Below are 114,155 nucleotides of genomic sequence, written 5' to 3' on the forward strand. Positions count from 1 at the left end.
TTCTTCTGCTGCACCCGGCACCACGCGAACGCCACCAGCGCCTTGTCCGGATACCCCCCGAAGGTCGCCGCGTCGATGAGCGCGTCCCGCAGCTCGTACCCCAGCACCCCGTCGCCGTGCACGTCCGCCAGCCGCACCGCCTCCTCCAGCGCGCGCACCTTCGCGTCGCCTTCGGGCAGCTCGTCCGCCCTCGCGCGCAATGCATCCACCTGCTCGCGCCAGTCCTCCATCAGTGCATCCCCCGCGACCCCGGACCCGATGAACCGCCCCCGCCGCCCTCATCCAACCGCGCGGCGATGAGCCCCAGCAGCCCGTGGTTCAACAACGCCATCTCCTGCGCGTTCAGCGGGTGTTGTCCCAACAGCAGCGCCTGCACGTAGAGCATCTCCACCGACAGCTTCAGCAGCTCCCGCCCCTCCACTCCCGCCAGCCGGCGCACCACCGGGTTGTGCAGGTTGAGGCACAACAGCGCTCGCTCCTGTCCCCCCGCGCCCGCCAGCACCCCGTCCAACACGCCCGCGTACAAGTCATCCGACCCCTCGCGCGCCCGCTCCGCGTCCCGCCGGAACGCGCCCTCCGCGTCCGCGCTGTAGAGCGTCGGCACCTCCGCCGGGAAGAACTTCTTCACCTCCACCCCGCACCGGAACGGCGCCAGCACCCCTTCCGCCAATCGCAGCAGCGGGTAGAGGGCTTCGCGCTCGTCCAACGTCAGCTCCTCGAAGCTCTGCGGCAGGTCCGCCGACGAGAACGCCGCCACCTGCGCGTCCGCCACCACGTGCGGCAGCTTCTCCAGCAGCGCCGTGTCGTGCGTGTACGCCGCGTTCAGCACGCACAGCCCCTGCGCCGCCGCCACCCGCGCCACCTGTCGGAACCCGTCCAGCGTCGGCGTGTAGCGCACCACCGGCCACGAACGCCGGTAGTCGGCCAACGTCATCACCCCCAGCGAGGTCTCGAAGGGCAGCCAGTCGATGACCAGCCGGTAGAAGGCGTCGTCGTCCAGCGCCAGCCCTTTCACCGACAGCCCATGCAGGGCAATCAACCGCTGGAGCGACCGGGGCTCCTCGCGCGCCAGGTCCATCAGGTACTGGCGCAGCGACTGGCCCAGCGCCTCGCGCGCCCGGGACAACACCGCGTCCTCGTAGAAGGACTCGCGGCTCGCGGTGGGCCTCAGGCCGTTCGCGTTCACCACGCACTTCACGAAGAACGCCCACTCCGGAAGCAGGTTCTCCGCGCTCTCCGACAAGAGCATGTGCTTCAGGTACACGCGGTGCTTCTGCTTCGCGTTGAAGTGCGGCGACGCCGGCAGCACGAACGCCACCCCGTCCACGTCCCCCGCCTCCGAGCGCAGCGAAATCACATCCAGGAAGTCCGTGCCGAACACCTCGCGCCCGTACGCGAGCAGCGCCTGCCGCTTGTCTCCCGCCGTCTCGTACTGGCGGCGCCAGGGCGGCCCGTCCGGGTTGAGGGTCTCCGTCTGCCCCCCCACCGTGAGCCGGACCGGGAAGGGCAACAGGCCCCCGTAGTGCTTCGCGAGCTGGCGCACCCGCTCGGGCGTGAACCACTCCCCCATGTCCGGGCGGGCGACCAGGTAGACGTGCGTCCCGGGGGCGTCCAGCGGGTGCTCGGAGACGCGCACGTCGTAGGTGCCGTCATGCCGGCCCCGCCACTCCAGCGTCCGCCCATCCCCCTTCGCCGAGCGCGTCACCACCAGCAGCTCGTCGCACACCATGAAGCACGACAGGAGGCCGATGCCGAACTGGCCGATGAAGTCGTTGCGGCGTGCCTCCAGCTGCTCCCGCTTGGAGGACTCGCCGATGGTGGCGAGGAAGCGGTGGATCTCCTCCTCCGTCAGCCCCACGCCTTCGTCGGTGAAGAGCAGGGTGGGGGGCCCGCCGTCCTGCTTCTCCCGCAGCTCCAGCCCCACCGCCCCCACCGCCCCGGGCTCCAGCTGCTGCCGGGCGCGAATCGCGTCCGTGGCGTTCTGGAGCAGCTCCCGCACGTAGACCCCCGGCGAGCTGTACAGGTGGTGGGACAGGAGGTCGATGACCCCTCGGAGGCTGACTTGGAATCGATGGTCCACGCGGCTGTCGAGCGTAGCGCGCTGCCTCCCCCAGGGAACCACATTCCCCCGCCGTGGGTGGATGAAGGCCTCTGTCCTTCCCGGAGCAGCCGGACGCGCCAGCCCCCTTCCGCCCCCCTGTCGGAGTGTTATGTGGCGCCCCAGCCGTGCGGCGCCCCCGGGCGGCACGGCGACATGTCGTCTCTTTCCTTCCTCCTGGAGTGGACAACGATGCGCAACGAGCTGAAGGCAGTGGTGGTGGGCGCGGTGCTGGGTGTTTCGGGCGTGGCCTTCGCGCAGGGCACGCCGACGACGCCCGCGGCTCCGGCGGCCAAGGCCCCCACGGCGGACAAGGCCGCGGGCAAGGCGGGCAAGGCCCCCGCCACGGCGGGCAAGACGGAGGTCACCTGGTGGGGCCACGCCGCGTTCGTGGTGAAGACGCCGGGCGGCGCGGTCATCGCCATCGACCCGTGGCTCACCAACCCCAAGGCGCCCCAGGGCGCCACCTGGCCGGAGGCGCTGGACGCCATCCTCGTCTCCCACGGTCACTTTGACCATGTGGGGGAGACGAAGGCCCTGGCCCAGAAGACCCAGGCCAAGGTGTTCGGCTCCTTCGAGCTGGTGTCGCTGCTGGGCGTGCCGGACGCGCAGAACATGGGCGGCAACGCCGGCGGCACCTTCCAGGTGAAGGACGCCACCATCCACTTCGTGGAGGCGGTGCACTCCAGCAGCTACCAGGCGGACCCCAAGGCCCCGTCGCAGTACGCCGGCGCGCCCCTGGGCTTCGTCATTGAAATCGCCAACGGCCCCACGCTGTACCACGCCGGGGACACCGGGGCCTTCCAGTCCATGGAGCTCGTCGCGGAGCAGTTCAAGCCCACCGTGGCCATGCTCCCCATCGGCGGCCACTTCACCATGGACCCCGCGCAGGCCGCCGTCGCCACGAAGCTGCTCAAGGTGAAGTCCGTGGTGCCCATGCACTACGGCACCTTCCCCGCCCTCACCGGCACCCCGGAGACGTTCACCTCCGAGCTGAAGAAGGCCCGGGGCACCGCCAAGGTGCTCGCCCTGGAGCCGGGGAAGGCCGCCTCCCTGTAGGCCCCACCCGTCCGCGCCCGTCCGCTCCGAGTGGACGGGCGCGGTGTCTTTCACCCCCTCCATCAGCTTCCGTTGCAGGACGCCGCCGCCGTCCCGGGGCCGGGTGGCATCCCGGGAGCGGCTGGGTTATTCCCCGCGAAGTGCGTCCCGGCGGGGAAGGCCGGCCGCGCGCTTCGAGGGGTGTACCGGTGTCGGTGCTGGTTTTTGGAAGGGGGACCTGGCTGGCCACGCTCCTGGCGGACGTGGTCGCCGCGCATGCGCAGGCCCCCGCGCCCGTCCCGCTTCCCTCGCTCCCGGACGCCTCGTCGGGTCGCGCCCGGGGCCGCGCCTTCCTGCGGCGCACGCTGCGGGCCTCGGGGCTCGTCTACGGCACGCCCGTGCCGCTGCCCTCGCCGGTGGATGGGGGCGAACCCTTCGACACCCCGGGACGCGCGGTGGAGGATGAGCTGTTCCACGCCGTGGTGCGCACGCTGGCGCGCATGGCCTTGGATCTGGCGCGGGTGATGGATGCGCCGGAGGGCCCCCGGGTGGAGCAGCTGCTGGTGCTCTTCTCCGTGCTGGCGGGCGAGCTGAACCTGGCGCAGGCGCTGGACGCGCGGCTCGCGGCGGGGCTGCCGGTGCCCCGGCGGATGGTGGGGCGGGTGGAGGACGCGCTCGACAAGCGGGCGCCGTCGCTGGCGGGAGACCCGGTGTACGGGCTGGTGCTGCACAACGGCGCGCAGTACGCGGACGCGCAGCTGTTCTGCCGGCAGGCCATTGATTTGTTCTCCCGCGGGCGGCTGTCCCGGGCGGGCGCGGAGCGGCGGTGGGACTTCGCGGCGCGGCAGAAGGCGCTGCTGGTGGACGTGCTCACCGCGCTCGCGTGCGTGGACCGGGAGCCCAGCCCGCCCGCGCGCCGCGCCATCCTCCGGCAGGTGGAGGGCCTGAAGCTGCCGCACGCGCTGGAGGGCGAGGTGAAGGCCGCGGTGCGCCAGTCCTTCGAGCGCAAGCGCGACGTGCGGGACGTGGTGCGCCGGGTGCGCAGCGTGGACATGCGCCACCTGCTCCTGGAGCAGACGCTGCTGGCGGCGCTGGTGGACGGCCGGCGCACGCGGCGGGAGCGGGCCTTCATCGACACGCTGGCGGGCGCGCTGCACGTGCCCCAGGCGGAGCTGCGCCGGTTGGAGTTGGAGATGGCGGAGTTCTACGCGCGGCACCGCTCGCTGGTGGATGTCTTCACCGTGTCGGACGCGGCGGGGGCCATGGGCGAGGACCTGATGGCCGGGATGCAGGAGACGCTGGAGAAGAACTTCCACCGGCTGATGCAGGAGGCGCGCGAGACGGGCGACCTGGCGGTGCTGCTCACCAAGGCGGCGCGGCGCCAGAAGCTCACCGCCGACGAGCGCCAGCGCATGCGCGCCCAGCTCATCGACGTGGCGAAGGCCATCCCCGCGCTGGCCATCTTCGCCGCGCCGGGCGGCATCCTGCTGCTGGCGGCGCTGGCGAAGGTGCTGCCCTTCAGCCTCCTGCCCAGCTCCTTCCAGGACGGCCCCGCCGTGGACCCCGACGGCGAGGACACCGCCGAGCGCGAGGCGCGGTGAGGCCCCCGCCCGCGCCCGGAGCGTCTACTTCACCTCGGTGAGGGTGACGCGCAGGTGCTGGGACACGGGCGTGCCGTACCGCGACGGGGGGACCCGGCGCACGGTCTTGTCGGGGTCCAGGCCGCCTTCCGGAGCACCCTGGTGCGGGCCCACCGCGGGCTCCTCATCCAACTCCGTGCCCACGTCCCACAGCGACACGCGGGACGTCACGTCGCCCGTCAGGAGCGTGCCCGAGGCGTCGAACAGCGCGATGCCCTGCTCGTCGGTGCCGAAGAGCCAGTCATTGGACTGGCCGAACCTCATCGCGAAGGACAGCCGCTCGGCGGGGCGGGCGCTCACGTCGAACTCGTAGGCGTGGCCCGGCAGGAGGGGACCGGGGGCGGACGCACCCACGGGCGAGTTGAACGAACCCGACGTGCGCACGCCCGTGGGCGGGCTCGCGGAGAGGGCGCTGGCCAGGCGGGACCCATCCCCCGTCTCCGCGAGCAGCTCCAGCCCCTGGCCCCGGTCCGGCGCGCCCTCGGTGAAGAGCGGCGCGGCGGCGTTGTGCAGCGCGAAGATGCCCGGTGAGAGCGGCGTGGCCACGCCCGTCAGCGGCGTGAGGTAGGCGAGGAGGGCCGCGGCGTCGCCCGTCTCCGCGATGGCCTCCAGGCCCAGGCCCCGGTCCGGTTGGCCTTCCGTGAAGAGGGTCTCGTTGCCGTCGCTCACCGTCCAGACGCCCGGGGAGATGCGCACGGGCTTGATGCCCTCGGAGGTGGTGAGGGTGACGCGGTCGTCGGAGATGTTCTCGATGCGCACGGTGAAGCGGTGCGTGGCCGCGTCGGAGGCCACGAGCACGCGGATCATCGACGCGATGGCGGGCAGGACGAACGTCTGGCCGCTGGTGAGCACGGGGCGCGGGCCCACGCGCCGCACGTTGGGATTGAAGTCCTTGGCGCCCGGGCCGTCCGTGGACGTCGCCTGCTTCGGGCCGGTGTGCGGGCCCACCGCGGGCTCCTCGTCCACCTCCGTGCCCGCGTCCCAGAGGAGCACCTGGTCGGTGATGTTGCCGGAGAGGGGCCGGCCGTCGGCGGAGTAGAGGGGGATGCCTTGGGGCTCCGTTCCGAAGAACCAGTCATTGGACTGGCCGAACATGGCGGCGAAGGTCAGCCGGTGCTTCACGCCCGCCGTGAAGCTGAACTCGTAGGCGTCCCCCGGCGCCAGCGGGCCCGGCGACGTGCCGCTCAGCTTCGTGTCGAAGCGTCCGGACTTGAGCTGCTGGAACGGCGCCACGTTCTCGATGCGCACGCGCACCTCGCGGGCCGAAGCGTCGGCGCCATCACCCGAGCCACAGGCGGACAGCGTGAGGAGGCCGAGCGCGGCGGCGGAGGCGACGCCTCCGCGGAAGGAGTGGATGGACATGGTGGGAGTCTCCAGGGCTTCGCGGAAGCGTGAAGCGTGACAGGATTGCTCCCCACTACGCATCCGTGAATCCAGCGGTGACGGCCGGTGCGGCATCCACCCGGGGCTGGGCCACGGGCAGGGGCAGGAGCGGCTTCAGGAACTGCTCCAGGGCCTCGCGCTGGCCTGTCCGGGACGCGTGCCCCACGTAGCCATCGGGGCGCACCAGGATGAGCGCTTGCGCGCCCGGGGCCACATCGTAGGCCCGGTGCGCGTGCCCCTCCGCATCGAGGAAGGCGCCGGTGGCCACGGGCGCTCCCTTCGCGCGAATGGAGAGGGTCCGCACGACGTCGCCGAAGCAGGAGCGGGCCCATGCGGCCACATCCGAGGACTCCGGCCCGAAGGCGAGCAGCGTCCAGTGAGGGCCTCGGAAGGCATCGAACAGCCGCGAGGGATGGCCCCGTGCATCCAGGCCCGGCGCGTCCGGAGCCCGGTCTCCCGCGCGCACACGGGCGGTGTCGACGGAGGCTCCGGGCGCGAGCGGACCGCCGCGATAGCTCAGGCCCAGTTGCCGCGTCTCCGCCCCGCGCCGCTGGGCGCTCAGGCCGCTCTGGCTCAGGCCCTGGAAGAGTTTCTGGGACAGGCCCAGCACGCTCGCGGCGATGGGCAGCCGCTCCGCCTCGTAGGTGTCGAGCAGGGCGGGGTCCGCGCCCCGGAGGACATGGTCCAGCTTCCAGCCCAGGTTGTAGGCGTCCTGGACGCCAGTGTTGAGGCCCTGGCCTCCCGCGGGAGGGTGCACGTGCGCGGCATCCCCGGCGAGGAAGACGCGGCCCACGCGATAGCGGTCCACCATGCGCACGTTGGGTCGGTACACGGACAGCCAGCTCGCGTCGTGGAGGCGCAGCGCGAGGCCAGGGCGGGCCGCGTGTTGGAACCGCTCGTTCAACGCGGCCTCGGTGAGCTCCGGCACGGTGCCGCCGGGCTTCACCTGGAGGACCAACTGGAAGCGCTCCGTGCCGGGCAGCGGGCACAGCGCCACCATGCCGCCCTTCGCGAAGGGCCAGACGTGCCAGTGTTCACGGTCCAGCCCGTCCACGCGCACGTCGCCCACGACCATGCGCTCCTCCTCGTGCGTCTCGCCGTGGAGCGCCAGGCCCAGGACCTTGCGCACGCGGCTGTGGCCCCCGTCCGCGCCCACCAGGTACTCCGCGCGAACGGTCTCCACCGCATCGCCTCGGGCCAGGGTGGCGGTGACGCCGGTGTCGTCCTGGGTGAAGCCGGTGAGCGCCGTGCCGAACTCCACCCCGTGGCCAAGTGATGCCAGCCGGTCGCGCAGGATGGACTCGGTGCGCGCCTGCGGCACGAGCCAGGGGTCGGGGTGGGGCACGTCCGGAGTCACCGGATGGCGGGGGACCATCGTCCAGCGGCCCACGACGAAGCGCCGCCAGTGGAGCCGCAGCCGAGGGTACGCGGTGCCCGCGGCGAGCACCGCGCCCAGCACGCCCAGGTCGTCCAGCACCTCCAGCGTGCGGGGCTGGAGCCCCTTCCCGCGCGAGCCGGCGAACGGGCCCGGGGCCGCGTCCACCAGACGCACGTGGAGCCCCCGGCGTGCGAGGTCACAGGCCAGCGTCAGGCCGGTGGGCCCGGCGCCCGCGATGAGCACCGGGAGGGGAGGGGAGGACATGGCGATCTCCTGTCGCGACGGCCCCGCGGGGGCCCGCGTCAATGGAGATGAGAATGTAAGGAAGTGCTTATATTGTCAGCTTGCGTTCCCGCTCCAGGAGTCCGTCATGCCGCGCGCGAAGCTCTCTCCTCGGAAGATGCCCACGCAGGAGCGCTCGCGCGCGACGGTGGACGCGCTGGTGCAGGCGACTGCTGACATTCTGGTGCGCGACGGCGCCGCGAAGCTGACGACGAACCGGATCGCGGAGCGCGCGGGCGTCAACGTGGCGTCGCTGTACCAGTTCTTTCCCAACAAGGAAGCGCTGGTGGCGGAGGTGTCGCGCCGGCACGTGAAGGCGCAGCGCGAGGCGGCTCGGGAGGTGCTGGCGACGCGCGGCTTCGACACCCTGGAGGACCTCATCCGGACGCTGGTGGCGCTGGGCTTCGCGGCCCACGCGGTGTCGCCGAAGCTGCACCATGCGCTGACGGAGGAGCTGCCCGCGCGCCGCGCCCGGAAATGGGAGCCGGAGGACGCGCCGATGCTGGACGCCCTCCGCCACTTCCGCACCGACGTGCCGGACCCGGAGCTGGCCCTGTGGCTCATCGACACGGTGTCGCACGCGGTGCTCCACCGCGCGGTGGTGGAGCGCCCCGAGGCCCTGTCCCAGGGGCTGCTCCAGGAGGAGCTGGTGACGCTCCTCCTGCGCTACGTGAAGCGGAAGTAGCCGGGCCGCCTCAGCGCCCTGCCGCCTGCGCGTCCACGGCCGCCAGCTCCTCCTTGCCGAGCTTCAGCTCCGCGCCCGCGAGGTTCTCCTCCAGGTGCTTCACGGAGGACGTGCCCGGGATGGGCAGCATCACCGGCGAGCGCGCCAGCAGCCACGCGAGGGCGATCTGCGCGGGCGCCGCGTGGTGCTTCTTCGCCACGGAGTCCAGCGCGCCCCCGGCCTTCGCCAGTCCCCCCGTCGCCAGCGGGAACCAGGGGATGAAGCCCAGGCCCTCCTTCTCGCAGTAGTCCAGCACCTTCTCGTGCACGCGGTCGGTCAGGTTGTAGCGGTTCTGCACCGACACGATGTCCACCACCTTGCGCGCCCGTTCAATCTCCGGCACCGACACCTCCGACAGGCCGATGTGGCGGATCTTCCCCTCCTTCTGGAGCGCCTTCAGCTCACCCAGCGACTCTTCCACGGGGACCTTCGGGTCGATGCGGTGCAGCTGGTACAGGTCGATGCGCTCCAGCTTCAGCCGGCGCAGGGACATCTCCAGCTCCTGGCGCAGGTACTTCGGCGCGGCCACGGGATGCCATTCATTGGGGCCCGTGCGCACCAGACCCGCCTTGGTCGCCACCACCACGCCCTTGGCGTACGGGGACAGGGCCTCCGCGATGATCTCCTCGCTGTAGTAGGGGCCGTAGGAGTCCGCCGTGTCGATGAAGTCCACGCCCAGCTCCAGGGCGCGGCGCAGCACGCGCACCGCCTCCGCCCGGTCCTTGGGCGGCCCCCAGATGCCGGGGCCGGTGAGCTGCATGGCGCCGTAGCCCAGGCGGTGGATGGGCAGGTCTCCGCCCAGTTTGAAGGTGCCACTCTTTTCCGCGGGACGCGTTGAAGTGCCGCTCATGGGTGCTTCCTCCGTGCAGGGTTCACCAGGAATGGATGCATGTGCAGGAAATGCGTTGCTGGCTCAGGTCGTGCCGGGGCTCCGGTAGCGTTCGGCGAGGGTGTACTGGCCGCCCCGCAGCATCCCGGCCTCGGCCTGCTCCAGGGCGGTGACGGCCTCCGCGGACGCCAGCCCCGGAACGCAGACCGTCTCCCCGCGCTCCAGCGCCACGAGCGACGCGGTGACGACGTCCTCCGGCGACATCGTGCCGGGATAGCCGCCGTTGAACTCCGTGAAGGTCATGCCCGGACAGACGACCTGCGCGCGCACCGGCGTGCCGCGCAGCTCGCCCGCGAGCGTGCGGGTGAAGTGGACGAGGAACGCCTTCGCGCCCGCGTAGGTGGCGCGGTGGGGGAGGGGACCCGGCGGCATCGCGCCGGAGAAGGCGAGCAGGGAGGCGACGTTGATGACCGCGCCCCGTCCCCGCGCCAGCATGCCGGGCAGCGCCGCGCGCGTGGCCAGCATGGGCGCCAGGATGTGCAGGTGGGCCAGCCCCTCCAGGGCGTCCGGCTCCACCTGCGCGAAGGGCCCGTACCCTCCCACGCCCGCGTTGTTGATGAGCAGGGTGAGGTCCTCGCCCCCCGCGCGCGCCGCCACCCGGTGGATGTCCGCGTCCGCCGTGAGGTCCGCCCTCAGGACCTCCGCGCGGACGCCGTGCGCCGCCGTCAGCTCCGCCGCGAGCGCCCGCAGCCGCTCCTCCCGCCGTGCGACGAGGACGAGGTCATACCCGAGCCCCGCCAGCCGCCGCGCATACACCGCGCCGATTCCCGCGGACGTACCCGTCACCAACGCTGTCCCTCGACTGCCTGCCATGCCTGCTCCCTGGAGGTTGAAGAGGATGCGGGCCGCTCTCCACCGCAATGAATGCTGGAGATGGCGACCGCCGCCGCGAAGCGCGGGCCGCCGGGGCCGCACCCTCGCCCGCTGGGTAACGGGGGAAGAGGGGCCGTGCAAGCCAGATGCGCCGCGGCGTGAGGGCGGCCCCGGCGCGGCGCCGTGGAGCCCTCTCGCGAGCGGTCAGCCCAGGGCCTTGACCGTCTCCGGCGTGTCACGGAACTGCTGGTGGTACAGCTCCGCGTAGAGGCCGCCCTTCGCCAGCAGCTCGTCGTGGTTGCCGCGCTCGACGACGGCGCCATGCTCCAGCACCAGGATGAGGTCCGCGTGGCGGATGGTGTTGAGCCGGTGCGCGATGACGATGCTCGTCCGGCCTGAGAGCAGCTTCCCGAGCGCGAGCTGGATGAGCCCCTCCGTGCGCGTGTCGACGTTCGCCGTCGCCTCGTCGAGGATGAGCACCCGGGGATCGGCGATGACCGCGCGCGCGAACGCCAGCAGCTGCCGCTGGCCCTGGCTGAGCGTGGCGCCGCCCTCGCCCAGCACGGTGTCGTAGCCCTGCGGCAGCCGGGTGATGAAGTCGTGCGCGTGCACCGCCTTCGCCGCGGCCTCCACGTCCTCGCGGGTGGCCCCCTGCTTGCCGTACGCGATGTTGTCCGCCACCTTGCCGCTGAAGAGGAAGGGCTCCTGGAGCACCATGGCCATCCGCTGGCGCAGGCTGCCGCGCGTCACCCGCCGCACGTCCTCTCCGTCGATGCGCACCGCGCCCGCCGTCACGTCGTAGAAGCGCGGGACGAGGCTCGCCACCGTCGTCTTGCCCGCGCCCGTGCGCCCCACCAGCGCCAGCGTCTGGCCGGGCTCCAGGTGGAAGGACACGTCGCGCAGCACCGGCCGCTCCAGGTCGTAGCCGAAGGACACCGCGTCGAACACCACCTCGCCCCTCGGCGGCCCCAGCGTCACGGCGCCCTCGGCGTCCGGCGGCTCCGGCGCCTCGTCGAGGATGCCGTAGATGCGCTCCGCCCCCGCCAGCGCGGACTGCGCCAGCGTGGCCACCGACGCGGCCAGCTGCACCGGCCGGAAGAACTGCTGCACGTAGATGAGGAACGCCGCCAGCCCTCCCACGGTGAGCCGCCCGTCCAGCGCCAGCACCCCGCCGTAGCCGATGACCAGCGCCGTGGACAGCGTGGAGAGCAGGTCGATGGCCGGCGAGAACGCGGAGGTGATGCCCACCGCCGCCACGTTCGCGTCGCGGTTGGCCGCGTTGCGGTCGCGGAAGCGCTCGATGTTCTTCTCCGTGCGGTTGAACGCCTGCGCCTGCCGCACGCCGCCAATCTCCTCCTGGAGGTTCGCCGTCACGTCGCCCACCGTCTGGCGCGTCTTGCGGTAGGCGTTGCGCGCCCGCGCCGCGAAGAACCACGTCGTGAACACGATGGCGGGGATGAGGGAGAAGCACGCCAGCGCCAGGCGCGCGTTGAGCGCCAGCATCGCGATGAGCACGCCCACCAGGCCCAGCACCGACCCCAGCAGCTGCGTCATGCCCTGCGCGAAGAGCTGGTTGAGCGTGTCCACGTCGCTGAGCAGCCGGCTCATCAGGTCGCCCAGGGGCCGGCGGTCGAACCAGGCCAGCGGCAGGCGCTGGAGCCGCTCGAAGAGGCGCAGGCGCAGGTCCGACAGCACGCGCTGCCCGGTGTGGCCCACGCGCCGCGTCTGCGCCCGCTGCGACAGCGCGCCCACGGCGTAGACCGCCAGCAGCGCCGTCAACGTCCGCAGCAGCCCCCAGCCGTCGCCCGCGCCGATGTCGCGGTCGATGGCCCGGCTCACCAGATAGGGCCCCACCGCCTGACAGGCCGCGCCCACCAGGATGAAGGCCATGGCGGCCGCGAGCGTGCGCGCGTACGGACGCATCTCGCCCATGAGCCGCCGGAACACCTTCCCGCGCCGCAGCGCGCGGCCGGTCTCCAGCTCCGCCAGCGCCTCGATGCTGCCCGGCCGCCTCATGTCGTCCCCTGCTGGCGCGCGGGCAGGAGCTGCGACCCGAGGATGTCGTTGTACAGCTCGCTGGTGGCCATCAGCTCCTCATGCCGCCCCTTCGCGGCGATGCGGCCCTCGTCCAGCACCAGGATGAGGTCCGCGTCCCGGACGGTGCTGATGCGCTGGGCGATGACCAGCGCCGTCCTGCGCTTGTCCCGCATCAGCGCGTCCAGGGCCCCCTGGATGGCGGTCTCCGTGCGGGCATCCACCGCCGAGGTGCTGTCGTCCAGGATGAGCAGACGCGGATCCGTGAGCAGCGCCCGCGCGATGGCCAGCCGCTGCCGCTGTCCACCGGACAGCCCCACGCCCCGCTCGCCCACCACCGTGTCGTAGCCCTGGGGCAGCTCCTGGATGAACTCCGCCGCCTGGGCCGCCAGGGCCGCCTCCTCCACCTGCGCCTGCGTGGCGTCCGGACGGCCGTAGGCGATGTTGTCGCGCACCGTGCCGGAGAACAGCAGCGCGTCCTGCAACACCACGCCCATCTGCGAGCGGAGGCTCGAGAGCGTCACGTCCCGCACGTCGTGGCCGTCCAGCAGCACCGCGCCCCCGGTGACGTCGTAGAAGCGGGGCAGCAGGTTGATGAGCGTGCTCTTGCCGGAGCCGGTGGTGCCCAGCAGCGCCACCAACTGCCCGGGCTCCAGCGTCACGCTCACGCCGCGCAGGATCTCCCGGTCGCTGCCCGCGTAGCGGAAGCGCACGTCGCGCAGCTCGATGCGGCCCTGGAGCGGCGGCAGCGGCACGGCGCCCGGGCGGTCCGTCACCTCCACCGCCGTGTCCAGCAATTCGAAGACGCGCAGCGCGGAGGCGCTCGCCCGCGACAGGCTGGCCGCGATGAAGCCCAGGGTCATCAGCGGCATCAACAGGAAGGCCAGGTAGCTGTTGAAGGCCACCAGCTCCCCCAGCGTGAGCCGCTGGTGGAAGATGCGCCAGCCGCCCACGCCCACCACCATCAGCGTCCCCAGGTTGGCGAAGAAGGTGACGAAGGGGAAGTTGCTGGACAGCACGTCCACCAGCCGCAGGTTCTTCTCCTGCAGCTCCGCGTTCGTCCTGCCGTAGCGCTCCTGCTCCCGCGCCTCGCCGGAGAAGGCCCGCACCACCCGCAGCCCGCGCAGGTCCTCCTGGAGCGTGGTGTTGAGCGTGCCCAGCAGCGCCTGGAGCTGGCCGAACAGCGGGCGCATCTTCATCACGAACGCGCGCAGCACCACGAGGATGGGCAGCACGGCCGCGAGCGCCGCCAGCGCCAGCACCGGATCCAGGTACACCAGCAGCCCCGAGCAGCCCACGAGCATCGCCGCCGCCGCCGCGAACTGCACCACGCCGCTGCCCACGAAGGTGCGCACCGCCTCCACGTCGCTGGTCAGCCGCGTCAAGAGCTGCCCGGTCTGCGCCTGGTCGTAGTAGCTGAAGGAGAGCCGCTGGATGCGCGCGAAGAGCGCGTCGCGCAGGTCGAACGCCACGCCCTGCGACGCGCGCTCCGCGAGATAGCCCTGGAGGAAGTTGAACAGGCCCCGCCCCAGCGCGATGGCGATGAGCCCTCCCACCGCCAGCCACACCGGCCCCTGCTCGCCCCGCGCGAGCCCCTGGTCGATGGCGATGCGGATCATCTGCGGCGCGCCCAGGTTCGCCACCGACACCAGCAGCAGCGACAGCAGCGCCCCGATGGCGTCCAGCCGGTAGCGGCGCAGGTAACCCAGGGCGCGGAGGATGGCGGCGAAGGCCCCTGCTCCAGGAGCCCCTGAAGCCGGGCGGCCGGATGCTGGCGCGGACGTACTCACGTGGCGGAAAAACCCCCGCCTCCCTGGCCGGGAAGGCGCGCGCATGATGGGCGTCCCCTCGCGCCGCTTCAAGCACGACGCGCGGTGCGCGAAGACGGTTGCGCGCCGCGCCACGGGTCGTTACCTGGGCCGCCATTCTTTCCGGTTCGTCACGAGGTGAACGTCATGGAATACCGACAGCTCGGTGGTTCTGGTTTCAAGGTCCCCGTCCTCAGCCTGGGCACGGGCACGTTTGGCGGCGCGGGGGACTTCTTCAAGGGCTTTGGCTCCAGCGACGTGAAGGAGGCCACGCGGCTCGTGGACATCGCGCTGGAGGCGGGCGTGAACATGTTCGACTCCGCGGACGTGTACTCCGGCGGGCTCGCGGAGGAGATCCTCGGCAAGGCGCTGGAGGGCCGGCGGGGCCAGGCCCTCATCTCCACCAAGGCCACGTTCCGCGCGGGCCCGGGCCCCAATGACGTGGGCTCCTCGCGCTTCCACCTCACCCGCGCGGTGGAGGTCGCCCTGCGCCGGCTGAAGACGGACTACATCGACCTGTTCCAGCTCCACGGCTTCGACGCGACGACGCCCGTGGAGGAGACGCTCAACACGCTGGATGACCTCGTGCGCGCGGGGAAGATCCGCTACATCGGCTGCTCCAACTTCTCCGGCTGGCACCTGATGAAGTCGCTGGCGGTGTCGGAGCGCTACAACCTGGCGCGCTACGTGGCGCACCAGGCGTACTACTCGCTCGTCGGCCGCGACTATGAGTGGGAGCTGATGCCGCTCGCGCAGGACCAGAAGGTGGGCGCGGTGGTGTGGAGCCCGCTGGGCTGGGGCCGGCTCACCGGCAAGCTGCGCCGGGGCGCGGCGCGTCCGGAGACGAGCCGCCTGAACAACCCCGCCACCGCGAGCGGCGGCCCGCAGGTGCCGGAGGAGCACCTGTTCCGGGTGGTGGACGCGCTCGACGCGGTGGCCAAGGAGACGGGCAAGACGGTGCCGCAGGTGGCGCTCAACTGGGTGCTCCAGCGGCCCACCGTGGCCAACGTCATCATCGGCGCGCGCAATGAAGAGCAGCTGCGCCAGAACCTGGGCGCCCTCGGCTGGAACCTCACGCCCGCGCAGGTGGCCACGCTGGACGCCGCCAGCACCGTGCCCTGGCCGTACCCGTACTTCCACCAGCGGCAGTTCGCCGAGCGCAATCCCTTCCCCGTGACCTGAGCCGGCGCGGGCGTCGCGCGGCGGGAGGAAGCGGACGGGGCCTGGGGCCGCCCGGCTCCGTCCAGAGGGCAGATTCACTGTCCTCAAGGACGATGCACCTCTTGCTGACGAAGCCGTTTCCGGTGGGCCCGTGGGTCGCGGGCCCGCCGGGCGGTGCTTCGCTTCGCGTGGAGGCGCGCTCGCTCATGTCCCTCAAGGAATACAAGCCCGGCAGTTCCTTCCCTGGCGTCATCGGCCGCACCTGGGAGCAGTCGTCTCCCGCGTGGCCCTCGCCCCTGCGCTCGAAACCCGGCTCGCCCAACGTCCTCTTCATCATCCTGGACGACACGGGCTTCGGGCACCTGGGCTGCTATGGCTCGCCCATCCGCACGCCGAACCTGGACCGGCTGGCGAAGCGCGGCTTGCTCTACAACAACATGCACACCACCGCGCTGTGCTCGCCCACGCGCTCGTGCATCCTCACCGGCCGCAACCACCACTCCAACGGGATGGGCACCATCACCGAGACGTCGCTGGGCTACCCCGGCTACAACGGCACCATCCCGTTCGAGAACGGCTTCCTCTCCGAGATGCTGATGGAGGCGGGCTACAACACGTATGCCCTGGGCAAGTGGCACCTGACCCCCGCGGAGCAGACGAGCGCCGCCGGACCGTACTCGCGCTGGCCGCTGGGGCGCGGCTTCGAGCGCTTCTACGGCTTCCTGGGCGGAGACACCCACCAGTACTACCCGGACCTCGTCCACGACAACCACACCGTCCGCCCGCCCGCGACGCCGGAGGAGGGCTACCACCTCACCCCGGACCTGGTGGACCGCGCCATCGACTGCATCGCGGACACCAAGCAGGTCGCGCCCGACAAGCCCTTCTTCCTCTACTTCGCCACCGGCGCCATGCACGCCCCCCACCACGTCCCCCAGGAGTGGGCGGACCGCTACGCGGGCCAGTTCGACGACGGCTGGGACGCCTACCGGCAGCGCGTGTTCCAGAAGCAGCTGGAGCTGGGGGTCCTCCCCAAGGGCACGAAGCTGTCCCGGCATGATCCGGACGTGGCGCAGTGGGATTCACTGCCCGCGGAGGAGAAGCGCCTCTACGCGCGGATGATGGAGGTGTTCGCGGGCTTCCTGGAGCACACGGACCACCACATCGGCCGGCTCCTGAAGTTCCTGGAGGAGTCAGGGGAGCTGGACAACACGCTCATCATGGTGCTGTCCGACAATGGGGCCAGCGCCGAGGGCGGGCCGCACGGCTCGGTGAACGAGCTGAAGTTCTTCAACAACACGCCGGAGTCGCTGGAGCAGAACCTGGCGGCGATGGAGGACCTGGGCGGTCCGAAGCACTTCAACCACTACCCGTGGGGCTGGGCCTGGGCGGGCGACACGCCGTTCCGCCGCTGGAAGCGGGAGACGTACCGCGGCGGCACCACGGATCCGTTCCTCGTCCACTGGCCCAAGGGCATCCGGGCGAAGGGCGAGGTGCGCACGCAGTACGCGCACGCCATCGACCTGGTGCCCACGGTGCTGGACTGCCTGGGCCTGGAGGCGCCGGGGGAGATTCGCGGCGTCACCCAGTCCCCCATCGAAGGCGTCAGCTTCCGGCACACCTTCAACGACGCGAAGGCGAAGAGCCGTCACCGCACGCAGTACTTCGAGATGTTCAGCTCGCGCGCCATCTACCACGACGGCTGGCGCGCGGTGTGCCCGTTCCCGGGCCCGTCCTTCACGGAGGCCGGCGAGGCGTTCGGCGAGTCGATGCTCGACGAGGACCGGCTGCGCGAGCTGGATGCGCACGGCTGGGAGCTGTACCACGTGGCCGAGGACGCCGCGGAGACCCGGAACGTGGCGGAGGAGCACCGGGGCAAGCTCATCGAGATGATCGCCCTCTGGTACACGGAGGCCGGGCGCTACCAGGTGCTGCCGCTCGCGTCGCCGACCCGCGAGGTGTTCGCGCTGGAGCGCCCGCAGCTGACAAAGGACCGCAAGCGCTACGTGTACCGCCCGCACACGTCGCCCGCGCCGGAGAACGTGGCGGTGCACGTGCTCAACCGGCCCCACGCCATCATCGCCGACGCGGAGGTGGACGCCGGGACGGAGGGCGTGCTGCTCAGCCACGGCGGCCTCACCGGGGGCTACACGCTCTTCATCCAGGACCGGAAGCTGCACTACGTCTACAACTTCGTCGGCGAACAGGAGTTCCACATCGAGTCCGCGGTGGACGTGCCGGAGGGGCGCTCGGAGCTGAAGTTCGAGTTCGAGCCCACCGGCAAGCCCGACCTGGCGGTGGGGCGGGGCACTCCCGGGCGCGGCCGGCTCTACATCAACGGAGAGCTGGTGGCCCAGAGCACCATCGACGCGACCATGCCGCTCGCCATCAGCCTGGGGGAGGGGCTCACGTGCGGCCGGGATGAGAGCTCGGCCGTGAGCCAGCTCTACACCGCGCCCTTCGAGTTCACCGGCACGCTGCACCAGGTGACGGTGGACGTCTCCGGGGAGCACGTGCGCGACGCCCAGGCGGAGCAGCGGTCGGCCCTGGCGAAGCAGTAGCGGAAGCGCGACGGGCCCGGACGGGAGAGGGGGGCGCTCCCGTCCGGACCTTGAATCATGGGACGGCGGCTACTTCACGCCGACGGCGGTCCAGGCGTCCGCGACCTTCTTCACCTCGGTGGAGTCCTTGCCGTACAGGTCCGTGGCGGCCTTGAGGGTGGCGGCGCGGGCCTGGGAGAAGTTGGTCTGCGGCGTCATGTACGTGGTGAGCGCGCGGCCGAAGATCTTCAGGCTCTTCTCCATGCCGATGCCGCCCTTCACTTCCAGGCCGGACGTCTTGTTCTTGCCGCCCTCGGTGAGCAGGTAGAAGGCGTTGTTGGCGATGCCGCTGGAGCCGTGCACCTCCGTCTGCTTCGGGTAGTTCTTGTAGTTGTCGATGGAGTACCCGTCCGACGTCGGGTCGTTCATGTAGCGGAGGGCGTCCGTGTTGTCGCCGTTGTTGGGCGTCCACGCGTCCTCGCCCACGGACCAGTCGAACTTCACGGCCTTGTTCTTCTGGCTCGCGTACCACTCCACGCCCGTGCCCATGATGTCGCTGAAGGACTCGTTGAGGCCGCCGGACTCGCCCTCGTACTCCAGGCCCGCGGTGCGCTCGGTGAGGCCGTGGCTGATTTCATGGCCGGCGATGTCCAGCGTGGTGAGCGGGCCGGAGTCCTTCCCGTCGCCGTCGCCGTACTGCATCTTCTCGCCGTCCCAGAACGCGTTCACCAGGTTCTTGTCGGTGTGCACGTAGGAGATGAGCTTCTCCCCCTTGCCGTCGATGGAGTCGCGGCCGAGGATCTCCTTGTAGAAGTCGTACGTCATCTCCGCGCCGTAGTGCGCGTCCACCGCGGCGGCGGCGCGAGCCGGGTCGGTCTTCTCACCCCAGACGTCGTTCTTGTCGGTGAAGCCCGTGGTGCCCGACGCGTTCTCCTGGTTCTTCGCGTCGTACGTCACGATGCCCTTGCCGCGCGTCTTGTCCTCCAGCGAGTACGTGCCGTCCTTGTTCTTCGTGGTCTGGAGGTCGACCTTGCCGCTGTACATCGTCTGGTCGTCCGCCACGCGGCCCGTGCCCGGCTTGGGGGCCGGCGTGGGGGTGGGCGTCTTCGGAGGCGTGCCCGTCGTGCCACCCGGGCGCTTGGCCTCCGCGCGGTCGAAGTGGCTGATGGTGTTGTACTGCTTGATGGACTCGCCCGTGTTCGCGTCGATGAAGTAGTTCATCGAGCGCGGGTCCTTGCCGTTGGACACCGACGTGTCCGTCAGCGTCACGTGGAAGGCGGCGCGGTACTGGCCATCCTTGCCCTTGACGATGACCTTCTCCGCGGTGGGCGCGCGCGTGGTGTCGCCGGCGAAGTCCTTCTGCGCCACCGACAGCGCGTCCTTCGCGGAGAGCTTCGTGGGCGCCTTGCCCAGGCCCACCGGGATGTTGGACACGTCGCCCGTCAGGCTGTCGAACTGGCCCTTCGCGTCCAGGTGGCCAATGACCTGCTCACCCGCGACCTTCACGCCCTCGTGCATGCGGTCCATGCGCACGTGCGTCATGCCCAGCTGATCCCGCTCCACCGAGCGCGGCGAGAACGACGCGCCGCCCGTGATGCCCGTCAGCTGCGGGTTCTTCTGGTTCACGTACGACACGGTCTTCTGCACGGCCTCCTGCGCCTGCGGGCTCGTCAGGTCCACCGGGCCCGGCGTCAGCTTCGCGCCCACGCCGTTCAGCGCCACCGTCGCCTTCGCCTTGGCGGGCGCCCCGGTGCTGAAGCTGGACTGCGAGCTCATGCCCACCGGCCCCTTGTTCTTCGCGACGGTGTTCGTCGCCGGGGTGTCGGTGCGGTTCTGGGTGGCGACAACGGGCTTCGAGAGGTCGGTGCGCAGGGCCATGGGGTGGTCTCAGGGGGAAGGTGACGCGGACAATTTGATTCTCGTGTCAGCCGCCCGGATGTTGCGTGTGGGTGGCTGCGTACACGGTCATGAGAGGGCTTAAACTCATGAATTCACGGTTGAAGTGTTCGTCCCACATCCACCGCACGGCAACATTCCGACCGGTAGGGAGGCCGGAGCGCGGGTTCTATTTCCGTTCATTTTCGGCCTGATCCGCTCCGTGCGTCCACCCACACCCCGTGTCTGGACGCTTGACCGCCTGCCGCCGTTGCGGGTATTGAAATTGATAGTGATTATCAACTTCAACTTGGCTCGAGCCAACAGGAAGTCCGGAGGAGCACGCCGTGGCACGTGAACTGGGACCGCGAGGGAAGCTGTGTCGGCGGTTGGGGATTCCGCTTTCGCGCATCAGCGCGAAGGACCCCGACAAGGATCCGGTGCTGCGCCGGCCGTATCCGCCGGGCCAGCACGGGGCGACGGCGCGGGTCTCGGTGAGCGACTTCGCGCAGCGGCTGCGGGAGAAGCAGAAGCTGAAGCTGTACTACGGGCTGCTGGAGAAGCAGTGCCGCAGCGCCTTCCTGGAGGCGCGCCGGTCCCCGGGCAACACCGGCAAGGTGTTGATGCAGCTGTTGGAGAGCCGGCTGGACGCGATGGTGCTGCGCGCGGGGCTGGCCACGAGCATCCGTCAGGCGCGGCAGTTCGTGCGCCACGGGTACTTCCAGGTGGACGGCCGCCGCGCGGACATCCCCAGCCTCCGGCTCAAGCCCGGCAACGAGGTGCGCTTCCACTCCTCGCACCTGAAGCTCCCGGTGGTGCAGGAGGCCTTCAGCCGGATGAAGGGCCGCCAGGTGCCGGCGTACGTGCAGGTACTGGGCGAGGGAGAGGGCATGCGCTACGTGCGCCTGCCCGAGCGCGAGGAGATCCCCGTGGACGTGAACGAGCCCTTCATCGTCGAGTACTACGCCCAGCGGAGCTGACGCTCCGGCCCTCCGTCGCCCGTCCGCCGAGCCTGATGGCGGGCAGGGGCGGTGTCCGGCGCTCGCGCGCCCCATCTTCTTCCCGAGGGCGTTCTTGGCGGGAAGGAGTGGGGATGCGCGGGGTGCCAGGCGAGACGGGGGCCGAAGGGTGGGTGGCGCCCCGAGGGAGGCTTGCCCGGGGGCACCTGCCGCGCCACGTGGCCGGGCTCTTCCGCTTCCAGCCGGGCCAGCCGGCGGTGGCCGCGGGGCTGCGCACGGGCCTGGCGCTGGGGATTCCGCTGCTCGTGTCGGCGCTGCTGAAGATGCCGCAGGCGTCGTGGGCGGGCATGGCGGGGCTCTTCGTCGCGCTGGTGGACAAGGGCGGGCCGTACCGCACGCGCGCGCGGGCCATGGGCGCGATGACGGTGCTGGGCGCGATCGTGGGGTTCGTCGTCGCGCTGCCCAGCCCCCTCTGGGTGGACGTGGCGCTGACGCTCTTCTGGGTGACGGCGTGCGGCTTCGCGCGCAGCTACGGTGAGGTGCCGGGCATCGTGGGGATGCTGCTGGCCAACCTGTTCGTGGTGTCGCTGGCGCTGCCGTCCCACGGGCTGAAAGGGGTGCTGCTGCAGGCGGCGTACTTCGTCGCGGGCGGCCTGTGGTCCATGTTCCTGGCGCTGGTGCTGTGGCCGTTGCGGCCCTACCGCCCGGCGCGGCTGGCCATCGCGGCCTGCTACGAGGAGCTGGCGGAGGTCGCGGACGCGGTGGCGGGCTGGCCCATGGAGGGCCCTTCCCGGGTGGGCTCCTGGGCGGCGGTGCAGCGGGCCGCGAGCATGCGGCAGGCGCTGGAGACGGCGCGCGCCACGCTGGGCGCCACGCGCCAGGGGCGGCAGGAGGAGAGCGGCCGGGGAGAGCACCTGCTGGTGCTGCTGGAGGACGCGGACGCGCTGTCGCTGCTGCTCACGGCGATGTCGGAGTCGCTGGATGAAGCCCCTCGCCAGGGGGCCTGCCGGAAGGTCCGGCTCGAGGCCCAGCATGCGTTGGGGGCGCTGGCGGTGGACCTGCGGGGCGTGGTGGGGGCGCTGGTGCGGGGCTCGGTGCCGGCGCCGACGTCGTGGGACGCGGAGCGGGTGACGCGGATGATCCAGTCGGAGGGGGGCCTCCCGGAGCCGGCGCGCTCGCAGTACTCGCACGGCGCGGGCCTGCTGGGGCGGCTGCGGGAGTACAGCGCCGTGGCGCTGGACGTGGCTTCGCGGCTGGAGAGCGGCGAGCCCCTGCCCGAGCGCGACACGAAGCCCTTCGCCCCGGAAGAGGCGCGGCCGCGTTCGTGGTGGGAGGTGCTGCGGGACCACCTGACGCCGGAGTCCGTGGTCTTCCGGCACGCGCTGCGGCTGGGGCTCACCGCGACGGTGGCGACGGCGGTCGCGGAGGGGCTGGGGCTCAACCACTGGTACTGGGTGACCATCACCGTGATTGTCGTGTTGCAGCCGTACGCGGGGCTGACGACGGAGAAGGGGCTGCAGCGCGTGGCGGGGACGTTGGTGGGCAGCGTGCTGGCCATGGGGCTGGTGCACGTGTTGCCCGCGCGGTGGATGGTGCTGACGGCCATCGTGGTGCTCATCTGCGTGTCGGTGAGCGTGCGGCCCCTCAACTTCACCGTCTTCCAGGTGCTGCTGGCGCCCGCGCTGGTGCTGCTCGCGGAGATCCAGACCGGGGACTGGACGCTCGCGGGGGTGCGCATCCTCAACACGCTGCTGGGGGGCGGCCTGGCGCTGCTGGGCATCCGGCTGCTCTGGCCCAGCCCGGAGCATGCGCGCTTCCCGGAGGAGGTGGCCAGCGTGCTGGAGGCGGACCGGGACTACCTGCGGGAGGTGGCCCGGACGCCGGTGCCCTCGGAGCCGGCGCTGCGCGAGGCCCGGCGCAAGGTGGGCGTGGCGCTCCTGGCCGCGGAGGCGTCGTTCCAGCGGCTGCTCAGCGAGTGGAAGGGGCCGGCGAAGGAGCTGGAGCCCGGGATGGCGCTCATCACCTTCGCGCGGCGCTTCACGGCGGCGGTGACGGCGCTGGCGGCGAGCCGTGTCTGGCACCCGGGGCCGGACCTGGGGCCGGTGTCGCGCTATGCGTCGGATGCGCTGGCGGAGCTGTCCGCGGCGCTCGTGTCGCGCCGCGTGCCCTCACGCCTCAGGCACGAGGCGCCCGCGGTGGAGGGCGCGGACGCGCTGGCGCGCACGCAGGTGACGCGGCTGGTGCGCCAGCTGGGCGTGCTCCACCACGCGGTGGAGCGCATGCCGCCCGCGCTGCGGGCCTCGGGGGATGGGGCGGGGCCCGCTCCCACGTGACCCGCGAAGGGCGCGGCCTGGAGGTAAGGAGGAAGCGCATGGCTCCCGCCCCCTGGCGCGGGGCCTTCCGCCGCGGGAGCGCGGGGCTCGGGAGCGGGCGGGGCGCCGGATGCGGGCCCTTCGCGACGCGGCATCCGGCGTGTCTTCCGCGTGACCCGGGATGCGACGGGCTCTCGCGGAAGACGCGCCGGGGGCCGGTCAGGCCCGCTCCAGCTTGACCAGCAGCCGGCGCAGGTCCTCGTTCACGCGCACGAAGTTGGAGTTGCCCTTCTCATCCTCCAACTGCTTCCTCAGCGCGGGCAGGGCCGCCTCGCGGAGCTTCTTCGCCGCGCCGGGCGCGTCCGTCAGCCAGTCCACGGACTGGATGACCGTGGCGCGGACCTCCGTGTCGCGCTCGGTGAGCCGCGCCGCCAGCGCCGGGCCCTGCTCCGCGCTCCCCGCGCGCCCCACCTCCAGCGCCGCGCGCTGCAACAGCACCGCGTCCGCCTTGGGGATCCGCTGCGACCAGCAGCCCGCGTTGCCCGTACACGCCTGGACCGCCTCCAGCACGGCCCCATAGCCCAGCAGCTGGTCCGCGCGCTTCTTGCCCAGCGCCGCGGGATCCTCGCAACCCTCCTCGCCCGTCGCGTTGCAGTCCGCCGCGGTGCGCGCGGGCTCCGCGGCGGCCAGCTTCGCGAGCACCGGCTGCTCGCGCGCATCTCCAATCAGCGCGATGCCCTTCACCGCCACCTCGCGCGCGTACCAGTCCCCGCTGCCCGCCGCCTTCTCCAGCGCGGGAATCGCGTCCCGGCTGCCCACCAGCGTCAGCGCCCGCACGTACGCGTCGCGCACCGTGGGGTCCGGCTCCGCGACGAGCGCCGTGAGCGGCTTCACCGCCTCCGGGGCCCGCATGCGCCCGAGCGCGTCCGCCGCCTGCATCCGCACCAGCGCCTGGATCTGCGGATCCGAATGGGTGAACGACAGCTGCTTCACCAGCGACGGCACCGCGCGCTTCTCCCGCAGGTCACCCAGCACCTGCGCGGCCTTCATCGGGTAGCTGGCGGGGTTGACGCCCTGGGCCTTCGCCCACAAGAGCAGCTCCGCGTCCTTGCCATCCAGCACCGGCAGCAGCGCCTCCGCGGCGGGCGCGCCCAGCTGGTACAGCGCGAAGCTGCTCTCCACGTAGAAGGACACGCCCCGGCGCTCCTTCGTCAGCGTGCGCATCAGCGCGGGGACCGCGCGCGGGTCGCCAATCTGGCCCAGCGCCTCGATGGCCTTCTTGTTGAGGAAGGGCTCCGCGGCCTCGTCCGTCGCCAGCTGGATGAGCGAATCCACCGCGGGCGTCGCCTTCAGCGCGCCCAGCACCTGGATGGCCTCGATGCGCGTGTAGTTGTCCTTGCTGCGCAGGAGCGGCACCAGCGACGGCACCGCGCGCGCATCCCCGATGCGCCCCAGCGCCCCCACCACCGCCTTGTTCACCTGCTGCGCGGGCACGTCCGCCGCCCCCGGGTCCAACGCCGCGGTCAGCGGCTCCAGCGAGGTCGGGTGATGCAGGTCGCCCAGCGCCCGGGCCACCGCCGCCTTCACCTCCGGCTTGCGCTCCGAGGACAGGCGCGCGTGCAGGAAGGGCAGGAACTGCTCGTTGACGTTGCCCGACGTGCGCATGGACTCAATCACTCGCACCCGGTCGTCCGGCCGCCGCGCCCCCTCCAGGCTGGACTGCCAGTACTCCGGCGTCTTGGGGTCCTCCTTCTTGCAGCCTCCAAGTGCGAGGCAGGACACCGCCAGGGACAGGGCGACGAGTGAGCGGGACATGGGGCTCCTTTGCGTCCGAGAGTCTGGGCTTCCGTTGGGTGTAGACCTCTCCTGACGAAGGACGCAAACCTCCACCACCTCCTGGGGTACGCTGGTCAACGACATGGCCCATGCCGAAGACAGTCGTAACGCGTCGCGTCCGGCCCTTGCGCGCCGGACGTACCTGCTCGACCGCGAATTCCAGCTCAAATACATCCTTCTGCTCACCGGCATGGGCGCCGGGAGCATGCTGTTGTTCGGCGTGCTCGCGCAGCAGGTGAACCGCATGGCGGCCGAAGGCGGGCTGTCCGGCGAGGAGTCGCTCTGGTGGCTCACCGGCGTCGCCACCGTGGGCCTGGGCATCGCGCTGGGGTTGTTCGGGCTGCTCTTCACGCACCGTGTGGCGGGCCCCGTCCATGTGATGAGCCTCTACGTCGCGGCGCTCGCGGCGGGCCGCTATCCGCGCCTGCGTCCGCTGCGGCGCAAGGACGAGCTGCGCGCCTTCTTCGCGCGCTTCAGCGAGGCGGTGGACCGGATCCGCCAGCGCGAGGCGGACGAAGCGCTGGCGCTGGAGAAGGCCCTGGCGGCGCTCAAGGACGTGGCCACCACGCCCGAGGCGCGCGAGGCCCTGTCCACGCTGGAGGCGCTGCGCACGCGCAAGCGGCAGGCGGTGGACACCTCCGCGCCGCCCGCCGCCTTCAAGTCCGTGGCGTGAGCCCGGACGCAACCTCTTCCCCCCTTTCTTTCAAGAGATTCCCCTCACATGAGCCGACCCCGCATCGTCTTCATGGGCACGCCCGAGTTCGCCGTGTCCTCGCTCGAGGCCTGCTTCGACGTGGGTGACGTCGTGGCGGTCGTCACCCAGCCGGACAAGCCCAAGGGCCGTGGCAACGCCGTCACCGCGCCGCCCGTGAAGGAGCGCGCGCTGGAGAAGGGCATCCCCGTGCTCCAGCCGCAGAAGCTGCGCACGCCGCCCTTCTCCGAGGAGCTGCGCCAGTACGCCCCCGACGTCTGCGTGGTGACGGCCTACGGGAAGATCCTCCCCAGGGACCTGCTGTCCCTGCCGGCGAAGGGCTGCGTCAACGTGCACGCGTCGCTCTTGCCGCGCTTCCGGGGCGCCGCGCCCATCCAGTGGGCCATCGCGCACGGCGACAGCGAGACGGGCGTGTCCCTGATGGTGATGGACGAGGGCCTGGACACGGGGCCCGTGCTGGCGATGAAGCGGCTGCCCATCGCCGCGGATGAGACGAGCGCCACGCTGCACGCGAAGCTGTCCGCGCTGGGCGGAGACCTCCTGCGGGAGTCCCTGCCGCGCTATCTCAACGGGGAGCTGACGCCCCAGCCCCAGCCCTCCGAGGGCATGGTGCTGGCGCCCATCATCGACAAGGAGAACGCGAAGCTGGACTTCACGAAGCCGGCGGTGGAGCTGGACCGACGGCTGCGCGCCTTCACCCCGTGGCCCGGCGCGTACACGCTGCTGTCGGGCAAGGTCTTCAAGGTGCACCGGATGCGGCCCGCCGCGGGAAAAGGCGAGCCCGGCACGGTGTTGTCCGCGGGGCCGGAGGGCATCGAGGTCGCGTGCGGCGAGGGCTCGCTCGTCTTCCTGGAGGTCCAGCCAGAGGGCAAGCGGGTGATGCGCGCGGGCGACTTCTTGTCCGGCAACAAATTGCAGCCGGGCAGTCAGCCGTTCACGTCGTGAGCGCGCCCCGGTGCGCCATGTGGAATCCTTGCCGCAGGGAGTCTCACGGATGGGCATGAAGCTGTTGGTGTTGCACGGGCCGAACCTCAACCTCCTGGGGGAGCGCGAGGACGTCGCGGGGGGCCGGCTGGCGGACCTGGACGCGGCGCTGCGCGCGAAGGCGAAGCAGCTGGGGCTGGAGCTGACCATCGTCCAGTCCAACCACGAAGGCGTCCTCATCGACACGCTGCACGCCGAGCGCAAGCGGGTGGAGGGCGTCCTCATCAACCCGGCGGGCCTCTTCACGTCCTACGCGTTGAAGGAGGCGCTGGAGGCGGTGGGCCTGCCCGCCATCGAGGTGCTGCTCAAGCCGCCCGCCCGCGAGTCCGTGGTGGCCGAGGCGTGCGCGATGCAGGTGCTGGGGCTGCACGGGTTCGACCCGTACATCCAGGCCCTGGAGACCTTCGCGAGCGGCATCTTCCACCCCGCCATCCCCGGGCCGCTGAAGACGCTGGGCCGCCGCAAGGGCAAGGGCGGTGGGGAGGAGGAGGAGCGCCCCAGGCCGAAGCTGGTGGGCCGCGTGCACCCGCTCAAGGGTGGGGCTCCGGCGCCAGTGGCCGCGCCCGCGCGCTCCCTGGCGCGCACGGCGGAGGCCGGAGGGCCGCTGAAGACGCTGGGCCGCAAGGCCGCGTCCTCCACCGAAGCGAAGCAGGAGGGCCGGGCGGGCAAGTCCCTGGGGCGCGCGGCGAAGGCGGGGGGCCTGCCCGCGTCGGACCTGCTCACGCGGGCGCTCGTGCGCCAGAAGATCGCGGACCGGCTGGCGGGGCGGCTCAGTGAAGCGGAGCTGGCCACCTGGGCCCGCGCGAAGTATCAGCAGGTCCAGCGTGGTGAGCCGGCGGAGAGCGGCCACCGCGAGCTGCTGGAGGACAGCCTCCAGAGCCTCACCTTGTCCCATCTTCCCGCGACCCGGATGTCGGACGAGCAACTGGTGGACCTGATGACCCGGCTGGAAGAAGGATGAACGCCCGTATCCTCGCCATCAACATCCTGTCGCGCGTGCGCGCCACGGATGCCTACCTCAACGTGGTGCTGGACACGGTGCTGTCGGAGACGCCGCCCAAGGACCCGCGCGACGCGGGGTTCGTCACCGAGCTGGCCTACGGCACCACCCGGCGGCAGCTCGCGCTGGACTACGCCATCACCCGCTTCGCGGACCGCAAGCTGGACGCCCTGGAGGACAAGGTGCTGGCGGCGCTGCGCGTCGGCGCGTACCAGCTCTTCCACACCCGAGTGCCCGCGCGGGCCGCCGTGGCGGAGACCGTCCAGGCCCTGAAGGACGTGGGCCTGGGGCGCGCGGCGGGCTTCACCAACGCCATCCTGCGCAAGCTGTCGGAGCTGCCCTCGCCGCCCCTGCCCGCGCGGACGGACGCGGTGGAGTACCTGTCCGTGCGCGAGAGCCACCCCCGCTGGCTGGTGGAGCGGTGGATCCGCCAGTTCGGCCGGGAGCGCGCCGAGGCGATGCTCGTGGCCAACAACCTGCCGCCCGCCGTCGTCGTGCGCGCCAACACCTCCAAGGTGACGCGCGACGCGCTGCTCGCCCAGCTCAAGGACGTGGGCGTGGACGCGCGCCCCACGGAGTCCTCGCCCGTGGGCATCATCCTGCCGTCCGTGGGCCGGGTGGAGGACGTGTACGGCTACGCGGAGGGGCTGTGGCAGGTGCAGGACGAGGCCGCGCAACTCGTGGGCGTCTACGGCGCCATCCCGGAGTCCGCGCGCGTGCTGGACGCGTGCGCCGCGCCGGGCGGCAAGGCCTGCCACCAGGCGGAGACGCACGACGTCGTCGCGGTGGACCTGCACGCCAACAAGCTGCGCAAGATTGAAGGGGAGGCCCAGCGGCTGGGGCTGTCCGGCCGGCTGAAGGCGTTCGCGCACGACGCCGCGGAGCCCTTCCCCGAGGCCTGGGGCGAGTTCCACGCGGTGGTGGTGGACGCGCCGTGCTCGGGGCTGGGCACGCTGCGCCGCCACCCGGAGCTGAGGTACCGGCGCAAGGAGGAGGACGTGGCGCGGCTGGCGGCGCTCCAGCGGCGCATCCTGGAGAACTGCCAGGAAGCGGTGCCGCCCGGCGGACTGCTCGTCTACGCCGTGTGCACGCCGGAGCCGCAGGAGGGCCAGGACCAGGTGGACATGTTCCTGAGGAGCCACCCGGAGTGGACGGCGGAGCCGCCCGTGCTGCCGGGGCTCAAGCTGCCGCTCGCCCAGGCGTGGCTGCGCACGCTGCCGGGGCCGGAGGGCTACGACGGCTTCTTCGCCGCCCGGCTGCGCAAGCTGTACTGAGCCCGCGCGCCCACCGCGGGAGGACGCCTCAGTCCTCCTGCGGAATCAGGGCGGCCTGCTTGAAGGCCTCCAGCACCGCGGCGGACGCGCGGTCCAGGTACTTGCCCTTGCGGATGAGCAGGCCGATGGGGCGCGACACGGGCCCCTCCGCGAAGGGCTTCGCCATCAGCGAGCCGCCCTTGATCTCCGCGTGGGCCGTGGCGAGCGGGAGGATGGCCACGCCCAGGCCCATCTCCACCGCGCGCTTGATGGTCTCCACGTTGTCCATCTCCATCACCGGCGTGATGTCGATGTTCTTCTCGCGGAACAGGCGGTCCAATGCCTTGCGCGTGGGGGCCTCCCGGTCGAAGGCGATGAAGGGCACGCCCGACAGCGCGGTGAGGCTCACCTTCGCCTTGGTGGCGAACGAGTGGTTGGGCGCGCACACCACCGCCAGCTTGTCGTCGCGGAACGGCAGGATGTCCACGCCCGCGCGCGGCTGCGGATAGGCCACGATGCCAATCTCCGCCGCGCCCAGGATGACGTCGTCGTACACCTGATCATTGCGCCGGTAGTTCAGGCGCATGTTGACCTTGGGGTGCGTCTTCAGGAGCTGCTTCTGCACCGCGTTCAGCTCGTGCAGGCCCACCGAATAGATGGTGGACACGGTGGTCGCGCCCTGGACCTCCGTCGCCTGCTCGCGGATCTCCTGCTCCACCTCCGCGAAGCGCGCCAGGATCTCCTTGCAGCCCCGGAACAGGCGCTCGCCCGCCGGCGTGGGCGTCACCTGCCGCGCGCTGCGCGAGAGCAGCTTCTGCTCATAGCGGTTCTCCAGCGCGCGGATCTGCTGGCTCACCGCCGACTGGGTCACGTGATTGAGCTGCGCCGCGCGCGAGAACGAGCCCGTCTCGACCACGTCACAGAACATCTTCAACGATTCGAGCTGCATAAGGCCGTCTCCTACCCTCAAACCTAATGGCCGGGCCAGTGGTAATTAGTAGCACTTCGTGGAGGCGCGGGTGACGGGTTGCGCGCCGCGGCGAAATCCTTGGGCTCTCAAACGCTGGCATCGTCATCGCCAGGAGGTGCGTCGTCGGGGGGAGGGCGGGGGCGGGTGAGGGCGAAGAGGGCGGCGCCCAGGGCGACGAGCGCACCGCCGGACAAGGTCTGGACGCGGCCCAGGTCGCGGTCGGTCTCCCGGTCGAGCTGGCACTCCTGGGGGGACAGGCCGGCGCAGTCCGCGGGGACGAAGACGGCCTTGGCGCCCAGGGCCAGCAAGGCCAGCCCCCCCAGCAGAAGGGCCGTCAGCAGGCCGAACAGCGCGGCGCGCAGGACGGAGGCACCCCGGGGCGAGGGCAGGGAGGTCATGGCCCCGAGGCGTAGCACCGACGCGGGCTGGAGGGGACAGGGGAGGGCGTCCCGGGCGTATGCTTCCGGACCATGCGAATCCTGTACGGGGTCGTCGGCGAAGGGATGGGGCACGCGACGCGCTCGCGCGTGCTGCTCGAGGCGCTGACGAAGGAGCACGAGGTCCACATCGTGGTGTCGGGGCGGGCGCAGAGCTACCTGGCCCAGCGCTTCCAGAACGTGCACGGCATCTGGGGGCTGACCATCGCCTACGAGGGGAACTCGGTGAAGAAATGGCAGACGGTGCTGCAGAACCTGCAGGGCGCCGTGAAGGGCTGGCCGCAGAACGTGCGCCAGTACTTCGACCTGGTGGAGGGCTTCCAGCCGGACGTGGTGGTGAGCGACTTCGAGACGTTCAGCTACCTGTTCGCGAAGAACCACCGGCTGCCCGTCATCAGCGTGGACAACATGCAGGTCATCAACCGCTGTCAGCATGACCCGGCGCTGCTCGCTGGCCACGAGGAGAGCTTCGAGGCCACGCGCGCCATCGTGAAGGCGAAGCTGCCCGGGGCCTTCCACTACCTGGCCACGACGTTCTTCTACCCGCCCGTGCGCAAGCGCCGCACCACGCTGGCGCCGTCCATCCTCCGGCCGGAAATCCTGGCGGCGAAGCCGGAGCGGGGCGAGCACCTGCTCGTGTACCAGACGGCGACCACGAACACGCACCTGCCCGAAATCCTCAAGCAGTCCGGCGTGCCGTGCCGCGTGTATGGCCTGCGGCGCGACCTGAAGGAAGACGTGGTGGAGGGCAACCTCACCTACCGGCCCTTCAGCGAGGCGGGCTTCATCGACGACCTGCGCACCGCGCGGGCCGTGGTGGCGGGCGGCGGCTACACGCTGATGAGCGAGGCCGTCTACCTGCACAAGCCGCTCCTGAGCATCCCGGTGGGGGGCCAGTTCGAGCAGGTCCTCAATGCCCTGTACCTGGAGAAGCTGGGGTACGGGATGTATGTGAAGGAATTGAGCCTGGACGCGCTGAAGACGTTCCTGTCGCGCGTGCCCGCCTGCGAGGAGGCCCTGAAGGGCTACGAGCAGGAGGGGAACACGAAGATGCTCGCCGCCCTCAACGACCAGCTGGGGCAGGCGTACGAGCACCGCGGCCACTGGCGCATGGAGCTGGCGGAGATGGACGGCAAGGCCTGAGCCTCGCCGGTCCCGGTGTCCCTGGGGTCAGTGCAGGGACACCTCGTTCTCGTTGTTGCGCTCCGCCGCGCGGCGGCTCAGCTCCGTCAACCAGGAGCGGGTGAGGGGCGTCTCGCTGTCGCTGCCCCGGTGGCGGTCCGGGTTGCTGTCCTGGGGCAGCAGGCGGTTGGCGGCGTCCAGCACGCGCGCGGTGAGGTTGGGCGCCAGGGCCCGGCCCACCGTGGCGAGCTTCGCGGGCAGGCCCACCAGGGCCTCCGCGTCCCCCCGGCGGCACGCTTCGATGATTCGTCGCGCCGCGCGCTCGGCGCTCATCGACACGCCCAGCATCGAATCGCTCACGTGGAACCACGCGTACTCCTTCTCGTGGTCCCCCTTGAAGGACGCGTTGCGCGGGCTCCCCGTGCGCATCAGGCCCGGGCACGCCGTCGTCACGAGGATGCCGTCCTGGGCCAGCTCCGTGCGCAGGCCCTCCGACAGGCCCACCAGCGCGAACTTGCTGGCGGAGTACGGCACCAGGTGCGGCACGCTCACCCTGCCTCCGACGGAGGCGATGTTGACGATGCGGCCCTCGCCGCGCGCCTTCATCGCTGGCGCCACCGCGAGCGTCGTGTACAGCGGGCCCCACAGGTGGACGTCCACCGCCTCCTCGAAGTCCTCCAACGTCATGGACTCCAGCGGGCCCACCATGATGACGCCCGCGTTGTTGACGAGCACGTCCACCGCGCCCCACCGCTCGTGGACCGCGCCCACCATCGCGTCCACCTGCACCTGGTCGCGCACGTCGCAGCGGAGGGCCAGCACCTCGCCCCCGCCGCGCTCCAGGTCCGCGCGGGCCCGCTGGAGCGACTCCGGGTCGCGGCCGCAGATGGCCACCCGCGCCCCCTCCTTCGAGAACAGGCGCGCCATCACCAGCCCCAGCCCCCGGGAGCCGCCGGTGATGATCACCGTCCGTCCTCGGAAGCTGAAGCGGGGGCGGAGCACGCGCGAGAGCCCCACGGCGGCGCCCACCCCCGCGGCCAGCGCGCCCAGGGAGAAGCCCTTTCGCTCGGTGTGACGTCGTTCGGCCATGGTGCGACTCCTGGAAGGGAGGAGGGTGGGGCTGCGGCGCGCGGGGCCGCTACGGGCTGGCCACGGACGAGTCCTCCTGCTCGCGGGACACCTCGCCGGAGAGCGCCGGAGGCTCCTGGCCCGGAAGGTCCTTGAGCAGCGCGCGGACGCGGCGCAGGGCGTCCTTGCCGCAGACGCGGTTCTTCAGCCGCCCATCCGGGCCGAAGAGGAGGAAGGCCGGGTGCTTGTCCACGCCGTACGCCTTGGCCATGGAGCCGTCGTCCATGGCGATGGGGTAGCGCAGGCCGTGCTCGCGGGCGAAGCCCTCCACCCGGTTGGTGTCCCGCAGCTCCGTGTCGGAGTGGGTGACGTCCACGCCAATGACCTTCAGGCCCCTGGGGCCGTACTCCACGACCCACTGGTTCACCGCTTCGAACTGCGCGGCGCAGTCCTCGCAGTCCATGGTCCAGAAGTGCAGCAGGACGGGCAGTCCATCGAGCTCCGAGACGTGGACGGGGGCGTTCACCCAGCCGCCATCCGGGTCCAGGAGGGTGAGCGGGATTTTCTTCGAGGCCATGCGGGCTCCCCTGGGAAGAGGTGGAAAGCGCTTCAACGGGACGCGACTCAAGCTATGCATGCGGCATCGGCTGCTCCCGGCGGCGGGCTCGTCCGCTCGCCTGTCCGGCAGGGCCCGGAGCCCCGCTCCGCCCCCGGGTGGGCAGGCGGGCGTCATGGAGGGCGTGATGCACATCCCCGACTTCGAGCTGGAGCGGTACTTCGCGCGCTGGGAGTTCGCCGCGCCCTACCTGCTGTGCGCCTCCGACGTGGAGGGCTGGCGCATGGCGGACCTGCTCGCGCTCGCGTCGCCGGAGGACCGCGCCCGCTGGGACGGCCTGACGCTCGGCTACACGGAGACCCCCGGCCTGCCCGCGCTGCGCGAGGCCATCGCCGGGATGTACCCGGGGCTGTCCGCCGACGACATCCTCACCTTCGCGGGCGCGCAGGAGGCGCTGTTCGTCGCGATGAACGTCCAGCTGGGCCCGGGCACGCACGCCGTCGTCACCTGGCCGGGCTACCAGTCGCTGTACGAAGTGGCGCGCGCCACCGGCGCGGACGTGACGCTGCTGCGCCTGCGCGAAGAGGACGGCTGGGCGCTGGACCTGGACGCGCTCACGGCGGCGCTGCGCCCCGACACGCGCATGGTCGTCGTGAACTTCCCCCACAACCCCACGGGCTCGCTGCCGGACCGCGCCACCTTCCAGCGGCTGTGCGCGCTCTGCGAGGCCCGCGGCATCTCCCTGTTCTCCGACGAGGTGTACCGCCTGCTGGAGTACGATCCGGGCCACACGCTGCCGCCCGCCGCGTCGTGCTTCGCGCGGGGCGTGAGCCTGGGCGTGATGTCCAAGGCGTTTGGCATGGCGGGGCTGCGCGTGGGCTGGCTCGCGACCCGGGACGCGGCGCTGCTCGCGCGCTGCCGCGCCTTCAAGGACTACACCTCGCTCTGCAACAGCGCCCCCAGCGAGCTCTTGTCCCTCATCGCCCTGCGCGCCCGCGAGCGCGTCCTCGCGCGCAGCCGCGACCTGCTCACCGCGAACCTGGCGCTGCTGGACGGCTTCTTCGCCCGCCACGCGGACACCTTCCACTGGGTGCGCCCGCGCGCCGGCAGTGTGGCCTTCCCGCGCCTGCTGCGAAACATCCCCGTGGCACGTTTCACTGAGTCACTGATTACCCGTGAGGGTGTGTTGTTGTTGCCGGGCGACGTGTATGCCTTTCCCGGCAACCACTTCCGCCTGGGCCTGGGCCGCGCCAACCTGCCGGAAGCACTGGGGCGGCTGGAGCGCTTCGTTCACGACGGCGCCCTGGACGCGTTGGGCTGACGCCGCCCGACGGCGCGTCGCGTCAGGTAATTCACTGACGGCCGGACTTCCGGCTTGTCGCGTTCATCTGAAACAACCTCTAGAGTGGTTGTCCCCTCGCTCGGCCTGGGGCCGCGCGGAAGCCCTCTCATCCCCCCCGAGAGGCCAGGAGACACACCCCGATGAAGACGCTGATTGGCGCGGCCGTCGCCGCCGCGACGCTGTTGGTGAGCACCGAGGCCGCCGCGACGAACTACACGCTGTGGATCCACGGCAAGAACGGCAACACGACGAAGGCGGGCAACTACGCCGACTTCAGCTACTGGGGACCTTCCACCACCGCGGCGGGCGTGAACAAGAAGGCGGTCAACTGGAACGGCACGCAGCGCGTGGGGACGGAGAACTACCGGATCCGCAACGCGCTGGACTGCTTCTGCACGGGCGCCAACTGGTGCTACGTCGCGGCGCACAGCGCGGGTGACCTGCAGATCGGCTACGCGCTGTCGCTGTACGGCGGGAGCGCGCGCCAGAAGAAGAACGCCACGCCCAACGCCAACGGCGAGTGCGGCAACACGGACGGCTCCACGCAGACGGGCTGGAACATCAAGTGGGTGGACGTGGCGTCCGGCGCGGGCGGCGGCAGCGAGCTGGCGGACTACGGCGAGTGGGCGGTGAGCGATCCGCTGGTGAGCGACCTGGTCACCACGACGGCGCGCGCCATGTTCAACCACAACACCACGCGCAACGTGTGGTTCTACATGTTCGCGGGCTCCAAGGGCACGCTGTACTCCGGCATCCTCCCGGGCCAGGACGACGAGGCGGTGGCCTACCACTCCACGGGCGGCGTGTCGGGCAGCGGCAACGGGTCCTACTGCAACCCGGGCGACTGGTTCTGCGGCGGCACGCTCAACACGGGCACGGCGGCGTGCAGCGACGGTCGGGCGAAGTGGAGCTTCCACTCCGTGTCCTTCCGCGACGACAGCGAGGGGTTCAATCACTACGCCAACGGCAACTGGGCCGGCATCGTCTCCAAGGTGCGCGAGGACGTCGTCAAGTACGCGTACTAGGCTGACGGTCTCCATCGCCCCCTCCGGCGAAGCCCTCACATGACACGCGACGACGGCCCCGTCCCTTCCTCTCCCTGGCTGCGCCACGGCCGGTGGTTTCTTGCCCTCGTGCCCCTGGTGCTCATGGGCGGAGGGGTCTTCTGGTGGCAGGCAAGTGAAGGGGCCGAAGCGCCGGAGGGTGGCGTGGCGGAGCCTGCCTCCGCCCCGGCTCCCGAGCCGCGCGACGTGGCGCGGTCCGCGGCCGGGCGTGGAGGCACGCCCGCGCCCGCGGAGTCCGCGGCGCCGTCGCTGCTCAGCCCGGAGGCCCGCGAGCGCGAGGCTCGCCGCGAGCTGTGGCAGAAGCGCCTGGAGCGCGCCAGGCGTTCGCTGGAGTCGTACATGGCGGCCACGCGCTATCCGCCCGAGTCCCGACCCAGCCGCGAGCACCCGGACCAGATGGAGCTGGCGGAGCCGGAGCGCACGCGGCCGCTGAGTCCAAAGGCCGCGGAGAACGGCACGTCCGACGTGCAGCTGCGGCTCAAGCAGGACAAGGTGTTCGTCGTCGGTGACGAGGCGGTGCTCTTCACCGTGGCGTGCGAGGACTCGCGCCGCTCGCCCCGTCCGTGCGAGGTGGTGTCCGCGCTGGCGCACGAGGCGGACCACCTGACCGGCGCGGGCGGAGTGCCGGGCGTGCCGTTGGCTTTCGGAGACCTGGGCCGTGACGGCGACGTGGTGGCGGGCGACGGGATGCTCACCGGGCGCTTCCAGCCGTCGAAGCAGGGCTTCGCGATGTTCTCCGGCACGCTGCGCGTGGACGTGCGCGTGCGCTCCGGCGACGTGGAGGACGCGACGTTCTTCGACGTGCTCTACACGCCCGCGCCGCCAGCCACGTTCACCCGCCGGGTGCGCGAGGTGCTGGAGGCGGGCTCCCTGGAGTTGTACCTGTCCGTCCAGGTCCGCAAGGCGGGCCGGTACGTGGTGGCCGGCCGGCTGGACGACGAGGGCGGCGTGCCGTTCGCGTCCGTGTCGTTCAACGAGGAGCTGCAGGAGGGAATGCAGGAGGTGAAGCTCAACGTCTTCGGCAAGCTCATCCGCGACGAGGCGCCCGCGTTCCCGCTGACCCTGCGCGACGTGGAGGGCTTCCTGCTCAAGGAGATGGGAGACCCCGACCGCGAGCTGATGGTCACGATGCGCGGCCCCGTGCACACCACGCGCGCGTACTCGCTCCAGCAGTTCTCCTCCTTGGAGTGGAGGAGCGCGGAGCGCGACCGCTACACGACCGAGCTGGAGAAGGACGTCGTGGAGGCGCAGACGCAGCTGGACGCCGTGCTCGCGGGCAGGCCCGCGCCCTGAGCGTCAGGGCCCGTGAGGCGGAGTCCGTCGCTCCGCCTCCGCGGGGCCGCCCGGGGTGGGCTCAGGACTCGGAAGGAGGGGGCGGCGGCGTGCCGGCCGCGTCCACTTCCACGAGGTCGGCGTCCTGCACGTCCTCGAACTCCGCCGGGGCCTCCGCGTGCGCGAGGGCTTCGGGCTCCGCCGGGGATGCCTGGGCGGTGGTCTGGGCCTCGAGGGTGTCGCGCGCGTCCACGTCCGGCGCCACCACGACGCGGGCCTCTTCGTGCGCGGGGGCCTGAGGGGCCTCCAGTGCTTCGGGCGCCGCGTCCAGCGTGAAGTCGTTCACGTCCGCGAGGAAGTCGTCCGGAGGCGGGACGTTCATGGACCCTTCCAGCGGCAGCTCCGGTCCACCGTCGTCCAGCGTGGCCATGAACCCGTTCGGATCCTCGTGCGCGCCGGACGCGTCCAGCAGGTCGGACGCACCGCCCGCGTCATCGGCGTCCATCTCCTCGCTCAGCGCGCGCAGCTGCTCGTCGCTCAGGCTGGACAGGTCTCCCGACTCCAGGAGGAACAGCAGGTCCTCCGCCTCCTGCGCGGAGACGGTGCGAGGCATGGTGTCCAGGTTCTGGAGCTCCCACGCGGCCGCGTCGGGCGACAGGATGTCGGACGGGTCCAGCGAGGGATCCGCCGGCTCGGCTTCCGCGCGGCGCGCCGGATTGGAGAAGCGCGCCTGCATGAGCGGCGACGACAGGGCCTGCGGCATGCCCAGCCGCTGCGCGTAGGAGGGCGCCGCGGCCTCGAACTCGCTCACGCCCGCGAAGGTGCGCAGCTGCGCGTTCTCCAGCAGCGCGGCGCGGGGCTCCGGGGCCTCCAGCGCCGAGGCGCGCCCGGGCGCTCCCGAGGGCGTCTCCGTGAACCCCGCGTCCGCCAGCAGCGCGCCGGCCAGGTCGCCGTCGGCGTCCGCCTGGAAGTCGCTCTCGTCGGAGAAGCCGCGCCGCACCGGCTCCACCGGCGCCATGGGCTGCTGGCGCACCGGGGCGGTGACCTCCAGCTCGGCGGAGATGGACCAGGCCCTGGACGTCGCGATGCCAGAACCCACGCGGCGGATGGATGTCATGGGTGTCCTCGGGTGATGGCCCGCACGTCGGGCGGCTCTCTCATTGTCCGCCGGGCCCGGGAAGAGTTGCTAGGGGGGCGCCGCCAGAATCCGCCTCCCTGCCCGCCGTTGGATCCTTCGTAAACACCCTTTGGCCGCGATGCCCGGTATCCTCCCCGGCCTCCCGTGCCATGAGCAGGTGCGACATCATCCCGTTTGCCTCCAGGTCGTCGATGCCCATGACTCCCACTCCTCCGCCGGGGCCGCGCTCCCAGCTCCCCTTCGCCCGCGACGCCCGTCAGGACCTCCGGGACGTCCTCTTCGTGGGAGCCCCACGGAGGCACGGCGCCGGAGCGCCCGCGATGTCGGTCGGCGGACAGGGGCGTCCGCGGACTCGCAGTGACCGCGCACCCGGGCGTCTTCCCTGGGAGACAACCCCGAGGGGGCGCCCCGGGCGTGAAGCGACAGGGACGTTGGCCTCCCGTTTGCTCTCAGGGAGCCCAGCCAGGAGGTGGCAGTCATGAGGTTCGAAAGCGCGGGGCAGACCCACATCGGCCGGCGGCCGCACAACGAGGATGCGTACTGCGTCCTGCCGGAGCGGGGCCTGTTCGTGGTGGCGGACGGGTTGGGGGGACAGGAGGGGGGAGAGGTCGCCAGCCAGTGCGTGGTGGACACCTTCGCGGGGTTCAGCGACCGGCTGGACCGGGACCGGGACGGCACGTGGCCGGACGCGGTGGATCCCGCGAAGAGCCGCGAGGAGAACTACCTGGCCGCGTGCACCGCGCTCGCCCAGCGCACCCTGCGCGTGCGCCGCGTGGGCAAGCTCAAGGAGATGGCCTCCACGGTGGTGGCGCTCGCGGTGGGGGAGCGGAGCGCGGCGGTGGCCCACGTGGGCGACAGCCGCCTGTACCGCCTGCGCGAGGGACGTCTGGAGCCCCTCACGCGCGACCACTCGCTCATCGAGGAGCTGCGCGCCGCGGGCCGCGAACCGCCCGGCAACCCCGCCAACCTGCGCCACCTCATCACCCGCGCGCTGGGCACGGAGAACGCGGAGCCCACCGTGCAGCGGCTGGAGCCCTGGCCCGGAGACGTCTTCCTCCTGTGCTCGGACGGCCTCTATGAGCCGCTGGGCCCGGAGGCGCTGAAGGAGCAGCTGCGCGCCCCCACCGCCCAGGCCGCGTGTGACGCGCTCGTCGCCGCCGCCTACGAGGCCGGCGGCCGCGACAACATCACCGCCGTGGTGCTGCGCGTGGCGGCCTGAGCGCCTCTCCCCGCCGCGTCATCCGACAGGTGCGCACGCGAGCGGGACCCGTCAGGTCGGAGCGGACCACCGACCCGATATGATGGGTCTTCCCGGACGGAGGGGGAGTCGCCAGATACAGGGACTTCAATCTCTCGATATTTCCAGGTTAATCTCGGGGTTCCCCCCTCGCGTCCCCCTCCCTTGTCCGAGCACCCGTTGCGAATGACGCTCAGCCTCGCCGCGCGTTTGACCGCGGCCCTCACCGCCGTCGTTATCGCCCTCACCCTGCTCACCGTGTCGCTGATGGGGCTGTCGCTGCGCTCGCGCGTGGAGTCGGAGATGGCCTCCGCCCTGACGCGCGACGCGACCCGCTGGCAGGCGCTGGAGGACCAGGAGGTGCGGGTCCTGACGGAGCTGGGGCACGTGGCGCTGTCCAATCCGGCGCTGCTCCGCGTGTTCTCGCGCGAGCGCTCCGAAGCCGCCGCGCTGCTCAACGAACAGCGCGCGGTGCTGGGCGTGGACCTGCTGGTCCTGGTGGGCGTGGACGGCGCGGTGGTCGCGTCCACGGGCGAGCGGACGCTGCCGGGGCTGGACAAGGTGGTGCACCAGAAGGGGAAGGTGCTGCTGCCGGGCGCGGGTGCGCCGCTGCTCGCGGTGGCGCAGCCGCTCAAGGCCAACGGCGCTCCGGTGGGCTTCCTGGTGGTGGGCGCGGAGCTGGGCGCGGAGGACCTGGGGCGGCTGGGGGAGGGGAGCGAACAGCTGGAAGCCCTGCTGCGCGTGGGCCCGCGGCTGGTGGCGCAGTCGGTGCACACGGTGACGGCGCCGGCCCTGCTGGGGGTGGCCCCGGGCGGGGCGAACGGCGCCGAGGCGGACGTGGGTGGGGTGTCCCTGCACGTGTCGCGGGTGCAGGTGGGCGAGGGGCTGGAGCTGGTGCTCGCGCGAGGCGCGGAGGCGGAGTGGGGCCGGCTGCGCACCACGCTGGTGGGCGTGCTGGCGTTGGGGTTGCTGGTGGCGCTGCTCGCCGGCGGAGGGGTCTTCCTGCTGGTGCGGCGGATGATGGCGCCCCTGGGCGCGCTGACGGCGGCGGCGGCGCGGGTGGTGGCCGAGGGCGACTTCAGCGGCACGCTGGAGGTCCACTCCCAGGATGAGATTGGCCAGCTGGCCCGGTCCTTCGGGGACATGATGGCGCGGCTGCGCGCGGTGCTGGTGGCGCTCAAGGGGTCCGCGCAGGAGCTGGAGGCGACGGCGCTGGAGCTGGCCAACTCCGCTTCGGACCAGAACCTGGCGGTGACGCGGCAGGCGGCGGCGCTGCACCAGACGCAGATCGCCGCGCGGCAGCTCCAGGAGAGCTCCCGGGCGGCGGCGCAGCGGGCGTCGGGCGTGCTTCGCGAGGCGGAGAAGGCGGGCGCGGTGGGGCAGGCCGGCGAGTCCGCGGTGGCGGGCAGCGTGGGCGGCCTCACGCACATCCGCTCGCAGGTGGAGCGCATCTCCAACACGGTGTCGGAGCTGCGGCAGCGCACGCGGCAGGTGGGAGACATCACCGGCACGGTGAAGGACCTGGCGGACCAGTCCAACGTGCTGGCGCTCAACGCGGCCATCGAGGCGGCGCGCAGCGGCGAGGCGGGCCGGGCGTTCGCGGTGGTGGCCCGGCAGATGCGCTCGCTGGCGGACCAGTCCGCGACGGCGACGTCGCGCGTGCAGTCCATCCTCGGGGACATCGGCCTCGCCATCTCCGAGGCGGTGAAGACGAGCGAGGGGGGCACCCGCGAGGTGGAGGGGGGCCTGGATCAGGCCCGGGCGGCGGGCGAGAGCCTGCGCGCGCTGGCCGCCGTCATCCAGAACAACAGCGAGTCCGTGCGCAGCATCGCGGACATGGTGAGCCAGCAGGACGCGGGCATCGCGGAGCTCTTCGCCGCGCTGAGCGACCTGACGCGGCTGGCGGACGAGACGGTGGAGCGCGTGGCCACGAGCGCCGTGGCCGCCGCGCGCCTCACCACCGCGTCCCACGAGGTCAGCAACATCGTGGGGCAGTACCGGCTGTGACGATGGCGCGGCGCGGAAGGTGATTGCGCCCGCGAGCCGCGCCGGGGCCCCTGCTGCGCCGTCGGCCGGGCGCCGCGCGGAGGCCCGCTACGCCGCCTCGCCGCCGTCGATGGCGTAGGCCGCGCCGGTGATGGCGCCCGCGGCCTCCGAGGCGAGGAAGAGGCACATCGCGGCCACCTCCTCCGGCTGGATGATGCGGCCCATGGCGTTCATGGAGGCCAGGGCCTCGCGGGCCTGCTCCTGGGTGCGGCCCGTGCTCTGGGTGATGGCGGCCGTGGCACCCGCGAACATGTCCGTCTCCACCCAGCCCGGGTTCACGTTGTTCACCGTGACGTTCTTGCGCGCGTACTCCACGGACAGCGCGCGCGTCAGGCCCAGCAGCGCGTGCTTGGACGCGCAGTAGGCGGAGGTGTACTTCGCCCCGCGCGTCGCGGTGATGGAGCCGATGTTGATGACCCGCCCGCCGCCCGCGGACGCCATGGCGGGCATCAGCTCCCGGCACAGGATGAAGGGCGCCGTCACGTTCACGGCCATCACCTTCGCCAGGTCCGCCGTGGTCGTCTTCGTCAGCGGAGCGGACACGGTGATGCCCGCGTTGTTCACCAGCACCCGGGGCGTGCCGGCCGCGAGGATGACCTTGCACGCCGCGAGCAGCGCCGCTTCGTCCGCGACGTCCACCGCGTGGGTGCGGATGCGCTCGCCGCCTTCCTTGCGCAGCGCCTCCAGTGACTCCGCTGAACGCGCCAGCGCCCACACGTCATAGCCTTCGCGCGCGAACGCCAGGGACACCGCGCGGCCAATGCCCCGGCTGGCGCCCGTCACCACCACCGTCTTCGTCGTCTCGCTTGCCATGGGCGGGCAGCATAGCCCCGCGCCTGAAGTGGCTCCGCGATTCCACGAGCCCCCCGGGACTTTTTCGGGACGCGAGGGGCGCGCGTGCGTTCCCGCGAACAGTCGGACGGCGGCTCCGTGAAATGCATCACCCGCCGTTCCCGCGGCTCTTCCCGTCATCACCCATTGGCTGGAGGTTCGTTGCGTATGAAGTCTCTCAAGCTTGGCTTGCTGGCGGTCTCATGCGTGTGGGCCTCCGCCGCGCTCGCGGCGGCTCCGCCCACCGGCACCGTCAACTCGCGGCTGCTGGGCACGCGCGCCATCGTCGCCTGCGACCCCGTGGAGAAGTCCTGCGGCGTGGCGGTCATCTCCTTCCCCGCGGGCATCAGCGGGCTGGTGCCCTACGGCCGTCCGGATGTGGCGGTGGCGACCATGTTCTATCCCTCGGTGGATGACGCCGAGGCCATCCTCTCCCGCACCGACGCGGGCGACACACCGCAGGCCGCCATCGACTTCGTGTTCTCCGTGGACCCGTACGCGGACTACCGCCAGCTGGCCGCGGTGAAGCTGCTTCCCGACGGCACCGTCACGGTGGGCCAGCGCACCGGCGCGGAGAACGCCTCGCACCGCTGCGCCGTGAAGGGGGCGACGTTCGTGGTGCAGGCCAACAACATGACCACCCCCGCCATCTGTGACGCCATGGCCGTGGGCTTCCAGCACGCCAGGGGCAGCCTGCCGCAGCGGCTCTACGCGGCGCTCAAGGCGGGGGCCCGCGTGGGCGGAGATCGCAACGGCGAGCGCTCCGGAGTCATCCGCGTCTGGAGCGCCGAGAACGAGGCGGCCTTCTACACGCACGTGCTCGCGGACGCCGTGGTCCACGGCAGCAAGAACGCGCTGAGGGAGCTGGGCGTGGAGATGAACCGCTACCAGGCCGGCGTCGCGGCGCCGTACGCGTCCGACCTCATCCCGCTCGACCGGGACACCGTCCGGGACATGAAGCGCGTGCTGCGCAGGCTGGGCTACTACGGCGGGCGCATGGACGGCGCCTGGAACGACGCCGCCGAGCAGGCCCTCTACGACTTCAACTGGAACAACCTCTTCTTCCTCAAGCCCACCCAGGTGGTGGGCGGCGTGCGGAGGATCGACGGTCCGCTGGTCGACTTCCTGCGCGACGCGGACCTGGATGCGCTCGCTCCCGCGTCCCCATGACGCCCGGACGGGTGGGTTTGACGGCCCGAGGACGGCGACGTTAAGCACGCGGCCATGCCCCGCGCCGACATCACCGACCTGTTCCGTATCGACGACCTGCTGTCCGCCGAGGAGAAGGCCGCCCGCGACGCGGTGGCCCGCTTCGTGGACGCGGAGGTGCTGCCCATCATCGGACGGCACTTCCGCGACGGCACCTTCCCCGCGCACCTCGTCCCCGGCCTCGCGGAGCTGGGCGTGCTGGGCGCGAACCTCCAGGGGTACGGCTGCGCGGGGATGAACACCGTCAGCTACGGGCTGGTGCTCCAGGAATTGGAGCGCGGCGACTCCGGGCTGCGCAGCTTCGCGTCCGTGCAGGGCTCGCTGTGCATGTTCCCCATCCACGCCTACGGCAGCGAGGAGCAGAAGGCGCGCTTCCTGCCGGGCATGGCGAAGGGGCGGATCATCGGTTGCTTTGGCCTCACCGAGCCCGACTTCGGCTCCAACCCCGGCGGCATGCGCGCCCGCGCGCGGAGGGATGGCGACAGCTGGGTGCTCAACGGCACCAAGGCCTGGATTACCAACGGCTCCATCGCGGACGTCGCGGTGGTGTGGGCGAAGACGGACGACGGCGGCCCGGAGTCCGTGCGCGGCTTCCTGGTGGAGAAGGGCCTGCCGGGCTTCAGCGCGCGGGAGATCCCCGGCAAGTTCTCCCTGCGCGCCTCCCGCACCAGCGAGCTGTCCTTCCAGGACGTGCGCGTGCCGGACCGCGACGTGCTGCCCGGCGTCGTGGGCCTCAAGGGGCCGCTGTCGTGCCTCAACAACGCCCGGGCGGGCATCGCCTTCGCGGTGACGGGCGCGGCCATCGCGTGCTTCGAGGGCGCGCGTGAGTACGCGCTGTCCCGCGCGCAGTTCGACGGCAAGTCCATCGCCGGCTACCAGCTCACGCAGGAGAAGCTGGCGGACATGCTCCAGGAGATCGTCAAGGCGCAGCTGCTGAGCCTGCGGCTCGCGCGCCTCAAGGACGAGGGCAAGAGCAACCCCGTGATGGTGAGCCTGGCCAAGCGCAACAACGTGAAGAGCGCGCTCGACATCGCCCGGGTGGCCCGGAGCATCTATGGCGCCAACGGCATCACGGACGACTACCCGCCCGTGCGCCACATGCTGAACCTGGAGTCCGTCTTCACCTACGAGGGCACCCACGAGGTGCACACGCTGGTGCTGGGCAAGGCCATCACCGGCATCGACGCGTTCGGCTGACGCGGACGCCGGTGGAAGCCGCGCCTCCCCTCGCTCCCGGAGGGGAAGGAGGGGAGGGCACGGGAAGGAGACGTCAGGACTGGGGGCTGCCCTCGCCGGACGGCTCGGCGGGGGTGTCCTCGGAGGCCTCGGGCGCGTCCTCGGAGGTGTCGCCGCCCTCCGGAGCCTCGGAGGCCTCGGGCTCGTCGGGGACCTCCGTGGCGGTACCGGAGGCCTCGGCGGCCTGCTGCGCCTTGAGCTCCTCGTCGTTCATGAAGCCGACGGGGTTCTCCTTGCGGTTGAAGAAGCGCACGGCCTTGGCGGACAGCGCGTACATCTGCTCGGCCACCGTGGAGGGCACCAGCGAGTGCTCGATTTGAGCGGGCTCCGGGCGCTCCACCACGCCCAGCTCGCCGTCCTCCAGCTGCTTGGCCTGCGCGGGGCTCAGCTCCATGCGGCGCAGCTTTCCCTTGCGCGTCATGAAGTAGAAGGCCGTCTCGCCCGGCTCCTGCGGCACCTGGGCGCCCAGCACCAGCTCGCGCAGGGCCCGGTCCAGCTCCACCTGCTTCTTGGACTCGGCGCGCTGGTAGGCCTTGGAGCCCGGCATGGGCGGCAGCTTGGGGATGGGCTTGTCGGTCGTGGCCGGGGGACGCCCGGACGCGGCGAACCCGCCCTGCGGCCCCCGGAAGCCTCCGCCCTGACGCGGCGGACCGCCCGCGCCCTGGCGGGGCGGACCTCCGGCACCTCGGGGCGGGCCTCCACCGCCCTCGCGGCGGGGTGGACCTCCGGCACCTCGGGGCGGGCCTCCGGCTGTCCGATTCTCATCACGTCCCCGCTGGGCAGGCGCGCGTGGAGCGCTCCCCCGGTGGTCCTCCGGGCGCCGCGAGGGCGTGGGCGTGGCGTCGGACTTCTTGGCCTGCTCCTCGGAGACGAGGCCCGCTTTCAACAACTTGTCTCGCAGGTTCTGCATGGGTTGGGCGTTCTATCCCTTGCACGGCTGCACGCAAGCCACCGCTTGCCGCTCCTGTGCCCCCCACGTAACTTGCCGCCCCCGCCGTCCTGGTCGTGGAGGTTCCGTGAGAAGCCTGACGAAGTCCGCCGCCCTCGCCCTGGTCCTGGCAGCCGCCGGCTGCTCGGACCCCGTCGACAAGGCGGCCAAGGCCCGCATCTTCTCGCCGGAGGACCCGCCGAAGGTGGTGGCCTCGGCGAAGGAGAAGCTGCCGCCGGAGGACGTCGCGGACAACCCCCAGGTGTCCCGCCGCATCCTCGGCATGGACGCCGCGGAGGTGACCGAGCGGCTGGGCCCGCACTCCTTCCAGTCCACCCTCAGCTACGAGTGGGCCGGCCCCAACGGGAACAACCCGGTGAAGCTCACGGAGACGCGCTCCTTCAAGGCCGGCCCCGGGGGCGTCAACGGCGACTTCCACGGCATCCTGGAGAACTCCCGCGACCAGGGCCTGGAGGTCATGCGCGTGAAGGGGCAGGTGTTCGCGCGCAACCGCTACGGCCCGTACCGCCAGCGCCTGCGCGACCGCGGCATGGCCGAGCGCACCCGCACGGAGCTGACGGGCGCCATCCGCGACTTCGACGCCCTCTTCCAGGGCCGCATCAAGCTCACCCCCGCCGGCACCGTCACCCACGAGGGGCGGACGGCGTGGAAGTACAACGTCTCCCTGGGTCCGGCCCAGGACGCCGCCGCCCGGAAGCTGCCCGCCGCCTTCTCTCCCAAGAACGCGGATGAGACCACGAAGCGCCGCGCCAGCTTCTTCACCCACCGGCTGCCCCGCTCGCTGGAGGGCGAGGTGCTGGTGGACTCGGCTACGTCCGTCGTCCTCAAGGCCCGGCTGGACGGGCGCATCGGCGTGCCCCAGGAGAAGACCCCGGAGGCGGCCGAGCTGCGCATGACGCTGGAGTCGTCCCTGACGGAGATTGGCAGGGACCCCCAGCTCCAGCCGCCCCAGGACTTCCTGCCGGACGCGGACAAGCCCCAGGGCATCGCGGACGCGCTGGACCACTTCGGCATCCCGCGCGGCAAGGCGGGGGACTCGCCCGCCGCCCCTGGGGCCGCGGCCGGCTCCGGCGCCCCCGACCCCGAGGACGAGGGCGAAGGCAACTGACGTCCCCCGGGCGCCCCTAAGTCGTTGGAAGCCCTGGGTTTCCGGCTTCGGGGCCCCACCCCTCCGGGCTGTGACGGCCGTGTCCTGTGTGGGCCGCCGTCCGGCCGGGAGCCCTCCCGCAAGTGCCTGAAGCGCCTGGGGGCACCCCCTGGCCCTGGCCTTGCTCTGGGGGAGGGGCATGTCGCGTTCCCTCCTCACCCTGGCTGGCTGTGGGCTGACGCTCATGGCGGCCCCCGCCCTCGCCGAACCCGCCCGGAGCCTGGGCGTCACCGTGGCGCCGCTCGGGGCCTACATGCTCCAGGGGGGCGATGGGGTGGGGCGCTCCGTGGGCTACAGCGCGGGGCTGGGCTGGGCGTACCGCAAGGCGGGGGCGGTGCTGGAGGTGGGCGGTCACCTGGCGTCCAGCCGGCACCTGACGGAGGTGACGCCCATGTCGGTGCGGATGGTGCCGCTGGGGGACACCCGGGTGCGGCCCTTCCTGGGCGTGGGGGCCAGCCTGCTGGTGCCCCACTCGAGGCCCCTCCCGGCGGCCCCGGACGCGCTGGGCAGCCGGGTGCTCCAGGTGGGCTTCGAGCTCTGCGGCGGCGTGGGCGTGGAGCTGAGCCGGGACTTCTTCCTGTCCGCCGAGGCGCGCTACCAGAACTTCTCCGCCCGGGCGAACCCCTTCTCCAGCGACCGGCAGCACCTGCGCTCCACGTTCCTGGGCATGGGGATGCGCCTGTAGCTGTAGCGAGTGGGGCGGGTCGCTACAGACTGGCAGCGGCCTGTTGGAAGAAATTTTGACGGCCCTCTTGCGTCCTCTACAATCCTCGTCGGTTGCGGCCCAGACGCATCTGACATGCTCGGGTGTTCAGGCGTGCACAACGAAGGGAGCGGAGATGGAGCGCAAGGTCGGAAGTAGCACGTTGACCGCGAAAGAGGTCAAGGCGGCGCTGGAGAAGTCCACCACGCTGACGGCCGAGGAGGAGAAGGCCCTGCGCATGCGCCACGGCGCGGGTGCCCCCAGCCAGAACGCGCCGCTGCCCCGCGCCGCCGGCGCCAACGCGGAGCTGGCCGACGAGCTGCTCGTCATCGAGATGCAGCTGATGAAGGCCCTGCGCGCGCGCACCGGCCAGACGCGCACGGCGGCCACCGCCGCGAAGGCGCCCGCCGCTCCGGTCCGTACCCGCGAGGCCCCGGCCAACGCGGCGAAGGACAAGATCGTCCGCGCGCTTCGCGCCAAGAAGAAGTAGGGGCCGTTCGTCCCTACTGGTTGAGGATGGCCACGAGGCGCGCTCCCGCCTCGGGCAGCGCCAGCGGCGTGCCCGAGACCTCCGTGGCCAGTCCCTCCGCGTCGGCGGCGCCGCCCCGCGCGAACAGCCCCCGGAGCCAGGTGAAGGCGGCGGGGTTGCGCCAGAAGTCCTCGTTGAACCGCTCCAGGAGGTGCGCGGTGAGCCGGGTCTCCAGGGCCCAGGCCCGCAGGTAGCGGGTGACGTAGAGCTGCGAATCCACGTCATGCAGGAAGAAGCCCGGGTGCGGCTGCGCGAAGAGGGCGCGGCGCTGGCCGTCGGCATATTCGTCCGCGCGGTCGGCGGAGGCGCCCTTGGTGGACAGGGACAGCTCGTAGGACAGCTTCGCGCAGTGGCGGCGCAGCACGGCCAGGGCCTGGAAGGCGCCAAGCCGCACGGCGTCCTTCGTCGTGCTGGACGGCAGGTGCAGGTAGCGCTTGAGCCAGGCGGGGGACAGGAGCAGCCGCTCGAAGGTGGCCGCGAAGGCCTCCGTCACGGAGGCATCTCCCAGCCGGCGCAGCTCCATGGGGGCGTCCGCGTCCACGTGGGCCAGGTGCCACGCGTGGCCCAGCTCGTGGAGCAGGTCGCCCAGCGCGTCCATGCCGCTCCGGGGCTGGAGGACCAGCCGGATGTCCTGGGGCACGCGCACCGCGGCCACGAAGGGGCGTGACGCCTTGCCGGGGCGGGCCTCGTCGTCCAGGCGGATGCGGCCGCCGGCCTCGGGGTGGAGGCCCCAGTCGGACAGCCAGCGCATCACGGCGGGGACGGTGTCCTCGCGGCGGAAGAAGGCGTCCATCCAGGGGGCGCGCATGGCGGCCTGGACGTCGTGGCGCCGGGCCTCGCCGCCGGGCAGCGGGCGCAGGGTGGGCTCCAGCTTGCGCAGCACGTAGGCGAGCACGTCGCGGTAGGCGTCCTCGGTGCGGCGGAGGGTCTCCTCGGCGGCCTCGGCGAGCTTCGCCGCGTCGATGCCGGTGACGTCCTGGCGCAGCGCGGGGTAGTCCGCGAAGCCCAGCACCTCCGCGGCCTGGAGGGTGGCGTCGCGCCGGTCTCCGTACGGGCCGCGGTGTTCCCAGAGGAAGTTGCCGGCGCCGCGCTCCAGGAGGGCGCGGCGGGCGCGGTGGGGTTCGCGGGGAATCTGGGCCAGGGCCTGCGCGAGCGACAGCGTCTGGTCGTCGGCGGGGATGTGGGACCGGGCCTCCAGCGCGACGACGGCGTCCGCCGCGCGCACGGCGAGGGCCTCCTCCACCTGGGTGGCGATGAGCTCGCGCACCCGCGTGATGCGGAGCAGGGCCACGGGGTCGTCCTTGCCGCGAGCCCGGGCCAGCGCCTCGTTGGCGGCGGCGAAGGTCTCTGGCGAGGACAGCTCCGGGAAGGAGGAATACAGGGGGGCGACGGGGAGGTCCGGGGCGAGTCCGGCGCCGTAGCGGTACTGGAGGGTGGCCAGCTCGGCGAGGAAGTCATCCAGCCGCGACCGGACGGAAAGCAGGGGGCGGTCCATGGCGGCGCGGAAGGTAACAGGAAGCCCGCGTCAGGGCAGGGACCGCGCGCATAGAGTGTCGCGCCATGTCCTCCGCGTCCGCCGCCTGGCTGCATGCCCCCCTCGTGCTTCGGGAAGGGAGGGGGGCGCCATGAAGCGCCGGACGTTCCGGGTGGAGGGCGCGAACCAGGGCCGCACGCTGGTGGAGGCGGTGGAGGCGGAGCTGGGCCTGCCGGTGGCGGATGCGCGGCGGCTGGTGGAGGTGGGCGCGGTGTACGTCGCCGGGCGCCGCGCGCGGGATGGGGCGGTCCGGCTCCAGCCCGAGCAGGTGGTGACGGTGGTCCTGGAGGAGGCGGGCCAGAGTCCCCTGGAGGCCGCGAAGCCGGCGGCGCCCCTGCGCGTGCTGTTCGAGGACGCGGACGTCATCGCGGTGGACAAGCCGGCGGGCCTGAACGCGCAGCCCACGGAGGGGCGCGTGGGGGGAAGCCTCGTGGACCTCGTGGGCGAGCACCTGGGGCGGCCGGCGGGACTCGTGCACCGGCTGGACCGGGAGACCTCCGGGGTGACGGTGTTCGGCAAGTCCGCGCCCGCCACCTCGGCGCTGGCGGAGGCCTTCCGCGAGGGCACCGCGCGCAAGCGCTACCTGGCGGCGACGGGGCCGGGGCTGCCGGCGGCGGGGACGGTGGACCTGCCCCTGTCGAAGGACCCCTCGAGGCCCGGGCGCTGGCGGGCGTCCCGCGCGGCCAACGGCGTGCCCGCGTGGACGGACTACCGCACGCTGTTCGCGAGCGATGCGTTCTGCCTGGTGGAGCTGCTGCCCCGGACGGGGCGCACGCACCAGCTCCGAGCGCACCTGACGGCGCTGGGCGCGCCCATCCTCGGGGACGCGCGCTACGGAGGCGCGGCGAGCGCGGGAGGCCATGCGGCGCCGCGCTGTCTGTTGCATGCGCACGCGCTGGAGCTGGGCCATCCGCGCACGGGCCGGCCGATGCGATGGGAGGCGGAGGTGCCGGAGGACCTGCGGGCGTTCTTCGCCGCGGCGGGCGTGCGGGTGCCGGAGGGCCCCATCGTGGCCGCGGCCGCGCCCTGACACCTGGGATGGCCGGTTCGGGCCTTCCCACGGGGTGGGGGGGAGAGGGGTCCCCCCATGCTTCGCATCGTGTGTAGACTGGAGACTTCATGGGTGGCGGGAGACACGGCAAGGGCCCTGGGACGCCGGAGCCTTCCCTTCGCGGACCGGGGATGGCCTCGCGAGGAGAAGACGTGCGAGGCGCGGTGGCCCAGGTCTGCCGGGATGCCGCCCGGTTGGTCCGGGAGGGGCAGGCGGCCCGGGCGTACTCCGGGTTGGTGGCCGCCAGCCGTTCGTTGCCGATGACGTCGCGGCTCGCGGCGGTGTTGGTGCGGTGCGCGTTGAAGGCGGGCACGGAGCGCGCGGTCGTCACCCTGTTGGACGCGGCGATGGTGTCCGAGCGGGGCGTGGTGCGCCGCGAGGTGCGCCGTCAGCTGTCGCGGGTGTTGCGGCGCACGGGGCAGGAGGCGCGCGCGGCGGCGGTGCTCAACGGGTTGCTGATGGACGCGCCGGACGACGCTCGGGCGCGCTTCGTGCTCGACGTGCTGCGTGAGCGGGTCGCGAAGGCGAAGGAGGAGGCGGCGCGGCAGCATCCCGGGGAGGACGAGGAGTCCCGGACGAAGACCGTGGAGGTGTCCGCCCTGGCGCTGTCGGATCCGGAGCTTGGGAACACGGTGGTGGAGATGCCGGTGGTCGCGGTGCCGGTCACGCCGGTGAAGGCTCCGCGAGCCGTCACGGTGCAGGTCCCGCTGGGGGAGTGGGCGGGACTTGAAAGGGCCGCGGCGCGAGGACCGGAGTTCCCCTGGGAGGACGACGGGCCGGGCCGGGCGCGGGTGGTGACGCCACCAGAAGCGGCGCGGGCGCGGGTTTCGGGCGGTGGGGCGACGGCTGGGGCCTTGGGAGGGCAGGGGGCGTTGCCGCCCGTCCTGGCGCGGTCCGTGGAGTCGTCACCCGACGCTGGGCGGTCCGCTGCGCCATCGAGCACGTCGCCTGTGCCGGACGCGGAGTTGGCGTCGCGTGCAAGGGCCGTTGCTTCATCGGGCACGTCACTTCCCGCGGATGGGGTGCAGGTGATGGTGGGCCGGGAGGCAGCGGCTTCGCACAAGCCCACGTCGGCGGATGCGGCGCGGGCGTGGGAAGCGGAGCCCGGGGTGAACTCGGGCGAGGTGGCCTTGGCTGCCGCGGCGCGGGCGTGGGAAGCGGAGCCCGGGGTGAAGTCCGGCGAGTCGTCCCTGGCCGATATGGCGCGGGCGTCCGAAGTGGGGACCGCCGCGAAGTCCGGCGAGTCGTCCCTGGCCAGTGCGGCACAGGCGTCCGAAGTGGGGACCGCCGCGAAGTCCGTTGAGTCGTCCCTGGCCGATACGGCGCGGGCGTCCGAAGTGGGGACCGCCGCGAAGTCCGTTGAGTCGTCCCTGGCCGATACGGCGCGGGCGTCCGAAGTGGGGACCGCCGCGAAGTCCGTTGAGTCGTCCCTGGCCGATACGGCGCGGGCGTCCGAAGTGGGGACCGCCGCGAAGTCCGTTGAGTCGTCCCTGGCCGATACGGCGCGGGCGTCCGAAGTGGGGACCGCCGCGAAGTCCGTTGAGTCGTCCCTGGCCGATACGGCGCGGGCGTCCGAAGTGGGGACCGCCGCGAAGTCCGTTGAGTCGTCCCTGGCCGATACGGCGCGGGCATCCGAAGTGGAGCCCGTCGCGAAGTCCAGCGAGTCGTTCCTGGCCGATACGGCGCGGGTGTCCGAAGGAACGCGCCCTGGGAGTTCGGGCGTCTCATCGCCCGTCGATGGGGTGCCGGCGCCCGAAGAGATGCCCGTGGCTCAGTCGGATGGACCCTCGTCCACCCATGCGACGGCGGCATCGGAAGAAGCGGCCACGTCGCGCCTGCGTGAGCCGATGTCCGCCGATGCAGCGCCGTTGCCCGGGAAGTCCGTCATCGCATCGAGCGAGCCGTTGTCGGCGGACATGCCGTCTGACGTTGGGACGCCGTTCGCCGATGCCTCCGTGTCCTCGCCAGTGGATGTGGCGCAGGCCTCTGTGCAGGTGGCGACAGCCTCAAGCCAGGATGCATCGTCGAAGGGGATGCATGCGCCCGTGGAGCGGACGGCTGGAGAGAACGTCTCCGCCGCATCGGGCGGAAGTGCGTCGTCTGACGCGGCGCTGCTCTCTGACGTCAGGACCGCCACGGCAGCGGATGCATCGTCGCCTGTGCATGTTCCACAGGCGCTAGGCGAGCCGTCGCCGTTCGATGGCGCGGCAGCCTCTGAGAAGAACGCCGTTCCGACCTCGAACGTGTCATCGCCAGTCGATGGGATGTCCGCACCCGATGTGAAGCCCGCAGCGGCGGCGGCCGAGCCGCGGGTCTTCGAGGTGACGCAGGCCTTCGGCAAGAAACTCGTGGTGGCGGCGGAGGAGCCGCTGTCAACGGATGGCGCGCGGGCTCTCGACGAGAAGCCCATGATGGCCGCGACCGGAGCTTCACCGGTCGGAGAGTTGCCTGCCTCCGACGGCAATTCCGAGGCGGCATCAAGTGCCGCTCCCTTCACCGGCGAACCGAAGGCCTCCGCTGAAACACCGGGCGCCGCGACCCTCGGCCCCAGCCACGTCCCTGCCGCGCCGGATGCGGTGCGGGTGCCGGGCGAGTCTTCCAAGGCGTTGGGCGAGGACGGGTCGACGTCGGAGTCGACTCCGAAGGTGTCGGGCGAGGATGCATCGACGTCGAAGACGCAGGCGCCGCGCGCGCCCGGTGCGGTGCTGGTGCCCGGAGCACCCTCGACGGCGTTCGACGAGGACGAAGCGACCTCGGAGATCACTCCGCCCGAACGTGTCGAGTCGGAGAAGGCTCCTTCCGCGTCCGCCCTGTCCCGTGACGAGAAGCCGCGCGCACAGCCTCCTGCCTCCGCGCGCCGGGCCACCGTGCTGGTTCCTGCTGCCTCGAACCCGGCTTTCGAGGAGGAGGAATCGACCTCGGAGGGAGTCCCCCCTCAGGTTGAATCGGACACGCCTCGAAGCCCGTCAGGCCCCGAACGCGATTCCAGCCACATCGCCTCGGGAACGCCCGCTGAGCGGGGGACGAATCCGGAAGCGTCATCCTCCGTGCGCACCGCGGAAGAGGGCTCGGAGCGGGCGCAGTCGCAGCGCCAGGAGGCGCAACTCATCGCGCGCCGTGCGTGGCGAGAACTGGCCCAGCTCTATCTCAAGCGCGCGGACCGGGCGAAGGACGCGCCAGAGCGCGCCGAGGCCCTGACGCGGCTCGCGGAGGTGATGGAGAACGAGCTCCAGGACTCCGCGGGCGCCGCGCGCATGTACCGGGAGATCGTCGAGCTGACGGGTGAGCGCACGGCCTTGCGCGAACAGGTGCGGCTGCTGTCTCAGCGCGAGGACGCATCGCTGGTGCGCCGAGCGCTCGATGACGCGATCTCTCGAGCGCGAACGTCGCGGGCCCGGGCCGTCGCGCTGCTGACGCGAGGCGAGCGGCAACTGAACATGGGCGCGCCCGCCAAGGCGCGCGTGGACTTCGAGGCGGCGGATGCGCTCGTGCCGGGCATGTTGCCCGTGCTCGCGGGGCTCGTGCGCTGTGTCTCCGACGAGGAGCGCTTCGCCCAGGTCGAGCGGCTGCGCGCCGCCTGCGCCGCCGCGCCGCGCCGCGCACCGGACCGCCTGGATGCGTTGCGAGTGCTCGCGCAGGTCGCGGAGGAGTCGTTGGGCGACCTGCGCATCGCGCAGTGGGCCTGGGCCGAGGTGCTCGCGGAGAGCCCCGACAACGAGCAGCCCCGGGAGCACCTGCTCGCGCTCGCACGCCGGCTGGGGGACCTGCCCGCGCTCAGCCAGTTGCTGCACGCGCAGCTCGCCCGCGAGCCTCGGGGACCAGCCGCGCGCAAGGCGCACCTGGAGCGCGTGGCCACGCTGGAGGCCATGGGGGACGCGGGCGCGGCGCTGGCGGAGCTGCGCCAGGCGGTGCGCTTCGAGCCGGGGCACAAGGAGGCCTGGCTGTTGCTCGCGGACCGCTGCACCGAGCGCGAGCAGATGGGGGAGGCCGCCTGGGCGTTGGAGAACGCGGCCACCGCGACGGAGGACGACGAGGAGCGCCAGCACACGTGGGAGCGGCTCGCGCTCTTCTGCCGAGAGGTGTTGCACAACACCGACCGTGCTCGCACCTATGCGCGCCGCGCGGAGAGCCTGCGCAAATCCCGCGAGCAGCGGGCCCGTCCGCCGCCTCCTGAGCCTCCGCGCCCCGCGCCGCCACAGGCCAGCGGTATGCCTCCGCCGTCGGTGCTCGTGGCGCCGCCGGTCGCCACGGGGCGCGCGCCCGCGAATCGCAAGGACCTGTCCGACGAAGTGACGTCCAACACGGACGTCCAATCCTTGATGGGCGCTGAAGAGGCGCCGCCCGCGGAGGCGCCGGCGAAGCGTTCGTCCCGGACAAAGGAGGGTTCGGCCCGGAAGTCCGCGGACGCAGGCACGGCGTCGCCCACCGCCGCCAAGGCGCGGAAGGCACGGGCGACGGGTGAATCTCCGGAGGCGTCGGGGGCCGCCGCATCGCCCAAGGGGCGGGGCAAGGCCGCGTCCGCGAAGGCACCGTCGGGGAGCCAGGTTCCCGTGGGAGCCGCCGCAGCTGGCACCGGGGTCGCGGCTCCATCGAAAGCCTCGCAGGCAAGCCAGCCCCCAGTCGCGGATGCGTCGCTGGGTGCGGAAGCAGCTCGACGACCGAAGACGCCCTCAGGACGTCATGACTCGGTGTCGGAACCCTCGCGGGGGGCGGAAGCCTCGCGTCAGCCGAAGTCCCCGTCGGGGAGCCATGCTCCCGTGGGAACAGCTTCGGCAGGGACGCCCGACCCGCGCCAGCCGAAGTCCCCGTCGGGGAGCCATGCTCCCGTGGGAACAGCTTCGGCAGGGACGCCCGACCCGCGCCAGCCGAAGTCCCCGTCGGGGAGCCATGCTCCCGTGGGAACAGCTTCGGCAGGGACGCCCGACCCGCGCCAGCCGAAGTCCCCGTCGGGGAGCCATGCTCCCGTGGGAACAGCTTCGGCAGGGACGCCCGACCCGCGCCAGCCGAAGTCCCCGTCGGGGAGCCATGCTCCCGTGGGAACAGCTTCGGCAGGGACGCCCGACCCGCGCCAGCCGAAGTCCCCGTCGGGGAGCCACGCTCCCGTGGGAACCGCGTCTGCGGGGACGGCCGCCCCACGCCAGCCGAAGTCGCCGTCCGGACGGCACGCGCCAGCAGGTGCCCCGTCACAGAATCCAGAAGCACAGCACGAGCCCCAGGCCACGGCGGGGCGGCCCGCCTCGGTGGCGAGCCCCACTCCGAAGGCGGAGGCCCCCCGTCGCGCCCCATCCGCGAAGGCCCCCACGGAGAGCCCTCCCTCGCTCGCGGAGGCCGTGCCGGGACCGAGCACCATGGCCCGGGCCTCGAAGCCCTCGCGCGGGACCTCGGCAAGCACGGGGCACGCCTCGGAAGCAGAGACACCCGACCACCAATCCCGCGCCCCCGCCTCGCCCCGGGAAAGCACGACGGGATTCGGAGCCTCCCTTTCGCCAGAGGCGGAACGCGAGTCGCCACCGCCAGCCGCGTTCCCGCCCACGCCGCGAAAGGCGTCCGCCCCGAGCCCCACGGCCGCCGGGGATCGCGCGTCCGCCCCAGACGAAGGCGCCCCGCCCTCCGGGCCGTCCGCCCGTTCCTCCGGAGCCGCCAGGAACGCAGCGGGCACCCAGGTCCGCGAGGCCCTGCCCAACCCCCGCGTGGAGCGCGCCCCCCGCGCCGGTCACGCGCCCCGCGCCCCGCTGTCCGCCAGCGGCGTGGAGCCCCCGGCCGCCGCGGCCCGTGCTCCGCTGTCCGCCAGCGGCGTGGAACCCCCGGCCGCCGCGCCCCGCGCCATCGCTGGCGCCTCGCGTCCCGCCGCGCCACCGGCCCGCGGCAGAGGCGCCCCTGAAGCACCGCCCTTCATTCCCACCCTCGACCAGATTCCGGACGAGGACGAGGACTCGGAGGAACTTGGCGGCGGGCCCGTGGAGGCCACGAGCGTCATCGCCTGGGAAGCGCCTCCCGGCCGCATGGACCCCGTGCGCCGCATCCACCGGGCCGGCCGTCCCGAAGGCACCGTCTCCGGCCCGGCCCCCACGCGCCCCCCGAGCGGAGGCCGCACCATCGTCGGCGCCGCCGAGACCCGCGAAACGCCCGCCGTCCCGGACGCCGCCGCCGCGCCGCCCGCCGAGGCCACCTCCGCGGAGCCGCTGGTCTTCAAGCTCGTGCGCGAGCGTCCGCTCGACCCGAAGCCCTACCGCGGCCTCGTGGACCACTTCGACCAGCGCGGCGACACCACCCGCGCCGCGCTCATGCGCGAGCTCGCCGACGCGCTCGATGCCCGCGACGTCTCCGCGCCCCGCGTCCAACGCGGCCCCCTGACCAACCAGGAGCGCGCGGGCCTGCGTCACCCGGGCCTGCGCACCCCGTCCGGTGAGCTGCTCGCGTGCGTGGGCATCGCCCTGTGCCGGCTGTTCCCGTCGCCCGCGCGCATCGCCAGCACCTCGGAGCCCCTGCGCGCCTCCGCGGGCCCGGGCGCCTCCGCCGTCCTGGACGCGCTCCACACCGTCGCGCGGTTGCTGGGCGTGCCGCTGCCCGAACTCGTCGCGGGCGACGACGACACCGCCCACATCACCCCGGTGCACACCACCGTCCCGCGCCTCGTCGTCGGCCGGCTCCTCGTCCAGCAGCCCCCGTCCACCGCGGAGCTGCGCTTCCACGCCGGCCGCGCCCTGTTCTCGCTGTCGCCGGACCTGCTCGCGCTGCGCGCCCTGCGCAAGGACCACCTGCTGCGCGCGCTCGCGCTGCTGTCCTCCGTCCTCCGCAACCCCAAGGACGCCGGCGACGACGCCCGCGTGGTGCGCGAATCCCTCTCCCCCCGAGCCCTGGAGCGCGCCGCCCTGCTGATGGAGCCCGGCACGCGCGACTTCGACGCGACCCTGCTCGTCGCCGCCGCGCGCGACTCCGCCAATCGCGCGGGGCTCGTCGCCTGCGGAGGCCCCGGGCCCGCGCTCACCGTGCTGCGCGCCCGCCGTCCGCACGACTCGGAGCTGGAGGAGCTGGTCCGCTTCGCCGCCTCCGAGCGCTACCTCGCCCTGCGAGACCCCGCGGAAGCGGGCCGCTCCGGAGCCTGAGCGCGCGGGGCGCCGCCCGCGCCCCTCAGTTCACCGAGACGCGCAGCGTGAGCGCCAGCAGCCGCCCGTTCAGCCCGCCCAGGTCGTGCTGGTACGCGAGGTCCACGCCGCCGCCGCCGGGTGACAGGAAGCCCAGGCCCGCGGTCACCCGCGAGACCTTCTGGAAGCCGTCGTACGTGTAGCCCACCCGCACCGGAACGACCTCGTTCAGGATGTACTCGACGCCCGCGTTGTACGTGAGCACCGCCGAGTCACGCGACTCGAAGTCCCCTCGCACGTCCAGCGCCACCACCGTGGCCTGCCCCACGTAGCCCGCGTGCGCGGAGAAGTAGCGCGTCAGCTCCACGTTGTCCGTGTCGATGAGGTTGTACCCCGCCACGCCCAGCGTCAGCTGTTCGGTCAACCGCATCAGCACCCCCGCGTCCAGCGTGATGGAGTTCGCGAAGCGCGACTGACCGTTCAACCGCAGGTAGTGCCCCGACATGCCGATGAGCAGCGACTGTCCCAGCGGCAGCGCCGCGCCCAACGTGCTCAGGTTCGCCGTCGTCCGCGTCCCGCCGCGCCCCAGGGACAGCCAGTGGTAGTCCACCCCCAACGCCAGCCGGCCGCTGCTGGAGTCCGCCAGGGTGACGCCCAGGAAGCCCTGCTTGTTGCGCGGGTCGTACGCCCCCGTGCCCTCGATGCGGTAGGCCGGAAACAGCGCCATGGCCGCCGGATTACCCAGGAGTGCATCCGCACCCAGGCCCGTGGCCCGAAAGGCGCTGCCCATGCCCAGGGACCGTGCATTCGCGATGTTGCGCAGCTCGTCGGCGGGTTCGCCAGCGGCCCGGGCGACGACGGGGAGCACGGACAGCGTCAACGACAGGGCGGCAAGGATGGCACGGAGCGGCATGGCGCCAGGGAATCTATCCGGCTTGCTGGGGTTCTGGGCCACCAATAGATTCCTCGCCCCATGTCCTCTCCTGACACGAAGGCAGCGAAGCTCATCCGCAAGTGCGTCATTCCCGCCGCCGGCCTGGGCACCCGTTTCCTCCCGGCCACCAAGGCCGTTCCCAAGGAAATGCTGCCCATCGTCGACACGCCCACCCTCCAGTACATCGTGGAGGAGGCCGTCAGCGCCGGCATCGAGGACGTCGTCGTCATCAACGGCCGCGGCAAGGGCGCCATCGAGGACCACTTCGACATCGGGTTCGAGCTGGAGACCACGATGCGCGCGCGCGGGAAGACGGCGGACGCGGACAAGCTGCGCGCCATCGCGAACCTGGTGCGCATCATCAGCATCCGCCAGAAGGAGCCGCTGGGCCTGGGCCACGCGGTGCTGTGCGCCCGGAGCGTCATCGGCGACGAGCCCTTCGGCGTCCTCCTGGGAGACGACATGATCGACGCGGAGGAGCCCGGCATCGGGCAGCTCGCGCGCGTCTACCAGCAGCACCAGAAGGCCGTCATCGCGCTGATGGAGGTCCCCGACAGCGAGACGCACCTGTACGGCATCGCCGCCGGCAGGGACCTGGGCAACGGCGTGATTCAAATCGACCACGTGGTGGAGAAGCCCAAGAAGGGCACCGCCCCGTCGAACCTGGCCGTCATCGGGCGGTATGTCCTGCCCCCGTCCATCTTCCCCATCCTGGAGAAGCAGACCACCGGCGTGGGCGGTGAAATCCAGCTCACCGACGGTCTGGCCACGCTCCAGAAGACCGAAGGTCTGCTGGGCTACAAGTTCCAGGGCCAGCGCTACGACGCCGGTGACAAGGTGGGTTACCTCAAGGCGAACATCGCCTATGCGCTCAAGCGCCCCGACCTGCGCGGAGGACTCCTGGAGTACATGCGCGAGGTCGTCAAGACGGAGAAGCCGTGAAGCGTCTCATCGCCGTGTCCGCAGTCCTCGTCTCTCTCTCCGCCGGCGCCTACGTGCTGCCCGGTGGCTCCATCCTGCGGCGCATGGTCGCCGCGCGGGAGGAGAAGCACCTGTCGGCCTTCCGGGTGGAGGGCTCCGTCATCTTCTCCTCCACCGCCGTGCCGGAGGCGGGGGCCGCCCTCAACGTCACCTCCGACCGCCCGGAGCTCCAGGGCGACGGGGTGCTGAGCGTGAAGATTCCCGGCCGCTGCCGCTTCGACGCCACCTCGCCCGAAAGCAGCAACAAGGCCGCGTCGGTGCTGGCCTCCGGCAGGAAGCGCGTGGAGGGCAAGGAGGTGGCCGCCATCTCCGTGCTCGTCACCCAGGTGTGCGCCATCCTCGCGCAGGACTCGGGCAGCGTGCAGGAGACCCGGCTCGCCCAGGAGGCGTACCTCCAGGGACTGGGCGTCAACACGAAGCTCACCTCACTCGCGCGCTTCAGCGGCGAGGTGGCCTTCGTCCTGGGCGACCCCGCTGAAGGCAAGCCCCAGTTCTGGGTCTACAAGGACGCCTTCCGGCCCGCGCGCCTGCGCTACGCGGACCCGGCGGGCACGGCCTGGGATGTGCGCTTCGTGGACTACGCGTCGCCGGCCACCGGGGACTGGATGCCCCGCACGGTGGAGGTCTGGCGCGCGGGACAGCGCGTGCTGCGCTTCACCGCGCTCAAGGCGGACAACCGCTCGGCGGTGTCGGACAATCTCTTCACGCCGTAGCGGCGCCGCGTCGAATCGCTTGCCGTGGGCGGGACTCGCGGTTGAAAGTCCCGCCCGCCCCGAAGCTCGGATTCCCCTGGCTTCCGGTGCGGAGGCGATTCACATGAAGCTCTATGGCAGCCCGTTCAGCACCTGCACCCGCAAGGTCCTCGTGGCGCTGGGGGAGAAGGGCCACGAGGTCGAGTTCATCCACATCGACCTGATGAAGGGCGAGCAGAAGACGCCCGCGCACCTGGCGCGCCAGCCCTTCGGCGTGGTGCCCGCGCTGGAGACGGACGACGGCTTCGTGATGTACGAGTCGCGCGCCATCATCCGCTTCCTGGACCGCACCCTGCCGGGTCCGGCGCTGACGCCCGCGGACCCCAAGAGCTATGCGCTCATGGAGCAGTTCATGGGCGTGGAGCAGTCCTACTTCTCCCCCCCGGCGATGAAGATCGTCATGGAGCGCTTCCGGGGCACCAACGACGAGGCGAACATCGCCAAGGGCCGCGAAGGTGTGCTGAAGCCCCTGGAGGTCATCGACGCGGTGCTCGCGAAGCAGCCGTTCCTCGCGGGCAAGGACTTCTCGCTCGCGGAGATCTGTTGGGCGCCGTACGTGGACTACCTCTTCGCCATGGGCGAGCAGGGCCTCATCGCCCCGCACAAGAACGTGATGGCCTGGTGGGACCGCGTGTCCAGCCGGCCGTCGGTGAAGAAGGCCTTCGGCAAGTAGCCGCGCGACCGTCTGCCTTCCGCCGCGCTCCAGCGGCAGGCGACCGGGCCTCTTCCGCCTCCCTGGTTCCAGGGGCGGGAGGGGCCCTTCGCGTTTCCCAAAGGCCCCTGCATGTCAGACGCCCCGGGCACAGTGGATCCCGGGTGCAGGACGGACGGGGTCGGGGAGCAGGCGGCAAGAGGGTGCGGTCATGGAGCAGGAGCACTTCGCGCTGGGCGGTTTCACGCGGACGCAGGGAGAGGTTTCCTCTCGCGGTTCCATCCCCTTGCGGACGCGCCGTACGGAAGTGGGAAGGGAACTGTCGCAGCGGGAGCACGCCGCTACAGTGCGCCCCGTCGTGAGTGCCACCCCCGCCCTCCTTGCGTCCGTCGCCGTGGGCCGCCCCGTGCGCGGGGAGTTCACCTACCTGGTCCCAGAGGCGCTCGCGGGCCAGCTGGCGCCGGGCCAGCGCGTGCTCGTGCCCTTCGGCCGCGGCATGGCGCTGGGCTTCTACCTGGGGCCGGCCCAGGCGCCGGTGGAGGGCGGCGTGCGGCTCAAGCCCATCCAGCGCGTGCTGGAGGACTCGCCCTCGCTGCCCAAGGACCTCATCGCGCTGCTGCGCTTCGCCGCCGAGCACTACCGCTACCCGCTGGGGGAGGTCATCCGGGGCGCGCTGCCGCCGGGCCTCTCCACCGCGGTGGATGAGAAGGCGGCGAAGGCGGACGTGCAGTTCTTCGTCGAAGCGCTCGTCACGGAGGTGCCTCCGCTGCTCGCCCGGGCCCCGGCCCAGGCCGCCGTGCTCCAGTACCTCCTGGCGGTGGGAGGACGCGCGCCGCTGGAGGAGGTGACGCACGCCATCCCCGGCGCGCGCGAGACGCTCAAGAAGCTGGCGACGCGCAAGATGGTGAAGTGGGTGGAGGTGACGCTGGAGCCCGGCGTGCGCGAGGGGCTGGTGCAGAACCGCCCGGACCGGCTCACCCCGGAGCAGGACACGGCGGTGCGGGAGCTCCAGGCCGCCGTCGACGCGGGCGGCTTCCAGCCGTACCTCCTGCACGGCGTCACCGGCAGCGGCAAGACGGAGGTGTATCTGCGCGCGGTGGAGCACACGCTCGCGCGGGGCCTGGGCAGCCTGGTGCTGGTGCCTGAAATCGCGCTGACGCCGCAGCTCGTGGGGCGCTTCCGCAGCCGCTTCGGCGGGGATGTGGCGGTGCTGCACTCGGGGCTGAAGGACCGGGAGCGGCTGTTCCACTGGCAGGCCCTGCGCAAGGGCACGGTGAAGATCGCCGTGGGCGTCCGCTCGGCCGTGTTCGCGCCGGTGGAGCACCTGGGACTCATCGTCGTGGACGAGGAGCACGACCCGTCCTTCAAGCAGGATGAGAAGCTGCGCTACCAGGCGCGCGACCTCGCCGTGGTGCGCGGCAAGCAGGCCTCGGCGGTGGTGGTGCTGGGCTCGGCCACGCCCTCGCTGGAGACGCTCCAGAACACCCGCTCCGGGCGCTACAAGCTGCTGGAGCTGCGAAACCGGGTGGATGACCGGCCCATGCCCACCATCAACCTGGTCGACCTGCGCGTGGAGCGTCCGCGCGAGGGCCAGGTGACGGAAGAGGCGCCCATCCTGAGCCCGCAGATGCTCCAGGCCATGGAGGAGACGGTGGCCAAGGGGCAGCAGGTCATCCTGTTCCTCAACCGCCGGGGCCACAGCACCATCCTGCTGTGCGAGGTGTGCGGCCTGTCGCTCAAGTGCCACGACTGTGACGTGTGCTTGACGCACCACCGCTCGCAGAACCGGGTGGTGTGCCACTACTGCGGCGTCGCGTTCCCCGTGCCGGACCGCTGCCGCGAGTGCACGGGTCCGTTGCTCAAGCTGGGCATCGGCACCGAGCGCGTGGAGGCGGAGGTCCTGGAGCGGATGCCGCACGCACGCGTGGCGCGGCTGGACCGGGACTCGGCCACGAGCGCGGAGCGGCTGACGGAGCTCCTGGCGTCGTTCGCGCGCCGGGAAATCGACGTGCTGGTGGGCACGCAGATGGTCGCCAAGGGGCACGACTTCCCGGGCGTGACGCTGGTGTGCGTCGTGATGGCGGACACGTCGCTGGCGATTCCCGATTTCCGAGCCGCTGAGCGGACCTTCCATTTGTTGACCCAGGTGGCGGGGCGGGCGGGGCGGGGGAAGGACCCGGGGCGGGTGTTGGTGCAGACCTACAATCCAGACGCGGAGCCGGTGAAGCGGGTGCTGGCGCACGACTTCGACGGGTTCTCGAATCAGGAGCTGGAGTGGCGCAAGGCGTTGGCCTATCCGCCCTTCGCGAGGATGGCGGCCGTCCGGCTGGAGGGGGAGCACCCCGAGCAGACCGCGGGCGTGGCGCGCTTCCTGGGCAACCTGGTGGGGCGGCACATGCCGCCGGCCTCGGCGGGGGTGCGGTTGCTGGGGCCGGCCCTGGCGCCCATCGCCCGCATCCGGGGGAAGACGCGCTGGCAGCTGCTCCTGAAGGCGCCGACGCATGCGGCGCTCGCCCCATTGCTCGCCCGGCTGGAGGCGGCGTTGGCGGATGTGCCCAACGGGGTGAAGGTCGTGATCGACGTGGATCCCGGGGCCATGCTGTAGACTCCGCGGCTCCCCCATGGGCGCCTCGGTCCTCCTCGTACACGACGACATCGCCACCATCGCCGCCGTCCGGCGATTGCTGTCCCGCGAAGGGCACGAGGTCATCCTCGCGACCTCCGCCGCGGATGCGCTCATCGCCTTCGGGCATCACCTGCCAGAGCTCATCGTGCTCGCACCGGGCGTGGAGAGCGGGCGCGGGCGCGTGGTGCTGGAGGAGCTGGTGCAGCACCCGGAGGGCCACAAGGCGCGGGTGCTGCTGCTGAGCGAGGCCATCGAGGGCTTCACCGCGCCGGTGGCGCCGCTGCCCCTGGATGGCCCCAGCTTCGTGACGCTGGTGGACACGTTGATCCGTGCCCCGGCGGAGGCGGACGGCTGGCGTGTGGTGGAGAACCGGGCGCTGCCGGAGCCGGTGCGGGGGAGCGGGCCTGGGGCGGACGAGGCGTGGCATGCGACGGCGCCGCACGCGGTGGGGGGCGACCCGGCGCTGGCCAACGCGCTGTTCGGGGACCTGGCGCCGCTGAACCAGACGGACTGGGAAGTGGCGGCGATGACGCGCGAGGAGCGCAGCGCGCACGTCGTGCACCAGCAGCGCGAGCGCAGCACGCACCTCGCGATGAACATCGCGCTGGAGCAGGCGCACCTGGAGGTGGAAGCGGAGGCGATGGCGTCCATCGACTCGGCGCTGTCGGTGGGCCCGAAGTCGGAGTGGACCGGTGGAGGGGAGGGCGCGGACTCCGGAGGGGACTGGAGCGGCGAGGATCCGGACGCGAGCGTGGGGGACGAGTGGGACGCGGAGCCGCCGCGCGCGGACGACGCGTCCGACGTGCGCCCTCCGGGAGCGCGCACCACGCTGCGCTTTCCCTTCCCGAACGAGGTCGCGCCGCGGGCGGGCGGGGCGTCGGCGGAGGTCGCGGGGGACGTGGAGTCGGAGCTGCCGCCGGGGAGGCTCGCGTTCCGTGAGGAGCGGCTGACGCCTCCTGGGCTGAAGCCGGTGAAGGCCGCGCCGAAGCTGGGGGACGAGGGCTTCTTCGACGTTGATTCAGAAGAGGATGGGGGCGCCGCGAAGGCTCCCGAACGTGAGGCGTCGGAGCCGCTGGCCTGGACGGAGCTGCCGCCGGATCCGGAGCTGGAAGCCCGCCAGAAGGGCCATGCGGCCACGGTGGCGGAGGACTCCGACGAGACGGACTTCGGCTCGGTCGCGGACGACGTGGCGGCGGAGGAGCGGGCCGCCGCGGCCACTGCTTCCGCTGGGATGGAGGACGGTGCCGCGTCGTCGGAGCCGACCGAGGAGGAACCGGCGTCCGGTGCTTCCTCCGAGACGGAGGACGATGCCTCGTCGTCGGAGCCGACCGCGGAGGAGCTGGCGGCCGCGGGCCTGTCGAACTGGGATGTGTTGGAGGCGGAGCTCAAGGCCTCCGTGGACGCGCGCGAGCGAGAGGCGTCCGGAGACGCCGAGAAGCCAGTGGGCTCGGACTGGTTCGATTCCGAGACCGTCGACGACGCGAAGTCGGAAGGCTCCAAGCCGCTCCAGTGGCCGGACGCGCCGGGCGCGGGCGGCACGGCGTCGGGCGGCTTCGCGAGCCGTCAGTCCGCGCGTCCCGGAGGCGCGAGTGGCGCGCTGGAGTCCCGGGATGCGGGCCCTGCGAGCGGTAGCTCGGCGAGGCCGGGCGACACGGCGAAGTCGGGCCAGGAGTCCTCCGCGAGCCAGGTCACGGCCCGCCCCGGCGAAGCGCCGGAATCGAGCGAAGCCACGTCCGCGGACAGCACCTCCGGCCGCGCGGGCGCAAGGAAGGAACTGCGCGTGGCCGCGCGCGTCCCGCTGCGGACGGGGAGCAAGTCCGGAGCAGCCGATGCGGCAGGCTCCGAGGGCAACTCCGCGCGCCCGAGCGACAAGTCCGCGGCAGGCGGAGCGGCTGAGGCAGGTGGCGGATCCGCGCGCCCGAGCGATGCGGCTGCATCCACCGAAGCGTCGGCTTCGAGTGGTGGTGCTTCACCGCCGGGAGGCGTGGATGCACAGGCCTCGGCCCGGCTGGAAGTCCAGGCGAACGCCTCGCCGCTGCCAGTGCCCGGCGGACTGCAGCGGGCGAACAAGTCGCGGACCGCGACCACAACCCAAGAGCAGGCGCCGCGCGCGGACGCGGCCGAGCCGCGGTCGGACCTGGCCGCGGAGCTGGAGGCGCTGCGCCAGGAGCTCGCCCTGGCGTACACCGCCATCGAGGAGGCGGAGACCCGGGCCGCGGAGGCGGAAGCCCTGGCCGAATCGGAGCAGGCGCTCCGAGTCGAGCTGGAAGAGCGAGTTGAGGGCGAGGCCCGAGCAAGAGAAGACGCGCGGTTCGAAGCGGAGGCGGAGGTCGAGGCCCGGAGCGCCGTGGAGGTGCGGGCCGAAGCGGAGGTCCACGCCCGCGCCCGCGCCGAGTCCCTGTTGAAGCAGGCGTCGGCGGCCCACGCGGACTCGGAAGTCCGGGCTGTATCCGCGACGCAGGCGTTGGCGGAAGTGGAGGCCCGGCTCGCATCCGAGGCGGGAGACCGGGTGGAGGCGGAGGCCCGGGCGGACGCGGAGGCGCGCGCTCGCCGCGAAGCCGAGGCCGTCGCGGAGATGGCGCGGCTCGAGTTGGCGGAGCTCGAGAAGCGCATCGCGGCGGAGGTCCAGGCGCGCGAGCAGGCGGAGCTCCAGGCCCGGCAGGAATCCCAGACGCGCGAGGAGGCCGAAGCTCGCGCCGAACTGGAGCAGGCGGCGCGGGCCGACGTGGAAGCACGCCTGGAGGCCGAGGCCGAAGCAAGGCGCGCGGCCGAGGCCCAAGTGGCGACCGAGGCTGAAGCAAGGCGCGCGGCCGAAGCCAGGGCGGAGTCCGAATCCCAGGCCCGTGAGGAGGCGCGCCGGAGCGCCGAGTCCGAGGCCCAGGCGCGTCAGCGGATCGAAAGCCGTGACGGCAAGGAGGCCGCGCTCCGTGCGGACCTGGAGGCCCGGCGCGCCGAGGCCGAAGCCCGGGCCGAAGCGGAGGCGAAGGCCCGAACCGTCGCGGATGCGAAGGTGAAGCACTCCGCGCAGGCGTTGTCGCTGGTGGAGGTGCGAGCGCACCAACTGGCCCAATCGCTGGCCGAGTCCGAAGCCAAGGGAAGGCAGTCCGCGCAGGCCCTGGCCCAGGCGGAAACGCGGGTGCAGCAGGCGACGCAGGCGCTGGAGCAATCGGAGGCGAAGGCGAAGCAGTCCGCGCAGGCCTTGGCGCAGGTCGAAGCCCGAGCGCAGCAACTGGCCCAGGTCCTGCTCCAGGGCGAGGCGAAGGCGAAGCAGTCCTCGCAGGCGGTGAGTCAGGCGGAGCAGCGGGCCACGCAGGCCGAGGAGTCCCGCGCCAGCGCAGAAGCCACCGCCGAGCGGAACGCGGAGCGGCTGGCGGAGGCGGAAGCCCGGGCCGTGAAGGCGGAAGAAGCCCTGGCCGAGGCCCACGCCCAGGCGGAGCAGGCCGAGGAGATCCGGAAGCGAACCGAGTCGCGGTTCGCGGAGACCTTGGGTCAGGCCAACGCCCGGATGGAGCAGCTCAAGCAGGCCCGCCAGCGCGCGGAAGCGAAGGCCGCCCAGCCCGCGGAAGCGCTGCTCCAGGCCGAAGCCCGCGCCAGGGAATTGTCTGAAGCCGTGAAGCGAGCCGAGGCGCGGGCCACCGCGGCCGAACAGGCCCGCGATGCCAACGCCGGACAGCTGAGCCACCTCCAGGCTCAGGCCGCGAAGCAAGGCGAGCAGCTCAAGCAGCTCCAGTCCGAAGCGAAGAAGCTCGTCGAAGAGCTCAAGCAGACCCAGGCGGAAGCGAAGAAGAGCGCCGAACAGCGCAAGCACGCCCAGGCCGAAGCGGAAGCCCGAGCGGAGCAGCTGTCGCAGCTCCAGTCCGAAGCGGAAGTCCGCGCGGAGCAGCTGAAGCAGCTCCAGGCGGAGGCGAAGAACAACGCTGAACAGCTCGAACGGGCGCGGGCCGAAGCGGAAGCCCGAGCGGAGCAGCTGAAGCAGCTCCAAACGGAGGCGAAGAGCAACGGCGAACAGCTCGAGCAGGCACGGGCCGGAACAGCGCGCCTCGCGGATCAGCTCAACCAGTCCCAGTCCGCCGCGGGAAGCCGCGACGAACAGCTCACCCAGGCGCAGGCCCGGATTGAACAGCTCACCCAGGACCTGACCCAGGCCCAGCGCCGCGCGGATGAACTCGCGCAGGCCCGCGGGGACCAGGCCGAGCAGGCCCGCGCCGAAGCCGCGGCGAACGCCGAACAGCAGCTCCAGGCGCGCACCGCCGCGGAGGCTCGCGCCCTCCAGGCGGAGCAGAAGGCCGCCGAAGCCACCGCGAAGGCCGCGTCGGAGAGCCGCCTGCGCACCGTGCTGGAAGTCCGCCTCGACTCGGAGTCCCGCGCCCGTCAGGGCCTCGAGGAACGCATCGAAACCGAGGCCCAGGCCCGCGCCGCCGCGGAGTCCCGCCTCGCCTCCGAGACCCAGGCCCGCGCCGAAGCCGAAGCGCGCACCCAGTCCGAAGCCACGACCCTCACGCAGGCGCGAGACGCCCTGCAAGCGCAGCTCGAAGCGCTCCACCAGGAGCTCGCCCGCGAGCGCGAAGCCCGAGCGAAGGTCGAAGCCGAAGCCGTCGAACAGCGCCTCCAGTCCGAACGCGAGCGCGAACAACTCGAGGCCCGCGCGCAGCGGGACGCGGAGGAGGCCGCGGCGCAGGCCCGCGCCACGCTCATCCCCCTCGAATCGCCGGGGCGTCCGGAGATGGCCGTGGCCCGCAGCGGCAGCCTCACGCAGGAGGGCCTTGCGCGCCTCGTGCTGCGGCTGTGCGACGCGCGCATGGAAGTGCGCCTGGAGCTCAAGGTGATGAACGCCTTGCGCGTGCTGTGGCTGCGCGACGGCGTGCTGGTGGGCGCCGCGTCCTCGGCGCAGGGCGAATCCCTCATCGACCGGGCCCGCGCGGACGGCCTCATCGACGCGCGACAGGAAGCCGAGCTTCGGCTCGTGCGCAGCGCCACCACGGGCACGCTGCTGGAAGCCCTGCGGGGCCGGGGCTACGTGCGCGAAGCCGAGTCCGTCCCGCTGGTGCAGCGCTACACCGAACAGGTCTTCCTGGACGCGCTCGCGGAGCCGTCCACGCTCTACCGCCTGGTTCCGGAGCCCGCGCCGCACGAGGTGGCGCTCGCCGCCGCCACGCGCCCACCGCTGCACCTGCTGGCGGAGGGGCTGCGCAACACCCTCACCGCGGAGTCGCTCCTGGACGCGGCCGGCTCCCTGCGCGCCCAGGTGTCGCGAGGCGACGCGCACGTGGCCCCGTCGGACTTCGGACTGTCCACCCGAGAGCTTCAGCTCCTGCAAGGCGTGGATGGCGAGCGCACACTGGAGGCGCTGCTGTTGAGCGCGGGACTGCCCCAGGACGGAGCGCTCAAGACGCTCGCGGTGGCGAGGACGCTGGGCCTCATCACCCTGCATCCTCCCCTGGAGGACGCCCAGGGCGACCTACCTCCGGAGTTGGATGTTCACCGCCTGGAGGCCAAGTTCGAGGAGATCCAGGAAGCGGACTACTTCACCGTGCTGGGGCTGGCCCGCTCGGCGGGCAGCGAGGAGGTCAAGCGGGCGTACGCGCTGCTCGCGGCCGAATTCCACCCCCTGCGTTTCGCGGGCCACCCGGACCCCGCGCTCCAGCACCGCGCACAGCAGATCCGCGCGGTGTTGACCGAGGCCGCTCGGGCGCTCGGGGATGACCGGCTGCGGGGCGAGTACGCCCGTAACCTGCTCGACTGATGCCCGGTGGAACGGTTGCCCGGTGCGGTCCGGAGGGGTTAAGAGTCCCCCCTATGGTTCGCGAGATTCTCATCTGGCCCGATCCCATCCTGAAGCAGAAGGCCCGGCCCGTGGCGAAGGTGGACGACAAGGTCCGTGCGCTGGTGAAGGACATGTTCGAGACGATGTACGCCGCCGAGGGCGTGGGCCTCGCGGCGCCGCAGGTGGGTGTCCTCCAGCGCATCATCGTCCTGGACACCCGGCCGCAGCAGCCGGAGTCCAAGCCCCTGGCGATGATCAACCCGGAGTTCGTCTCGCTCGAGGGGGAGACGACCTACACGGAGGGCTGCCTCTCCATCCCCGGCGAGGCCGAGGACGTGGACCGCGCCGCCGTGGCCACCGTGCGCTACCTGGACGAGGACGGCCAGGAGCAGCTGCTGCGCTGTGACGGCCTCCTGGCCATCGCCGTGCAACACGAGACGGACCACCTGGACGGCACCGTCTTCGTGGACCACGTCTCCACGCTGAAGCGCGAGCTCATCCGCAAGCGGATGAAGAAGCTCAAGACGTCGCGCGACCAGGGCGCCCCGGCGTCCGCTTAGGCCTTCGCGGTGGCGCGCACGCCCTTCTTCGGGCACCGCGCCGCCACCACGCAGGTGTCGCAAGCGGGCGAGCGCGCGAAGCACGTGCGCCGCCCGTGCCACACCAGGAGCTGGTGTCCCAGCGTCCACCGCTCGCGGGGCAGCAGCGCCTGCAGGTCCTTCTCCACCTTGTCCGGATCCTCGTGGGTCGTGAAGCCCAGCCGGTAGGCCAGCCGCTTCACGTGCGTGTCCACGGGGAAGGCCGCGTCACCGCCCAGGTGGATGCACACCACGCCCGCCGTCTTCAGCCCCACGCCCGGCAGCTGCGCCAGGGTGTCGCGCGCCAGGGGCACCTGTCCGCCGTGCTCGGCGACGAGCGCGCGCGCCGTGGCGACGATGTTCTTCGCCTTCGCGCGGTACAGCCCGCAGGTGCGGATGTAGGGCTCCACGTCGGCGGCCTCGACGCGGGCGTAGGCCTGGGCGTCCGGGAAGCGGGCGAACAAGGCGGGGGTCACCAGGTTGACGCGCTTGTCGGTGCACTGCGCGGACAGGATGACGGCGACCAGCAGTTCCAGGGGGGTGCGGTAGTCCAGCTCGATGCGGGCGTCCGGCATGGCCGCCTCCAGACCGTCCAGGACCGCCACCGCGCGACTCCGCTTCTCCGCCACTGTCTCTCGCCGGGCCACGCGGGCGTTGTATGTCACGGGAGGGCCCGGCCCAAGCGCCACGGCGGCCCCCCTTTCTTGCCGCGAGGAGAACCATGAAGCCCATCGACTTCCGCTCCGACACCGTGACGAAGCCCACCCCGGCCATGCGGCGCCTCATCGCCGACGCGGAGGTCGGGGACGACGTCTACGGCGAGGACCCCACGGTGCGCCGGTTGGAGGAACGGGTGGCCGAGCGGCTTGGACTGGAGGCGGCCGTCTTCGTCCCGTCCGGCACGCAGGCGAATCAGATCGCCATCGGCGCGCACTGCCGCTCGGGTGACGAGGTGCTGACGGAGGAGGGCAGCCACATCCTGCACTACGAGGGCGGCGCGGTGCCCGCGCTGTGGGGCGTGCAGCCGGCGGCGCTGCCCGGGGAGCGGGGCCTGTTGAAGCCGGAGACGGTGGCGGCGGCGGTGCGCGAGGACAATGTGCACAACCCGCGCACGCGGCTGTTGTCGCTGGAGAACACGCACAACCGAGGGGGCGGCACGGTGTGGCCGCTGGAGCGCTTCCGGGCGGTGGTGGAGGCGGGACGGAAGGCGGGCCTCGCGGTGCACCTGGATGGCGCGCGGCTGTTCAACGCGGAGGTGGCGGCGGGGAGGCCGGCATCCGAGTGGGCATCGCTGACGGATTCGACGTCGGTGTGCTTCTCGAAGGGCCTGGGGGCGCCGGTGGGCTCGGCGCTGGCGGGCAGGGCGGACGTCATCCGCGAGGCGCGGCGGCTGCGCAAGCGGCTGGGCGGAGGCATGCGGCAGGCGGGCATCCTCGCGGCGGCGGCGCTGTACGCGTTGGAGCACCACGTGGAGCGTCTGGCCGAGGACCACGCCAACGCGCGCCGGCTCGCGGAGGGCCTGGCCCAGGTGCCGGGAGTGAAGGTGGACCTGTCGCGGGTGGAGACGAACATGGTGTTCGCGGACCTCGTGCGTCCCGCGGCGGAGGCCTCCGCGCTGCTCTTGAAGCAGGGCGTGCTGGCCAACCCCACCGGTCCGCACTCCATCCGCCTCGTGTGCCATCTGGACGTGTCCAGGGCGGACATCGACGACGCCCTGGCACGAGTCCGCACCGCCTTCGCGAGCTGACGGCAAGGGCATCGATGACGGGCGCCCGCGTCCCGAACACGGACGCCCTCGATGCCAGGAAGCACGCCGCACGAGGAGCGCGCGGAGGTCCGCCTCGAAACGATGACATCAACGGCCTCGATGACGGGCGTCCCGAACGCGGACGCCTCCGAGGTCACACGCCGCACGAAGGGCGTGCGGCGGTTCGCCTCGAAACGCTGACAGCAGGGGCCTCGATGACGGGTGTCCACGTCCCGAACGCGGACGCCCTCGATGCCAGCGAAGCACGCCGCACGAGGGGCGTGCGGTGGTTCGCCTCGAAACGCTGACAGCAGGGGCATCGATGACAGGTGTCCGCGTCCCGAACACGGACGCCTCCGAGGCCACACTCCGCACGAAGGGGCGGTTCGCCTCGAACCCCTGACAGCGGCGGCCTCGATGACGGGCGTCCCGAACGCGGATGCCCCCGAGCGAGGCCAGCGAAGCACGCCGCACGAGGCACGCAGCGGTTCGCCTCGAATCAGGAGGCGGAGCCCGCAGGCGAGGCGCCCCGGGTGCCCATCCTGACGTGGAGCAGGGGGGCCCGAATCCGCGGCCGCCACCCGCACAGGGCCGCAGGGCCCGTGACGGAACGTCCCTGTACGTTCGTGGACGGTCGCCCATGACCCTGGGGTGACTCCTGCCACGCTGTCCCCGTCGTGGCGGGTGCGGGCAGCACGTACCTGGGCGTCGCGGGATGATCCACGGCCTGGAACAGGTGAACGGGCCGGTGCGTGGTAGGCTCCTCGCGCCGTGCGCCGATCCGCCGTCCTCGCCCTACTGGCCCTCTCCGCCTGCGCGACGCCGCGTCCGGGCAAGATGAGCTTTGAGGAACTGTACGCGACCTCGGGCGACAGCGGCCCCACCAGCGACTCCTCGCCTTTCCTCCCCCGCGAACCGGACCGCGCCCGGGGCCCGCTGACTCCCGAGCGTTCCCCCGAACTCGACGCCGCGCTCACCGTGTTCACGGAGAAGGCCCGGGCCTACCGCGAGAAGGTCCAGCGCGGCAGCGTGATGCCCGTCGACCAGGTTCGGAACTGGGAATCGATGAACGCCGCCCTGGACGCCTTCCTGTCCCGGCCGGTGGAGCACACCGACACCCGCGACCTGACGCGCGCCCGGGGCGTGATGGAGGCCGAACTGGAGCAGGACGCGCGCCTCTACGGCGACATGCCGGGCCCGCTCGCGGAGGCCGTGGTGGTGCGGGTCGGTCGCCTCATCGTGCGCGCGTCCACGCTGCGCCGCTGGGAACTGCCTTCGGAGGAGCCCTCCGGTCCACCGCGCCTCGCCTGGCCCGTGGAGCCGGTCACCATCACCAGCCTCTATGGCGACCGCTGGCACCCCATCACCGGACAGCTCCGCCGTCACTCGGGCGTGGACCTGGCGGCCCGGCGCGGACAGTCCGTCGGCGTCGCGGAGAAGGGCGTCGTCCTGCGGGCCGGCTGGAACGGCGACCACGGGAAGATGGTGGAGGTCCAGCACGACGGCCAGTGGGTAACGCGCTACAGCCACCTGTCCGAGGTACTGGTGACGACCGGCGAGGTGCTGGCGCGAGGCGACGTCGTGGGGCTCGCGGGGGACACGGGGCTGGCGACCGGTGTCCACGTCCACTTCGAGCTCTGGCACGACGGAAACTCGCTGGATCCGCTGGAGGCGCTCGTTGCCCCCGAGGCGGCCCCGGACGCCTCCGACGAGGAGCGCCCCGTGGCCCGCATGCCGGCGGAGTCCCCCGTCCTCACGTCCCAGGGGCGCCACCCGAACGCGGGTTCGCGCCCCTGAGGGGGACAGAGGCCCTTCTCTGCTGCCTACAGCGAGTTCTTCAGCTCCTTGGCGGGACGGAAACCGACCGTCTTCGACGCCTTGAGCTTCATCATCTCGTTGGTCTGCGGGTTGCGAATCTTCCGCGCCTTGCGCGAGCGCAGCGACCACGTGCCGAACCCGGGGTAGCTGAAGCGCGTGTCCTTCTTCACCGCCTTGCCGATGTTGTTGAAGACGATGTCGAGGATCTGGGCGGCGGACTTCTTCGTGAGCTTCGACTGCGCAGCCACCACTTCCACGAGCTCTGCCTTGGTCATGACACCCCTCCCTCTTGCGTTGTCTGGCGTTGAACGAGCGGATGGCGGAGGTAACAAATCGAGGTTTCGACTGTCAATGCGCCACCCGCTCCCGGGCCGGAAAATCGGCCTCCGGATGAAAACTGGCCTCTGGAAATACACCCTGTAGAGAGAGGGAGGATCGCATCTTTTGATACATCCTCACACCCCTTCTTTTTCAGATGGGGGAAATGATCCACAAGTGATCGATTGCGGATGAAAGTCTTTGAAAAATCGATCACTTGGCCGCCAGGGCTGATCCAGTTCCGGCGGGGCGCCATCAAGGGGCTAGAGTGCCTGCCTGCGTGCCCTCCCGACTGCTGCCATGGCTGCTGGTCCTGCTGTGCGCCTGCTCACGGCCGTCGCTGGGGCGGCCTGCCAGGGGCGAACTCTGGGTGGACGGGGCGTCGGCGGGGGGCGACGGAACCCGGGAGCGCCCCCTGCGCTCCCTGTCCGAGGCCCTGGCCCGTCCCGGCCCGCTGCTCGTCCACCTGGCGTCCGGGCGCTACGAGGGCCCCTTTCGCCTGCTGTCGGGGACGAGGCTGGTGGGCCAGGGCTCCTCGACGGTCCTGAGAGCCAGCGACCCCGGCGCCGCCGTGGTGGGGGCCCGAGGGGAGGTTGGCCTGGAAGCCCTGACGGTGGAAGGGGGCGGCTGGGGGCTGGCCGGTGAGGGCGGCGCGCTACGAATCGAGGGCGTCATCTTCCGGAATCAGGCCCTGGGGGCGATCCGGCTTGGAGCCGGGAGCCTCGACGGAAGAGGACTGCGCTTCGAGGCGCGAGGCGCCGGGCCGGTTCGGCCGGAGGCCTCGTGTCCCGAGTCCATCGGGGCCGCCCGCGAGCCTCCCACCGAGCCCGTGCTCGCGGTTCGCCAGGTCCGTCCTCGCGAAGCGCCGGAGCCCGGAGGGCATGGGACGCTGACGGCGGAGGAGGGGGCACATCCCTCCACCGGCGCGTCCGCGCCGACGGTCGCGGTCGGGGTGCTCGTGGAAGCCCGGGAAGGGGAGACCTCCGCGCCCTCGCTGCTCCTGCGGGACAGCACGTTCGCGGGCGCCTTCGAGCGAGCGGTGCGGGGCCGGGGCGGGGCCACGGTCCACCTGGCGGGAGTGTGCTTCCAGGGGCCCCGGGTGGCGCTGAGCCAGGAGGGGGGTGTTGCGGAGGTCGAACGGGCCTGGGCCTCGGGAGGGACGGGCACGGCGTTCTCCACGATGGCGGGCACGTTGAAGCTCGTGGACGTGCGGGTGCGAGGGTACGAGTACGGCGTGGCGACGAACCAGTCCCGGCTGTCGGTGCGGGGGTTCACCTCGGAGCATGCCACGCGCGCGGGCCTGGGACTCACGGCGACACGCGGCCTGTTGGAGGACGTGGTCGTGAGGGACGCGGGCGACTACGGGGCCCTGCAGCTCACGAACTCGGACCTGGAGGTCCGGCGCTTCCGGCTGGAGGGCTCGCGGGAGTACGGCGTCGTGGCGGTGCAGGGCCGCGTGCGCCTGCGGGACGGCGTCCTCACGGGCGTGAGCACGGCGGACGGCGTCGCGGGAGATGGGCTCCACCTGCGCCAGGTGGAGGCGGACGTCGACACCGTGACGGTGCATGGCGCGAAGGGCTCCTGCGTGCTGGCGACGCAGCGGGCGCGAGTGACGCTCCGGAATGCCCGGCTCTCCACGTGCGGGCTCGCGGCGCTGGCGGTGGACACGCAGGCCACCCTGGAATCCCGGAACATCGAGGTGCGCGGCACCGCCAGCGCCGTCCTGCTGGCCATCGAGGGGGGCCAGTTGCGAGTCCAGGACCTCACCGCGAGGGAGGTCCAGGGGGAGCTGATCTCCGCGGACTGCGAGGGCCGGACGCGCGTCCAGCTCCGCCACGTCGAGGCAAGCAACACGCGAGGCGTGTCCTCCCCCTGTGTCCAGCTCGAGCCGCCAGCCCGGAGCCCCTGAACACGGGAGGCGCGAATCATCCCTGGGTGGGGGAGGAGGCAGGCGTGGGCGGCAGGGGGGTGGCGCGTCGCTCCAGCCATTCGCGGATGACGGGGTAGACCTCTATTGGCGCGCCGGTGCCGAAGATGAGGTCGCCGTGCCCGTAGTCCATCTTGTCCCCGCGGTCCCGCCCGAACACGTGCAGGGTTCGGTCCGGGGACGTCAGCAGCGCGTATTGCGCCTCTACGTTGGCCGCGGTGGCCAGCCGGTCCGCGCTGCCGCCCATCACCAGCACGGGCTGTTGGAGCTTCGCGATGCCCGCGCGCCAATCGGTCTTGCGGTCGTACGAGCGGAACGTGTCGTGGGAGATCCAATCCTGGAACTGCAGCAGCACCTTGCGGCTCATCGCCGCCATCATGTTGACGGAGAGCTGCCGCAGGACGCGCGGCGGGATGTGGCGGGGATTCACCACGATGTCCGATAGGGGCAGGGCGAGGTAGCCCAGGAAGGGGGCCATGCTGGCGCTCACCCACGACTGGCGGATGCTCCCGGGCCACGCGGCCCTCACCCCGAGCGAGATGAGCGTCCGCAGGAGCGGCTCCGACTTGAAGTACACCGGCGCCCCCAGCTCCAGCAGGCCCGCCAGCCTGCCGCCTTCGGGGCCTTGGGCCACGCCGTAGCCCACCAGTCCCCCCAGCGAATGGCCGAGCCAGAAGGCCTGCTTCGCATCAGTCTCCTTCAGCGCCAGCTCCAGCAGTGCTGGGCCGTCGTGGGTGATGTGGTCATCGACGGTGAAGTCCGTGGGCCGCCGTCCCCGGGGCGGGCGCCGCGAGTGCCCGGTGCCACGCCACTCCACGCTGAAGCAGTCGAAGCCGGCTTCGGTGAGCGCGTGGGCCACGGAGTAGGGGGGCTCGAAGTCGAAGGTGAAGCGGTTGGCCGCCAGCCCGTGGCACAGCAGGACGGGCTCCGCGAAGCGGCGCACCGGGGCCCGTCGGACGTGCACGGCCAGCTCCCACCCATCCGCGCAACGCGCGCGCAGCATCTCGGGCTGGGGCCCCTTGAGGCGGTACCAGCGCCGCACCAGCAGCACCCACCCGACGTTGACCAGCAGCAGGACGGCCGCCAAGGCCAATCCCCAGAGGGCCCATTGCCCGTACGGCATTTCTCCTCCCCTGCGACCCGGGACTGACTCCGGCGCGAATAAAACCCTGCTAAGGTCCGTTCCCTCGCCGTTTCTGCCACATGGGCAGCCGACCACCTGGGGAAGTCGAGGGAACGATGAAGCTGCGGAAACTGATGTTCGTGCTCCCGAACCTCTTCACCGTCACCTCCATCTTCTGTGGCTTTTACGCCATCACCCTGTGCTCGGGTGAGGCGGAGCCGGTGCAGCTGTACCAGGCGGCCCTGGCCATCCTCTTCGCCATGTTCTTCGACGGGTTCGACGGGCGGGTGGCCCGGCTGACGAAGACGCAGAGCGACTTCGGCATGCAACTCGACAGCCTGGCGGACGTCATGTCCTTCGGCGCAGCGCCGGCGCTCCTCGTCTACAAGTGGGCGTTGGCGCCCATGGGCTTCTGGGGCCTGTTCATCTCCTTCGCGTTCATGGCGTGTGGCGCCATGCGGCTGGCGCGCTTCAACGTGCTCGCCATGCGCAACCCGCACGGCGGTGGTGGTGGCTTCTTCGTGGGGCTGCCCATTCCGCTGGCCGCGGGCGTGTTGGTCTCCCTCATCATCTCCCATCACGTGGCCTCCGACGGTGAGGCGCTGGGGGATGGCGCTCGTGTGCCGGTGGCGGTGGCGGTCGGCGCCCTCTCGCTGTTGATGGTGTCCACGGTGCGCTACCGCACCTTCAAGGACGCGCGCCCGAGCCGCAAGACGGCGCTCGTCTTCATGGTCATGGCGCTCGCGGGGGCCTTCATCGCCCAGCAGTTCCACCCGGCCTGGGTCCTGGTGACGTACTTCTTCGCGTACCTGCTGATGGGGTTGGTGGAGTCGGCGGTCTCGGTGCGCAGCCGGTTGGCGTCGCGCAAGGTGGGCGCGGGCGCTGTCGCGGCGGTGGCCGTGGCCTCGGGGCTCGACGAGGACGACGACGAGGACTCCGAAGCCAACGCCCCCGACGACGGCCCCGCGTACCTCTGAGCAACCAGGCGTGGGAGGCAGGACGCGGACCGTGCCCTCCCGGCCCGGGACCGCTAGGATGTCCGCCCCATGCGCGTCGAGCTGCTGTGCACCGGTGATGAACTCGTCACCGGCCTCATCACGGACACCAACAGCACGTACCTGGAGGCCCGCCTCTTCGACCTGGGTGTGAAGGTCGAACGGGTCACGGTGGTGGGTGACGTGCGCCCGGACATCAGGGGCGCGCTGTTGGAGGCCTCGGCGCGCGCGGACGTCGTCATCGTCTCGGGGGGGCTGGGGCCGACGGCGGACGACTTCACCCTGGAGTGCGCCGCGGCGGCCGCGGGCGTGTCCATGGAAGAGGACGCGACGGTGCTCGGCTGGCTGAGGGAGCGCTACGCCGCACGGGGCATGCCCATGAACCCGGGGGCCCTGCGCATGGCACGCATCCCCGCGGGCTCCCAGCCGGTGCGCAACCCCCAGGGCTCCGCGCCGCTGGTCATCCAGCGGCTCGGCCGTGCCCACCTGTTCTTCCTTCCAGGGGTCCCACGCGAATACCGCGCCCTGGTGGACGGCGAGGTGCTGCCGCGCGTGCGGGACTGGCTCGCCTCCGAACCGAACCGCACGTTCCGCGCCTTCCGCCTGCTGCGCACGGTGCGCCTGCCGGAATCGGTGCTGAACGAACAGGTGATGCCCCTGGCTCCCCACCATCCGCGGGTGGTGTTCGGCTTCCGCACGCACGCGCCGGAGAACCACTTGAAGCTGATGGCCGAAGCGCCCACGCAGGCGGAAGCAGATGCCGTGCTCGCCGCCGCGGAGGCAGCATGCCGGCAGGTGCTGGGCACGCATGTGTACGGCGCGGATGGCAACGAATACGTCCCGGTCCTGCTGGACCTGCTGGCGCGCGCCGGTCACACCCTCGCGGTGGCGGAGAGCTGCACGGGGGGCCTCATCGCGCAGGACCTCACCGCCATCCCGGGCGCCAGCCAGGTGTTCCTCGGCGGTGCGGTCGTCTACTCGGAGAAGATGAAGTCCGCCTGGGTAGGGGTCGCGCCGGAGATCCTCGCGAGGCACAGCGCGGTGTCCCCGCGGACGGCCCTCGCGATGGCCGAAGGAGTCCGCACTGCCTGCGGCGCCACGTTTGGCCTGTCGGTGACGGGCTACGCCGGTCCCGGCGGAGGCACCCCCGAGGATCCCGTGGGAACCGTGTACTGCGCGTTGGCGGGCCCGGACATGGAGCCCCGCTGTGAGCGGATTTCGATCGCGGGTGACCGGGACCGTGTGCGCCTGTTCGCCGCGTCCCATGTGCTGGAAATGTTGAGGTTGCACCTGCTCGCCGCCCCCGTGTCTCCATGAGTCGCTCCAAATCAAAGCATCCCCGTCCGTCCACCCCGGAAGCTCCCCCCGCCCCCGTCATGGCGGGTGAGCCCGTCCAGGCCATGCCCGATTCTCCCCCACCGCACTCCAGCCCCATGGCGGTGGCGGAGACCACGGGTGTTCCCTCGCCCCCGGCGCCAGCCAGAGCGCATCCGGTGCTGAGCGCGGTGCGCCTGTGGTTGTCGGCCTACCGGGTGGAGGTGGTGCTGTTCCTCGTGGCGTTCGCGGTGCTGTCCAGCTTCAGCTCTCAGCGCTTCCTCCGGCAGAGCGCCGCGCCGCACTTCATCTACCAGGCGCAATCCTGGCTGGATGGACGGCTCGACGTGGATCCCCAGGTGTTGCCCAACCTGGAGGACTGGGCCTGTGTGCGGGTGCTGGATGGGCACAAGGTGCGCTGCGAGGGCCGCCCGCTCCGCGACGACACCTGGTTCGTCAGCTTCCCGTCCTTCCCCGCCGTGGTGATGCTCCCCTTCGTCGCGCTGCACGGCTACCAGTTCAACGACACGTCCTTCGGCGTCTTCGTGGGGGCGCTCGCGGTGGCGCTGTTCTATTCGCTGCTGCGCTTTCTCGCCCAGGAAGGGGAGACGGAGCGCAACCGCGGCGACAACGTAGCGCTGTCGCTCGTGCTCGCCTTCGGCACGCTGTTCTTCTACTGCTCCATCCGGGGGGAGGTCTGGTTCAGCGCACAGGTGATGGGGGTGGCGCTCACGTGCCTGTACGTGCGCAACGCCGTGAAGGCACGGCGCCCCTTGCTCGCGGGGCTCTTCTTCTCCATGGCGGTGCTCACCCGCACGCCGCTGGTGTTCGCGGGCCTCTTCTTCGTCCTGGAAGCGCTCTGCCCGGGGCCGGACCGGCTGGCTCAGCTCAAGGCGCTTCCCACCACGTGGAAGCCCGCGCTCCGCAAGCTCGGGCTCTTCGGCGTGGGGGCCGCGCCCCTGGCGTCGCTCGCGGCGGCCTACAACGTCTACCGCTTTGGCAAGCTGGGCGAGTTCGGTCACTCGTATCTCTACAACAACCGTGTGAACGCGGACATCGACCGCTTCGGGCTCTTCAACCTCGAGTACCTGTCGCGCAACCTTCAGGCCGCGTTCCTCAAGCTGCCCCAGGTGTCGCTGTCTCCGCCGCGGTTGTCGTACGACCCGCATGGGCTGACGCTGCTGCTCACGCTGCCCCTGCTGGTGTTCCTGCTGATGCCCAGGACGCGGCCCCGTCTGCACTGGCCCTTGTGGCTGACCGTGGCGGTGTGCGCGCTGCCGGGGCTCTTCTACCAGAACACCGGTTACATGCAGTTCGGCTTCCGATTCAGCCTGGACTACACGCCCTATCTGTTGCTGCTCTTCGCCATTGGTGGATGGTCGCTGCGCAACCGCGCGGTGGTGGCCGTGCTGGCGCTTGGCGTGCTGGTGAACTTCTGGGGGGCCGTGGCCTTCCGTGGCTACACGGAGTTCGTGCGGAATTGGTAGTCCTCCAGGTTCTGGTGGCTTGAATTCTCCGGACCTCCCCCGCACATCAAGGGCGACATGCAACCTCCTACCGGTCAGCCCCCTCCAGGCAAGCGTTGGCATACGCGTGAGGACAGCGGCATCCGCCTCGATGCCGCGTTGCGCTGGTGGCACGACGACGAGCCCATCGAGCACCCGAAGATCATCGAACTCTTCAACGCCTCGCTGGTCCTGGACGAGGACGGGCGCTACCAGCTCCGCATCGCTTCGGACTGGTGCTACGTCCAGGTGGAGGACGCGGCCTACGAGGTGCGCACCGTGGACGTCACGCCGGACGAGCGTGTGTCCTTGCGCTTGAGCGACCGCACGGCGGAGGCGCTGGACCTGGGGTCGCTCCAGCTCACGCCCGACGGTGTCCTCACCTGCCGCGTGAAGCAGGGCAGGGCGAAGGCGCGCTTCTCCCGCGACGCGCAGTACCAGTTCGGCGAGCTGCTGGAAGAAGGCCCCAAGGGACAGCTGGTGCTTCACGCGGGTCGACACCAATGGGAGGTCCCCCTCTCGCTGGATGCGCTACGGGCTGTGTCCTAGGCCGCCTCGACGGAGGCGGGGGGCATCGGAGGCGCCGTGGCGCCCACCTGCTCTCGTGCGAGGGTCTCCAGGACGTCCGGGTGTGCCCGCAGCCATTCGCAGGCCCGCTCGCGGCCCTGTCCGATGCGCTCTCCCCGCAGGCTGAAGTGGCTGCCGGACTTCTCCACCACGCCCGCGCTCACGGCCAGGTCCAGCACCTCGGCGGCGCGGTGGATGCCCGTGCCATAGAGCACGTCGAACTCCGCTTCCTGGAACGGAGGCGCCAGCTTGTTCTTCACCACTTTCACACGGGCACGCGAGCCCACCACCGCCTCGCCCTCCTTCAGGTTGCCCGTGCGGCGGATCTCCATCCGCACCGATGCGTAGAACTTCAGCGCGTTGCCACCCGTCGTCGTCTCCGGGTTGCCGAACATCACGCCAATCTTCATGCGGATCTGATTGATGAAGATGATGCAGGTACCGGAGCGGCTTACCGCGCCCGTGAGCTTGCGCAGGGCCTGGCTCATCAGGCGCGCCTGGACGCCCATGTGCGCGTCCCCCATCTCCCCTTCGATTTCCGCGCGAGGCACCAGCGCGGCCACCGAGTCCACCACGATGAGATCCACCGCGCCCGAGCGCACGAGCTGCTCGGTGATTTCGAGCGCCTGCTCCCCGGTGTCCGGCTGCGCCACGAGCAGTTCATCCGTGCGCACCCCCAGCTTGCGCGCATAGGACAGGTCCAGTGCGTGCTCCGCATCGATGAAGGCCGCCACGCCCCCCACGGCCTGCACCTGGGCGATGGCATGCAAGGTGAGCGTCGTCTTGCCGGAGGACTCATTGCCGAACAGCTCCACCACGCGGCCTCGTGGATAGCCGCCCACGCCCAGCGCCCGGTCCAAACCCACCGAGCCGGTGGGGATGACCGCCACCTTCTGCTCCGGTGCATCCGCGCCGAGCGTCATCACCGCGCCCCGGCCGAACTGCTTCTCGATGGACGCCACCGCCGCCGCCACTGCCTTCAACTTCTCCGTCAGCTTGCTCATCTCGCCTGACTCCCTCGCCGCCCTGCGGGCTGGATGCCTCTGGCGTATGGACACAGCAACGGACATGCCGCGCGGTTTCCAGCGCGCGGACCCTGCAAGGGCGTCCAGGTTCGCCCGGTCCGTCCGAAATGGCGGAGCGGCGTGGCTGTCTCCCGCACGTTGAGAAAGCTTGAGGTGAGGACGTATCCGCATAAGCAGACACGGGGGCACGTGACAGCCCACCTTGGTGGGATGGAAGGCTTTGCATTGAATCCTGAGCACCTCGGCGTGATGTGTCCTCACGTGAAAACGACCCGTGAGAACCTTCCCCATGTGGTCATCCTGGGAGGCGGCTTCGGCGGCCTCTACGCGGCCCGCTACCTGCGAAAGGCAGGGGTCCGCGTCACGATGGTGGATCGTCACAACCACCACCTCTTCCAGCCCCTGCTGTACCAGGTGGCCACGGCGACGCTCAGCCCAAGCGACATCGCCGCGCCGCTGCGGGCGATGCTCGGACGCGATCAGGTCCAGGTGCTGCTCGCGGAGGTGACTGGCGTGGACACCGCGCGCAAGCACGTCCTCCTGTCAGATGGTGAGCTGACGTATGACTTCCTCATCGTCGCCACCGGTGCGACGCACTCGTACTTCGGCAACGATGCCTGGTCGCGGCACTCGATGGGGCTGAAGACGGTCGAGGACGCCCTGGAGATCCGCCGCCGCGTGCTGCTCGCCTTCGAGCAGGCCGAGCGCGAACCTGATCCCGAGCGCCGCCGCGCGCTGCTCACCTTCGCCATCATTGGCGCGGGCCCCACGGGAGTGGAGCTGGCGGGCGCGCTGGCGGAGATCAGCCGCAAGTCATTGTCAGGCGACTTCCAGAACATCGACCCGAGGGACGCGCGCGTCATCCTCATCGAGGGAATGGATCGAGTGCTCCCCACCTATCCGGAGAGCCTCTCGGGCGAGGCCCGCCGGTCACTGCAGAAGCTTGGGGTCGAGATCCGCACTGGCACCCGGGTGACGAACATCGACGCGAGAGGCGTGGACATGGGCCCCGAGCATCTGGCGGCCCGCACGGTGCTTTGGGCCGCGGGTGTGGAGGCTTCTCCCGTGGCCCGTTCGCTGGGCGTGACGCTGGACAGGGCGGGGCGCGTCCCGGTGACGCCCGAGCTGACCGTGCCGGGGCATCCCGACATCTTCGTCGTGGGGGACCTGGCGCTCGTGAAGCTGGACGATGGGAGCGCGGTTCCAGGAGTGGCGCCCGCGGCGATGCAAGAGGGCAAGCACGCCGTCCTCAACCTCCGCCGCCAGCTCGAGGGCCAGCCGATGCAGCCCTTCCGCTACTGGGATCGAGGCACCTATGCGGTCATCGGAAGAGGCCGTGCCGTGGGCGTGGCCTTCCGCCGCGTCCAGCAATCCGGATTCGTCGCCTGGCTGGCCTGGCTCTTCATCCACCTCACCTTCCTCATTGGCTTTCGCAGCAAGCTGGCCGTGCTGCTCAACTGGGCCTACGCCTACCTGACGTTCGGCAGCTCGGCGCGCATCATCACCGGTCCCGCGCCCCGCTTGGATGCCCGCGTCGCGGGGGCGTTACCCATGGGTGGGACGTCAGTCCTTCTCGAACGGGGACTCTCGTCCCCCGAAGCCCTCGACGCCCTGACGCCAGGAAGGGGAGGGGAGGCGTGAAGTGTTCGCCGTCCCGTGGGTGTTGGCGTGCAGCCACCCCCGGCGGTCCAGCATCCGGCAGTCGACCGCGAGCTGCATGTCCACATCCTCGATGCGTCCGTGCCCTTCCAGGTCCGCGCGCGTCAGCGCCAGCTTGAGGATGCGGTCATGTGCCCGGGCGGAGAGGCCGTGGTGGCGAACCGCGAGCTCCAGCATCTGCTCCGCGCGCGGTGACAGGGCGCAGTAGCGGCGCAGCAGATGCGAAGGCATCTGGGCGTTGCAGTGCACCCCGGGAGCGTCGTGGAAGCGAGCACGTTGCCGCGCTCGCGCGGCCTCCACACGTTGCCGGTAGTACTGGCTCGGCGGCTCCTGGGTCTTCGCCGCGAGCTGGTGGTACTCCACGGGCCGTGTCTGCACGGTGATGTCGATGCGGTCCAGGAGCGGCCCACTGACGCGCGCGTGGTAGTCGAAGACGCGGTGCTCCGCGCAGGTGCATGTCCGCCCGGGGACGTTGAAGTAGCCACACGGGCAGGGGTTCATCGCAGCGACCAGCATGACCCGGCAGGGATAGGTGATGTGTTGGTTCGCTCGCGCCAGATGGATGGCGCCCTCCTCCAGGGGCTGGCGCAGCACCTCCAAGACGTTCTTCCGGAACTCGGGGAGTTCGTCGAGAAACAGCACGCCGTGGTGGGCGAGGGACAGCTCGCCCGGACGCGCGGCGGGTCCCCCACCCACGAGCCCCGCGTCGGACAGCGTGTGATGGGGCGCGCGGAACGGGCGCTCGCGCATCAGCGCCTGTTCGTCTCCCAAGAGGCCTTGGATGGAGTAGACCTTCGTGACCTCCAAGGCCTCGTCGAAGGTCATCTCCGGCAGGATGCCCGGCAGCCGTCGAGCCAGCATCGTCTTGCCTGAACCAGGAGGGCCGGCCATCAGGACGTTGTGCCCACCTGCCGCCGCGAGCTCCAGCGCCAGCTTCAGCTCCGGCTGCCCGCGTACGTCAGCCATGTCCGCGCCTGCCTTGCGAGGGCCCCTCGGGGACGCTCCCGTGCGTGTCAGCGGCGCCAGAGGGGCACTGCCGGTGAGGTGGCCCACGGCCTCTCTCAGATGGGTGACCGGCAACACCTGGAGTCCCTCCACCAGCGCGGCCTCCGCCGCGTTGGCGGAGGGCACCATCACCCCCTTGAAGCCACCACTCCGGGCCGCCACGGCCAGAGGGAGCACTCCCTTGATGGCCTTGATGGATCCATCCAGCGACAGCTCTCCACCAAAGAGGTACTCGCCCAGCGGCTCCTCCTCCATCAGGCGCGCCGCGGCCAGGACCCCCAGGGCGATGGGCAGTTCGAAGGCGGCTCCTTCCTTGCGGAGATCAGCGGGCGCCAGGTTCACCGTGATCCGCTTCTGCGGAAGGTCGAAGCCCGCGTTCTTCAGCGCGGAGACAACCCGGACCTTCGACTCCCGTGCCGCGCCCTCTGGCAGCCCCACGACGTTGAAGTAGGGCAGGCCGAGGGCCATGTCGACCTCGCACTCCACCACCACCGCGTCGATGCCCATCAACGCCCCCGACCGAACCCGCGCCAGCATCGTTACCCCCTCCCCACCTGCTCCGGAGAACGGGAGAGCAATCCCCGTACCGGGCCGCTGGCCTTGCGAGCCGCCACTGGGCTGGCCATCCGCCGGATCAGACGCCGAGTCCCGCGCGGGGACCCAGGAGCCCCAAAAGCAGAAGCCCGCTGGCGTCGGAACGCCAGCGGGCCTCGAATGATTCGGTGACGGGCTTTCGCCGCGTCAGCCCTGATGGGAGGAACGGATCAGGGCGTCGGCGCGGGCGCGCCCTCAGGCGTCGTCTGCGTGCCCTGGATGACGGCGTTCTGGGGAAGCTCGGTGGCCATGCCCAGGATCTTCGCACCCGCGGCGCGCGCTCCGTCGAGCGCCACCACGAGCTTGCCGTAGTTCGCCGCATCGTCCGCCATGAAGAAGACGACCTTCTCGTCCGGCTTCTTGGCGTTCAGCATCCGCTTGAGGCGCGCGACGTAGTCCGACGCGGGGATCTGCTCCGTGTTGATGGAGTAGGCACCGCTCTTGTCCACCTGCACGACGATCTGCTGATCATCAGGCTCCGGCGGAGGCTGGTTCTCCTCCACCTCTGTCTCCGGGACCCGGACGAGGATGTCCTTCTCCAGGAGGGGCGTCACCACCATGAAGATGATGAGGAGCACCAGCACCACGTCCACCAGGGGCGTGACGTTGATCTCCGAGTTCGGTGCGGACGCGGGCTTGACCCACTGACGCTGCTTGTGTCCTCGGGACATTACTTCTTCTCCTCGACACCCAGGGCGATCTGCTTCGCCTTCGCCTTGCGGGCCGTGTCCAGCACCTTGCGCACGTCGCCCACGTTCAGGGCGTTGTCGCCCTTCAGCAGGATCTTCTTGCCTGGATCCTTCACCAGCTCCGCGGCGATCTTCTCCTGGAGCCCCTTCTCGTCGACCTCATCGTTCTCCACGAACATCTTCTTGTCCGGGGTGATGGAGAGGATCAGGGGGTCTGCTTCCTTGCCTTCCTTCTCGATCTCCGTGGCCTTGGGCAGCTCCACGGACTTGCCGCGCTGGAGCATGGGCGTCACGACCATGAAGATGATGAGGAGCACCAACACCACGTCCACCAGGGGCGTGACGTTGATCTCGCTCTTGATGCCCCCTTTGGGGCCTGCTGACATTCCCATGCGTGCACCTGTTTCCTGGATGGGACGTCCACCCTGGGGCAGCGCGGCTTCACAGCCGGGCCGCCCTCATGGGTGGAGATGTCCCAGGGATGGGAGGCTTCGACTAAGCCGCGTGCGACGAACCGCCGCCCACGTGCCGCGCCACCACGTCCAGGAACTCGTTGGAGGACTCGGAGATGTCCACGGAACGGGCATCCACCCAGCCCTGCAGGAAGTTGTAGGCCATCACGGCGGGGATCGCCACCAGGAGGCCGAACGCGGTCGTGATGAGCGCCTCGGAGATACCCGCGGAGATGGTCGCCAGACCGCCGGAGCCCGCGGCCGCCATCAGCTGGAAGGCGTTCACGATACCCATCGTGGTGCCGAGCAGACCGACGAACGGCGCCGTGGAACCCACGGTGGCCAGCAGGCCCAGTCCGCGCTTGAGGCTCTGCACCTCGCGCTGCGCCTGGCGCTCCAACGCGCGGGCGACGGACTCAACGGCCAGGTCCTTGTTCCCGGGGCTGATGCGGTACGCCGTCAGGCCCGAGTTGATCACGCGGCCCAGGTGGCCCACGTCCTTGCCCAGGTTGGTGCTCGCGGCGGTGGTCAGGTCGCCCTTCGCGAGGATCGCGCCCATCTTGGCGGCGAAGTTGCGGCTGTCCGAGCGGGTCTTGCGGAAGACGATGATCCGCTCCGCCATGACGACCAGCGACGCCACCGACATGATGGCGAGGGTGAAGATGATCATGCGGGCGAAGAGGCCCGTGTGTTGCCAGATATCAAGCAGGGTGAATTGCATGGCTGTGGAGCGCTCCTCCTCACGAGCGCGAGGTGATGTTCAGCGGACTGCTCAAGCGGGTGCTGCCTGGCTGGATCAGCGCGGCAGCTTCAGGTTGAAGTTGAAGGTGTACTGGACTTCGACCGGCCTGCCTTGGAACGTGACCGGCTTGTAGCGTGAGGCGGCCAGTACGTCCATCACGGCCTGCTCCATGTGAGGGAGCGGCTTGATGACGCGGCAGCGCTCGACCTTTCCCTCGGTCGTGATGACGCACTTCACGATCATCAAACCCTGCACGCGGGCCTCGATGGCCTCACGCGTATAGGACACCTCTGGACCCGCGACCTTCTCCGGACGCGTCATGCCCTGACCGAACGCGAGCACGTCCGTGCCCGTTCCGCCCAGCTGGCCGCCCACCACGCCGCCGATCACACCGCCGACCACGCCTCCAACGACACCACCCGCCACGCCTCCCTCGACGCCACCCTCGACCTCCGCCTCGCTCGCCTCTTCATGCTCGGGCTCGGGCGCGGTCTCGGTCTCCTGGGGCTTCTGCTGGGGGATCTCCTTCGGCTGCACGATCACGTCCTTCGGCTTCTTGGGCGTGACCTTCTTCTCCGTCTTCGGCTTCGACGCCGGAGGGGGAGGAGGCGGCGGGGGCGGCGGCGGCGCCATGGTCGCCTTCAGCGTGACCTCGACCTCCTTCTCCTCCACGGGAGGTGGGCGCGTGGAGAGATAGGCCACAAGACCCAGCAGGCCGACGTGGAGCAGCGTGGAAATGCCAGCACCAACGCCGAAGCGCGACCTGGGTCCTTGCCCGCGGTCAAGGACTGAATCGAACATGCACTTAACTCCTCTTCACCAGTGGACTGCCCGTCCCCGCCCTGCCCGATCGAAGGCCGGCACCATACAGAAAAGGGTTCCGGGTTCAAGCAACCGTGTCTGGCACCGCCGACCGATGTGATCGGCCAATGCCCCACTGGTCACCAAAAAGCAACGGTCTATTGACAACTGCTTGACCTCGGATATTTTCCCAAGTCATTTTCGGTTGCAGCCCACCTTGGAGGGGTTTGGTATGCAAGTGAAACAAGTACTTCGGGAAACCGGAGTCGTCCTTGCTGCGGGTCTGTTGTACGGATCCGCGGCTTTCGCGCAGTCCAGCGTCATCATCGGCACTGTCCTCAACACTGAGGATAAGAAGCCGGCAGCCGATGTCGTTGTGACGGCCACCTCGCCCAACCTGCAGGGCGAGCAGACCGTGGTTACCGACGCTCAGGGTAACTACCGTATTCCCCAGCTGCCGCCGGGCACGTATACGCTGCGGTTCGAGAAGGAGACGTTCAAGCCTTACGCCCGTCCCGAAATCCAGTTGCTCCTCAACCGCACCATCCGCGTGAACGTGGAGCTCCTGCCGGACTCCTTCACGCAGACGGTGGACGTCATTGGCACGCCGCCGACGATCGACGTCGGCTCCACGAGCCAGGGCGTCAACGTCGATCAGGAGTTCATCAAGCGCATCGCGGTGGCCCGTCCTGGCGGTAAGGCGGGCGGCACGCGCTCGTTCGAGTCCCTGGCCGAGCTCGCCCCGGGCGCCCAGAACGACCAGTACGGCGTGTCCATCAACGGGACGACCTCGCCTGAGAACGGCTACGTGGTGGACGGTCTGTCCACGAACGATCCGGCCTTCGGCGTGAACGCCAGCCCGCTGAGCATCGAGTTCGTGCAGGACGTGAACATCATCACCGGCGGTTACATGCCGGAGTTCGGTCGCTCCACGGGCGGTGTGATCAACGCGGTGACCCGTTCGGGTTCCAACGAGTTCCACGGTTCCGTGTTCGCCAACTGGACGCCGGGCACCCTGGAAGGCAACCGGAAGCTGATCATCGAGGACGGCACCACGGTCACCGGCCTGAACGCCCTGAGCAACCTGGGCGACTTCGGCGCCACCCTCGGCGGCCCCATCCTGAAGGACAAGCTCTGGTTCTTCGCCGGCTTCGCGCCGTCGTTCCAGCGCTACAAGCACACCCGTTCGCTCAACTCCTTCGAGCTGACCGCGCCGTTCAATGACGCTCCCGGTGCCGACAACGAGATCGCGACGGACGCGAACGGCTTCAGCAAGGTCCAGGAGATCCCGGGATCGCAGCGGACCTACTTCGCGGACTCTCGCACGATCCAGTTCATGGGTAAGTTGACCTACCTCATCAACCAGGATCACAACGTGTCGTTCGCCCTGAACGGCACCCCGACCGTGTCGGGTGGTCTGGGCAAGCTGCGGATCGACCCCCGTTCGGGCGGTCTGCCGGCGGCCCAGACTCGGCGTCCTGAGGACATCGGCCAGACCGAGCAGCGCGCGAACACCACGGCGCTCGCCCTCAAGTACGCGGGCGCGTTCATGGAGAAGAAGATCCTGGTCGACGCCAACCTGGGTTGGTTCCACCAGACGGCGGGTACCACCCCGGCGGATGGCACCGCTATCGGCTCGACGTCGGGCATCGCGGGCTACGCGATGGCTCAGTACACCCGCTCGCGCTCGGTGCTGTCGTTCGAGGACGTGCCGAACTCGGCCGAGTTCTGCGGCACGAGCGCCGCGGAGCAGGCCCTGCGCTGCCCGGCGACGAACTACCTGGTCGGCGGCCCCGGCTTCATGTCCGAGGCCACGCTGGACCGCTACCAGATCAACGCGAAGGCCACGTACCTGCTGAACGCGCTGGGCACGCACGTCTTCAAGGCGGGCGTGGACACGGAGTTCCTGACCTTCGATCAGAAGAAGGCCTACTCCGGGAGCGTGTTCCTGCTGGAGGCCGGCAGCGCCAGCGACCAGACCTTCCAGGGCGAGCGCCGCCACATCTGGTCTGACAGCCGCCGCTACGGGTACCAGACGGCTCCGGACACCCCGGTGTTCGAGACCCTGCAGCAGTCCTCCACGAGCGGCACCACCATCGGTGGTTTCCTCCAGGACAGCTGGTCCATCGCCAACCGCGTCACCCTGAACCTGGGTGTTCGCTACGACGTGCAGTCCATGTACGGCGGCGACGGCAACCTGGCCCTGAAGCTCGGCAACCAGTGGTCGCCTCGCGTGGGCGCCGTGGTGGATCCGTTCGCCAACGGCCGCGCGAAGCTGTTCGTGAACTTCGCCCGCTACTACGAGCAGGTTCCGCTCAACATGATGGACCGCGCCTTCCCGGGTGAGCGCCGCTTCAGCGCGCGTCGCTACCTGTCGGAGCCGGGCTCGGGCAGCACCGGTTGCGATCCTTCGACGCTGGAAGGCCAGCGCGGCGGCTGCGCGGACACGAATTTCATCGTGCCCCGTGCGGAGTCCACGCTGAACTCCAACCGCCTCTACAGCGGCGGTCTGGTGCAGAACGAGCCGGTCGATCCGGACATCCAGCCGCAGTCCTCCGACGAACTCGTGGTCGGCGGCGAATACGAGCTCCTGGCGAACACCCGCTTGGGCGCGAGCTACACGCACCGCGACATGAACAAGGTCATCGAGGACATGAGCCGCGATGACGGCAACACCTACTTCCTCGGCAACCCCGGCAGCGGCTTCGCCAAGGAGTTCCCGACCCCGCAGCGTGACTACGACGCGGTCACCGTCTACCTGAACCGTACGTTCTCGGACGGCTGGCTGGCGCAGGCGAGCTACACGTGGTCCCGTCTGTACGGCAACTACCCCGGTCTGTTCCGCCCGGAGAACAACCAGCTCGACCCGAACATTCTCGCGGACTTCGACCTGGTCGCCCTCCTCAACAACCGCACGGGTCTGCTGCCCTTCGACCGTACGCACGCCATCAAGGTGTTCGGTGCCAAGGAGTTCAACATCTCCAACGCGCTGTCGGCGAGCATCGGTCTGTCCTACCGCGGCAACTCCGGTACGCCGATCAACTACCTCGGCGCCTACCCGGGCTACGGTCAGGATGAGACGTTCATCCTGCCCCGCGGTAGCGGCGGTCGCACCCCGTGGATCAACAGCGTCGATTCCAACGTGGGCGTCAACTACCGCGTGAGCAAGGACAGCGTGGTGTCCTTCACCCTGGACGTGTTCAACCTCTTCAACTTCCAGGGCGCGGACCGCGTCGACCAGTCCTACACGTTCGCCGAGGTCCTCCCGGTCTACAACGCTCAGACCAAGACGGGTGGCACCGCAGCCGACCTGCCTACCTCGGGTAACGGGGCCGGTAGCGTTCCGCTCGCGGACGGCTCGGGTGTCCTGTCGGCCGACGACGTGAACAAGAACTTCAAGAACCCCGATCGTTACCAGTCGCCGCGGCAGGTCCGCTTCGGTGTCCGGTACACCTTCTAACCACCCGACCACGTGAGGAAGATCAGCAACATGCGCAAGAGCATTCTTTCAACGCTGGTGATGTTGGGAGCCGCGGGCAGCCTGACCGCTTGCGACTTCGAGCAGCCGAACGCCGGGTGCATCGTCCAGGACGCGAGCTTCGCGAACTGGTGGGCGAAGTATGATGCGGTGGGAACGCCGGTGGATGGCGCTGGCAACCCCTGCACGGACACGCTTGAGGTGGGTGACAACCTGGGGGTCTGGAAGTTCGCGGATCCGACGACTGGCACCGCCAAGCTCGTCATCCGGCCTCAGTTCTTCGCCCGCCTGGGTGCATCGGACGCGAACAACGCGTTCGACAGCCTCCAGGTTACGGGCGAGCTGACGACGACCACCGACGCGAACGACTTCTGCTCGGCGAGCAACTTCAACAGCGCGACCGTCAACCCGACCCAGGCCGGTGTGACGTCATCGCTGTCGTACACGCTCGCGAACGTGAAGGTGTACTCGTCGCCCAGCTCGCCTGGCACCCAGATGACGGGCGAGGTCACGTACACGAAGAACAACTGCACCTCGAAGTACGTGATGCGTGCGGTGTGGCCGGCGACCCCTTGCGATCCGACCGCCGACCAGACGGATCCGGCGGAAGGGTTCTCCAACTGCGGCGCGGGCTCCGGCATCAATCCGGACTTCGCCGTGGAGTGCCAGCAGGTCCCGGCGCGCTTCAACCTCGGCTACTTCGGCGATCCGTCCGACCCGAGCTACGTGGAAGGCCGTTGCGTTCCGACGAAGGCCATCCCGTCGTTCAAGTAGTCGTCCCTGAGCGACCCTGAAGGTCCATTGCGGCCCCGGCAGCCTCTCCCCCACGTGGGAGTGGCGGTCCGGGGCCGCGGTGTTGTTGGAGTCTGGATTCCACAGTCGGGAGGACCATGGAGGGCCGTTACGAACTCATCGAGCACGTCTGCTCGCTTCTGGCGGACGAAGTCGGGACGCTCCGCAAGGAGGCGCCCTACCGGGTCGCGCTCTGCTACCCGAGCCCCTACCACGTGGGCATGAGCTCGCTCGGCTACCAGGCCATCTACCGGGAGGTCCATTCACACCCAGGGGCGACCGCCGAGCGTGTGTTTCTTCCCGATGATGTCGAGACATACAAGAGAACAAGGACGCCATTGTTTACCTGGGAATCCCAGGCTTCGGTGTCTGCCTTTGAAATGCTGGCATTCTCTGTCGCGTATGAGTTGGAGCTCACAGGGCTGTTTACAATGTTGGAGTTGTCTGGTTTGCCGGTTCTTGCTTCCGAGCGAGATGCCAGACATCCGCTGGTGGTGGCGGGGGGCCCGCTGACGTTCTCCAACCCGGATCCGCTGGAGCCCTTCGTGGACGTGCTGGTCCAAGGGGAGGCGGAGGATCTGATCCACGTGCTGCTGGAGGCCGCGGCCTCCATGGAGCGCGAGGCCCTGTTGGATCACCTGTCGCGGATCCCTGGCTTCCGGGTGCCCGGACGGGGCGGTGGGGCGCGCTACCATGTCGCGAAGGCGACGGATGCCCGGCTGCCGGCGCGCACGCAGATCATCACGCCGCACACGGAGCTGCGCTCGATGTTCCTCATCGAGCCGGAGCGGGGATGTTCGCGCGGCTGCCACTACTGCGTCATGCGCCGCACGACGAACGGTGGCATGCGCACCGTGCCCCCGGAGCGCATCCTGTCGCTCATCCCCGAGCACGCCAAGCGCGTGGGGTTGGTGGGGGCGGCGGTGACGGATCATCCGCGCATCGTGGAGTTGCTGCGCACCCTGGTGGACTCGGGGCGCGAGGTGGGGGTGTCGTCCCTGCGCGCGGACCGGCTCACGCAGGAGCTGGTGGATCAGCTCCGGCGGGGTGGGGCGACCAACCTCACGGTGGCCGCGGACGGCGCATCCCAGAAGATGCGCGACCTGGTGGACCGCAAGCACTCCGAGGAGCAGATCGTCCGCGCGGCCCAGTTCGCCCGCACGGCGGGCATGAAGCAGCTCAAGGTCTACAACGTGGTGGGCCTGCCGCACGAGGAGGACGCGGACATCGACGAGCTGATCCGCTTCACCACGGAGCTGTCGCGGATCCTCCCGGTGGCCCTGGGGGTCGCGCCCTTCGTGGCCAAGCGCAACACGCCGCTGGACGGAGCGCCCTTCGCGGGCCTGCGCGAGGTGGAGAACAAGCTGGAGCGGCTGCGCAAGGGGTTGCGCGGGAGGGCGGAGGTCCGGCCCACGTCCGCGCGCTGGGCCTGGGTGGAGTACATGCTGGCGCAGTGCGGTCCGGAGGCGGGGCTCGCGGCGATGGACGCCTGGCGTGCTGGAGGGAGCTTCGCCGCGTGGAAGCGGGCCTTCCAGGAGCGAGGGTGCGAGCCGTACATGGCCCGCCGGGTGGAGGACGGACGGCGCCAGCCCACGGTGTGGCCCATCGTCCCGGGCCGCCCCCCTCTCCAGCCGTCCGCCGCCTGACGGGGCCCGCGAAGGCCGTATTCGCCGGGCCCCGCTTTCCGCTAGAAGACGGCCAGCGGGGCCGATGGCCGGCACTCGCATGGCCTCGGAGCGCATCTGGTGAGCACGCAGCGCGTGGAAAAGTCGTGGCAGAAGACGGGCCTCAAGGACTACTCGACGGAGGCCCTGCTGGGCACGCTGGGGCACTACGGTGTCCCCGTGAGCGAGGAGGACTACCGCAAGCTGGCGGAGTCGGCCTACCCGCTCGGCATCGCCCAGCAGTGGGCGGGCAAGTGGAAGGGCACCGGCCCCTTCAAGGACTACGTCGTGGCCGCGGCCGTGGAGCTGTGGCGCCGGTGGATGCCGGACCGCGTGTCCCCCCAGGACTTCACCCAGGGGCTGGCGACGCTGATGCAGGTGCTGGTCCACAAGCTCAACGGCGCCAAGGAGGCCCCGGCGGCCTCCGCCTTCGAGCACGTGAAGTCCCTGCGCTCGAAGCTGACGGTGGATGACAAGGGCGTGCTGCCCGCGCCGTTCCTCCAGGAGGCGCTGGCGCCCTTCTCCGAGAAGGACGCCGAGCTGTTCGACAGCCTGGCGGAGTCGCTGGCCGCCCAGGGCCACCTGGACGACGCGGCGGCGTTCGCCGACGTGGAGGAGTTCCTGCTGCCCGACCGCCGCGGCATCTCCCAGGCGGTGGTCCGCGCCGCGAAGGGCGAGCGCGAGCCGGCCATCCAGGACCTGAAGAACCTCATCCACGACACGGCGCGCGCGCCCATCTCGCGGCTGCTGGCGGTGGACGGCCTCATCCACCTGCAGGCGTGGATTGACGCGTCCGTCGAGGGCCGCGGCCTGCTGGCGGAGGCGGAGAAGGCCAGCGACATCCACCTGGCGCTCGACCTGGTGCCCCGCCTGGAGCACGTCTTCAAGCAGCAGAACGACCGGTCCGCGCTCCTGGAGCTGATGGGCACGCAGGAGCGGCTGGAGGCGCTGCACGACAAGATGCACCCGGGCCACCGGGCGCACCGTCACCAGCACGCGCAGCCCCAGCGCCGTCGCTAGGCGCGCGGGCTCACGTCCCCGTGCGCTGGGGGCCCTGGGACCCCGGGGCCTCGGGCGCTTCGGGGGGCCTGGCTTCGGAGGCCTTCGGACCTTCCGCGTCCGGCGTCGCGGGCCGCTCGGCGCTCGGGCGCTTGAGCTTCACGGTCGTCACGCCGGGCACTCCTTCCGCCACGTCCCGCACCGGCACCACGGCGCCCACCGTGGTGTAGCGGATGGCGCCGGTCTGGGTGAAGGCGTGCTTGAGGGCGTACTCGCGGGCGCGGGGGAGGAACCACTCCCGCACCCGGGGCAGCGGCAGCGCGTGCAGCTCGCCCTGCGTGAGGAACACGTACAGCATCAGGTCCGCGCCGCTGTAGAGGAAGCAGCCCGGGGTGTCCTTCTCCAGGTTGGAGACCAGCTCGAAGAAGTAGCGGCGGCGGGTGGCCTGACGGTCTCCCTTCACCTCGATGCCGCGCACCTCTCCGGAGGGCAGCTCCCAGAGCAGATCCACGCCACGGTGCTGGAAGCGGGGATCCAACTGCACGTCGTGCACGCGCGAGCCGGGCTCCGTCTCCAGGAGCCACGCGCGGGCGTGCTGCACGGCGCGGTCGGCCGCGCCCTGCACTCCGCGCATGCTGAAGCTGCGGCCTCCCATCGCGGCTAGCGGCGCAGCTCGACGCCGGAGGCCACGAGCTGGACTTCGCGCGGCTTGCCGTCGGTGCCGCGCGGGACGATGGCGCCCTCCGCCTCGTAGTGCTTCGCGTGGGCGTCGCTCAGCTCCGCGACCTTCACCACGCCCTCCACGCGCGCCTGAGAACCCGCGGAGTCCAGCGGGACGAAGAAGCCGTAGTCCTTGAACGTCACGCGCACGCCGGGGCTCTTGGCGTCCTGCGCCAGCTCCATCCAGCAGCCCTTCTTCTCGCAGGCCTTGCGCACCTGGCCCTCCACGCGCACGACCTTCCCGTCGTGGGCCTGGGGCTTCGCGAGCAGCTCCGACAGCTTCACCGTCGGCTCGCCCTTCAGGGCCTCGCCCCGGGTGAGCGTCCAGCCGGTGTTCGCGGCCTGGGTGGCCTCGGGCGCCTTGGCCTCGGCGGGGTGATGGCAGTCGCTCGACGCGGCGGCGGCCTTGGCGGGCGCGGGCGTCTTCTCCGCGGCGAGGGCCACGAGGGGAACGGCGACCAACGTCACGAGGGCGGTGCGGAGCATGTGCATGCCCGTTCGCTTAGCCCAGGTTTCCGCGCCCGGGCAAGGCACCCCTTCCATCCTTCCGGCTTGTCCCGCACACTCGGCGCGAGGTGCGCATGAAGGTCACCATCCCCGCTCCCAACCGCCGGTTGGGTACATTCGAATGGCTCGGGCTCGTAGGGCTCGGGGGACTCCTGGTGGGGCGCTACATCCCCGTGGCCCGGCTCATCCCGTTCTGGGGCTGTGTGCTGCGCCAGCATACAGGCTGGCCCTGCCTGGGCTGTGGGCTCACCCGGGTGGCGGACCGCGTCGCGCACTTCAACATCCCGGGCGCCTGGGAGGCCAATCCCCTGGGCACCGTGTGCGCGCTGTTGTTCGCGCTGGCCGCCGTGGCGACGGTGCTGCACTTCCTCTTCGCGCTGCCCATTCCGGAGGTGACGCTGGAAGAGCGCGAGTGGCGGTGGGTGCGCATCGCGTTCCCGCTGGTGTTGCTCGCCAATTACGCCTACGTCGTGGTGCACACCCGTTTCCCGCACCTGCTGTCGTAGGACCGCGCTCCCTTCTCCTCCGTGCTCTCCGCCTTCCTCCTGCTGGGCTACCTCTGCGGCTCCGTCCCCTTTGGCGTGCTGCTGACGCGGTGGGTGCGCGGGGTGGACGTGCGCGCCAGCGGCAGCGGCAACATCGGCGCGACCAACGTCACGCGCGTCGCCGGCAAGAAGCTGGGCGCGGTGGTGCTGCTGCTGGACGCGCTCAAGGCCGTGCTGCCCGTGGCGCTCGCCGTGTACTGGATGCCCGGGGATGCGCGGGCGCATGTGCTGGTGGGGCTGGCCGCGGTGCTGGGCCACGTGTACCCGGTGTGGCTCAAGCTCCAGGGCGGCAAGGGCGTGGCCTCCGCGCTGGGCGTGCTGGTCGTGCTGGTGCCCGAGGCGGCGCTCGCCGGAGCCATCATCTACGGCCTGGTGGTGGCGCGGTGGCGGGTGAGCTCCGTGGGCTCGCTGTCCGCCGCGGTCGTCGCCATCGTGACCGCGTTCCTCACCGCGCACGCCCGCGAGTACGTGCTGCTCACCGCGGGCCTATTCGTCCTGATGCTCTGGACGCACCGGAGCAACCTCCAGCGACTCGCCCGGCGCACCGAGCACCGGCTTTGAGCCGGGGGGCAGGGGCGGGGCGCGGTAGCCCAGGAGCGTGCACGGGATGGGGCCATTCCACACGTCGCGCCGGGCCATGGGGCGCGCGTGGAAGGCGCTCTCGAAGGCGGGGTTGCCGGACAGCACCCACACGCGCCAGCCCGGCAGCGCGCGCAGCGAGTCACCCAGCTTGAAGTAGAAGGTCTTCATGCCCTTCTGGCCGCCGGAGCCGAGCCGGTCGCCGTAGGGCGGGTTGGTGAGGATGAGCCCGCCCCCGTCCGGCAGGGGCGGCAGCTTCGTCGCGTCCCCTTCCGCGAGGGTGATCTCCTCGCCCAGCCGCGCCGCCTTCACGTTGCGGTCCGCGGCCTCCAGGGCCTCGTCGCTCTTGTCGAAGCCGAGGATGGGGACCTCCACCTTGCGCTCGTTGCGCCGCGCGTCCGCGCGCAGGTCCGCGAGCAGCTCCTTCGCGCGGAGGCCCAGGTGCGGCCAGCGCTCCACCGCGAAGCTCCGGTTGATGCCCGGGGCGCGCTTGCGCGCGATGAGGCCGCCCTCGATGACGAGCGTGCCCGAGCCGCACATCGGATCCACCAGGGCCTCCGTGCCGGTGTAGCCCGCCGCGCGCAGCAGGGCCGCCGCCAGGTTCTCCTTCAGGGGCGCGGGGGTGGGGCGCACGCGGTAGCCGCGCCGGTGCAGCGGCTCACCGCACAGGTCCAGGGAGAGGGACAGCTTCTCCTTCACCAGGTGCGCCACCACGGACACGTCCGGGTTGCGCGTGTCCACGTCCGGCCGCGAGCCCAGCTTGCCGCGCAGGCGGTCCACGATGGCGTCCTTCACCTTCAGCGCCACGAAGCCCGAGTGCGCGTGCTCGGTGTCCTTCAGGTTCGCGTCCACCGCGAACGTCACGTTCGTCGTGAGGTGCTCCTCCCACGGCACGCTGGCGACGGCGTCGTAGAGGCCCTGGGCGCCGGGGGCGTCGAACTCGCCCAGCGGGTAGAGGACGCGCATGGCGATGCGGGACCAGAGGCAGACGTTGAGGGCCTCGTCGAGCGCGGCCATGAAGCGCACGCCGCCCCGGTCCTGGCGGATGCGCTTCGCGCCGAGCTCCTTCAGCTCCTCGGCCAGCAGGTCCTCGGTGCCGCGAGCGGCGGTGGCGAATAGGGCAAGACGTTCAGCCATGGTGCACCGCCCTTAGACGACCCCGGGGCGATTGGGAACTGGCAACACGGCCTTCAGGTGCCCACGACCTCGTACAACGTGAAGGTGGCGCCCTCCTGGGACGCGCTGGCCCCCTTCGCCCGCTGGAAGTCCTCCGACTGGAAATAGGCCTTCATGGCCTCGCGGTCCCTCCAGCGGGTGACGAGCAGGATTTCAGGCGAGGGCTCGAACGAGCGCAGCACCTCCAGGCCCAGGAAGCCCGGGTAGCCGTCCACGCGCCGCGAGCGCTCCTGGAGGCGGTGGACCCAGCCCTCCGCGTCCTGGGGCGACGTCCGGAAGCGGGAGATGGCGACAATCATTCGGGGGGCCCGGGAAGGAGAGCGGGGGCGCCCGGAGCTGCTCCGGAACGCCCCCGAGGGGAAAACCTCCGGGGACGGGTGCCCGTTCCCCGGCTTCGCCCTGACGGGCTACATCGCCCCGGCGCCGGGCATGTCGCCCAGGCCGCGCAGCAGCACCTCGCGGGGCTTGGCGCCGTCCGCGGGGCCCACCACGCCGTCGCGCTCCATGCGCTCAATCATGCGCGCCGCGCGGTTGTAGCCGATGCGCATCTTGCGCTGGAGCATGGAGATGGAGACGGAGCGCATCTCGCTGACCGCCGCGAGCGCCTGGTCGTAGAGCTCGTCGGACAGCTCGTCCTCCTCGCCCCCGCCCTCCACGTCCTCGTCGCGCGGCTTGAGGATGGACTCGTCGAAGACGGGCTTGCCCTGGGCCTTGAGGTGGTCCACCGCCTTCTTGATTTCGTGCTCGGAGACGTAGGCGCCGTGCACGCGCTGCAGGTGGGCGCTCGTCGGGGGCATGATGAGCATGTCGCCCATGCCCAGCAGGGCCTCCGCGCCCACCGTGCCGAGGATCGTCATCGAGTCCGGCTTCGAGCGCAGCATGAAGCTGATGCGCGTGGGGAAGTTGGCCTTGATGATGCCGGTGACGACGTCCGTGGACGGACGCTGCGTCGCGACCATCAGGTGGATGCCCGCCGCGCGCGCCATCTGCGCGAGGCGCGCCACGTACGTCTCCACCTCGCGGCTGGCGACCATCATCAGGTCCGCGAGCTCGTCGATGATGACCACGATGTAGGGCAGCTTCTTGAGCTCCTTCTTGTCGGCGGGCGCCGCCTCGGCCTGCGGGGCCCCGTCGGCGTCATCCTCCTCGAACTCCGCGTCCACCTCGCCGTCGGCGTCCAGGCCGGAGGCGGCGTCGGAGACGATGGCTTCGCGCAGGTCCTCGTCATCCTCGCGCGGTGCGGCCACGCCCAGGCCGTCGCTGGCGGAAGCGGAGGCCTGCGCCGTGCTGCCTTCCACGTCCACGACGAACATCTTCTTGGGCTTCGCCTTCTTCTTCGCGGCGGGCGCGGCGGCGGGCTTCTCCTCCGACGCCTGGGTCTCCACCAGCTTGTTGAAGCCGGCGATGTTGCGCACGCCCGCCTCGGACAGCATCTGGTAGCGGCGCTCCATCTCCTCCACCGCCCAGCGCAGCGCGAGCGCGGCCTTCTTGGGGTCGGTGACGACGGGGAGCAGCAGGTGCGGGATGCCCTCGTACACGGAGAGCTCCAGCATCTTCGGGTCCACCATGATGAAGCGGACCTCCTCGGGCGTGGCCTTGAGGAGGATGCTCATGATCATCGAGTTCACCGCCACGGACTTGCCGGAGCCGGTGGTGCCCGCGATGAGCAGGTGGGGGGCCTTCACCAGGTCGAAGACGTACGGCATGCCTTCGATGTCCTTGCCCACGCACATGGTGAGCTTGCTGCTGCTCTTCTGGAACGTGTCCTGTTCGGCGATCTCCTTGAGGAACACCGTCTCGCGGTCGCGGTTGGGGACCTCGATGCCCACCACGCCCTTGCCGGGGATGGGGGCGACGATGCGCACGCGCATGGCCTCCATCGCCATGGCCAGGTCGTCCTGGAGCGCGGCGATCTTGCTGACCTTGATGCCGGGCCCGGGCAGGAACTCGTACATGGTGACGACGGGGCCGGGGCGGATCTCCACCACCTCGCCCACGATGCCGAAGTCCGCGAGCTTCGCGCGCAGCTTCTCCGCCGTGACGAGGAAGGCGTCCTTGTCCAGCGCGGAGCGCTCCTTCTTGTCCGCCTCCAGCACGTCCAGGGGCGGCAGCGAGAAGCTCTTGCGGTCCCCCACGAACTCGAACTGGTCCTGCGGCCGCTTCACGGCGGTGGGCTTGGGCGGCGCCTTGGGCTCCACGATGAGCGGCATGCGCGCCAGCGCGGCGGGGGGCGCGGGGATGAGGGCATTGCCCGGCGCGGCGGCCGAGGGCTTCTCCGCCACCACGGGCTTCTGGACGGGCTCGGCCACCGGGGGCGCGAGCGCCGCGGCGGGCACGGGCGGGGTGGACGGGGCGGAGGGCGGGGTGACGATCTGCGGGGTCTTGCGCGGACGGCGCGGCGGCTCGGCGGCCTCCGCGTTCGCGGGCAGCTGCGGCTGGGGCGCGAGGAAGGACGCGGCCCAGGCGGGATCCGCGCCCGGCGAGCGGCGCTCGGCGCGCTCCGGGGGCAGGGAGGGCTGCTCTTCCGGCGCGTCGTCCTCTTCCGGCAGCTCGTCGCGGGCGGTCTTCTTCTCCAGCTTCTCGCGCTCGCGCTGCTCCTTGAGCGCCTTCTTCGCGTTGGCGGCCTGCTCCTTCTCGTTCTGCCGGGCCAGGCGGACGGCCTCCTCGGCCAGGCTCTCCGCCTCGGCGGCTTCGGCTTCCTCGGCCAGCCGCTCGGCCTCGGAGAGCTCCTCCTCCTCGGCCTCCAGCTCCGCGAGGAACGCGGCCTCCTCTTCCTTCTCCTGCGCGAGCCGCTCCTGGCGGGCCGCGTAGTTGACCTTCTGCTGCTCCCAGAAGACGTGCGCGGCCTCGGAGAGGCGGCGGCCCAGCACGGTGAGGCCGGCCCACACCAGCGAGCACAGCTTGAAGAACGTGTACTGCGTGCCCACGATGAGCGCCGCCGCGCTGATGGCGGTGACGAGGATGATGGTGCCGACGGTGGAGAACATCCCCTCCATCAGGCCGCCCAGGCCCGCGCCCAGGGCGCCGCCGGGCGGGTGGGCCCAGCCCCGGTCCTTGGCGAACATGAGCTGCGCGAGCACGGACACGCTGCACGTGAGCAGCGCCAGGGAGATGACCTGCGGCAGGCGGCGGCGCTCGCGGTTGCCCACGAAGAGCACCACGGCGGTGTAGATGCCGCCCACGGGGATGAGGTACGCGCACACGCCCAGCGCGCCGCGCAGGGTCTCCGCGATGAGGTGCCCCATGGGGCCCACCGCGTTGTGGAAGCCGGGCCCGACCCGGTCGTGCGCGTCGAACGTGGCGACCGCCAGCAAGGCCAGCAGCGAGGCGGCCAGGATGAAGACGCCCACGAGCGCCCGCTTGGCCGGACTGGCCGCGCCCGGCGCCTTCATCTTCTTGTTCGCGAGTGCCTTGCGGCGGCTCGCGATCTCCTGTCGGGACAGGACTGTCTTCTCCGCCCGACCACCCTTCTTGGCCGCTGTCATGGACCCCTGGTTCCCTCTGCCCGATTCCAGCCGCGTAGCGAGCTGTAGCAATCCGCCCGGCGAGAATAGGGAGGGAGGAGGCGGGGTCAATTTTCCGGCAGGCATCCGAGAGGGCGGGACAGGGCCTACATTTCGGGCGCACCCCCCTGGCGACAGGGTTATGGTGCCTGCCGCCAAGGAGAACCCAAGACCATGTCCGACCTGCACCCTGACAAGCCCTCCCACAACGAAGACGACTACTTCGCGCGTGAGGAGATCGAAGTGAAGCGCAAGCTCGCCCTCCAGCAGGCCCAGGAGACGGCGGCCCAGCAGCGCGAGGCGCTCAAGCAGCTGCACTACATGAAGTGCCCCAAGTGCGGCATGGACCTGCAGACGCTCAAGCAGGGCAACGTGGAGCTGGAGAGCTGCTTCAACTGCCACGGCGTCTGGCTGGACGCGGGCGAGCTGGAGCAGATCGTGAAGAACCACGGCCACGATGGCGGCGGCAAGGTGATGGGCGCCATCCTCAACCTGTTCAAGCGTTCGTAGTCCCGCCCTTTTTGGGAGGAGGCTTCCCCATGGCCCTCACGCTCGAGCAGGTCCGGCACGTGGCCACCCTGGCGCGGCTGTCGCTGACGCCGCAAGAGGAGGAGCGCTACGCCACCCAGCTGTCCCGGGTCCTGGACGCGGTGGCGGAGCTGGAAGCGCTCGATGTGAGCCAGGTGGAGCCCACCTCCCACGCGACGCTCGCGTCCTCGCTGCTGCGCGAGGACGTGCTGCGGCCGTCGCTGCCCCCGGAAGCCGGGCTCGCCAACGCGCCCGCGAAGGTGGGCAGCGCCTTCGCCGTCCCGAAGATCCTGGAGTAGCCCGCCATGTCGTCGACGCTCACCGACCTGTCGATGCTGGAGCTCGGGGCGAAGCTGGCCGCCCGTGAGGTGTCCTCCGTGGAGGCCACCCGCGCCAGCCTCGCGCGCATCGCCCAGGTCGATCCGAAGGTGCGCGCCTTCCTGCGCGTGGACGAGGCCGGGGCGCTCAAGGCCGCCGAGGCCAGCGACGCGCGCCGTCAGGCGGGCAGCCCGCTGAGCGCGCTCGACGGCGTGCCCGTGGGGCTCAAGGACATCTTCCTCACGGAGGGCCTGGAGACCACCTGTGGCTCGCGCCTGCTGGAGGGCTTCGTCCCGCCCTACGACGCCACCGTGGTGCGCCTGTTGAAGGAGGCGGGGCTGCCGCTGCTGGGCAAGCTGAACATGGACGAGTTCGCGATGGGCTCGTCCAACGAGTCGAGCGCCTACTTTCCTACGCACAACCCCTGGGACCTGACGCGCACGCCGGGAGGGTCCTCCGGAGGGTCCGCCGCGGCGGTGGCGGCGCGCGAGGTGTTCGGCGCGCTGGGCACGGACACCGGCGGCTCCATCCGCCAGCCCGCGGGGTTCACCAACACCGTGGGGCTCAAGCCCACCTATGGCCGGGTGTCGCGCTACGGCGTCATCGCCTACGCCTCGTCGTTGGATCAGCCCGGCCCCATGGCGCGCACGGTGGGGGACACCGCGGCGCTCTTCCAGCTCATCGCGCGGCATGATCCGCTGGACTCCACCTCCGCGGACGTGGAGACGCCGGACTGCCTCACGGGCCTGGAGGACGGGGTGCGCGGCCTCAGGCTGGGCGTGCCGCGCGAGTACTTCTCCGACGGCATGGACCCGGAGGTGGCGGGCACGCTGCGCGCGTCGCTGGAGGAGCTGGAGAAGCTGGGCGCGACGCTGGTGGACATCTCCCTGCCGCACACGAAGTACGCGCTGGCCACGTACTACCTGCTGGCCTCCTCGGAGGCCTCCAGCAACCTGGCCCGCTACGACGGCATCCGCTACGGGCAGCGGGCGAAGGACGCGCGGGGGCTCAAGGAGCTGTACACGCAGACGCGGGGGCAGGGCTTTGGCGCGGAGGTGAAGCTGCGCATCATGCTGGGCACCTACGCGCTGTCCGCCGGCTACTACGACGCCTACTACCTGCGCGCGCAGAAGGTCCGCACGCTCATCCGCGAGGACTTCACGCGGGCCTTCGGACAGGTGGACGCCATCGTGTCGCCCACGTCCCCGGTGCCCGCGTTCAAGTTGGGCGACAAGGTGGGCGACCCGCTGTCCATGTACCTGATGGACGTCTACACGCTGCCATGCAACCTGGCGGGCCTGCCCGGCCTGTCCGTGCCGTGCGGCTTCACGCAGGGCGGGCTGCCGGTGGGGATGCAGCTCCTGGGGCGCCCGTTCGACGAGGCCCGCCTGCTCCGCATCGCCCGCGCCTTCGAGCGCGAGCATGACTTCTTCCGCCGCGCCGTCCCCGTCTAGCGGGCGCGAGGCAAGGGTGACATCGCCATGCCCCTGAGTGATTTCCAGACGGTCATCGGGCTCGAGGTCCACGCGCAGCTGCTCACGCAGTCGAAGATCTTCTGCGGCTGCTCCACCGCGTTCGGCGCCGAACCCAACCACCACACCTGCCCGGTGTGCCTGGGCATGCCCGGCGTGCTGCCGGTGCTCAACCAGCGCGTGGTGGAGTACGCGGTGCGCGCGGGGCTGGCGCTCGGGTGCTCGGTGAAGCCGACGAGCGTGTGGAGCCGGAAGAACTACTTCTACCCGGACCTGCCCAAGGGCTACCAGATCACCCAGTACGACCAGCCCATCTGCGAGTGGGGCGAGCTGGTCATCGACACGCCCTCCGGGGAGAAGACGGTGCGCGTGCGGCGCATCCACCTGGAGGAGGACGCGGGCAAGAGCGTGCACGACGCGTCCGCGTCCGCGGGCCAGAGCCTGGTGGACCTGAACCGCGCGGGCGTGCCGCTGATGGAGATCGTCAGCGAGCCGGACCTGCGCGACGCGGACGAGGCGGTGGAGTACCTCAAGGCGCTGCGCGACGTGCTGGTGTACCTGGGCGTCAACGACGGCAACCTGGAGGAGGGCAGCTTCCGCTGCGACGCCAACGTGTCGGTGATGCCGAAGGGCTCCACCACCTACGGGCAGCGCTGCGAGCTGAAGAACCTCAACTCGTTCCGCTTCCTCAAGCAGGCCATCGAGTACGAGGCGGCGCGGCAGGTGGACGTCCTCGAGTCCGGCGGCAAGGTGCAGCAGGAGACGCGCCTCTGGGACGTGAACAAGGGCGTCACCCGGTCGATGCGCTCCAAGGAGGACGCGCACGACTACCGCTACTTCCCGGAGCCGGACCTGCCGCCGCTGCGCGTGTCGGACGCGCTGCGGGATTCGCAGCGTCAGTCCCTGCCGGAGCTGCCGCGCGCCAAGCGCACGCGGTTCATCAGCGAGTACGGGCTGCCGGCCTACGACGCGCGCATCCTCACCGCCGAGCGCCCGCTGGCCGACTTCTTCGAGGCCTGCGCCGCGCACGTGTCGGACGCGAAGAAGCTCTCCAACTGGTTCCTGGGCGAGCTGAGCCGCCTGCTCAAGGAAGAGGGCACGCCGCTGTCCGCGCTGCGCTTCACGCCGGCGCAGTTGGGGGAGCTGCTGGCCACGGTGGAGAAGGGCACGGTGTCCGCGAACGCGGCGAAGGACGTGCTCGGGGAGATGTTCCGCACCGGCCGGGCGCCAGCGGACATCATCGCGGAGAAGGGCCTCGCGCAGGTGAGCGACGTGGGCGCGGTGGAGGCGGTGGTGGACGACATCCTCGCGAAGAACGCGGGCGAGGTGGAGAAGTACAAGGCCGGCAAGAAGAGCGTGTATGGCTTCTTCGTGGGCCAGGTGATGAAGGCGATGAAGGGCAAGGGCAACCCTGGCCTCGTCAACGAGCTGCTCAAGAAGAAGCTGGGGGACTAGCGGGGGACGGTGACGTGGAGCACGTCCTCGCCGCGTGGATCCGCGGCCTGGGCGAGCACGTGCACGTCGTCCGGTCCCCGTCTCTCCAGGATGAGGGAGGGGGCTTCGAAGGTGTTGTCGAAGAAGCCTCCGGTGAGCTGCGGGTTCACCGCGTAGCGCACGCGCTTCAGGGTTCGCAGCTGCGTGAAGAGGCCCTCGTTGAACCACTGCTCACGGCGCAGCTGCGACTCGCCCGGCGCGTTGAACGCCCAGGGCGCGTCCCAGGCCCACGCGTTGGCGGACGGCTGCGCGAGCACGTCCACGCCCAGCGCGTCCAGGTACTGCGCGCACGGCACGAACCACGGCTCGCCCGACGTGTGCGGCTCCCGGAAGCCGTCGTAGCAGACGAGCGTGCCCAGCCTGCCGAAGGGCGTGTCCAGCACGGGAAGGTCCTCCGGACGGCCAGGGCTCAGGTGCAGCACGTCCTCCTGCGTGGGCACCAGGTTCACCTTGCGCGTGACGCCCACGCAGTGCCCCTCCGGTGAGAACGTGTAGCTGGTGTTGAAGGTGCGCGCGCCCGCGGGTTCGTACTCGGGCGTGTCCGGGCCCAGGCGGTTGGTGGGGAGCAACGCGCTGCCCGCCACCACCCACAGCCCGAAGTCGCGTGCGATGCCGGAGAAGGTCTCGAACATGGCCCGGTGCACGCGGGGCGCCACCGTGGCGTAGAGGCACTCCTCCAGTGTCGGTGGGCGAAAGGCGCGCCACGTGCGGAACATCTCCCGCCACTCCGCGAGCGCCACGCGCGTCATCGCGCCGTGGGTCGTCTTGCGGCGGCGCACGCGCGACAGGTGGCCCATCAGCCCCAGCGCGGCGCCCACCATCTCCGGCCACACCGCGAGCGCGGGGTTCAGCGGGCGGCCGGAAGCGTCCCGGGCGCGCAGCGCGTCCGCGCGAGCGGCGAGCGCCCGGTGGTGCGAGGCGAACGTCTCCGGCGTGGCGTAGTCGTCGAGCGTGACGCGCGGCTGGATGGCGAACAGGTCGAGGGAGGTGGCCACGGTGGGGGAGGATGGCATCGGCCCTTGGAAGGAGCGAGCCTCGTGGCCATGGACCGTCAGGTTCCGGGAGTGCCGGCGTCGGGGCGCTGCCCGTCAGCGCGGAGGAGGAGCCCGTGACATCCAGGCAGAGGACCCTCGGCATCGAAGTGCGCCCATTCGTCGACGTGGGCGACGCGCTCGCGGGACGGGAGGTGAAGGCCCGGGGCGTGGGACCGGACAACAGCCTCTGGTGGCTCACGGAGGATGAGGAGGAGGTCCTCCACTACGCGGACGCGTGGGACACCTGGGAGCGGTTCGCGCTGCCTCGCGGGGCACCGGCCTTCCATTACATCCAACCGCTTCCCGGGGACGACGTGCTGCTCGTGAACGCGCGGTGCCGCTACCGCTCCGACAAGCAGCACGAGCGCAACGCGCACGTCTATTCGCGGGACGGCACGTGGCTTCGGGAGCTGACCCTGGGGGACGGTATCGCGGACGTGCAGACGACGGCCGACGGGCAGGTCTGGGTCAGCTACTTCGACGAAGGCGTCTTCGGCAACCGGGGTTGGGGCGGCGACGCTTCACGGGTGCCCATCGGCGCGGACGGTCTGGTGCGCTTCGATGCGATGGGGCAGCGGCAGGAGAGCGGCGTGTCGATGGCGCTGGGCCTGGAAGAGCGCATCGTGGACTGCTACGCGCTCAACGTCGCGTCGGAGCAGGAGACCTGGTTCTACAGCTACACGGACTTCCCGCTCGTGCGCATGCGGCCGGGGCGCCCGTCCACGGTCTGGCGGTCGCCAGTGAGAGGGGCGCACGTCATCGTCGTCAGCGACACGCACGTGCTGTTCGGGGGCGGCTACGAGGACGCGCACTCGCTCCAGCTCTTCACGCTGTATGACCGGGGCCACCAGCGCCTGGGGCCCGTGGCCAGCGTCGTGCTCACGGACGAGACGGGACGTCCGTGGCGGCCCACGTGGCTCAAGGGGCGAGGCGCCTGGCTCCACGGCGCGGAAGGGACGCGCCACTTCCGCGTGGACCTGCCGGAGTTGATGGCCCGGGCAGCGGCTACTTGAGGAAGCCCAGCTCGCGCAGGCGCTGCTTGAGGAACGCGTCCGCGGTGATGGGCGGATGGCGCGCGGGGTTGTCCGGCGTCTCCGTCTGCGGCAGCGGCTTCAGCACACAGTCGGAGAACGGGTGCACGAAGAAGGGCATCGAGTAGCGCACGGTGTCCTGCTCCGTGCTGGGCGGGTTCACCACCCGGTGCGTCGTGGACGGAATGGTGCCGTTCATCACGCGGCTGAGCATGTCGCCCGAGTCCACGACGATCTGCCCACGCAGCGTGTCCACGGGGATCCACTCGCCGTCGCGCGTGAGCAGCTCCAGGCCGCCGGACGTGCCCTCGCACAGGAGCGTGATGAAGTTGATGTCCTCGTGCTCCGCGGCACGCACCGCGCCCGGGATGAAGCGGTCCTTCAGCGGCGGGTAGTGGATGAGCCGCAGCACGGAGTTGCCGTCCACCGTCATGTCGCTGAACGTGTTTCGCGCGATGCCCAGATAATCAGCGAGCGCCTGGAGCATCACCGTCGCCGCGTCGTCCAGCTCGCGGTAGAGCGTCAGCGTGTGGTCGCGGAAGGTGGGCACCTCCTCCGGCCAGACGTTGGCGCCGTAGTCGTCGCGGTAGGGGTGGCCCGCGGGCAGCTCGCGGCCCACGTGCCAGAACTCCTTCATGTCCCCCACCTTGCGGTTCTTCGCGTGCTCCTGGCCGAACGCCATGAAGCCGCGCTGGCCCGGGCGCTCCGGCACCGCGTAGCGAGTCTTGGTGGACTCCGGCAGTTGGAAGAAGCGCTCCACGTCCGCGTACGTGCGGCGGATGAGCGCGTCTTCGATGCCGTGTCCTTCCACGGTCACGAAGCCGAACTCCTTGAGCGCGTCGCCAAAGACCTGGACGAAGCGGGCCCGCTCCTCGGGAGTTCCGGAGCGGTAGTGGGACAGGTTCACGGTGGGAATGCGTCGGGCCGAGCGGGACATGCGCGCATCCTATCCGCGTGACACCTTCCTGACACGTCGCAGTCCGCCGCCCAACCGTCACCCCGGCCCCGGGGCGGGGGACCCTCCTCACTTTGCGACAACCACCCTTGTCGGCAGTGGATGCGGGGCTTACCGGATGTGCAGATTGGACAGGGAATTAGGCCAGGGGGGCGGTATGGCCGAGGTCGTGAGGAGCGAGCGCACGTGTTCTGCGTGCGGGCGGAGACATGGCGAGGAGACGTCGTGCGACACGCTCGTCCGGGAGGCGGGTGACGGCGTGGGCGGTGCTGGGGCGGAGCCGGTGGCCCCGTCGATGGTGGAGGAGGTGGATCCGCTGCTGGGGACGCAGATGGGCAGTTTCCGGCTGGTGCGCCGGGTGGGCCGGGGCGGGATGGGCTCTGTCTACCTGGGCGAGCACGTGTCCATTGGCAGCCGGGTGGCGGTGAAGGTGCTGCATGAGCACCTGACGCGCTACCCGGAGCTGGTGCAGCGCTTCCACGCCGAGGCCCGCGCGGTGAACCTCATCGGGCACGAGAACATCGTCAGCATCTTCGACCTCAACGCCGCGGCGCCCAGGCCGTACCTCATCATGGAGTTCCTGGAGGGCGCGCCGCTGTCGGCCTGGGTGGGGACGCCCCTGTCGGCGGGGGCGGTGGTGCCCATGCTGGCCCAGGTGTGTGACGCGCTGCATGCGGCGCACGCGCGGGGCATCGTCCACCGCGACCTGAAGCCGGACAACATCTTCCTGGTGAAGCGCGGGCGGGGGATGCCGTTCGTGAAGGTGCTCGATTTCGGCATCGCGAAGCTGGTGGACGCGAGCATGCCGGAGACGGTGGCGGGCATCATCGTGGGGACGCCGGAGTACATGGCCCCGGAGCAGTCCCTGAGCCGGCGCCTGGACGGCCGCGCGGACCTGTACGCGGTGGGCGTCATCGCCTACCAGCTGCTCACGGGGCGGCTGCCCTTTCCCGACGAGGGCCTCACCGCCCAGCTCGTGGCGCACCAGACGCGGTGGCCGCCGGCTCCTCGAACCATCTGCCCCTCGGTGCCGCCCGCCCTGGAGGCGGTGGTGTTGCGCGCGCTGGCGAAGAGCCCGGAGGATCGCTACGCGAACGCGCTCGCCTTGCGCACCGCGCTGGAGCAGGCCCTGGTCGGGCGCACGCCGCCGCCGCGCGCGGCCGTGGGCAGCCCCCGTCCCGCCGCCACCGCTGATCCGAGCGGCCTCCGGCGGACGCAGCTCCTGGCCCCTCCCGGTCCGCCCGGCGCCATGGGGGGCAGGACCCTGCCGGTGCCCGTGCAGGTGATCCTCCAGCCCGGCACGCAGCCCCGGTCCTTCACGGGCTCCGACCTGTCGCGCGGCGGGGTGTTCCTCCACGCGACGGGGGACCTGCCCCCCCTGTTCGCCCGCGTCCAGGTGGTGCTGCCGCTGTCCACGGGGCCGCTGGTCGTCACGTGCGAGGTGGTGCGCCACGTCTCCCCCGAGCAGGCCCATGCCTGGAGCATGCGCCCGGGCTTTGGCGTCCAGTTCCTCGCGCCCTCGGCCACGCTGAAGGCCCGGGTGGAGCATCACCTTTCGGGCGCCCAGGCCTCGCCGCCGCCGGGTCCCCGGGAGCTCCCGGAGGACGCCGAGGCCGAGCGCGTCCTGGGGACCTACCGAGAGCAGCTGGGCGGGGAGGGAACCCACTACGCGGTGCTGGGACTGGCTCCGGACGTGGAGCTGGAGTCCGCCCGGGAGCGGGCGCGCGAGCTGTGGACCCTCCTGTCCGCGCTGCGGCAACGGTCGCTGTCGCGCGGGCAGCGCGCACGCCTGGAGGCCATGCTGATCCGCGTGCGGGACGCCGGCGACACCCTGGGGGTGCCGCTGCGCCGGGCGCGCTACGACGCCCGGCTGGGCAATCCCCGGGGCGTGGCGCGGTGCCTGGAGGCGGGGCTCACCGCCATCCAGGCGGATGCCCTGCGCCGCGAATACCTGGCCGAGCATCCCCGGTCGGTGGGCACCGCGCGGGTGCACTTCCTCACCGGCAGCGCGCTGGAGCGCGACGGCCAGCTCAAGCGGGCCCTGGAGGCCTATGAGCGGGGGCTCCAGCTGGACCCGCTGGAATGGGAGTTCCAGCAGCGCCGCCGCGTGGTGGACCGGGCGCTGGGCGCGCGGTTGATGGCGCCCCGCAATGAACGAGCCCGATTCCCTGGGGAGGGAACCGGGCCCTGAGTGCGGCGGAGGCCGCGTTCGCGCTCAGTCCGCGAAGGTGCAGGCGGTGCTCAGGCCCGACAGGTGGGCCGAGCACGCCACGAGGGCGGCCGAGAAGGCCTGCTGCTGGCTGGACGACTTGTCAGAACAGCTCTTCACGTCGTTCACGCAGGTAACGTAGGAGTCGAGCTTGTCCTTGTCGGCGTCCGAGCAGCTGTCCAGGCTCTTCTTGCAGGCGTCGCGCTCCGCGTCGGTGGCCTCGCCGGGGTCGGTGATCTCCAGGCCACACTCCTTGGCCTTCTTGACCAGGTCCTTCGACGCGCTCTCGGCGTCGTCGCAGTAGTTGCCACCGCAAGCGGTGAGCGTGAGCGAAGCCATGGCCGCGAGGCCGAACAGGATCTTCTTCATGGTGGTACTCCCCCTCAGGGATGAGGTACAGGTGGATCGCAAACGGCGCGCATCCTAACGCGGCGTCGCTTGCGGTCCAGTGGACTTTATTCCGGGAATTCTATTCAAAAGTAAATAGGGGCGCGGGTGGCGGGCTGATCCGCCAACTGCCTTGACTCCCCCCCGGGTTTCCCGTAAGTCCCGCCGTCTTTTAGCGCGCCGGACGGCCTGCCGTCCGAAATGCGCGTTGGATTCCATGGGTTGACCCAACCCGAAGCTGACAGGGGTTCGACGATGTACGCAGTCATTCGTACGGGCGGAAAGCAGTACCGCGTCGCCGAGGGCGACGTTGTCCGGATCGAGAAGATCGCCGGTGACATCGGCGCCGAGGTCTCGTTCACCGAGGTTCTCCTGCTGGGTGGCTCGGAGAGCCCGAAGGTGGGCCAGCCGACGGTGGCGGGCGCGAAGGTCGTGGGCAAGGTGCTGGCGCAGGACAAGCACCGCCGTGTTCTGCACTTCCGGAAGGAGAAGGAAGGCTGGACCCGTCGCCGTGGCCACCGTCAGCCGTACACCGAGGTGAAGGTCACCTCGATTTCCGGCTAGTCGTCCCGGTCATTCCACTCACGAACTTCCAAGGAGCAAGGTGTCATGGCCCATAAAAAGGGACAGGGTTCTTCGCGCAACGGGCGTGATTCCAACCCGCAGTACCGTGGCGTGAAGGTTTACGGCGGCGAAGCCGTCTCCGCGGGCAGCATCCTCGTGCGCCAGGTGGGCACGGTGATCCACGCGGGCACGAACGTGAAGCTCGGCCGCGACTTCACCCTCTACTCGGTGGTGGACGGCGTGGTGAAGTACGAGCGCCTCGGTCGCGACAAGAAGAAGGTGTCGGTGTACCCGGCCGCCGCGCAGGCGAGCGCCTAGTCGGTTGCCCTGGGGGAAACCCCGGGCACGGGCATCCCCGAGCGGGTCGTTCCCGGTCCTCCCGTTCCTCGCGAACGGTCGGATGCGAGGACGGCCCGCTCTGTGTTTTTCCAGGAGGGCGGTCGCCCCATGAAGTTCGTCGACGAAGTACGCATCTACGTGAAGGCGGGAGATGGCGGGAACGGCGCCGTGTCCTTCCGGCGTGAGAAGTTCATCGAGCGGGGCGGCCCCAACGGCGGCGACGGCGGCAACGGGGGTTCCGTGCTGTTCGTGGCGAACCCGCAGCTGACCACGCTCCTGGACTACCGCTACCAGCAGCACCACCGGGCCAAGAGCGGCGAGCACGGCATGGGCAGTGACTGCAACGGTCACGGGGCCGAGGATCTGGTGCTCCAGGTGCCGGTGGGCACGCTGATCCGCAACGAGGCCACGGGCGAGCTGCTGGTGGACCTGAGCGACCCGGGCCAGGAGTTCGTCGCGGCCAAGGGCGGCCGGGGCGGCCTGGGCAACATGAACTTCGCCACGTCCACGCGCCAGACGCCGCGCTTCGCGCAGGACGGCACGCAGGGCGAGGAGATCACGCTGCGGCTGGAGCTGAAGCTGCTGGCGGACGTGGGCCTGCTGGGCTTCCCCAACGCGGGCAAGAGCACGTTCATCTCGCGGGTGAGCCGCGCGCGTCCCAAGGTGGCGGACTACCCGTTCACCACGCTGGTGCCGAACCTGGGCATGGTCCAGTACAAGGACAACCTGTCCTTCGTCATGGCGGACATCCCCGGCATCATCGAGGGCGCCAGCGAGGGCGTGGGCCTGGGGCACCAGTTCCTGCGCCACGTGGAGCGCTGCAAGGTGCTGGTGCACCTCATCGACATGGGCGCCGAGGGCGAGGGCCGCAAGCCGCTGGACGACTTCAACATCCTCAACACGGAGCTGAAGAAGTACAGCGCGGAGCTGGCCAGCAAGCCGCAGGTGGTGGCCGCCAACAAGCAGGACCTGACGGAGGCCCGCGAGCGGCTGGGGCCCTTCACGGAGGCGCTGCGCCGCCGGGGGATCCGCGTGTACCCGGTGTCCTGCGCCACGGGCGAAGGCATGCAGGCCCTGATGGATGCGGTGGCGGAGGTGCTCTTCACGGGGCGCACCGACAAGCTCCATGTGGAGGCTCCGGCGAAGCAGGCGGCGCGCAAGGCTCCGGCGAAGCAGGCCGCGACGAAGGCGGCGCGCAAGGCTCCGGCGAAGCAGGCCGCGGGCAAGGCCTCGGCGACGAAGGCTCCGGCGAAGAAATCCGCGGGCAGGGCCTCGGCGAAGAAGGCGGCGCGCAAGGCTCCGGCGAAGAAGGTGGCTCGCAAGGCCCTGGCGAAGAAGGCCGCTGGCAAGCCCGTGGCGAAGAAGAAGGCCTCCTCGCGCACGCCGGTGGCGAAGAAGCCCGCGCGCAAGGCCCCGGTGAAGCAGGCGGCTTCGCGAAAGTCCGCGCGCAAGGCCCCGGCGAAGAAGTCCGCCACGAAGAAGTCCGGCGGGAGGCGCTGAGTCGATGGCTGGTGGAGGACCCCGCTACGAGAAGTTCGAGCGCGACGTCGTCGAGCCGGAGCAGTTCCTGCTCGACGTGCGGAAGGAGAAGATCGACCGCGTCGTCAGCCAGCGCACGCGCAACTTCACGGTGGTGCTCGACCGGTTGGAGGACAACTTCAACATGGCCGCGGTGCTGCGCACCTGCGAGTCCATGGGCGTGCAGGAGGTGCACGTCGTCATCAACCCGGAAGCGCCCTTCATCCCGAACTCGCGGGTGGCCCAGGGCTGCGACAAGTGGTTGGACGTGCACCTCTACAAGACGTTCGCGGAGTGCCGCGCGCACCTGAAGGAGCGCGGCTTCAGCCTCTACGCGTCGGCGCTGCGCGAGGGGGCCACGAACCTCTACAGCCTGCGCTTCGATACGAAGTTCGCCATGGTGTTCGGCAACGAGCGCTACGGGGTGAGTGACGACGTGCTCACCGGCGTGGACGGCACCTTCTGGGTCCCGATGAAGGGCTTCAGCCAGAGCCTGAATATCTCCGCGGCGGCGTCCGCCAGCATCACCC

90 protein-coding genes (2 of these 90 running past the window's edge) are annotated in these 114,155 nt (G+C 71.1%); 54 read left to right on the top strand and 36 right to left on the bottom strand.

Annotation, left to right across the window (positions count from 1 at the left end):
* Positions 1-233, bottom strand: partial view of a hypothetical protein gene (locus tag FOF48_RS01670; protein WP_143898053.1) — the 5' end (the start) only. Its footprint begins 880 nt before the window's first position; 233 of the gene's 1,113 nt are visible here — the first part of the coding sequence; its start codon is at positions 231-233; its stop codon lies off the left edge, out of view.
* Positions 230-2,080, bottom strand: coding sequence for an HSP90 family protein (locus FOF48_RS01675; RefSeq protein ID WP_143898055.1), 1,851 nt, complete (start codon positions 2,078-2,080; stop codon positions 230-232). The genes FOF48_RS01670 and FOF48_RS01675 overlap by 4 nt, the downstream gene beginning before the upstream one ends.
* A gap of 210 nt (positions 2,081-2,290) precedes the next feature.
* On the opposite strand from FOF48_RS01675, the gene FOF48_RS01680 reads away from it, so the two are divergent.
* Together FOF48_RS01680 and FOF48_RS01685 are read left to right on the top strand one after the other, a co-directional pair.
* Positions 2,291-3,157, top strand: a complete 867-nt coding sequence (locus tag FOF48_RS01680) for a metal-dependent hydrolase (RefSeq protein ID WP_143898057.1) — start codon at positions 2,291-2,293, stop codon at positions 3,155-3,157.
* Between the two features lie 188 nt (positions 3,158-3,345).
* Positions 3,346-4,737, top strand: a complete 1,392-nt coding sequence (locus tag FOF48_RS01685; protein WP_255441806.1) for a TerB family tellurite resistance protein — start codon at positions 3,346-3,348, stop codon at positions 4,735-4,737.
* A 24-nt stretch (positions 4,738-4,761) separates the two neighbouring features.
* Here FOF48_RS01685 and FOF48_RS01690 read toward each other — a convergent pair whose 3' ends face one another.
* Together FOF48_RS01690 and FOF48_RS01695 are read right to left on the bottom strand one after the other, a co-directional pair.
* Positions 4,762-6,138: a spondin domain-containing protein gene (locus tag FOF48_RS01690; RefSeq protein WP_143898059.1), complete on the bottom strand. Its 1,377-nt coding sequence runs from the start codon at positions 6,136-6,138 to the stop codon at positions 4,762-4,764.
* Positions 6,139-6,193: 55 nt separating this feature from the next.
* Complete coding sequence (locus tag FOF48_RS01695) at positions 6,194-7,801, bottom strand: FAD-dependent oxidoreductase (RefSeq protein ID WP_143898061.1); 1,608 nt, start codon at positions 7,799-7,801, stop codon at positions 6,194-6,196.
* 106 nt (positions 7,802-7,907) lie between these two features.
* Here FOF48_RS01695 and FOF48_RS01700 point away from each other — a divergent pair, with 106 nt between their 5' ends.
* Positions 7,908-8,504, top strand: coding sequence for a TetR/AcrR family transcriptional regulator (locus FOF48_RS01700; protein ID WP_186001724.1), 597 nt, complete (start codon positions 7,908-7,910; stop codon positions 8,502-8,504).
* Between the two features lie 10 nt (positions 8,505-8,514).
* On the opposite strand, the gene FOF48_RS01705 is transcribed toward FOF48_RS01700, so the two are convergent.
* The 4 genes from FOF48_RS01705 to FOF48_RS01720 all read right to left on the bottom strand — a co-directional run bounded on the left by FOF48_RS01705 (position 8,515) and on the right by FOF48_RS01720 (position 14,069).
* Positions 8,515-9,393 carry an aldo/keto reductase gene (locus FOF48_RS01705; protein WP_143898064.1) on the bottom strand — a complete coding sequence of 293 codons (879 nt, stop codon included), beginning with the start codon at positions 9,391-9,393 and terminating at the stop codon, positions 8,515-8,517.
* Between the two features lie 63 nt (positions 9,394-9,456).
* Entirely contained in the window at positions 9,457-10,245 is a 789-nt protein-coding gene (locus FOF48_RS01710; RefSeq protein WP_143898066.1) for an SDR family oxidoreductase, read from the bottom strand.
* Positions 10,246-10,449: 204 nt separating this feature from the next.
* Positions 10,450-12,261 carry an ABC transporter ATP-binding protein gene (locus FOF48_RS01715; protein WP_143898067.1) on the bottom strand — a complete coding sequence of 604 codons (1,812 nt, stop codon included), beginning with the start codon at positions 12,259-12,261 and terminating at the stop codon, positions 10,450-10,452.
* Positions 12,258-14,069 carry an ABC transporter ATP-binding protein gene (locus tag FOF48_RS01720; protein WP_143898069.1) on the bottom strand — a complete coding sequence of 604 codons (1,812 nt, stop codon included), beginning with the start codon at positions 14,067-14,069 and terminating at the stop codon, positions 12,258-12,260. The genes FOF48_RS01715 and FOF48_RS01720 overlap by 4 nt, the downstream gene beginning before the upstream one ends.
* Positions 14,070-14,234: 165 nt before the next feature.
* Between FOF48_RS01720 and FOF48_RS01725 the strand changes: the two genes are divergently transcribed.
* Complete coding sequence (locus tag FOF48_RS01725) at positions 14,235-15,269, top strand: aldo/keto reductase (RefSeq protein WP_143898072.1); 1,035 nt, start codon at positions 14,235-14,237, stop codon at positions 15,267-15,269.
* Between the two features lie 92 nt (positions 15,270-15,361).
* Complete coding sequence (locus FOF48_RS01730) at positions 15,362-17,809, top strand: arylsulfatase (RefSeq protein ID WP_255441809.1); 2,448 nt, start codon at positions 15,362-15,364, stop codon at positions 17,807-17,809.
* A 69-nt stretch (positions 17,810-17,878) separates the two neighbouring features.
* Here FOF48_RS01730 and FOF48_RS01735 read toward each other — a convergent pair whose 3' ends face one another.
* A complete protein-coding gene (locus FOF48_RS01735) occupies positions 17,879-19,666 on the bottom strand; it encodes a M4 family metallopeptidase (RefSeq protein ID WP_143898074.1) in 1,788 nt (595 codons plus the stop codon).
* 344 nt (positions 19,667-20,010) lie between these two features.
* On the opposite strand from FOF48_RS01735, the gene rpsD reads away from it, so the two are divergent.
* Both rpsD and FOF48_RS01745 read left to right on the top strand, forming a co-directional pair.
* Positions 20,011-20,643, top strand: coding sequence for a 30S ribosomal protein S4 (rpsD, locus tag FOF48_RS01740; protein WP_143898081.1), 633 nt, complete (start codon positions 20,011-20,013; stop codon positions 20,641-20,643).
* Between the two features lie 113 nt (positions 20,644-20,756).
* A complete protein-coding gene (locus FOF48_RS01745; protein ID WP_143898082.1) occupies positions 20,757-22,955 on the top strand; it encodes an FUSC family protein in 2,199 nt (732 codons plus the stop codon).
* Between the two features lie 198 nt (positions 22,956-23,153).
* Here FOF48_RS01745 and FOF48_RS01750 read toward each other — a convergent pair whose 3' ends face one another.
* Positions 23,154-24,749: a HEAT repeat domain-containing protein gene (locus tag FOF48_RS01750; protein WP_143898083.1), complete on the bottom strand. Its 1,596-nt coding sequence runs from the start codon at positions 24,747-24,749 to the stop codon at positions 23,154-23,156.
* A gap of 103 nt (positions 24,750-24,852) precedes the next feature.
* Between FOF48_RS01750 and FOF48_RS01755 the strand changes: the two genes are divergently transcribed.
* Genes FOF48_RS01755 through rsmB form a run of 4 tightly spaced genes read left to right on the top strand, consistent with a single transcriptional unit; the run spans position 24,853 to position 28,740 of the window.
* Positions 24,853-25,443 (top strand): signal protein, encoded by a 591-nt coding sequence (locus FOF48_RS01755; RefSeq protein ID WP_143898084.1) that lies wholly within the window; start codon positions 24,853-24,855, stop codon positions 25,441-25,443.
* Positions 25,444-25,491: 48 nt separating this feature from the next.
* The gene (fmt, locus tag FOF48_RS01760) at positions 25,492-26,427 is read left to right on the top strand and encodes a methionyl-tRNA formyltransferase (protein WP_143898085.1); all 936 of its coding nucleotides are present in this window, start codon (positions 25,492-25,494) and stop codon (positions 26,425-26,427) included.
* A gap of 49 nt (positions 26,428-26,476) precedes the next feature.
* Positions 26,477-27,427 carry a type II 3-dehydroquinate dehydratase gene (locus FOF48_RS01765; RefSeq protein ID WP_186001725.1) on the top strand — a complete coding sequence of 317 codons (951 nt, stop codon included), beginning with the start codon at positions 26,477-26,479 and terminating at the stop codon, positions 27,425-27,427.
* Complete coding sequence (gene rsmB, locus FOF48_RS01770; RefSeq protein ID WP_143898087.1) at positions 27,424-28,740, top strand: 16S rRNA (cytosine(967)-C(5))-methyltransferase RsmB; 1,317 nt, start codon at positions 27,424-27,426, stop codon at positions 28,738-28,740. Before FOF48_RS01765 ends, rsmB begins: the two co-directional genes overlap by 4 nt.
* Positions 28,741-28,768: 28 nt before the next feature.
* Here the strand turns inward: rsmB and FOF48_RS01775 are convergent, their stop codons facing one another.
* Positions 28,769-29,668, bottom strand: a complete 900-nt coding sequence (locus tag FOF48_RS01775) for a LysR family transcriptional regulator (RefSeq protein WP_143898089.1) — start codon at positions 29,666-29,668, stop codon at positions 28,769-28,771.
* 107 nt (positions 29,669-29,775) lie between these two features.
* Positions 29,776-30,087 carry a hypothetical protein gene (locus FOF48_RS01780; RefSeq protein WP_143898091.1) on the bottom strand — a complete coding sequence of 104 codons (312 nt, stop codon included), beginning with the start codon at positions 30,085-30,087 and terminating at the stop codon, positions 29,776-29,778.
* 72 nt (positions 30,088-30,159) lie between these two features.
* Here FOF48_RS01780 and FOF48_RS01785 point away from each other — a divergent pair, with 72 nt between their 5' ends.
* Complete coding sequence (locus FOF48_RS01785) at positions 30,160-31,269, top strand: MJ1255/VC2487 family glycosyltransferase (protein WP_143898093.1); 1,110 nt, start codon at positions 30,160-30,162, stop codon at positions 31,267-31,269.
* A 27-nt stretch (positions 31,270-31,296) separates the two neighbouring features.
* Here FOF48_RS01785 and FOF48_RS01790 read toward each other — a convergent pair whose 3' ends face one another.
* A complete protein-coding gene (locus FOF48_RS01790) occupies positions 31,297-32,337 on the bottom strand; it encodes an SDR family oxidoreductase (protein WP_143898095.1) in 1,041 nt (346 codons plus the stop codon).
* 49 nt (positions 32,338-32,386) lie between these two features.
* A complete protein-coding gene (locus FOF48_RS01795; RefSeq protein ID WP_143898097.1) occupies positions 32,387-32,893 on the bottom strand; it encodes a peroxiredoxin in 507 nt (168 codons plus the stop codon).
* A 166-nt stretch (positions 32,894-33,059) separates the two neighbouring features.
* Here FOF48_RS01795 and FOF48_RS01800 point away from each other — a divergent pair, with 166 nt between their 5' ends.
* The 3 genes from FOF48_RS01800 (at position 33,060) to FOF48_RS01810 (ending at position 36,571) form a co-directional block, all read left to right on the top strand.
* A complete protein-coding gene (locus FOF48_RS01800; protein WP_143899080.1) occupies positions 33,060-34,193 on the top strand; it encodes an aminotransferase class I/II-fold pyridoxal phosphate-dependent enzyme in 1,134 nt (377 codons plus the stop codon).
* Positions 34,194-34,354: 161 nt separating this feature from the next.
* Positions 34,355-35,239, top strand: a complete 885-nt coding sequence (locus tag FOF48_RS01805; RefSeq protein WP_143898099.1) for a hypothetical protein — start codon at positions 34,355-34,357, stop codon at positions 35,237-35,239.
* Positions 35,240-35,278: 39 nt separating this feature from the next.
* The gene (locus FOF48_RS01810) at positions 35,279-36,571 is read left to right on the top strand and encodes a hypothetical protein (RefSeq protein WP_143898102.1); all 1,293 of its coding nucleotides are present in this window, start codon (positions 35,279-35,281) and stop codon (positions 36,569-36,571) included.
* Positions 36,572-36,632: 61 nt separating this feature from the next.
* Here the strand turns inward: FOF48_RS01810 and FOF48_RS36260 are convergent, their stop codons facing one another.
* A complete protein-coding gene (locus FOF48_RS36260) occupies positions 36,633-37,667 on the bottom strand; it encodes a hypothetical protein (RefSeq protein ID WP_186001726.1) in 1,035 nt (344 codons plus the stop codon).
* 499 nt (positions 37,668-38,166) lie between these two features.
* On the opposite strand from FOF48_RS36260, the gene FOF48_RS01820 reads away from it, so the two are divergent.
* Complete coding sequence (locus FOF48_RS01820; RefSeq protein WP_143898104.1) at positions 38,167-38,907, top strand: PP2C family serine/threonine-protein phosphatase; 741 nt, start codon at positions 38,167-38,169, stop codon at positions 38,905-38,907.
* A 204-nt stretch (positions 38,908-39,111) separates the two neighbouring features.
* Positions 39,112-40,932, top strand: a complete 1,821-nt coding sequence (locus tag FOF48_RS01825) for a methyl-accepting chemotaxis protein (RefSeq protein WP_143898107.1) — start codon at positions 39,112-39,114, stop codon at positions 40,930-40,932.
* Between the two features lie 87 nt (positions 40,933-41,019).
* On the opposite strand, the gene FOF48_RS01830 is transcribed toward FOF48_RS01825, so the two are convergent.
* The gene (locus FOF48_RS01830; RefSeq protein WP_143898109.1) at positions 41,020-41,784 is read right to left on the bottom strand and encodes an SDR family NAD(P)-dependent oxidoreductase; all 765 of its coding nucleotides are present in this window, start codon (positions 41,782-41,784) and stop codon (positions 41,020-41,022) included.
* Between the two features lie 186 nt (positions 41,785-41,970).
* Between FOF48_RS01830 and FOF48_RS01835 the strand changes: the two genes are divergently transcribed.
* Both FOF48_RS01835 and FOF48_RS01840 read left to right on the top strand, forming a co-directional pair.
* Complete coding sequence (locus tag FOF48_RS01835) at positions 41,971-42,972, top strand: DUF1028 domain-containing protein (RefSeq protein ID WP_143898112.1); 1,002 nt, start codon at positions 41,971-41,973, stop codon at positions 42,970-42,972.
* Between the two features lie 54 nt (positions 42,973-43,026).
* Positions 43,027-44,208 carry an acyl-CoA dehydrogenase family protein gene (locus tag FOF48_RS01840; protein ID WP_143898114.1) on the top strand — a complete coding sequence of 394 codons (1,182 nt, stop codon included), beginning with the start codon at positions 43,027-43,029 and terminating at the stop codon, positions 44,206-44,208.
* 73 nt (positions 44,209-44,281) lie between these two features.
* On the opposite strand, the gene FOF48_RS01845 is transcribed toward FOF48_RS01840, so the two are convergent.
* Positions 44,282-45,157: a DUF2058 family protein gene (locus FOF48_RS01845; protein WP_143898116.1), complete on the bottom strand. Its 876-nt coding sequence runs from the start codon at positions 45,155-45,157 to the stop codon at positions 44,282-44,284.
* Positions 45,158-45,263: 106 nt separating this feature from the next.
* Here FOF48_RS01845 and FOF48_RS01850 point away from each other — a divergent pair, with 106 nt between their 5' ends.
* The 3 genes from FOF48_RS01850 (at position 45,264) to FOF48_RS01860 (ending at position 47,536) form a co-directional block, all read left to right on the top strand.
* The gene (locus FOF48_RS01850; protein ID WP_186001727.1) at positions 45,264-46,304 is read left to right on the top strand and encodes a hypothetical protein; all 1,041 of its coding nucleotides are present in this window, start codon (positions 45,264-45,266) and stop codon (positions 46,302-46,304) included.
* 178 nt (positions 46,305-46,482) lie between these two features.
* On the top strand, positions 46,483-47,028 hold the full coding sequence (locus FOF48_RS01855) for an acyloxyacyl hydrolase (protein WP_143898118.1): 546 nt from the start codon (positions 46,483-46,485) through the stop codon (positions 47,026-47,028).
* Positions 47,029-47,182: 154 nt separating this feature from the next.
* Complete coding sequence (locus tag FOF48_RS01860) at positions 47,183-47,536, top strand: hypothetical protein (RefSeq protein ID WP_143898120.1); 354 nt, start codon at positions 47,183-47,185, stop codon at positions 47,534-47,536.
* 13 nt (positions 47,537-47,549) lie between these two features.
* On the opposite strand, the gene FOF48_RS01865 is transcribed toward FOF48_RS01860, so the two are convergent.
* Positions 47,550-49,070 carry a peptidase M3 gene (locus FOF48_RS01865; RefSeq protein WP_143898122.1) on the bottom strand — a complete coding sequence of 507 codons (1,521 nt, stop codon included), beginning with the start codon at positions 49,068-49,070 and terminating at the stop codon, positions 47,550-47,552.
* Between the two features lie 130 nt (positions 49,071-49,200).
* On the opposite strand from FOF48_RS01865, the gene FOF48_RS01870 reads away from it, so the two are divergent.
* Both FOF48_RS01870 and FOF48_RS01875 read left to right on the top strand, forming a co-directional pair.
* Positions 49,201-50,139: an RluA family pseudouridine synthase gene (locus FOF48_RS01870; RefSeq protein ID WP_143898124.1), complete on the top strand. Its 939-nt coding sequence runs from the start codon at positions 49,201-49,203 to the stop codon at positions 50,137-50,139.
* 173 nt (positions 50,140-50,312) lie between these two features.
* Positions 50,313-57,266, top strand: coding sequence for a hypothetical protein (locus tag FOF48_RS01875; RefSeq protein ID WP_143898126.1), 6,954 nt, complete (start codon positions 50,313-50,315; stop codon positions 57,264-57,266).
* Positions 57,267-57,291: 25 nt separating this feature from the next.
* Here the strand turns inward: FOF48_RS01875 and FOF48_RS01880 are convergent, their stop codons facing one another.
* Positions 57,292-58,158 (bottom strand): hypothetical protein, encoded by an 867-nt coding sequence (locus FOF48_RS01880; protein ID WP_235685289.1) that lies wholly within the window; start codon positions 58,156-58,158, stop codon positions 57,292-57,294.
* 60 nt (positions 58,159-58,218) lie between these two features.
* Between FOF48_RS01880 and galU the strand changes: the two genes are divergently transcribed.
* The 6 genes from galU (at position 58,219) to def (ending at position 69,514) form a co-directional block, all read left to right on the top strand.
* The gene (gene galU, locus FOF48_RS01885; RefSeq protein WP_143898130.1) at positions 58,219-59,121 is read left to right on the top strand and encodes a UTP--glucose-1-phosphate uridylyltransferase GalU; all 903 of its coding nucleotides are present in this window, start codon (positions 58,219-58,221) and stop codon (positions 59,119-59,121) included.
* Entirely contained in the window at positions 59,118-59,873 is a 756-nt protein-coding gene (locus FOF48_RS01890; RefSeq protein WP_143898132.1) for a hypothetical protein, read from the top strand. The genes galU and FOF48_RS01890 overlap by 4 nt, the downstream gene beginning before the upstream one ends.
* A gap of 103 nt (positions 59,874-59,976) precedes the next feature.
* Positions 59,977-60,585, top strand: a complete 609-nt coding sequence (locus FOF48_RS01895) for a glutathione S-transferase family protein (RefSeq protein ID WP_143898134.1) — start codon at positions 59,977-59,979, stop codon at positions 60,583-60,585.
* Between the two features lie 190 nt (positions 60,586-60,775).
* A complete protein-coding gene (gene priA / locus FOF48_RS01900; RefSeq protein ID WP_255441813.1) occupies positions 60,776-63,169 on the top strand; it encodes a primosomal protein N' in 2,394 nt (797 codons plus the stop codon).
* Positions 63,170-63,185: 16 nt separating this feature from the next.
* Positions 63,186-68,933 carry a response regulator gene (locus tag FOF48_RS01905; protein ID WP_143898138.1) on the top strand — a complete coding sequence of 1,916 codons (5,748 nt, stop codon included), beginning with the start codon at positions 63,186-63,188 and terminating at the stop codon, positions 68,931-68,933.
* A 53-nt stretch (positions 68,934-68,986) separates the two neighbouring features.
* Positions 68,987-69,514 (top strand): peptide deformylase, encoded by a 528-nt coding sequence (gene def / locus FOF48_RS01910; RefSeq protein ID WP_143898140.1) that lies wholly within the window; start codon positions 68,987-68,989, stop codon positions 69,512-69,514.
* On the opposite strand, the gene nth is transcribed toward def, so the two are convergent.
* On the bottom strand, positions 69,511-70,197 hold the full coding sequence (nth, locus tag FOF48_RS01915) for an endonuclease III (RefSeq protein ID WP_143898142.1): 687 nt from the start codon (positions 70,195-70,197) through the stop codon (positions 69,511-69,513). The genes def and nth overlap by 4 nt on opposite strands.
* A gap of 56 nt (positions 70,198-70,253) precedes the next feature.
* Here nth and ltaE point away from each other — a divergent pair, with 56 nt between their 5' ends.
* The gene (gene ltaE / locus FOF48_RS01920; protein ID WP_143898144.1) at positions 70,254-71,279 is read left to right on the top strand and encodes a low-specificity L-threonine aldolase; all 1,026 of its coding nucleotides are present in this window, start codon (positions 70,254-70,256) and stop codon (positions 71,277-71,279) included.
* 771 nt (positions 71,280-72,050) lie between these two features.
* The gene (locus FOF48_RS01925) at positions 72,051-73,076 is read left to right on the top strand and encodes a M23 family metallopeptidase (RefSeq protein ID WP_143898146.1); all 1,026 of its coding nucleotides are present in this window, start codon (positions 72,051-72,053) and stop codon (positions 73,074-73,076) included.
* 26 nt (positions 73,077-73,102) lie between these two features.
* Here the strand turns inward: FOF48_RS01925 and FOF48_RS01930 are convergent, their stop codons facing one another.
* The gene (locus FOF48_RS01930) at positions 73,103-73,372 is read right to left on the bottom strand and encodes an HU family DNA-binding protein (protein WP_143898148.1); all 270 of its coding nucleotides are present in this window, start codon (positions 73,370-73,372) and stop codon (positions 73,103-73,105) included.
* Positions 73,373-73,695: 323 nt separating this feature from the next.
* Between FOF48_RS01930 and FOF48_RS01935 the strand changes: the two genes are divergently transcribed.
* Positions 73,696-75,324, top strand: a complete 1,629-nt coding sequence (locus FOF48_RS01935) for a hypothetical protein (RefSeq protein WP_143898150.1) — start codon at positions 73,696-73,698, stop codon at positions 75,322-75,324.
* A gap of 16 nt (positions 75,325-75,340) precedes the next feature.
* Here the strand turns inward: FOF48_RS01935 and FOF48_RS01940 are convergent, their stop codons facing one another.
* Positions 75,341-76,465, bottom strand: coding sequence for an alpha/beta fold hydrolase (locus tag FOF48_RS01940; protein WP_143898151.1), 1,125 nt, complete (start codon positions 76,463-76,465; stop codon positions 75,341-75,343).
* Between the two features lie 116 nt (positions 76,466-76,581).
* On the opposite strand from FOF48_RS01940, the gene pssA reads away from it, so the two are divergent.
* From pssA to FOF48_RS01960, 4 genes are all read left to right on the top strand, one after another.
* Positions 76,582-77,442 (top strand): CDP-diacylglycerol--serine O-phosphatidyltransferase, encoded by an 861-nt coding sequence (pssA, locus tag FOF48_RS01945; RefSeq protein WP_143898153.1) that lies wholly within the window; start codon positions 76,582-76,584, stop codon positions 77,440-77,442.
* 69 nt (positions 77,443-77,511) lie between these two features.
* Entirely contained in the window at positions 77,512-78,777 is a 1,266-nt protein-coding gene (locus FOF48_RS01950) for a CinA family nicotinamide mononucleotide deamidase-related protein (RefSeq protein ID WP_143898155.1), read from the top strand.
* Positions 78,774-80,261, top strand: a complete 1,488-nt coding sequence (locus FOF48_RS01955; protein WP_143898157.1) for a hypothetical protein — start codon at positions 78,774-78,776, stop codon at positions 80,259-80,261. The genes FOF48_RS01950 and FOF48_RS01955 overlap by 4 nt, the downstream gene beginning before the upstream one ends.
* Positions 80,262-80,318: 57 nt before the next feature.
* On the top strand, positions 80,319-80,828 hold the full coding sequence (locus tag FOF48_RS01960) for a DUF1285 domain-containing protein (RefSeq protein ID WP_186001728.1): 510 nt from the start codon (positions 80,319-80,321) through the stop codon (positions 80,826-80,828).
* On the opposite strand, the gene recA is transcribed toward FOF48_RS01960, so the two are convergent.
* Positions 80,825-81,850 carry a recombinase RecA gene (recA, locus tag FOF48_RS01965; protein WP_143898160.1) on the bottom strand — a complete coding sequence of 342 codons (1,026 nt, stop codon included), beginning with the start codon at positions 81,848-81,850 and terminating at the stop codon, positions 80,825-80,827. The two genes, FOF48_RS01960 and recA, sit on opposite strands and share 4 nt — an antisense overlap.
* 282 nt (positions 81,851-82,132) lie before the next feature.
* Here recA and FOF48_RS01970 point away from each other — a divergent pair, with 282 nt between their 5' ends.
* Entirely contained in the window at positions 82,133-83,512 is a 1,380-nt protein-coding gene (locus FOF48_RS01970; protein WP_255441814.1) for an NAD(P)/FAD-dependent oxidoreductase, read from the top strand.
* Here the strand turns inward: FOF48_RS01970 and FOF48_RS01975 are convergent.
* The 5 genes from FOF48_RS01975 to FOF48_RS01995 all read right to left on the bottom strand — a co-directional run bounded on the left by FOF48_RS01975 (position 83,435) and on the right by FOF48_RS01995 (position 87,813).
* Positions 83,435-85,072, bottom strand: a complete 1,638-nt coding sequence (locus tag FOF48_RS01975; protein ID WP_235685292.1) for a YifB family Mg chelatase-like AAA ATPase — start codon at positions 85,070-85,072, stop codon at positions 83,435-83,437. The two genes, FOF48_RS01970 and FOF48_RS01975, sit on opposite strands and share 78 nt — an antisense overlap.
* Before the next feature lie 227 nt (positions 85,073-85,299).
* Positions 85,300-85,800 carry a biopolymer transporter ExbD gene (locus FOF48_RS01980; protein WP_143898162.1) on the bottom strand — a complete coding sequence of 167 codons (501 nt, stop codon included), beginning with the start codon at positions 85,798-85,800 and terminating at the stop codon, positions 85,300-85,302.
* Complete coding sequence (locus FOF48_RS01985) at positions 85,800-86,210, bottom strand: biopolymer transporter ExbD (RefSeq protein ID WP_120523783.1); 411 nt, start codon at positions 86,208-86,210, stop codon at positions 85,800-85,802. The genes FOF48_RS01980 and FOF48_RS01985 overlap by 1 nt, the downstream gene beginning before the upstream one ends.
* A gap of 103 nt (positions 86,211-86,313) precedes the next feature.
* Positions 86,314-86,991: a MotA/TolQ/ExbB proton channel family protein gene (locus FOF48_RS01990; RefSeq protein ID WP_143898164.1), complete on the bottom strand. Its 678-nt coding sequence runs from the start codon at positions 86,989-86,991 to the stop codon at positions 86,314-86,316.
* A 75-nt stretch (positions 86,992-87,066) separates the two neighbouring features.
* A complete protein-coding gene (locus FOF48_RS01995; protein WP_143898166.1) occupies positions 87,067-87,813 on the bottom strand; it encodes an energy transducer TonB in 747 nt (248 codons plus the stop codon).
* 232 nt (positions 87,814-88,045) lie between these two features.
* On the opposite strand from FOF48_RS01995, the gene FOF48_RS02000 reads away from it, so the two are divergent.
* The 4 genes from FOF48_RS02000 to FOF48_RS02015 all read left to right on the top strand — a co-directional run bounded on the left by FOF48_RS02000 (position 88,046) and on the right by FOF48_RS02015 (position 94,767).
* The gene (locus tag FOF48_RS02000) at positions 88,046-91,273 is read left to right on the top strand and encodes a TonB-dependent receptor (RefSeq protein ID WP_143898168.1); all 3,228 of its coding nucleotides are present in this window, start codon (positions 88,046-88,048) and stop codon (positions 91,271-91,273) included.
* Between the two features lie 30 nt (positions 91,274-91,303).
* Positions 91,304-92,065, top strand: coding sequence for a hypothetical protein (locus FOF48_RS02005; protein ID WP_143898170.1), 762 nt, complete (start codon positions 91,304-91,306; stop codon positions 92,063-92,065).
* 116 nt (positions 92,066-92,181) lie between these two features.
* On the top strand, positions 92,182-93,729 hold the full coding sequence (locus tag FOF48_RS02010; RefSeq protein WP_143898172.1) for a radical SAM protein: 1,548 nt from the start codon (positions 92,182-92,184) through the stop codon (positions 93,727-93,729).
* Between the two features lie 99 nt (positions 93,730-93,828).
* The gene (locus tag FOF48_RS02015) at positions 93,829-94,767 is read left to right on the top strand and encodes a hypothetical protein (protein WP_143898174.1); all 939 of its coding nucleotides are present in this window, start codon (positions 93,829-93,831) and stop codon (positions 94,765-94,767) included.
* A 10-nt stretch (positions 94,768-94,777) separates the two neighbouring features.
* Here FOF48_RS02015 and FOF48_RS02020 read toward each other — a convergent pair whose 3' ends face one another.
* Both FOF48_RS02020 and FOF48_RS02025 read right to left on the bottom strand, forming a co-directional pair.
* Positions 94,778-95,380 carry a hypothetical protein gene (locus FOF48_RS02020; protein WP_235685293.1) on the bottom strand — a complete coding sequence of 201 codons (603 nt, stop codon included), beginning with the start codon at positions 95,378-95,380 and terminating at the stop codon, positions 94,778-94,780.
* A 26-nt stretch (positions 95,381-95,406) separates the two neighbouring features.
* Positions 95,407-95,958 carry a DUF4920 domain-containing protein gene (locus FOF48_RS02025; RefSeq protein WP_186001729.1) on the bottom strand — a complete coding sequence of 184 codons (552 nt, stop codon included), beginning with the start codon at positions 95,956-95,958 and terminating at the stop codon, positions 95,407-95,409.
* 89 nt (positions 95,959-96,047) lie between these two features.
* Between FOF48_RS02025 and FOF48_RS02030 the strand changes: the two genes are divergently transcribed.
* On the top strand, positions 96,048-96,479 hold the full coding sequence (locus FOF48_RS02030; protein ID WP_143898180.1) for a DUF2752 domain-containing protein: 432 nt from the start codon (positions 96,048-96,050) through the stop codon (positions 96,477-96,479).
* 21 nt (positions 96,480-96,500) lie between these two features.
* Positions 96,501-97,079, top strand: coding sequence for a glycerol-3-phosphate 1-O-acyltransferase PlsY (gene plsY / locus FOF48_RS02035; RefSeq protein ID WP_143898182.1), 579 nt, complete (start codon positions 96,501-96,503; stop codon positions 97,077-97,079).
* On the opposite strand, the gene FOF48_RS02040 is transcribed toward plsY, so the two are convergent.
* The 3 genes from FOF48_RS02040 to FOF48_RS02050 form a co-directional block, all read right to left on the bottom strand.
* Positions 97,005-98,234, bottom strand: coding sequence for a class I SAM-dependent RNA methyltransferase (locus tag FOF48_RS02040; protein WP_143898184.1), 1,230 nt, complete (start codon positions 98,232-98,234; stop codon positions 97,005-97,007). The two genes, plsY and FOF48_RS02040, sit on opposite strands and share 75 nt — an antisense overlap.
* Positions 98,235-98,287: 53 nt before the next feature.
* Positions 98,288-98,572: an antibiotic biosynthesis monooxygenase gene (locus FOF48_RS02045; protein ID WP_143898186.1), complete on the bottom strand. Its 285-nt coding sequence runs from the start codon at positions 98,570-98,572 to the stop codon at positions 98,288-98,290.
* Between the two features lie 108 nt (positions 98,573-98,680).
* Positions 98,681-101,758: a DNA translocase FtsK 4TM domain-containing protein gene (locus FOF48_RS02050; RefSeq protein WP_143898187.1), complete on the bottom strand. Its 3,078-nt coding sequence runs from the start codon at positions 101,756-101,758 to the stop codon at positions 98,681-98,683.
* A gap of 192 nt (positions 101,759-101,950) precedes the next feature.
* Here FOF48_RS02050 and FOF48_RS02055 point away from each other — a divergent pair, with 192 nt between their 5' ends.
* The 4 genes from FOF48_RS02055 to gatB are packed head-to-tail and all read left to right on the top strand — an operon-like array spanning position 101,951 to position 105,549.
* A complete protein-coding gene (locus FOF48_RS02055; protein WP_143898189.1) occupies positions 101,951-102,286 on the top strand; it encodes a zf-TFIIB domain-containing protein in 336 nt (111 codons plus the stop codon).
* A 29-nt stretch (positions 102,287-102,315) separates the two neighbouring features.
* The gene (gene gatC, locus FOF48_RS02060; RefSeq protein ID WP_143898191.1) at positions 102,316-102,603 is read left to right on the top strand and encodes an Asp-tRNA(Asn)/Glu-tRNA(Gln) amidotransferase subunit GatC; all 288 of its coding nucleotides are present in this window, start codon (positions 102,316-102,318) and stop codon (positions 102,601-102,603) included.
* Between the two features lie 6 nt (positions 102,604-102,609).
* Positions 102,610-104,076 carry an Asp-tRNA(Asn)/Glu-tRNA(Gln) amidotransferase subunit GatA gene (gene gatA / locus FOF48_RS02065; RefSeq protein WP_143898193.1) on the top strand — a complete coding sequence of 489 codons (1,467 nt, stop codon included), beginning with the start codon at positions 102,610-102,612 and terminating at the stop codon, positions 104,074-104,076.
* Between the two features lie 27 nt (positions 104,077-104,103).
* A complete protein-coding gene (gene gatB / locus FOF48_RS02070; protein WP_143898195.1) occupies positions 104,104-105,549 on the top strand; it encodes an Asp-tRNA(Asn)/Glu-tRNA(Gln) amidotransferase subunit GatB in 1,446 nt (481 codons plus the stop codon).
* On the opposite strand, the gene FOF48_RS02075 is transcribed toward gatB, so the two are convergent.
* Positions 105,546-106,601 carry a carbon-nitrogen hydrolase family protein gene (locus tag FOF48_RS02075; RefSeq protein ID WP_143898197.1) on the bottom strand — a complete coding sequence of 352 codons (1,056 nt, stop codon included), beginning with the start codon at positions 106,599-106,601 and terminating at the stop codon, positions 105,546-105,548. The two genes, gatB and FOF48_RS02075, sit on opposite strands and share 4 nt — an antisense overlap.
* Before the next feature lie 95 nt (positions 106,602-106,696).
* On the opposite strand from FOF48_RS02075, the gene FOF48_RS02080 reads away from it, so the two are divergent.
* A complete protein-coding gene (locus FOF48_RS02080; RefSeq protein ID WP_143898199.1) occupies positions 106,697-107,635 on the top strand; it encodes a hypothetical protein in 939 nt (312 codons plus the stop codon).
* Here FOF48_RS02080 and FOF48_RS02085 read toward each other — a convergent pair.
* Positions 107,628-108,590: an isopenicillin N synthase family oxygenase gene (locus FOF48_RS02085; RefSeq protein ID WP_143898201.1), complete on the bottom strand. Its 963-nt coding sequence runs from the start codon at positions 108,588-108,590 to the stop codon at positions 107,628-107,630. The two genes, FOF48_RS02080 and FOF48_RS02085, sit on opposite strands and share 8 nt — an antisense overlap.
* A 175-nt stretch (positions 108,591-108,765) precedes the next feature.
* Between FOF48_RS02085 and FOF48_RS02090 the strand changes: the two genes are divergently transcribed.
* Positions 108,766-110,799, top strand: coding sequence for a serine/threonine-protein kinase (locus FOF48_RS02090; RefSeq protein ID WP_143898203.1), 2,034 nt, complete (start codon positions 108,766-108,768; stop codon positions 110,797-110,799).
* Positions 110,800-110,823: 24 nt separating this feature from the next.
* Here the strand turns inward: FOF48_RS02090 and FOF48_RS02095 are convergent, their stop codons facing one another.
* On the bottom strand, positions 110,824-111,186 hold the full coding sequence (locus tag FOF48_RS02095) for a hypothetical protein (RefSeq protein ID WP_143898205.1): 363 nt from the start codon (positions 111,184-111,186) through the stop codon (positions 110,824-110,826).
* Between the two features lie 273 nt (positions 111,187-111,459).
* Here FOF48_RS02095 and rplU point away from each other — a divergent pair, with 273 nt between their 5' ends.
* The 4 genes from rplU to FOF48_RS02115 form a co-directional block, all read left to right on the top strand.
* The gene (gene rplU / locus FOF48_RS02100) at positions 111,460-111,768 is read left to right on the top strand and encodes a 50S ribosomal protein L21 (protein ID WP_014394222.1); all 309 of its coding nucleotides are present in this window, start codon (positions 111,460-111,462) and stop codon (positions 111,766-111,768) included.
* A 45-nt stretch (positions 111,769-111,813) separates the two neighbouring features.
* Positions 111,814-112,086: a 50S ribosomal protein L27 gene (gene rpmA / locus FOF48_RS02105; RefSeq protein WP_143898207.1), complete on the top strand. Its 273-nt coding sequence runs from the start codon at positions 111,814-111,816 to the stop codon at positions 112,084-112,086.
* Positions 112,087-112,215: 129 nt separating this feature from the next.
* Complete coding sequence (gene obgE, locus FOF48_RS02110; RefSeq protein ID WP_143898209.1) at positions 112,216-113,607, top strand: GTPase ObgE; 1,392 nt, start codon at positions 112,216-112,218, stop codon at positions 113,605-113,607.
* Positions 113,608-113,611: 4 nt separating this feature from the next.
* Positions 113,612-114,155, top strand: partial view of an RNA methyltransferase gene (locus FOF48_RS02115; RefSeq protein ID WP_143898211.1) — the 5' portion only. Its footprint extends 137 nt past the window's final position; only the first 544 of its 681 coding nucleotides appear in the window; it begins with the start codon at positions 113,612-113,614; its stop codon lies off the right edge, out of view.

Source organism: Corallococcus sp. Z5C101001 (genome assembly GCF_007352635.1).
Classification (GTDB): Bacteria; Myxococcota; Myxococcia; order Myxococcales; family Myxococcaceae; genus Corallococcus; species Corallococcus silvisoli.

What these genes read in the sequence shown, in the direction of transcription:
- FOF48_RS01680 (WP_143898057.1), top strand. Translation starts at nt 2,291, where the DNA reads ATGCGCAACGAGCTGAAGGCAGTGGTGGTGGGCGCGGTGCTGGGTGTT.
- FOF48_RS01690 (WP_143898059.1), bottom strand. Translation starts at nt 6,138, where the DNA reads ATGTCCATCCACTCCTTCCGCGGAGGCGTCGCCTCCGCCGCCGCGCTC.
- FOF48_RS01695 (WP_143898061.1), bottom strand. Translation starts at nt 7,801, where the DNA reads ATGTCCTCCCCTCCCCTCCCGGTGCTCATCGCGGGCGCCGGGCCCACC.
- FOF48_RS01700 (WP_186001724.1), top strand. Translation starts at nt 7,908, where the DNA reads ATGCCGCGCGCGAAGCTCTCTCCTCGGAAGATGCCCACGCAGGAGCGC.
- FOF48_RS01705 (WP_143898064.1), bottom strand. Translation starts at nt 9,393, where the DNA reads ATGAGCGGCACTTCAACGCGTCCCGCGGAAAAGAGTGGCACCTTCAAA.
- FOF48_RS01710 (WP_143898066.1), bottom strand. Translation starts at nt 10,245, where the DNA reads ATGGCAGGCAGTCGAGGGACAGCGTTGGTGACGGGTACGTCCGCGGGA.
- FOF48_RS01715 (WP_143898067.1), bottom strand. Translation starts at nt 12,261, where the DNA reads ATGAGGCGGCCGGGCAGCATCGAGGCGCTGGCGGAGCTGGAGACCGGC.
- FOF48_RS01725 (WP_143898072.1), top strand. Translation starts at nt 14,235, where the DNA reads ATGGAATACCGACAGCTCGGTGGTTCTGGTTTCAAGGTCCCCGTCCTC.
- FOF48_RS01730 (WP_255441809.1), top strand. Translation starts at nt 15,362, where the DNA reads ATGCACCTCTTGCTGACGAAGCCGTTTCCGGTGGGCCCGTGGGTCGCG.
- FOF48_RS01735 (WP_143898074.1), bottom strand. Translation starts at nt 19,666, where the DNA reads ATGGCCCTGCGCACCGACCTCTCGAAGCCCGTTGTCGCCACCCAGAAC.
- FOF48_RS01745 (WP_143898082.1), top strand. Translation starts at nt 20,757, where the DNA reads ATGCGCGGGGTGCCAGGCGAGACGGGGGCCGAAGGGTGGGTGGCGCCC.
- FOF48_RS01750 (WP_143898083.1), bottom strand. Translation starts at nt 24,749, where the DNA reads ATGTCCCGCTCACTCGTCGCCCTGTCCCTGGCGGTGTCCTGCCTCGCA.
- FOF48_RS01755 (WP_143898084.1), top strand. Translation starts at nt 24,853, where the DNA reads ATGGCCCATGCCGAAGACAGTCGTAACGCGTCGCGTCCGGCCCTTGCG.
- fmt (WP_143898085.1), top strand. Translation starts at nt 25,492, where the DNA reads ATGAGCCGACCCCGCATCGTCTTCATGGGCACGCCCGAGTTCGCCGTG.
- FOF48_RS01765 (WP_186001725.1), top strand. Translation starts at nt 26,477, where the DNA reads ATGGGCATGAAGCTGTTGGTGTTGCACGGGCCGAACCTCAACCTCCTG.
- rsmB (WP_143898087.1), top strand. Translation starts at nt 27,424, where the DNA reads ATGAACGCCCGTATCCTCGCCATCAACATCCTGTCGCGCGTGCGCGCC.
- FOF48_RS01775 (WP_143898089.1), bottom strand. Translation starts at nt 29,668, where the DNA reads ATGCAGCTCGAATCGTTGAAGATGTTCTGTGACGTGGTCGAGACGGGC.
- FOF48_RS01780 (WP_143898091.1), bottom strand. Translation starts at nt 30,087, where the DNA reads ATGACCTCCCTGCCCTCGCCCCGGGGTGCCTCCGTCCTGCGCGCCGCG.
- FOF48_RS01785 (WP_143898093.1), top strand. Translation starts at nt 30,160, where the DNA reads ATGCGAATCCTGTACGGGGTCGTCGGCGAAGGGATGGGGCACGCGACG.
- FOF48_RS01790 (WP_143898095.1), bottom strand. Translation starts at nt 32,337, where the DNA reads ATGGCCGAACGACGTCACACCGAGCGAAAGGGCTTCTCCCTGGGCGCG.
- FOF48_RS01795 (WP_143898097.1), bottom strand. Translation starts at nt 32,893, where the DNA reads ATGGCCTCGAAGAAAATCCCGCTCACCCTCCTGGACCCGGATGGCGGC.
- FOF48_RS01800 (WP_143899080.1), top strand. Translation starts at nt 33,060, where the DNA reads ATGCACATCCCCGACTTCGAGCTGGAGCGGTACTTCGCGCGCTGGGAG.
- FOF48_RS01805 (WP_143898099.1), top strand. Translation starts at nt 34,355, where the DNA reads ATGAAGACGCTGATTGGCGCGGCCGTCGCCGCCGCGACGCTGTTGGTG.
- FOF48_RS01810 (WP_143898102.1), top strand. Translation starts at nt 35,279, where the DNA reads ATGACACGCGACGACGGCCCCGTCCCTTCCTCTCCCTGGCTGCGCCAC.
- FOF48_RS36260 (WP_186001726.1), bottom strand. Translation starts at nt 37,667, where the DNA reads ATGACATCCATCCGCCGCGTGGGTTCTGGCATCGCGACGTCCAGGGCC.
- FOF48_RS01820 (WP_143898104.1), top strand. Translation starts at nt 38,167, where the DNA reads ATGAGGTTCGAAAGCGCGGGGCAGACCCACATCGGCCGGCGGCCGCAC.
- FOF48_RS01825 (WP_143898107.1), top strand. Translation starts at nt 39,112, where the DNA reads ATGACGCTCAGCCTCGCCGCGCGTTTGACCGCGGCCCTCACCGCCGTC.
- FOF48_RS01830 (WP_143898109.1), bottom strand. Translation starts at nt 41,784, where the DNA reads ATGGCAAGCGAGACGACGAAGACGGTGGTGGTGACGGGCGCCAGCCGG.
- FOF48_RS01835 (WP_143898112.1), top strand. Translation starts at nt 41,971, where the DNA reads ATGAAGTCTCTCAAGCTTGGCTTGCTGGCGGTCTCATGCGTGTGGGCC.
- FOF48_RS01840 (WP_143898114.1), top strand. Translation starts at nt 43,027, where the DNA reads ATGCCCCGCGCCGACATCACCGACCTGTTCCGTATCGACGACCTGCTG.
- FOF48_RS01845 (WP_143898116.1), bottom strand. Translation starts at nt 45,157, where the DNA reads ATGCAGAACCTGCGAGACAAGTTGTTGAAAGCGGGCCTCGTCTCCGAG.
- FOF48_RS01855 (WP_143898118.1), top strand. Translation starts at nt 46,483, where the DNA reads ATGTCGCGTTCCCTCCTCACCCTGGCTGGCTGTGGGCTGACGCTCATG.
- FOF48_RS01860 (WP_143898120.1), top strand. Translation starts at nt 47,183, where the DNA reads ATGGAGCGCAAGGTCGGAAGTAGCACGTTGACCGCGAAAGAGGTCAAG.
- FOF48_RS01865 (WP_143898122.1), bottom strand. Translation starts at nt 49,070, where the DNA reads ATGGACCGCCCCCTGCTTTCCGTCCGGTCGCGGCTGGATGACTTCCTC.
- FOF48_RS01870 (WP_143898124.1), top strand. Translation starts at nt 49,201, where the DNA reads ATGAAGCGCCGGACGTTCCGGGTGGAGGGCGCGAACCAGGGCCGCACG.
- FOF48_RS01880 (WP_235685289.1), bottom strand. Translation starts at nt 58,158, where the DNA reads ATGCCGCTCCGTGCCATCCTTGCCGCCCTGTCGTTGACGCTGTCCGTG.
- galU (WP_143898130.1), top strand. Translation starts at nt 58,219, where the DNA reads ATGTCCTCTCCTGACACGAAGGCAGCGAAGCTCATCCGCAAGTGCGTC.
- FOF48_RS01895 (WP_143898134.1), top strand. Translation starts at nt 59,977, where the DNA reads ATGAAGCTCTATGGCAGCCCGTTCAGCACCTGCACCCGCAAGGTCCTC.
- priA (WP_255441813.1), top strand. Translation starts at nt 60,776, where the DNA reads ATGGAGCAGGAGCACTTCGCGCTGGGCGGTTTCACGCGGACGCAGGGA.
- FOF48_RS01905 (WP_143898138.1), top strand. Translation starts at nt 63,186, where the DNA reads ATGGGCGCCTCGGTCCTCCTCGTACACGACGACATCGCCACCATCGCC.
- def (WP_143898140.1), top strand. Translation starts at nt 68,987, where the DNA reads ATGGTTCGCGAGATTCTCATCTGGCCCGATCCCATCCTGAAGCAGAAG.
- ltaE (WP_143898144.1), top strand. Translation starts at nt 70,254, where the DNA reads ATGAAGCCCATCGACTTCCGCTCCGACACCGTGACGAAGCCCACCCCG.
- FOF48_RS01930 (WP_143898148.1), bottom strand. Translation starts at nt 73,372, where the DNA reads ATGACCAAGGCAGAGCTCGTGGAAGTGGTGGCTGCGCAGTCGAAGCTC.
- FOF48_RS01940 (WP_143898151.1), bottom strand. Translation starts at nt 76,465, where the DNA reads ATGCCGTACGGGCAATGGGCCCTCTGGGGATTGGCCTTGGCGGCCGTC.
- pssA (WP_143898153.1), top strand. Translation starts at nt 76,582, where the DNA reads ATGAAGCTGCGGAAACTGATGTTCGTGCTCCCGAACCTCTTCACCGTC.
- FOF48_RS01950 (WP_143898155.1), top strand. Translation starts at nt 77,512, where the DNA reads ATGCGCGTCGAGCTGCTGTGCACCGGTGATGAACTCGTCACCGGCCTC.
- FOF48_RS01955 (WP_143898157.1), top strand. Translation starts at nt 78,774, where the DNA reads ATGAGTCGCTCCAAATCAAAGCATCCCCGTCCGTCCACCCCGGAAGCT.
- FOF48_RS01960 (WP_186001728.1), top strand. Translation starts at nt 80,319, where the DNA reads ATGCAACCTCCTACCGGTCAGCCCCCTCCAGGCAAGCGTTGGCATACG.
- recA (WP_143898160.1), bottom strand. Translation starts at nt 81,850, where the DNA reads ATGAGCAAGCTGACGGAGAAGTTGAAGGCAGTGGCGGCGGCGGTGGCG.
- FOF48_RS01975 (WP_235685292.1), bottom strand. Translation starts at nt 85,072, where the DNA reads ATGCTGGCGCGGGTTCGGTCGGGGGCGTTGATGGGCATCGACGCGGTG.
- FOF48_RS01980 (WP_143898162.1), bottom strand. Translation starts at nt 85,800, where the DNA reads ATGTCCCGAGGACACAAGCAGCGTCAGTGGGTCAAGCCCGCGTCCGCA.
- FOF48_RS01985 (WP_120523783.1), bottom strand. Translation starts at nt 86,210, where the DNA reads ATGGGAATGTCAGCAGGCCCCAAAGGGGGCATCAAGAGCGAGATCAAC.
- FOF48_RS01990 (WP_143898164.1), bottom strand. Translation starts at nt 86,991, where the DNA reads ATGCAATTCACCCTGCTTGATATCTGGCAACACACGGGCCTCTTCGCC.
- FOF48_RS01995 (WP_143898166.1), bottom strand. Translation starts at nt 87,813, where the DNA reads ATGTTCGATTCAGTCCTTGACCGCGGGCAAGGACCCAGGTCGCGCTTC.
- FOF48_RS02000 (WP_143898168.1), top strand. Translation starts at nt 88,046, where the DNA reads ATGCAAGTGAAACAAGTACTTCGGGAAACCGGAGTCGTCCTTGCTGCG.
- FOF48_RS02005 (WP_143898170.1), top strand. Translation starts at nt 91,304, where the DNA reads ATGCGCAAGAGCATTCTTTCAACGCTGGTGATGTTGGGAGCCGCGGGC.
- FOF48_RS02010 (WP_143898172.1), top strand. Translation starts at nt 92,182, where the DNA reads ATGGAGGGCCGTTACGAACTCATCGAGCACGTCTGCTCGCTTCTGGCG.
- FOF48_RS02020 (WP_235685293.1), bottom strand. Translation starts at nt 95,380, where the DNA reads ATGCGCGGAGTGCAGGGCGCGGCCGACCGCGCCGTGCAGCACGCCCGC.
- FOF48_RS02025 (WP_186001729.1), bottom strand. Translation starts at nt 95,958, where the DNA reads ATGCACATGCTCCGCACCGCCCTCGTGACGTTGGTCGCCGTTCCCCTC.
- FOF48_RS02030 (WP_143898180.1), top strand. Translation starts at nt 96,048, where the DNA reads ATGAAGGTCACCATCCCCGCTCCCAACCGCCGGTTGGGTACATTCGAA.
- FOF48_RS02040 (WP_143898184.1), bottom strand. Translation starts at nt 98,234, where the DNA reads ATGGCTGAACGTCTTGCCCTATTCGCCACCGCCGCTCGCGGCACCGAG.
- FOF48_RS02045 (WP_143898186.1), bottom strand. Translation starts at nt 98,572, where the DNA reads ATGATTGTCGCCATCTCCCGCTTCCGGACGTCGCCCCAGGACGCGGAG.
- FOF48_RS02050 (WP_143898187.1), bottom strand. Translation starts at nt 101,758, where the DNA reads ATGACAGCGGCCAAGAAGGGTGGTCGGGCGGAGAAGACAGTCCTGTCC.
- FOF48_RS02055 (WP_143898189.1), top strand. Translation starts at nt 101,951, where the DNA reads ATGTCCGACCTGCACCCTGACAAGCCCTCCCACAACGAAGACGACTAC.
- gatC (WP_143898191.1), top strand. Translation starts at nt 102,316, where the DNA reads ATGGCCCTCACGCTCGAGCAGGTCCGGCACGTGGCCACCCTGGCGCGG.
- gatA (WP_143898193.1), top strand. Translation starts at nt 102,610, where the DNA reads ATGTCGTCGACGCTCACCGACCTGTCGATGCTGGAGCTCGGGGCGAAG.
- gatB (WP_143898195.1), top strand. Translation starts at nt 104,104, where the DNA reads ATGCCCCTGAGTGATTTCCAGACGGTCATCGGGCTCGAGGTCCACGCG.
- FOF48_RS02075 (WP_143898197.1), bottom strand. Translation starts at nt 106,601, where the DNA reads ATGCCATCCTCCCCCACCGTGGCCACCTCCCTCGACCTGTTCGCCATC.
- FOF48_RS02085 (WP_143898201.1), bottom strand. Translation starts at nt 108,590, where the DNA reads ATGTCCCGCTCGGCCCGACGCATTCCCACCGTGAACCTGTCCCACTAC.
- FOF48_RS02090 (WP_143898203.1), top strand. Translation starts at nt 108,766, where the DNA reads ATGGCCGAGGTCGTGAGGAGCGAGCGCACGTGTTCTGCGTGCGGGCGG.
- FOF48_RS02095 (WP_143898205.1), bottom strand. Translation starts at nt 111,186, where the DNA reads ATGAAGAAGATCCTGTTCGGCCTCGCGGCCATGGCTTCGCTCACGCTC.
- rplU (WP_014394222.1), top strand. Translation starts at nt 111,460, where the DNA reads ATGTACGCAGTCATTCGTACGGGCGGAAAGCAGTACCGCGTCGCCGAG.
- rpmA (WP_143898207.1), top strand. Translation starts at nt 111,814, where the DNA reads ATGGCCCATAAAAAGGGACAGGGTTCTTCGCGCAACGGGCGTGATTCC.
- obgE (WP_143898209.1), top strand. Translation starts at nt 112,216, where the DNA reads ATGAAGTTCGTCGACGAAGTACGCATCTACGTGAAGGCGGGAGATGGC.